General features: G+C 72.7%; 103 protein-coding genes, 1 tRNA gene, 1 rRNA gene and 3 pseudogenes (1 of these 108 cut by a window edge). 62 read left to right on the top strand and 46 right to left on the bottom strand.

Going from position 1 to position 112,990, the window contains the following annotated elements; genetic code table 11:
- Together rrf and ABZ861_RS26880 are read left to right on the top strand one after the other, a co-directional pair.
- Positions 1–93: ribosomal RNA gene (gene rrf / locus ABZ861_RS26875) — 5S ribosomal RNA — on the top strand; the annotation flags it as partial.
- Positions 94–162: 69 nt separating this feature from the next.
- Positions 163–813, top strand: coding sequence for a GNAT family N-acetyltransferase (locus tag ABZ861_RS26880; RefSeq protein WP_361635024.1), 651 nt, complete (start codon positions 163–165; stop codon positions 811–813).
- A gap of 48 nt (positions 814–861) precedes the next feature.
- On the opposite strand, the gene ABZ861_RS26885 is transcribed toward ABZ861_RS26880, so the two are convergent.
- The 6 genes from ABZ861_RS26885 to ABZ861_RS26910 form a co-directional block, all read right to left on the bottom strand.
- Positions 862–2,430, bottom strand: coding sequence for a type VI secretion protein (locus tag ABZ861_RS26885; protein ID WP_361635027.1), 1,569 nt, complete (start codon positions 2,428–2,430; stop codon positions 862–864).
- 34 nt (positions 2,431–2,464) lie between these two features.
- A complete protein-coding gene (locus ABZ861_RS26890) occupies positions 2,465–3,889 on the bottom strand; it encodes an ATP-binding protein (RefSeq protein ID WP_361635030.1) in 1,425 nt (474 codons plus the stop codon).
- Between the two features lie 14 nt (positions 3,890–3,903).
- Positions 3,904–5,463, bottom strand: coding sequence for an SCO6880 family protein (locus ABZ861_RS26895; protein WP_361635033.1), 1,560 nt, complete (start codon positions 5,461–5,463; stop codon positions 3,904–3,906).
- Positions 5,460–6,797, bottom strand: a complete 1,338-nt coding sequence (locus ABZ861_RS26900; protein ID WP_361635036.1) for a hypothetical protein — start codon at positions 6,795–6,797, stop codon at positions 5,460–5,462. The genes ABZ861_RS26895 and ABZ861_RS26900 overlap by 4 nt, the downstream gene beginning before the upstream one ends.
- Positions 6,787–7,665 (bottom strand): hypothetical protein, encoded by an 879-nt coding sequence (locus tag ABZ861_RS26905; RefSeq protein WP_361635039.1) that lies wholly within the window; start codon positions 7,663–7,665, stop codon positions 6,787–6,789. Before ABZ861_RS26905 ends, ABZ861_RS26900 begins: the two co-directional genes overlap by 11 nt.
- A 248-nt stretch (positions 7,666–7,913) precedes the next feature.
- On the bottom strand, positions 7,914–8,222 hold the full coding sequence (locus tag ABZ861_RS26910) for a hypothetical protein (protein WP_190181597.1): 309 nt from the start codon (positions 8,220–8,222) through the stop codon (positions 7,914–7,916).
- A 565-nt stretch (positions 8,223–8,787) separates the two neighbouring features.
- Here ABZ861_RS26910 and ABZ861_RS26915 point away from each other — a divergent pair.
- The 3 genes from ABZ861_RS26915 (at position 8,788) to ABZ861_RS26925 (ending at position 11,668) form a co-directional block, all read left to right on the top strand.
- Complete coding sequence (locus ABZ861_RS26915; RefSeq protein WP_361635043.1) at positions 8,788–9,585, top strand: trypsin-like peptidase domain-containing protein; 798 nt, start codon at positions 8,788–8,790, stop codon at positions 9,583–9,585.
- Positions 9,586–9,705: 120 nt separating this feature from the next.
- Positions 9,706–10,698 (top strand): bifunctional lytic transglycosylase/C40 family peptidase, encoded by a 993-nt coding sequence (locus ABZ861_RS26920; RefSeq protein WP_361635046.1) that lies wholly within the window; start codon positions 9,706–9,708, stop codon positions 10,696–10,698.
- 256 nt (positions 10,699–10,954) lie between these two features.
- Positions 10,955–11,668, top strand: a complete 714-nt coding sequence (locus ABZ861_RS26925; RefSeq protein WP_361635049.1) for a phosphatase PAP2 family protein — start codon at positions 10,955–10,957, stop codon at positions 11,666–11,668.
- A gap of 213 nt (positions 11,669–11,881) precedes the next feature.
- On the opposite strand, the gene ABZ861_RS26930 is transcribed toward ABZ861_RS26925, so the two are convergent.
- The gene (locus tag ABZ861_RS26930) at positions 11,882–13,462 is read right to left on the bottom strand and encodes an FAD-binding oxidoreductase (protein WP_361635050.1); all 1,581 of its coding nucleotides are present in this window, start codon (positions 13,460–13,462) and stop codon (positions 11,882–11,884) included.
- A gap of 379 nt (positions 13,463–13,841) precedes the next feature.
- Here ABZ861_RS26930 and pstS point away from each other — a divergent pair, with 379 nt between their 5' ends.
- From pstS to pstB, 4 genes are all read left to right on the top strand, one after another.
- Positions 13,842–14,966 carry a phosphate ABC transporter substrate-binding protein PstS gene (gene pstS, locus ABZ861_RS26935; RefSeq protein WP_361635053.1) on the top strand — a complete coding sequence of 375 codons (1,125 nt, stop codon included), beginning with the start codon at positions 13,842–13,844 and terminating at the stop codon, positions 14,964–14,966.
- 110 nt (positions 14,967–15,076) lie between these two features.
- Positions 15,077–16,084 carry a phosphate ABC transporter permease subunit PstC gene (gene pstC, locus ABZ861_RS26940; RefSeq protein WP_361635056.1) on the top strand — a complete coding sequence of 336 codons (1,008 nt, stop codon included), beginning with the start codon at positions 15,077–15,079 and terminating at the stop codon, positions 16,082–16,084.
- Positions 16,081–17,145: a phosphate ABC transporter permease PstA gene (gene pstA / locus ABZ861_RS26945; protein WP_361635059.1), complete on the top strand. Its 1,065-nt coding sequence runs from the start codon at positions 16,081–16,083 to the stop codon at positions 17,143–17,145. The genes pstC and pstA overlap by 4 nt, the downstream gene beginning before the upstream one ends.
- Positions 17,146–17,189: 44 nt before the next feature.
- Positions 17,190–17,966 carry a phosphate ABC transporter ATP-binding protein PstB gene (gene pstB / locus ABZ861_RS26950; RefSeq protein ID WP_361635061.1) on the top strand — a complete coding sequence of 259 codons (777 nt, stop codon included), beginning with the start codon at positions 17,190–17,192 and terminating at the stop codon, positions 17,964–17,966.
- A 135-nt stretch (positions 17,967–18,101) separates the two neighbouring features.
- Here pstB and ABZ861_RS26955 read toward each other — a convergent pair whose 3' ends face one another.
- Positions 18,102–19,100: an inorganic phosphate transporter gene (locus ABZ861_RS26955; RefSeq protein ID WP_361635064.1), complete on the bottom strand. Its 999-nt coding sequence runs from the start codon at positions 19,098–19,100 to the stop codon at positions 18,102–18,104.
- A gap of 7 nt (positions 19,101–19,107) precedes the next feature.
- Complete coding sequence (locus ABZ861_RS26960; RefSeq protein WP_361635067.1) at positions 19,108–19,728, bottom strand: DUF47 family protein; 621 nt, start codon at positions 19,726–19,728, stop codon at positions 19,108–19,110.
- A gap of 261 nt (positions 19,729–19,989) precedes the next feature.
- Between ABZ861_RS26960 and ABZ861_RS26965 the strand changes: the two genes are divergently transcribed.
- On the top strand, positions 19,990–20,376 hold the full coding sequence (locus tag ABZ861_RS26965; RefSeq protein WP_361635070.1) for a metal-sensitive transcriptional regulator: 387 nt from the start codon (positions 19,990–19,992) through the stop codon (positions 20,374–20,376).
- A gap of 53 nt (positions 20,377–20,429) precedes the next feature.
- Here ABZ861_RS26965 and ABZ861_RS26970 read toward each other — a convergent pair whose 3' ends face one another.
- Complete coding sequence (locus ABZ861_RS26970; protein WP_361635073.1) at positions 20,430–20,657, bottom strand: hypothetical protein; 228 nt, start codon at positions 20,655–20,657, stop codon at positions 20,430–20,432.
- Positions 20,658–20,739: 82 nt separating this feature from the next.
- Positions 20,740–21,594 carry a hypothetical protein gene (locus ABZ861_RS26975; protein ID WP_361635302.1) on the bottom strand — a complete coding sequence of 285 codons (855 nt, stop codon included), beginning with the start codon at positions 21,592–21,594 and terminating at the stop codon, positions 20,740–20,742.
- A 146-nt stretch (positions 21,595–21,740) separates the two neighbouring features.
- Between ABZ861_RS26975 and ABZ861_RS26980 the strand changes: the two genes are divergently transcribed.
- A complete protein-coding gene (locus tag ABZ861_RS26980; RefSeq protein WP_361635330.1) occupies positions 21,741–21,890 on the top strand; it encodes a hypothetical protein in 150 nt (49 codons plus the stop codon).
- Between the two features lie 23 nt (positions 21,891–21,913).
- Here ABZ861_RS26980 and ABZ861_RS26985 read toward each other — a convergent pair whose 3' ends face one another.
- From ABZ861_RS26985 to ABZ861_RS27030, 10 genes are all read right to left on the bottom strand, one after another.
- Entirely contained in the window at positions 21,914–22,339 is a 426-nt protein-coding gene (locus ABZ861_RS26985) for an NUDIX hydrolase (RefSeq protein ID WP_361635305.1), read from the bottom strand.
- A 55-nt stretch (positions 22,340–22,394) separates the two neighbouring features.
- A complete protein-coding gene (locus tag ABZ861_RS26990) occupies positions 22,395–23,456 on the bottom strand; it encodes a CHAD domain-containing protein (protein ID WP_361635307.1) in 1,062 nt (353 codons plus the stop codon).
- 40 nt (positions 23,457–23,496) lie between these two features.
- Positions 23,497–25,848, bottom strand: coding sequence for an RNA degradosome polyphosphate kinase (locus ABZ861_RS26995; RefSeq protein WP_361635075.1), 2,352 nt, complete (start codon positions 25,846–25,848; stop codon positions 23,497–23,499).
- A gap of 375 nt (positions 25,849–26,223) precedes the next feature.
- On the bottom strand, positions 26,224–27,144 hold the full coding sequence (mshD, locus tag ABZ861_RS27000; protein WP_361635078.1) for a mycothiol synthase: 921 nt from the start codon (positions 27,142–27,144) through the stop codon (positions 26,224–26,226).
- Entirely contained in the window at positions 27,141–28,622 is a 1,482-nt protein-coding gene (locus ABZ861_RS27005) for a HAMP domain-containing sensor histidine kinase (protein ID WP_361635081.1), read from the bottom strand. The genes mshD and ABZ861_RS27005 overlap by 4 nt, the downstream gene beginning before the upstream one ends.
- Positions 28,619–29,365: a response regulator transcription factor gene (locus tag ABZ861_RS27010; protein WP_361635084.1), complete on the bottom strand. Its 747-nt coding sequence runs from the start codon at positions 29,363–29,365 to the stop codon at positions 28,619–28,621. Before ABZ861_RS27010 ends, ABZ861_RS27005 begins: the two co-directional genes overlap by 4 nt.
- Before the next feature lie 141 nt (positions 29,366–29,506).
- Positions 29,507–29,740 (bottom strand): hypothetical protein, encoded by a 234-nt coding sequence (locus ABZ861_RS27015; RefSeq protein ID WP_361635087.1) that lies wholly within the window; start codon positions 29,738–29,740, stop codon positions 29,507–29,509.
- A 188-nt stretch (positions 29,741–29,928) separates the two neighbouring features.
- Entirely contained in the window at positions 29,929–31,041 is a 1,113-nt protein-coding gene (locus tag ABZ861_RS27020) for a trypsin-like peptidase domain-containing protein (protein ID WP_361635090.1), read from the bottom strand.
- A gap of 98 nt (positions 31,042–31,139) precedes the next feature.
- Positions 31,140–32,162, bottom strand: coding sequence for a LacI family DNA-binding transcriptional regulator (locus ABZ861_RS27025; protein ID WP_361635093.1), 1,023 nt, complete (start codon positions 32,160–32,162; stop codon positions 31,140–31,142).
- Between the two features lie 193 nt (positions 32,163–32,355).
- The gene (locus tag ABZ861_RS27030; protein ID WP_361635100.1) at positions 32,356–33,219 is read right to left on the bottom strand and encodes a response regulator transcription factor; all 864 of its coding nucleotides are present in this window, start codon (positions 33,217–33,219) and stop codon (positions 32,356–32,358) included.
- A gap of 280 nt (positions 33,220–33,499) precedes the next feature.
- On the opposite strand from ABZ861_RS27030, the gene ABZ861_RS27035 reads away from it, so the two are divergent.
- The 8 genes from ABZ861_RS27035 (at position 33,500) to ABZ861_RS27070 (ending at position 39,197) form a co-directional block, all read left to right on the top strand.
- The gene (locus ABZ861_RS27035; protein ID WP_361635103.1) at positions 33,500–34,405 is read left to right on the top strand and encodes an alpha/beta hydrolase; all 906 of its coding nucleotides are present in this window, start codon (positions 33,500–33,502) and stop codon (positions 34,403–34,405) included.
- Between the two features lie 43 nt (positions 34,406–34,448).
- Entirely contained in the window at positions 34,449–34,703 is a 255-nt protein-coding gene (locus tag ABZ861_RS27040; protein WP_361635310.1) for a MoaD/ThiS family protein, read from the top strand.
- A gap of 3 nt (positions 34,704–34,706) precedes the next feature.
- Positions 34,707–36,197, top strand: a complete 1,491-nt coding sequence (locus ABZ861_RS27045) for a hypothetical protein (protein ID WP_361635106.1) — start codon at positions 34,707–34,709, stop codon at positions 36,195–36,197.
- Positions 36,198–36,545: 348 nt separating this feature from the next.
- Complete coding sequence (locus ABZ861_RS27050; RefSeq protein WP_361635109.1) at positions 36,546–37,271, top strand: DUF2993 domain-containing protein; 726 nt, start codon at positions 36,546–36,548, stop codon at positions 37,269–37,271.
- Positions 37,272–37,453: 182 nt separating this feature from the next.
- The gene (locus ABZ861_RS27055; protein ID WP_351055874.1) at positions 37,454–37,534 is read left to right on the top strand and encodes an Ms5788A family Cys-rich leader peptide; all 81 of its coding nucleotides are present in this window, start codon (positions 37,454–37,456) and stop codon (positions 37,532–37,534) included.
- A 128-nt stretch (positions 37,535–37,662) separates the two neighbouring features.
- Positions 37,663–38,508: a sulfurtransferase gene (locus ABZ861_RS27060; RefSeq protein WP_361635112.1), complete on the top strand. Its 846-nt coding sequence runs from the start codon at positions 37,663–37,665 to the stop codon at positions 38,506–38,508.
- A 38-nt stretch (positions 38,509–38,546) separates the two neighbouring features.
- Positions 38,547–38,834: a DUF1416 domain-containing protein gene (locus tag ABZ861_RS27065; RefSeq protein WP_004986406.1), complete on the top strand. Its 288-nt coding sequence runs from the start codon at positions 38,547–38,549 to the stop codon at positions 38,832–38,834.
- 105 nt (positions 38,835–38,939) lie between these two features.
- Positions 38,940–39,197, top strand: a complete 258-nt coding sequence (locus tag ABZ861_RS27070) for a DUF3099 domain-containing protein (protein ID WP_361635115.1) — start codon at positions 38,940–38,942, stop codon at positions 39,195–39,197.
- Positions 39,198–39,346: 149 nt separating this feature from the next.
- Here the strand turns inward: ABZ861_RS27070 and ABZ861_RS27075 are convergent, their stop codons facing one another.
- Positions 39,347–39,709 carry a DsrE family protein gene (locus ABZ861_RS27075; RefSeq protein ID WP_361635118.1) on the bottom strand — a complete coding sequence of 121 codons (363 nt, stop codon included), beginning with the start codon at positions 39,707–39,709 and terminating at the stop codon, positions 39,347–39,349.
- Here ABZ861_RS27075 and ABZ861_RS27080 point away from each other — a divergent pair.
- The 4 genes from ABZ861_RS27080 to ABZ861_RS27095 are packed head-to-tail and all read left to right on the top strand — an operon-like array spanning position 39,708 to position 42,192.
- Positions 39,708–40,031: a hypothetical protein gene (locus tag ABZ861_RS27080; RefSeq protein ID WP_361635333.1), complete on the top strand. Its 324-nt coding sequence runs from the start codon at positions 39,708–39,710 to the stop codon at positions 40,029–40,031. The genes ABZ861_RS27075 and ABZ861_RS27080 overlap by 2 nt on opposite strands.
- A gap of 22 nt (positions 40,032–40,053) precedes the next feature.
- Positions 40,054–40,629 carry an FABP family protein gene (locus tag ABZ861_RS27085; protein ID WP_361635121.1) on the top strand — a complete coding sequence of 192 codons (576 nt, stop codon included), beginning with the start codon at positions 40,054–40,056 and terminating at the stop codon, positions 40,627–40,629.
- A 49-nt stretch (positions 40,630–40,678) separates the two neighbouring features.
- The gene (locus ABZ861_RS27090; RefSeq protein WP_361635124.1) at positions 40,679–41,206 is read left to right on the top strand and encodes a Fur family transcriptional regulator; all 528 of its coding nucleotides are present in this window, start codon (positions 40,679–40,681) and stop codon (positions 41,204–41,206) included.
- 20 nt (positions 41,207–41,226) lie between these two features.
- Positions 41,227–42,192, top strand: coding sequence for a folate-binding protein (locus ABZ861_RS27095; protein WP_361635127.1), 966 nt, complete (start codon positions 41,227–41,229; stop codon positions 42,190–42,192).
- Between the two features lie 15 nt (positions 42,193–42,207).
- On the opposite strand, the gene dtd is transcribed toward ABZ861_RS27095, so the two are convergent.
- A complete protein-coding gene (gene dtd / locus ABZ861_RS27100; protein ID WP_361635130.1) occupies positions 42,208–42,633 on the bottom strand; it encodes a D-aminoacyl-tRNA deacylase in 426 nt (141 codons plus the stop codon).
- A 524-nt stretch (positions 42,634–43,157) separates the two neighbouring features.
- Between dtd and ABZ861_RS27105 the strand changes: the two genes are divergently transcribed.
- From ABZ861_RS27105 to ABZ861_RS27130, 6 genes are all read left to right on the top strand, one after another.
- A complete protein-coding gene (locus ABZ861_RS27105) occupies positions 43,158–43,742 on the top strand; it encodes an aerial mycelium formation protein (protein WP_361635312.1) in 585 nt (194 codons plus the stop codon).
- Positions 43,743–44,263: 521 nt separating this feature from the next.
- Positions 44,264–45,538 (top strand): GNAT family N-acetyltransferase, encoded by a 1,275-nt coding sequence (locus ABZ861_RS27110; RefSeq protein ID WP_361635133.1) that lies wholly within the window; start codon positions 44,264–44,266, stop codon positions 45,536–45,538.
- A 1,081-nt stretch (positions 45,539–46,619) separates the two neighbouring features.
- Positions 46,620–47,498 carry a winged helix-turn-helix domain-containing protein gene (locus ABZ861_RS27115; protein WP_361635315.1) on the top strand — a complete coding sequence of 293 codons (879 nt, stop codon included), beginning with the start codon at positions 46,620–46,622 and terminating at the stop codon, positions 47,496–47,498.
- Positions 47,499–47,749: 251 nt separating this feature from the next.
- Positions 47,750–48,436 (top strand): HAD family hydrolase, encoded by a 687-nt coding sequence (locus tag ABZ861_RS27120; protein WP_361635318.1) that lies wholly within the window; start codon positions 47,750–47,752, stop codon positions 48,434–48,436.
- Between the two features lie 262 nt (positions 48,437–48,698).
- Entirely contained in the window at positions 48,699–50,924 is a 2,226-nt protein-coding gene (locus ABZ861_RS27125; RefSeq protein WP_361635320.1) for an aminoglycoside phosphotransferase family protein, read from the top strand.
- Positions 50,925–51,082: 158 nt separating this feature from the next.
- Positions 51,083–51,700 carry an RraA family protein gene (locus ABZ861_RS27130; protein ID WP_361635323.1) on the top strand — a complete coding sequence of 206 codons (618 nt, stop codon included), beginning with the start codon at positions 51,083–51,085 and terminating at the stop codon, positions 51,698–51,700.
- A 261-nt stretch (positions 51,701–51,961) separates the two neighbouring features.
- Here the strand turns inward: ABZ861_RS27130 and ABZ861_RS27135 are convergent, their stop codons facing one another.
- The gene (locus tag ABZ861_RS27135; protein ID WP_361635136.1) at positions 51,962–52,765 is read right to left on the bottom strand and encodes a hypothetical protein; all 804 of its coding nucleotides are present in this window, start codon (positions 52,763–52,765) and stop codon (positions 51,962–51,964) included.
- A gap of 301 nt (positions 52,766–53,066) precedes the next feature.
- Here ABZ861_RS27135 and ABZ861_RS27140 point away from each other — a divergent pair, with 301 nt between their 5' ends.
- From ABZ861_RS27140 to ABZ861_RS27150, 3 genes are all read left to right on the top strand, one after another.
- Positions 53,067–53,669 (top strand): helix-turn-helix transcriptional regulator, encoded by a 603-nt coding sequence (locus ABZ861_RS27140; RefSeq protein ID WP_361635139.1) that lies wholly within the window; start codon positions 53,067–53,069, stop codon positions 53,667–53,669.
- Between the two features lie 88 nt (positions 53,670–53,757).
- Positions 53,758–54,582 (top strand): hypothetical protein, encoded by an 825-nt coding sequence (locus ABZ861_RS27145; protein ID WP_361635142.1) that lies wholly within the window; start codon positions 53,758–53,760, stop codon positions 54,580–54,582.
- 140 nt (positions 54,583–54,722) lie between these two features.
- Entirely contained in the window at positions 54,723–55,067 is a 345-nt protein-coding gene (locus tag ABZ861_RS27150) for a DUF2516 family protein (protein ID WP_361635145.1), read from the top strand.
- Positions 55,068–55,261: 194 nt separating this feature from the next.
- Here ABZ861_RS27150 and ABZ861_RS27155 read toward each other — a convergent pair whose 3' ends face one another.
- From ABZ861_RS27155 to ABZ861_RS27165, 3 genes and pseudogenes are all read right to left on the bottom strand, one after another.
- A complete protein-coding gene (locus ABZ861_RS27155; RefSeq protein WP_361635147.1) occupies positions 55,262–56,659 on the bottom strand; it encodes a fused response regulator/phosphatase in 1,398 nt (465 codons plus the stop codon).
- Positions 56,660–57,252: 593 nt separating this feature from the next.
- A pseudogene (locus ABZ861_RS27160) lies at positions 57,253–58,353 on the bottom strand (NlpC/P60 family protein); the annotation flags it as partial.
- Positions 58,354–58,659: 306 nt separating this feature from the next.
- Positions 58,660–59,472, bottom strand: coding sequence for a class I SAM-dependent methyltransferase (locus tag ABZ861_RS27165; RefSeq protein WP_361635150.1), 813 nt, complete (start codon positions 59,470–59,472; stop codon positions 58,660–58,662).
- 329 nt (positions 59,473–59,801) lie between these two features.
- Between ABZ861_RS27165 and ABZ861_RS27170 the strand changes: the two genes are divergently transcribed.
- Both ABZ861_RS27170 and ABZ861_RS27175 read left to right on the top strand, forming a co-directional pair.
- Entirely contained in the window at positions 59,802–61,295 is a 1,494-nt protein-coding gene (locus tag ABZ861_RS27170; protein ID WP_361635153.1) for a glycosyltransferase, read from the top strand.
- Positions 61,288–61,806, top strand: coding sequence for a YbjN domain-containing protein (locus tag ABZ861_RS27175; protein WP_361635156.1), 519 nt, complete (start codon positions 61,288–61,290; stop codon positions 61,804–61,806). Before ABZ861_RS27170 ends, ABZ861_RS27175 begins: the two co-directional genes overlap by 8 nt.
- Before the next feature lie 165 nt (positions 61,807–61,971).
- On the opposite strand, the gene ABZ861_RS27180 is transcribed toward ABZ861_RS27175, so the two are convergent.
- Positions 61,972–63,390: an MFS transporter gene (locus ABZ861_RS27180; protein ID WP_361635159.1), complete on the bottom strand. Its 1,419-nt coding sequence runs from the start codon at positions 63,388–63,390 to the stop codon at positions 61,972–61,974.
- Positions 63,391–63,576: 186 nt separating this feature from the next.
- On the opposite strand from ABZ861_RS27180, the gene ABZ861_RS27185 reads away from it, so the two are divergent.
- Entirely contained in the window at positions 63,577–64,338 is a 762-nt protein-coding gene (locus ABZ861_RS27185; RefSeq protein WP_361635162.1) for a phosphoglyceromutase, read from the top strand.
- A 96-nt stretch (positions 64,339–64,434) separates the two neighbouring features.
- Here ABZ861_RS27185 and ABZ861_RS27190 read toward each other — a convergent pair whose 3' ends face one another.
- The 7 genes from ABZ861_RS27190 to ABZ861_RS27220 all read right to left on the bottom strand — a co-directional run bounded on the left by ABZ861_RS27190 (position 64,435) and on the right by ABZ861_RS27220 (position 73,377).
- The gene (locus tag ABZ861_RS27190; protein WP_361635164.1) at positions 64,435–65,601 is read right to left on the bottom strand and encodes a hypothetical protein; all 1,167 of its coding nucleotides are present in this window, start codon (positions 65,599–65,601) and stop codon (positions 64,435–64,437) included.
- An 87-nt stretch (positions 65,602–65,688) separates the two neighbouring features.
- Positions 65,689–67,770, bottom strand: coding sequence for a methyltransferase, FxLD system (fxlM, locus tag ABZ861_RS27195; RefSeq protein WP_361635167.1), 2,082 nt, complete (start codon positions 67,768–67,770; stop codon positions 65,689–65,691).
- A gap of 21 nt (positions 67,771–67,791) precedes the next feature.
- Positions 67,792–69,060 (bottom strand): lanthionine synthetase C family protein, encoded by a 1,269-nt coding sequence (locus tag ABZ861_RS27200; protein WP_361635170.1) that lies wholly within the window; start codon positions 69,058–69,060, stop codon positions 67,792–67,794.
- Positions 69,057–72,011 carry a lantibiotic dehydratase gene (locus ABZ861_RS27205; RefSeq protein WP_361635173.1) on the bottom strand — a complete coding sequence of 985 codons (2,955 nt, stop codon included), beginning with the start codon at positions 72,009–72,011 and terminating at the stop codon, positions 69,057–69,059. Before ABZ861_RS27205 ends, ABZ861_RS27200 begins: the two co-directional genes overlap by 4 nt.
- Positions 72,012–72,236: 225 nt before the next feature.
- Positions 72,237–72,419 carry an FxLD family lanthipeptide gene (locus ABZ861_RS27210; protein WP_361635176.1) on the bottom strand — a complete coding sequence of 61 codons (183 nt, stop codon included), beginning with the start codon at positions 72,417–72,419 and terminating at the stop codon, positions 72,237–72,239.
- A gap of 208 nt (positions 72,420–72,627) precedes the next feature.
- Positions 72,628–72,801, bottom strand: coding sequence for a hypothetical protein (locus tag ABZ861_RS27215; protein WP_361635178.1), 174 nt, complete (start codon positions 72,799–72,801; stop codon positions 72,628–72,630).
- A gap of 129 nt (positions 72,802–72,930) precedes the next feature.
- Complete coding sequence (locus tag ABZ861_RS27220; protein WP_361635181.1) at positions 72,931–73,377, bottom strand: ATP-binding protein; 447 nt, start codon at positions 73,375–73,377, stop codon at positions 72,931–72,933.
- Positions 73,378–73,601: 224 nt separating this feature from the next.
- On the opposite strand from ABZ861_RS27220, the gene ABZ861_RS27225 reads away from it, so the two are divergent.
- From ABZ861_RS27225 to ABZ861_RS27235, 3 genes and pseudogenes are all read left to right on the top strand, one after another.
- Complete coding sequence (locus ABZ861_RS27225; protein ID WP_361635184.1) at positions 73,602–74,885, top strand: XRE family transcriptional regulator; 1,284 nt, start codon at positions 73,602–73,604, stop codon at positions 74,883–74,885.
- Positions 74,882–75,421 (top strand): GNAT family N-acetyltransferase, encoded by a 540-nt coding sequence (locus tag ABZ861_RS27230; protein ID WP_361635187.1) that lies wholly within the window; start codon positions 74,882–74,884, stop codon positions 75,419–75,421. Before ABZ861_RS27225 ends, ABZ861_RS27230 begins: the two co-directional genes overlap by 4 nt.
- Positions 75,422–75,580: 159 nt before the next feature.
- Positions 75,581–76,087 (top strand): annotated as a pseudogene (locus ABZ861_RS27235) (DUF1152 domain-containing protein); the annotation flags it as partial.
- A gap of 87 nt (positions 76,088–76,174) precedes the next feature.
- Here the strand turns inward: ABZ861_RS27235 and ABZ861_RS27240 are convergent.
- A complete protein-coding gene (locus tag ABZ861_RS27240) occupies positions 76,175–76,330 on the bottom strand; it encodes a hypothetical protein (protein ID WP_361635190.1) in 156 nt (51 codons plus the stop codon).
- Positions 76,331–76,482: 152 nt separating this feature from the next.
- On the bottom strand, positions 76,483–77,184 hold the full coding sequence (gene phoU / locus ABZ861_RS27245) for a phosphate signaling complex protein PhoU (protein WP_361635193.1): 702 nt from the start codon (positions 77,182–77,184) through the stop codon (positions 76,483–76,485).
- 249 nt (positions 77,185–77,433) lie between these two features.
- Between phoU and ABZ861_RS27250 the strand changes: the two genes are divergently transcribed.
- Positions 77,434–79,029 carry an ATP-binding protein gene (locus tag ABZ861_RS27250; protein ID WP_361635196.1) on the top strand — a complete coding sequence of 532 codons (1,596 nt, stop codon included), beginning with the start codon at positions 77,434–77,436 and terminating at the stop codon, positions 79,027–79,029.
- Positions 79,026–79,706: a response regulator transcription factor gene (locus ABZ861_RS27255; RefSeq protein WP_076087010.1), complete on the top strand. Its 681-nt coding sequence runs from the start codon at positions 79,026–79,028 to the stop codon at positions 79,704–79,706. Before ABZ861_RS27250 ends, ABZ861_RS27255 begins: the two co-directional genes overlap by 4 nt.
- Before the next feature lie 155 nt (positions 79,707–79,861).
- On the opposite strand, the gene ABZ861_RS27260 is transcribed toward ABZ861_RS27255, so the two are convergent.
- A complete protein-coding gene (locus tag ABZ861_RS27260; protein WP_361635199.1) occupies positions 79,862–80,581 on the bottom strand; it encodes a DUF461 domain-containing protein in 720 nt (239 codons plus the stop codon).
- Between the two features lie 912 nt (positions 80,582–81,493).
- On the opposite strand from ABZ861_RS27260, the gene ABZ861_RS27265 reads away from it, so the two are divergent.
- The 7 genes from ABZ861_RS27265 (at position 81,494) to ABZ861_RS27295 (ending at position 89,232) form a co-directional block, all read left to right on the top strand.
- On the top strand, positions 81,494–81,976 hold the full coding sequence (locus ABZ861_RS27265) for a CarD family transcriptional regulator (protein WP_355097881.1): 483 nt from the start codon (positions 81,494–81,496) through the stop codon (positions 81,974–81,976).
- A 448-nt stretch (positions 81,977–82,424) separates the two neighbouring features.
- Positions 82,425–83,189: a 2-C-methyl-D-erythritol 4-phosphate cytidylyltransferase gene (gene ispD, locus ABZ861_RS27270; RefSeq protein WP_361635203.1), complete on the top strand. Its 765-nt coding sequence runs from the start codon at positions 82,425–82,427 to the stop codon at positions 83,187–83,189.
- Positions 83,190–83,343: 154 nt separating this feature from the next.
- Positions 83,344–83,853: a 2-C-methyl-D-erythritol 2,4-cyclodiphosphate synthase gene (gene ispF, locus ABZ861_RS27275; RefSeq protein WP_361635206.1), complete on the top strand. Its 510-nt coding sequence runs from the start codon at positions 83,344–83,346 to the stop codon at positions 83,851–83,853.
- A 222-nt stretch (positions 83,854–84,075) separates the two neighbouring features.
- Entirely contained in the window at positions 84,076–84,480 is a 405-nt protein-coding gene (locus ABZ861_RS27280) for a PPOX class F420-dependent oxidoreductase (RefSeq protein ID WP_361635209.1), read from the top strand.
- A gap of 204 nt (positions 84,481–84,684) precedes the next feature.
- On the top strand, positions 84,685–86,085 hold the full coding sequence (gene cysS, locus ABZ861_RS27285) for a cysteine--tRNA ligase (RefSeq protein ID WP_361635211.1): 1,401 nt from the start codon (positions 84,685–84,687) through the stop codon (positions 86,083–86,085).
- 119 nt (positions 86,086–86,204) lie between these two features.
- Positions 86,205–87,146 carry a 23S rRNA (guanosine(2251)-2'-O)-methyltransferase RlmB gene (gene rlmB, locus ABZ861_RS27290; RefSeq protein WP_361635214.1) on the top strand — a complete coding sequence of 314 codons (942 nt, stop codon included), beginning with the start codon at positions 86,205–86,207 and terminating at the stop codon, positions 87,144–87,146.
- A gap of 226 nt (positions 87,147–87,372) precedes the next feature.
- Positions 87,373–89,232 (top strand): DoxX family membrane protein, encoded by a 1,860-nt coding sequence (locus ABZ861_RS27295; protein ID WP_361635325.1) that lies wholly within the window; start codon positions 87,373–87,375, stop codon positions 89,230–89,232.
- Positions 89,233–89,531: 299 nt separating this feature from the next.
- Here ABZ861_RS27295 and ABZ861_RS27300 read toward each other — a convergent pair whose 3' ends face one another.
- From ABZ861_RS27300 to ugpC, 3 genes are all read right to left on the bottom strand, one after another.
- The gene (locus ABZ861_RS27300; RefSeq protein ID WP_361635216.1) at positions 89,532–90,263 is read right to left on the bottom strand and encodes a nucleotidyltransferase family protein; all 732 of its coding nucleotides are present in this window, start codon (positions 90,261–90,263) and stop codon (positions 89,532–89,534) included.
- 390 nt (positions 90,264–90,653) lie between these two features.
- Complete coding sequence (locus tag ABZ861_RS27305; protein WP_361635219.1) at positions 90,654–91,109, bottom strand: hypothetical protein; 456 nt, start codon at positions 91,107–91,109, stop codon at positions 90,654–90,656.
- A gap of 359 nt (positions 91,110–91,468) precedes the next feature.
- Entirely contained in the window at positions 91,469–92,608 is a 1,140-nt protein-coding gene (gene ugpC, locus ABZ861_RS27310; protein WP_361635222.1) for a sn-glycerol-3-phosphate ABC transporter ATP-binding protein UgpC, read from the bottom strand.
- Positions 92,609–92,861: 253 nt separating this feature from the next.
- Here ugpC and ABZ861_RS27315 point away from each other — a divergent pair.
- From ABZ861_RS27315 to ABZ861_RS27325, 3 genes are all read left to right on the top strand, one after another.
- Positions 92,862–92,935 (top strand) — tRNA-Thr (locus ABZ861_RS27315).
- Between the two features lie 411 nt (positions 92,936–93,346).
- The gene (locus tag ABZ861_RS27320) at positions 93,347–94,135 is read left to right on the top strand and encodes a GntR family transcriptional regulator (protein WP_361635225.1); all 789 of its coding nucleotides are present in this window, start codon (positions 93,347–93,349) and stop codon (positions 94,133–94,135) included.
- Positions 94,136–94,138: 3 nt separating this feature from the next.
- Positions 94,139–94,891 carry a glycosyltransferase family 2 protein gene (locus tag ABZ861_RS27325; RefSeq protein ID WP_361635228.1) on the top strand — a complete coding sequence of 251 codons (753 nt, stop codon included), beginning with the start codon at positions 94,139–94,141 and terminating at the stop codon, positions 94,889–94,891.
- Here the strand turns inward: ABZ861_RS27325 and ABZ861_RS27330 are convergent, their stop codons facing one another.
- Entirely contained in the window at positions 94,892–95,452 is a 561-nt protein-coding gene (locus tag ABZ861_RS27330; protein WP_361635231.1) for a hypothetical protein, read from the bottom strand.
- 1,042 nt (positions 95,453–96,494) lie between these two features.
- Here ABZ861_RS27330 and ABZ861_RS27335 point away from each other — a divergent pair.
- From ABZ861_RS27335 to ABZ861_RS27345, 3 genes are all read left to right on the top strand, one after another.
- Entirely contained in the window at positions 96,495–98,759 is a 2,265-nt protein-coding gene (locus tag ABZ861_RS27335) for a VCBS repeat-containing protein (protein ID WP_361635234.1), read from the top strand.
- Between the two features lie 170 nt (positions 98,760–98,929).
- Complete coding sequence (locus ABZ861_RS27340) at positions 98,930–99,145, top strand: hypothetical protein (protein WP_361635237.1); 216 nt, start codon at positions 98,930–98,932, stop codon at positions 99,143–99,145.
- A gap of 259 nt (positions 99,146–99,404) precedes the next feature.
- Entirely contained in the window at positions 99,405–100,088 is a 684-nt protein-coding gene (locus tag ABZ861_RS27345; protein ID WP_361635240.1) for a restriction endonuclease, read from the top strand.
- A 115-nt stretch (positions 100,089–100,203) separates the two neighbouring features.
- Here the strand turns inward: ABZ861_RS27345 and ABZ861_RS27350 are convergent, their stop codons facing one another.
- From ABZ861_RS27350 to ABZ861_RS27360, 3 genes are all read right to left on the bottom strand, one after another.
- Positions 100,204–100,368, bottom strand: coding sequence for a hypothetical protein (locus ABZ861_RS27350; protein WP_361635243.1), 165 nt, complete (start codon positions 100,366–100,368; stop codon positions 100,204–100,206).
- Positions 100,369–100,493: 125 nt separating this feature from the next.
- Positions 100,494–101,009 (bottom strand): hypothetical protein, encoded by a 516-nt coding sequence (locus ABZ861_RS27355; protein WP_361635246.1) that lies wholly within the window; start codon positions 101,007–101,009, stop codon positions 100,494–100,496.
- A gap of 534 nt (positions 101,010–101,543) precedes the next feature.
- On the bottom strand, positions 101,544–101,816 hold the full coding sequence (locus ABZ861_RS27360; protein WP_361635248.1) for a flavin reductase family protein: 273 nt from the start codon (positions 101,814–101,816) through the stop codon (positions 101,544–101,546).
- On the opposite strand from ABZ861_RS27360, the pseudogene ABZ861_RS27365 reads away from it, so the two are divergent.
- Together ABZ861_RS27365 and ABZ861_RS27370 are read left to right on the top strand one after the other, a co-directional pair.
- A pseudogene (locus ABZ861_RS27365) lies at positions 101,782–102,394 on the top strand (ketopantoate reductase C-terminal domain-containing protein); the annotation flags it as partial. The gene ABZ861_RS27360 and the pseudogene ABZ861_RS27365 sit on opposite strands and share 35 nt — an antisense overlap.
- A gap of 318 nt (positions 102,395–102,712) precedes the next feature.
- Entirely contained in the window at positions 102,713–105,394 is a 2,682-nt protein-coding gene (locus ABZ861_RS27370; RefSeq protein ID WP_361635251.1) for an ABC transporter substrate-binding protein, read from the top strand.
- Between the two features lie 132 nt (positions 105,395–105,526).
- Here the strand turns inward: ABZ861_RS27370 and ABZ861_RS27375 are convergent, their stop codons facing one another.
- A complete protein-coding gene (locus ABZ861_RS27375) occupies positions 105,527–107,320 on the bottom strand; it encodes an FAD-dependent monooxygenase (RefSeq protein ID WP_361635254.1) in 1,794 nt (597 codons plus the stop codon).
- A 352-nt stretch (positions 107,321–107,672) separates the two neighbouring features.
- On the opposite strand from ABZ861_RS27375, the gene ABZ861_RS27380 reads away from it, so the two are divergent.
- The 7 genes from ABZ861_RS27380 to ABZ861_RS27410 form a co-directional block, all read left to right on the top strand.
- The gene (locus tag ABZ861_RS27380) at positions 107,673–108,812 is read left to right on the top strand and encodes a SchA/CurD-like domain-containing protein (RefSeq protein ID WP_361635256.1); all 1,140 of its coding nucleotides are present in this window, start codon (positions 107,673–107,675) and stop codon (positions 108,810–108,812) included.
- A 42-nt stretch (positions 108,813–108,854) separates the two neighbouring features.
- Entirely contained in the window at positions 108,855–109,301 is a 447-nt protein-coding gene (locus tag ABZ861_RS27385) for a cupin domain-containing protein (RefSeq protein WP_361635259.1), read from the top strand.
- On the top strand, positions 109,298–110,566 hold the full coding sequence (locus ABZ861_RS27390; RefSeq protein ID WP_361635261.1) for a beta-ketoacyl-[acyl-carrier-protein] synthase family protein: 1,269 nt from the start codon (positions 109,298–109,300) through the stop codon (positions 110,564–110,566). The genes ABZ861_RS27385 and ABZ861_RS27390 overlap by 4 nt, the downstream gene beginning before the upstream one ends.
- Positions 110,563–111,813: a beta-ketoacyl synthase N-terminal-like domain-containing protein gene (locus ABZ861_RS27395; protein WP_361635264.1), complete on the top strand. Its 1,251-nt coding sequence runs from the start codon at positions 110,563–110,565 to the stop codon at positions 111,811–111,813. Before ABZ861_RS27390 ends, ABZ861_RS27395 begins: the two co-directional genes overlap by 4 nt.
- Positions 111,814–111,876: 63 nt before the next feature.
- Entirely contained in the window at positions 111,877–112,134 is a 258-nt protein-coding gene (locus ABZ861_RS27400) for an acyl carrier protein (RefSeq protein WP_361635267.1), read from the top strand.
- A 1-nt stretch (position 112,135) separates the two neighbouring features.
- Positions 112,136–112,618, top strand: a complete 483-nt coding sequence (locus tag ABZ861_RS27405; protein WP_361635270.1) for an SRPBCC family protein — start codon at positions 112,136–112,138, stop codon at positions 112,616–112,618.
- Between the two features lie 93 nt (positions 112,619–112,711).
- A protein-coding gene (locus tag ABZ861_RS27410; protein ID WP_361635273.1) for a TcmI family type II polyketide cyclase crosses the window boundary here: on the top strand, positions 112,712–112,990 show its 5' portion. It continues 54 nt past the right edge of the window; the window shows 279 of its 333 coding nt (coding positions 1–279); it begins with the start codon at positions 112,712–112,714; its stop codon lies beyond the right edge, outside the window.

A 112,990-nucleotide genomic window follows, 5' to 3' on the forward strand; every position in this document is an offset into this window, starting at 1 on the left:
ACGCCCGGTCACATTCCGAACCCGGAAGCTAAGCCTCACAGCGCCGATGGTACTGCAGGGGGGACCCTGTGGGAGAGTAGGACACCGCCGAACAAATTGTCAGAAAAGGCCCACACCTTAATGGTGTGGGCCTTTTCTTTTTTCCTGGACTACCGTGGCTTCATGACCATGCCGGAGAGCGACGAGAAGTACGTGGTGCGGGCCCTGCGCGCCGACGAGTGGCCGGCCGTGAAGGAGCTGCGGCTGCGGGCGCTCCAGGATCCGATGGCGCCTCTCGCTTTCCTGGAGACGTATGACGCCGCGAAGGCCCGGCCGGACTCGTTCTGGCAGGAGCGCGCGGCCGGGGCCGGGGTAGGGGCGCCCGGCGCGCGGCAGTACATCGTGGAGGGGCCGGTCGGCGAGTGGGTCGGGACCGTCACGATGCTCGTGGAGGAGGCCGGGGCCACGGACTGGGCGGGTTTCCCCGTCGAGCGGCGGCAGGGGCACATCGTCGGCGCCTATATGAGTCCCGAGCACCGCGGGAGCGGGCTGACCGAGGTGCTGTTCGACGAGGCCCTCCAGTGGGCCTGGGGTATCGGCCTGGAGCGGGTGCGGCTCATCGTGCACGAGGACAACGGGCGGGCGCAGCGCTTCTACCGCCGGATCGGATTCCTGCCGAGCGGGCGCACGGTGCCGTTGCCCCAGCGCACAGACCAGCACACGGACCAGCACGCAGACGACACGGACCAACACGCCGACGACACGGACCAGCGCACAGACGACACAGAGGCGGCCGAGCTGGAGTACGTCCTGGAGCGCCCTCCGGCGGGATGACGGCGGCTCCGGGGCTATGGGGCTCCAGGGCTCCGAGGGAAGCAGTCGTCAGGCCGAAAACCCGTCGTGCGGCCAGTCGTGCGGCCAGCGGGCGCGGCCTTGTTCGTGGGAGCGCAGCAGGACCAGGGTCGGCAGGCCGAGGCCGGCGCCGCCGGACAGCAGCTCGGGAAGCGCGGGAAACGGGGCGACGGCGGCCACGTCGTCGAGGACGAGCGTGAGTGGTGGGTCGAGCCGACCGGAGGATGACCGTTCGGCCATGCGCCGGCCGCGCTCGACCACGCTCGCGGCGAGCGCCGTCAGGAGGGGCATCGCGCCCGGGTCGGTGCGGGGGTCCTCGAGGGATTCCCCCACCAGATAGAGCGTTCCCCCTTCGTCGACGAAGGAATCCAAGGTGAGCGCGTCAGTTCGGTTCGGCGTGCAGGCTTCGCGGACGTTGACCGTGACGAGCGAGGCCAGGGCGCGGCGGGTCAGTTCCTGAGCGACGTCGCGGCGGTCGGGGTGGGAGGTGAGGGCGGCCTCCAGCTCGCCCGCCGCTCCGGGCGCGGCCGCGGGGTGGGTGCGCAGGGCCCGTACGGCGTCCTGGAGTTGGCTGCCCTGGGACCAGCGGTGCACGTGGCGGACGGTGCGGCCGTCGATGGCCGCGGCGTGCAGGTAGCTGCGCAGGAGGGTCTGCGCGGTGTCGTGCACGGCCTGGTCGATCCTCGCGGTGGGGCGCACCGGGGCGAGCAGGGCGGCGGCCCGTGCCGTGGCGGTCTCCTTGTCCTCGCAGCCGCTGGCGGGCGGCCAGTGGAGGCGGGCGGGGGTGTCGCAGAGGTGGACGGGGTCGTACAGCAGGACCGGGCCGAGCTTGGCCCGGGAGTCCTTGGTGTCCTGCCACACGGCCGGGTTCGAGGTGACCACGAGGGCGGGTCCCGCTGCGTCGCGGATCGCCTGGGCGGCGGCGGTGCGGCGGCTCTCCCGGGGGGCGAGGTGGACGCCGGTCCGGGAGGCGGCGAAGAGGCTCGGGGCCGGGACGGAGACTGGGACGGCGGGGGCGGGCGGGGGCTTCTCCAAGGTGGGCGCGGACGACGCCGGCACGGGCTGCTCGGGCAGCGGAGCCGGGTGCTGGACGGGGGCCTCGTGAGGAGCGGGGACGTCGTCGCGGTGCGGCGGCGGGGACGCGTCCGGGCGGCGTTCCGGGGCGCCGGACCGGTCGTCGTCTCCGGTCCGCGCCGAGGCGGCGCGCTCGCGGGCCGCCGCGTGCCCGGCCCGGCGCCGCGCCCGCACCGTCCGCCACCGGGCCACCGTGCCCATCACGAACACGGCGAGCGTGAACAGCACCATGAGCTGGCCGAGGAACAGGCCCCAGAACAGCCCGTACCCGGAGAGCCGGCCCGCCGGGGTGTGCGGCCAGGCGCCGGGGAGGTCGTGCGGGGCGACGACCAGGCGCCGTATGGCCTGCGGCGTGTGCGCGAAGCTGACGCCCGGCGGCCAGGCGCCGTGCGCGAACAGCCCGGACAGGCCGGTGGCCGTCCACGCCAGCACGGTCATGCCGAGGAGGAAGGCGAGCAGGCCGAGCAGCAGCCCGTCCGGGATGCCGCCCCGGCCCCGTGCCGGGTCGTGGTCGTGCGCTGTCACCTCTCGCGCCCCCTGCGCTCGCCTCGTCGCGTGTCTAAGCCACTGTGGACTCGGAGGAGCCGCCCAGGTCGGGGACGTGCTGCTCCATGAAGGCCGCCGCGCGTTCCTCGGCCTCCCGCTCGGCGGCGCGGTGGGCCTCGTCGGCGGCCAGGTCGCGGGAGGACTCCGTCATGGCGCGGTCGGTGAAGACCAGCGGCCGTTCCGACTCGGTGATCAGGTGTTTGACGACCTGGACGTTGCCGTTGACGTCCCACACCGCGATGCCGGGGGTCAGCGTCGGGATGATCTCGACCGCCCAGCGGGGCAGGCCGAGCACCCCGCCCGTCGCCCGTGCCTCGTCGGCTTTCTGGGCGTAGATCGTTCTGGTCGACGCCATCTTCAGGATGGCGGAGGCCTCCTTCGCCGCGGCGCCGTCGACCACGTCGGAGAGGTGGTGGACGACCGCGACGAACGACAGGCCGAGCCGCCGGCCGAACTTCAGCAGCCGCTGGAAGAGCTGGGCCACGAACGGGCTGTTGATGATGTGCCACGCCTCTTCGACCAGGAAGATGCGCTTCTTGCGGTCGGGGCGGATCCAGGTGTGCTCCAGCCACACGCCGACGATCGCCATCAGGATCGGCATGGCGATGGAGTTGCGGTCGATGTGCGACAGGTCGAAGACGATCAGCGGCGCGTCCAGGTCGATGCCGACCGTGGTGGGGCCGTCGAACATGCCGCGCAGGTCGCCGTCGACCAGGCGGTCCAGGACGAGGGCGACGTCCAGGCCCCAGGCCCGTACGTCGTCTATGGCGACGTTCATCGCCTCGGCCGACTCCGGCTCGGGGTGGCGCAGCCGCTCGACGATGTCGGACAGGACGGGCTGGCGTTCCAGGATCGTCTCGTTGACGTAGGCGTGCGCGACCTTGAGGGCGAAGCCGGACCGCTCGTCCAGGCCGCGGCCCATCGCGACCTCGATGATGGTGCGCAGCAGGGCGAGCTGCCCGGTCGTCGTGATGGACGGGTCCAGCGGGTTGAGCCGGATGCCGTGGTTGAGGGCGGCCGTCGGGTCCAGCCGGATGGGGGTTATGCCCAGTTCCTCAGCGATGAGGTTCCACTCGCCCACGCCGTCCTCGCCCTGGGCGTCCAGGACGACGACCTGGCGGTCGCGGAAGCGGAGCTGGCGCAGCACGTAGGTCTTCTCCAGCGCCGACTTGCCGTTGCCGGACTCGCCGAGGACCAGCCAGTGCGGGGCGGGGAGCTGCTGGCCGTAGAGCTGGAAGGGGTCGTAGATGTAGCCCTTGCCGGAGTAGACCTCGCGGCCGATGACGACGCCCGAGTCGCCGAGGCCGGGGGCGGCGGTGGGCAGGTAGACCGCCTGGGCCTGGCCGGTGGAGGTGCGCACCGGCAGCCGGGTCGTCTCCACCTTTCCGAACAGGTAGGACGTGAAGGCGTCGGTGAGCGCGGTCAGCGGGTCCCGCATCGAAGCATCAGCCCTTACCGTCGGATTCCGGTGGCGAACGGAAGCGTGTTCACGAAGGCGCGGTGGTGCTCGCGGTCGCACCACTCCAGCTTCAGGTAGGACTTCCCGGCCGAGGCGCGGATGGTCCGCTTGTCGCGGCCCAGGGCCTCGGGGTCGCGGGCGGAGACGGTGATGTAGCCGACGAGGTTGACGCCGGCCGCTCCGCTGGCGAGGTCCTCGCCGCGCTGGTCGAGGCGGTGGTGGGCCTGGACGTCGCGCGGGTCCACGGTGCGGTTCATCTTGGCGGCGCGGCTGGCGTCGGCGACGTCGTTGGTCTTCTCGGTCAGCATGCGCTCGATGGCGACCTCGGTGGGTTCGAGGTCCATGGTGACGGCCACGGTGCGGATGACGTCGGGGGTGTGGACGAGGAGCGGGGCGAGGAAGTTCACGCCGACCGGGGTCATGGGCCATTCCTTCACCCAGGCGGTGGCGTGGCACCAGGGCGCGCGGGTGCTCGACTCGCGCGTCTTGGCCTGGAGGAACGTCGGTTCCATGGCGTCCAGTTCGGCGGGCCAGGCGTTGCGCTGGGTCATCGCCTGGATGTGGTCGATCGGGTGGTCCGGGTCGTACATGGAGTGGATCAGCGAGGCCAGCCGCCCCTGGCCGAGGGGCTGGCGCACGCGGATGTCGGCCTCTTGCAGGCGGGAGCAGATGTCGGTCAGCTCGCGCGCCATGACGACCGCGAGGCCGCCGTCCCGGTCCAGCCTGCGGCCGGCCCGGTCCCGGGCGGCGCGGGCCATCGCGTTGGACTCGGCGGCCAGTTCGCGGGTGTAGTGCATGCAGGCCACGAGGTAGGCGCGGTGCTGCTCGCTGCTGGTGGACACCATGGACTGGAGCTGGTCGTAGGAGTGCTGGAGCCAGCCCGGCGCGCGTTCGTCGCCGCGCTGGGCGACGTCCTTGGCGTGGGCGTCGGGGTCGGCGGGGAGGGTGCGGGCGAGCATCTGGAGGCGGGTGACGAAGCCGTCGCCGTTGGCCACGTGCTTGAGCAGGGTGCCGAAGCGGTCGACGAGGGCTTCCTGGTCCTCGGAGTCGCGCAGGCCGACGCCGGGCCCCTCGATCTCGATGGCGGCGGTGACGGTCTTGCGGTCGGCGTGCAGCAGGACGGCGATCTCGTCGGGGCCGAAGGGCGCGGCGAGCCAGGTGATGCGGCCGATGCCGGGCGGCGGGCCGACCTCGTACTCCTTGCCGTCCAGCCGGGTGCCGGACTCCATCGCGCCGGAGCGGTAGGCGGCGCCGCGCTTGACCGTGCGCTTGTAGCTGCGGTTGATCTCGAACCAGCGGTAGAACGTCCGGTGCCGGTAGGGCACGTAGACGGCGGCGAGGGCGAGCAGCGGGAACCCGGACAGCAGGACGATGCGCAGCGGCAGCACGGGGACGAGGAGCCCGCACATCATGCCGAGGAACGCGCCCACGACGATCAGCGCGATCTCGCCGCTCTCGCGGTTGCGGCCGACGATCGCGTTCGGCCGGGCGCGGCCGATCAGATACGTGCGGCGGGGCGTGACCGCGTGGGACAGGTGGGAATCGGTCGTCAACGCCGTTCACCTCCCGTGCGGTGGGCGCCGCTGTTGCGGTTGCTGCTGGCGTGCGGGGTGTTCACCGGGCTGGGCGCCCGGGGCGCCGGCGCGGCGGGGGCGGATCCGCCGCCGTCCGAGACGCGGGCGCCGTGCGCGGCGACGCCGCCGGAGGCGGGGTTGGCCGGGCGGGGCCGGGACGAGGCGCCGCCCGCCGCGCCGTTGCTGTCGGCCCGGGTGCTGTGGGTCTTGATGCCCTGGGCGACCAGGGAGGCGGGGGAGCTGATGACGGCCGCGGCCTTGTTCTCGGCGCCCTGCATCAGGCGGTTGTTGCGCCCGGCGGCGATCTCGTCGCCGAAGCCGGGCACGAAGCGGTAGATCATCGCGCTGGCGAAGATGGCGAGCAGGATGATGGCCAGGCCGGAGACGACCGCGGAGAACGCGCCCGGTCCGCCGTTCCCCGAGGACAGCGCCCCGGCGAGTCCGAGGACGATCACGATCACCGGCTTGATCATGATCACGGCGATCATGATGCCGGCCCAGCGGCGGACGTGGCCCCACAGGTTCTTGTCGACCAGGCCGGCGTAGACGACGGTGCCGAGCAGGGCGCCGACGTAGAGCAGGGCGGCGCGGACGACCAGTTCGAGCCAGAGCACGCCGGAGGCGAGGATCGACACCAGGGACACGACGATCAGCATGATCGGCCCGCCGCCGATGCTGCCGCCCTTGCCGAGGGCGGCGGAGAACGTGCCGAAGAAGCCGTCCGCCTGGTTGCCGGTGGCCTTGGCGAGGACGTCGCTGACGCCGTCGGCGGCCGACACGACCGTGTAGAGGATCAGCGGGGTGAACGCGGAGGCGAGCACGGTCAGCCAGAGGAAGCCGACCGCCTCGGAGATCGCGGTGGTGACGGGGACGCCGCGCACGGCCCGCTTGGCCACGGCCAGCAGCCACAGCAGCAGCGTCAGGATCGTCGAGGCGGCGAAGACGACGGCGTACTGCTGGAGGAACCTGGCGTTGGTGAAGTCGACGTTCGCGGTCGCCTGCACGGCGTGGCTGAGCTTGTCGATGGTCCAGGACGCGGCGTCGGCGCAGCCCTTGGCGAGGGAGGAGAGCGGGTCCTGGGAGGCGCTGGGGTCGTAGGGGACGTCCTTCTTGGCCCCGCCGCCGGGGTTGCCGAGCTGGCAGTACTTCTTGGCTCTGCCGAAGATGAGGGCGCAGGTGTCGCTCGGCGACGGGGCGGACTTCGGGCCGGGCGAGGGCGCGGCGGCGGCACGGGTCGCCAGCAGCACCGCCGAGGTCTGCGCGGCCGCCACGACGGCGGTGAGCCGGAGCGCGCGCAGGCTGCTACCGGGCATACGTGAACCCTCCGTACTCTTCGATGGCCTGGCGGATCTGGTCGGAGGTGGCGGCCTTGTCGTCGCCGGGGACGGGGGCCGGCCCGTCGTGCTGGGAGTCGGAGGCGATCTTCCAGTCGCCGGCCGCCCACCGCAGGTCGAACGTCCACGTCGACCAGGACGAGGTGACCGGGTCGGTGGAGGCCCGCGCGGACATGCCGATGAGGCCGACGTACCAGACGGCGACGTCGGCGCGGTCGGCGCCGTACTGCCGCACGGTCGCGCCGACGGGGATCGCGCGGGAGACGAACGTCTGGCCCGCCGGGGCCCGTCCGTCCGCGTCCAGGCCCATCCGCTTCAGGAAGTCCGCCGAGTAGGCCCGGTCCATCGGGCCCCGCTGCTTCGCCGCGGCCTCGGGCGTGTAGAGGAGGTCCACGAGGGTGTGCCGGGCGTCCTTCTGGAACATGCCGGTCGACCCCAGGGCGACGGCGTAGTTCGACGCCGCGCTCTGCGCGCCCTGCTGGTCGTGGGCGAAGCCCGAGGGGACGCCGCCGGCCTTGGTCGTCACCGGCTGCCTTCCGGTCGCCGCCGTGGGGGCGGAGCGGGGCGCCCCGTCGGCGCCGGAGGCCGCGTCGGCGCCGGTCGACCCGCGGGGCCCGGCGGTCTGCGGGCCGCTCGTGCCGCGGTTGGCGAAGGCGATGGCGGCGACGAGCAGCACGACCACGGCGACCACGGTGACCAGGCCGCGGGTGGAGGAGCGGGGGCCGCGCCGCGCCCCGCCGTAGGGGTCGCCGGGCCGGTCGGGCAGCCAGGTGCGGGTCCCGCCGCCGTACAGGTCGTCGTCGGCGCGTGCGGGGACGCCGTATCGGTGCTCGTCTCCGGGACTCATGTCCGGTACGCCCCCTCGACCTCGGCCTCGTGGCGGAACGCGTCGCAGTACGACGGTAGCCGTGCTGGTTCCCGCGCGGGCGCGGTGTGGTGACTCGACATCAGGGAAACGCAACCTCGGCCGGTGGGCACGGTGGGTGGGTGGGGGCAGCGGGGGCGCCGGGGGCGCCCGGACGGGCCGGCCGGCGGCGCGGACGGGGCGCCGTGCGCGGTGTGCGCGGGGGTGCGCCGGTCACGCGGCCGGCGCGGCTACACCGCCATGCCGTACACGATGGTGAACAGCGTGCCGAGGGAGCCGATGATGAACACCCCCGTGAGCCCGGCGACGATGAGGCCCTTGCCCTGCTCCGCGCTGAAGGTGTCGCGCAGGGCGGTCGCGCCGATCCGCTGCTTGGCGGCCCCCCATACGGCGATGCCGAGGCAGAGCAGGATGGCCACCGCCATCACCACCTCGATCATCACCTTCGCCTCGTTGCCCAGGCTGCCGAAGGGGCCCCAGTTCGGAGCGATCCCGCCGATGATGGTGTTGATGTCTCCCTTGTCGGCCGCAAAGAGCATGTAAGTCACCGCCCCTGGTGGGTAGTTCCGCGTCCTCTGCCGATGTGCAGAGGTCAGGTCTCATTGTCGCCGACAAAGCCGGTTGCGGATGTCGACTTGGCGCCATAGTCGGCGAATTTCGTGCCTACGGTCACTCTGTGTATCACGGCAGGTCACGCCGGGCAATGAGGGGAGACCGGAACCTGTGGTGTGGTTCCGTCGTTGACACTTCTCGTGCCCGGCGGGGTTCCTGACGGCCAGTCGAGTGAGCGGTCGTCTCGATGGTCTCACGCCCGGCGGCCCGTGCACCGGCCGTGACGCCGGATCCTCGGGGGCCCCGCGGCGCCGGACGGTCGCCGCGCGCGGACGGTGACTCAATGTGGCTGGCCCTCTACGCTCCGTCGCATCGGGTTTGACGCACGGGGCGGCGGCAAGACCACTCTTGACGGTGGTTTGGACAGCGGGCGTCGGCTGAAGGGCGAGGAGGGCGATGCGGGGCAGCGTGTGCGGTGAACGGGGGTTTCACAGAGAAAACTCAGCGAAGTCGTGGTTCCTTTCTCACCTTGGTGGGACACAGTGGGGCCTGATGAAGCGCACCACAGGGAACCGCAGACCCGCACGCCACATCCGCCGGGGCCCCCGCAAGGCCTACTCGGCGCTGGTGGTGGGCTTGGTGCTGGTCGCCGCCACCTCGGCCTCCGTGGCGACCGCCGACGACGGGCCGGGTCCCCTGGGGGTGACGTCCGTGGCCACCGCCACCGCGCAGAACGCCCGCGTCGGCGCCCTGTTCAGCGCCGACAAGGCGAGCGCCCTCGCCGGCAACCACTTCTGCACCGCCTCCGTCGTGCACAGCCCCCGCCACGACCTCGTGCTGACCGCCGCGCACTGCCTGACCGAGGGCGCCGACCTGGTCTTCGCGCCGGGGTACCGCGACGGCGCGGCCCCTTACGGCGTCTGGAAGGTGGTGCGCCACTACGTGTCCCGCAACTGGTCCGGGAGCCAGGACGAGGACAGCGACGTGGCCTTCGCCGTGATCGCGCCGCAGGGCGGGCAGAACGTCGAGGACGCGGTCGGCGCCAACCAGTTCGCCACCGGGACGGCCACCGGGGCGAAGGCGGTGACCGTCACCGGCTACCCGCGCGACGCCGAGGCGCCCGTCGCCTGCACCAACATGCCCAGCGCGCACAGCGGCACCCAGCAGCGCATCGACTGCCCCGCCTTCACCGGGGGCACCAGCGGCAGCCCGTGGGTCGACCGCGACCGGCACGTCATCGGGGTGCTCGGCGGCCACGAGCAGGGCGGCTCCACCCCCGACACGTCCTACAGCGTCGTCTTCGGCGCCGAGGCCGCCGCGCTGTACGGGAACGCCACCGCGGAGAACTGAGCCCCGCCGAAAGCCGCCGAGCGCCGCGCTCCGGCGTCAGGATCACGCGTGTGCGATCACCCGGGAGAGCTACCGCGCCCCTAGACTGTGCGGGACGTACTCCCGTCCGGCAAGGGGTGGTTGACGGTGCGTAAGGCATGGGTCGTTGCGGTCGCCGCCGCCGGATGCGCCTTCACCTTCGTGCTGCTGCTCGTCGTCGGCGTGTACGTCGCCTCCGACGACACGACGGGCGGCGTCGGACTCGCCAAGGGCGCCGTGCCGGCCGCCTACAAGAACCTGGTGCAGAAGTGGGGCGACCTCTGCCCCGCCCTCAACCCGGCCCTTCTGGCGGCCCAGTTGTACCAGGAGAGCGGGTTCAACCCGAGAGCCCGGTCGGCGGCCGCCGCGGAGGGGATAGCGCAGTTCATCCCCGGCACCTGGGCCACGCACGGCGTGGACGGAAACGGCGACGGCAGACGCGACGTCTGGGACCCGGATGACGCGATTCCGTCGGCCGCGTCCTACGACTGCGACCTCGCCAAGTACGTCAGGAGCGTGCCCGGCGACGTCTCGGACAACATGCTCGCGGCCTACAACGCGGGCGCCGACGCGGTCATCAGATACAGGGGCGTCCCCCCCTACGGGGAGACCCAGAACTACGTCAAGGCGATCACGACCCTGGCGCAGAGCTTCGCCGCGCCGGTCGCCCGCGTCGACCCCTCCCACCAGGCCGCCGCGTCCATCGCCTTCGCGCAGAGCAAGCTCGGAACCCCCTATCTCTGGGGCGGCGAGGGCACCGCTGAGCAGGGAGGACGCTTCGACTGCTCGGGGCTGACCCAGGCCGCGTACGAGAGCGTGGGGATCACCCTGCCGCGGGTGGCCAACGACCAGTACAACGCCGGGCCGCACCCCAAGCGGGAAGAACTGCTGCCGGGCGACCTGGTGTTCTTCTCCGACGATCTGACCGACTCGCGGGCCATCCGGCATGTGGGCATCTACGTCGGCGGCGGGTACATGATCGACGCACCGCGCACGGGGGCGGTGATCCGCTTCGACCCGATCGACACCCGGGACTACTTCGGGGCCACCCGGGTCACCGAGGATGGCGCGAAAGCGCTCCCCACCGCGGTGTGAGCGAAGTGTGAAACCACCCCCCTGAGCTGCGGCGATGGGTCTCTCTTCGGTAACGTCTGCGTGATCGTTCGGTGGACTGTGGAACGTATCGTTCACAGTCGTGCGTTCCTGTTGACGTAGGGCCGAGCCGACGCCGGCCGTGCCGCGTGTAGTGCACACGCACGCGGACGGCGGGAGCGGGTCCACGCCAGGGGGACGGCAGGCGCGGCGCACGCAGGGTGCGCCCGGAAGGACACGACGAAGGGGCCGCAGCACGATGGCTGGACTCGCCGAATCCGGGGCGAACCCCGACGTCGACCTGCTCTACGAAGTCAACGGCCTGGCCGCGGACGCGCCGCACTGGTGCGACCGGGTCATGTCCTTCGTCGGCGAGTACGGGCTGCTGCTCGCCATGGCGCTCCTCGTCGCATGGTGCTGGCAGTCGGTGCGGCGGCGCGGCGGCGAGGGCGCCGCGGCCTCCGTGGCCGCGCTGGTGTGGGCGCCGCTGGCCGCCGGGATCGCGGTGCTGGTGAACGTGCCGATCCGGGGGTTCGTGCAGCGGCCCCGGCCCTTCCTGGACCATCAGGGCCTGGACGTCCTGGCGCACGGCAGGGGCGGCTTCTCCTTCGTCAGCGACCACGCGACGCTCACCATGGCGATGGGGGCCGCGCTGTTCGTGGCCGACCGGCGGTTCGGGCTGGCCGGCATCGGGCTCGCGCTGTTCGAGGGCTTCTGCCGGGTGTACATGGGGGTGCACTATCCGACCGACGTGATCGGCGGGTTCGCCCTGGGCACCGCTGTGGCGCTGCTGCTCTCCCCGGTGGCCATGGCGCTGCTCACCCCGCTGCTCTCGGCGGTCGAGGGGTCCAGGTGGGGCGCGTGGTGCGTGCGCGCCCGGCGCGCGCCGGACCCGGCGGGCCGGGCGGTGCTCTCCGGGCGCCGGGACGAGGGCCTGACGGCGGCGGCCCAGGAGAACGACCTGGCGGCGTGAGAGCGGCCCACGAGGGGCCGCTGCGCGAGCTTTCCGCTGGGGCGCGGGGCGCCCAGGACTCCGCTGGGGCGCCCTGCGCCCACCACTCCGCTGGGGCGCCCCGCGCCCGGGACTGCGCTGACGGGCGGGTTCCCGGGACTGCGCGCCCCCTGGACCCCTGAAGCCCCCTGACACCGGCACCGGAGGGGCGCGCGGACCGCGCCCCTCCGGCCGTCACCACCCCTGCGGGGAGGTGAAGAACCGCTCCGGGTCGTACTGCTGCTTCAGCTTCGCCAGGCGGCCCGAGGCGGCGCCGTAGTAGGCCGTGCGCCAGTCGGTCAGGGTCGGGTCGGTGTAGTTCTGGTACGCCGCCCCGGAGGCGTGCGGCCGCATGGCGGCGTGCGTCGCGGTGAGCCAGCCCTGCGCGGCCGTGCCCGCCGTGCCCGGAGTCCAGGAGGCGATGTACTGGGCGAGCATGCGCGAGCGGCGGTGGACGAAGGCCGTCGCCGTGGGGGAGACGCGGTTGACGGCGCCGCCGAGCGCGGTGAAAGCCACACTGCCCGCGCCGCCGCGCACCGCGCGCATCCGGGCCAGCAGCGTCTGGACGCCGGCCGCGGAGATCGAGCGGTCGAAGAAGTCGGAGCGGGCCGCGTAGGTCTCCCGGCCGAGGCGGCCGCTCGGGGAGCGGCCGGGCGTCGGGCCGGGCAGATGGCACTGCGGCTCCGTCGGGAAGGACGAGCAGCCCGCGTACGCCTCCATGGCGTCCTCGTAGGAGTGGCGCCGCAGCGTCACGTGCGGCGCGGGGGCGCCGATCCGCCCGGCCAGGCGGTCCAGCGCGTTCTGCAACTCGCCGTAGGAGCCCAGGGAGAAGGCGGCTGCCGAGACGGTCGGAGCGGCGCCGGGGGAGGCCTCCAGGTGCAGCGAGGACCAGATCTCGTCCGGCTGGTCCGGGCCCCACTCCTGCCAGGCGGCGAGCACCGCGGCCGCCTTCGCCCACGGCCAGGTCAGATAGCCCGACACCGCCTGCGGCGCGGGGTGGGTGCGAAAGCGCAGCTCGGTGACCACGCCGAAGGCGCCGTTGCCGGCGCCGCGCAGCGCCCAGAAGAGGTCCGCGTTCTGCGTCGCGTCGGCGACGACTTGCCTGCCGTCCGCCGTGACGAGGGTGGCCTGGGTCAGGCTGTCGCAGGTCAGACCGTAGGCCCGGGAGACGACGCCGTGGCCGCCGCCCAGCGTCAGCCCGGACACCCCGACGGTGGGGCACGAACCCGCCGGTATGGTCACGCCCTTGGCGGTGAGCGTCCGGTAGACGTCGATGAGCTTGGCGCCGGCGCCCACCACGGCGGAGGTCCCGCTGGCCCGGACCGCGGCGAGCTTGGACACGTCGAGGATCAGGCGGCCGTCGCCGGAGGACCAGCCCGCGTAGGAGTGGCCGCCGTTGCGGACGGCCACGCGCAGGCGGTGCGCGCGGGCGTAGGACAGGACCGTGCGGACGTCGTCGGCGTGCGCCGGGTAGGCGACGGCGGCCGGTTTCAGGCTGTCGAAACGGGTGTTGTAGAGCTGGCGGGCCGTGGTCCAGCCGCTGTCGCCGGGCCGGACCACGGCGCCGTCCAACTCCCTTCCGAGGGAAGCCCAGTCGGGCGGCGCCTGGGCGCCGGCGGCCCGCCGGCCCGTGGCGGAGGCCGCCGGGGACGGCGCCCCGGCGGCCGTGTCGCGGGCCGCCGGCGCGGAGTCGGCGTGCGCGCCGGCGCGGCACGCGGCCACCGTCATCGTCGCCACCGCGGCCGCGCCGCCTGCCATGAACCTGCGCCGTTCCATCGGCGTCTCCTCTCAGCTTCCGCAGAGCCAACGAGGGCCCGTCCCGGGGGGTTCCCAGGGGGCCTCTCGGGGGCACGGTCCAAGCCTTCCCGGCATTCTCCCCAGGGCTGCACGGCCCGTGCGGGGCGGGGCCGCGGGGCCCCGCGGACCGGGACCTTCACGTGCCCTCCCCGTGAGCGTTCCGTGACCTCACCGCACCGACGGCAGGGGTTCACCCCCCGTTCACTTCTGACCATCGGTCGCTTCACCTGTTCTGTCTAATTTCGGCCGTACCAGGTGCTGATGCGCATCTCAGCGCATCAGTGCCCGTCATTCTCCGCACGCCGCCGATCAGGACGGCGGCTCCTGGAAGGAACTCCCTCAAGTGAAGCTTCAGCGCATGAACCGGCGGGCAATCGCTCTCGGCGCTCTCGCCGTCTCCGGCGCCCTGGCCCTCACGGCGTGCGGCTCCGACAACAACAACGACTCCGCCACGGCGAACGGCGGGGGCAGCTCCTCGGCCGCCGCGGCGCCCGGCTCGGTCAAGTGCGACAGCGCCAAGGGCCAGCTCCAGGCGTCCGGCTCGTCGGCGCAGAAGAACGCGATCGACGCGTGGGTCAAGCAGTACGGCGCGGCCTGCAAGGACGTCCAGATCAACTACAACCCGACCGGTTCCGGCGCGGGCATCACCGCCTTCCTCCAGGGTCAGACCGCGTTCGCCGGTTCGGACTCCCCGCTGAAGCCGGAAGAGGCCGCCCAGTCCAAGAAGGTCTGCTCCGGCGGCCAGGCGGTCGACCTGCCCATGGTCGGCGGCCCGATCGCGGTCGGCTTCAACGTGCCCGGCGTGGACAGCCTGGTGCTCGACCCCGCGACGATCGCCCAGATCTTCAACGGCAAGATCGCCAACTGGAACGACAAGGCGATCAAGAAGCTGAACCCGAGCGCCAAGCTCCCCGACCTGAAGATCCAGGCGTTCCACCGCTCGGACGAGTCCGGCACCACGGACAACTTCACCAAGTACCTGATCGCCACCGCCAAGAGCGACTGGCCCTACTCGGGCGGCAAGGCCTGGCAGGCCAAGGGCGGCCAGTCCGCGCAGGGCTCCTCCGGCCTCGCCCAGCAGGTCAAGCAGACCGCCGGCGCGATCTCCTACTTCGAGCTGTCCTACGCCTCCGACGGCGTCAAGACCGTCGACCTGAAGACGGACGCCGCCACCCCGGCCAAGGCCACCGTCGACAACGCCACCAAGGCCATCGCCTCGGCCAAGGTCGTCGGCACCGGCTCGGACCTCTCCCTGAAGCTGAACTACAAGCCGACGGAGGAGGGCGCCTACCCGCTGACCCTGGTCACCTACGAGATCGCCTGCGACAAGGGCAACAAGGCCGACACCCTGCCGGCCGTGAAGTCCTTCCTGTCCTACGTCTCCTCCGAGGACGGCCAGAAGCAGCTCACCGCCGCTTCCTACGCCCCGATCCCCGACGCGATCATCACGAAGGTCCGCTCCACCATCGCCGGCCTGAGCTGATCCAAGTGTGCGGCCCGGTCCTCCCGTCCACGGGAGCCGGGCCGCACCGTCCGGTGCACCGCCGCCAGGAGCCGTACGCCGCGTACCGCTCCGCAGACCGGAGAACCCCGATGGACATATCGACACAGGACAAAGACGCTCCTTCGCCCCTCGCCCAGCCGAGCGGACACGCCGCCCGGCGGACTGCCCGTGGCGCCACTCGCGCCGGAGACCGCGTCTTCCTCGGCCTCTCCCGGGGATCGGGCATCCTGCTTCTGGTGATCATGGCCGCGATCGCGGTCTTCCTCGCCTATCGCGCCTCCCTCGCCATCGCCAAGGACCACGGCGACTTCCTTACTACCTTCGAGTGGAACACCGGCATCCTGCCGCCCCAGTTCGGCATCGCCGTGCTGGCCTTCGGCACGGTCGTCTCCTCGATCGTCGCCATGGCCCTCGCGGTCCCGGTGGCGGTCGGCATCGCGCTGTTCCTCACCCACTACGCCCCGCGCAAGCTCAGCGGCCCGATCGCCTACGTGATCGACCTGCTGGCCGCCGTGCCGTCGATCGTCTACGGCCTGTGGGGCGCGCTGGTCCTCGTACCGCACCTGAACGGCCTCTACGGCTGGCTCGACGCCTACTTCGGCTGGACCGGCGTCCTCTCCTGGCAGGGCGGCGCCCCGCGGTCGCTGCTCACCGTCGGCGTCCTGCTGGCGATCATGATCCTGCCGATCATCACCAACGTCAGCCGCGAGGTCTTCCGGCAGGCGCCCCAGATGCACGCGGAGGCCGCGCTCGCACTCGGCGCCACGCGCTGGGAGGTCATCCGCATGTCGGTGCTGCCCTTCGGCCGCTCCGGCGTGATCTCCGCCTCGATGCTCGGCCTCGGCCGCGCGCTCGGCGAGACGATGGCCGTGGCCACCGTGCTCTCCCCGACCTTCGACATCAAGGCCAGCCTGCTCGACCCGGGCGGCGGCACCTTCGCGCAGAACATCGCGAGCAAGTTCAACGAGGCCACCGAGTTCGGCCAGGACGCGCTGATCGCCTCCGGTCTCGTGCTGTTCGTCATCACCCTGCTCGTCAACGGCGCGGCCCGCATGATCATCAACCGCCGCAAGGAGTACTCGGGGGCCAACGCATGAGCACGCCAGCCGTCACCGACACGCGCGCCGGCTCGCTGCGCGCCGCACGTCTGCCGAAGTGGTTCCCGCTCGCCGTGGCCGCGGGGTCCGTCGTCGTCGCCGTGGCCGTCGGCCTGGGCGCCGGCCTGGACAGCAAGGTCCAGTGGGGCTTGATCGCCGCCGTCCTCGCCGTCCTCGGCACCTACGGCATCGCCGCCCGCGTCGAGGGCCGCCGGCAGGCCAAGGACCGCATCGCCACCACCCTGGTCTGGGTCTGCTTCCTGCTCGCCGTCATCCCGCTGGCCTCCCTGATCTGGGCCACCGCCGCGCGGGGCCTGAACGTCTTCGACGGCTACTTCCTCAGCCACTCCATGGCCGGCGTCTCCGACACCGAGCCGGGCGGCGGCATCTACCACGCCCTGCTCGGCACCCTGGAGCAGGTCGGCCTGGCCACCGCGATGGCCGTGCCGGTGGGCGTGCTGACCGCGATCTACCTGGTCGAGTACGGGCGCGGCGGGCTCGCGCGCACCGTCACCTTCTTCGTCGACGTGATGACCGGCGTCCCCTCGATCGTCGCCGGCCTCTTCGTCCTGAGTTTCTGGATCCTGATCCTGAAGATGGGCTACTCCGGCTTCGCCGGCTCGCTGGCCCTCGCGATCCTGATGATGCCGGTGGTGGTCCGCTCCACCGAGGAGATGCTCAAGCTCGTGCCCAACGAGCTGCGCGAGGCGTCCCTCGCGCTGGGCGTGCCCAAGTGGCGCACCATCCTCAAGGTGGTCCTGCCGACCTCCGTCGGCGGCATCGCCACCGGCGTGATGCTCTCGGTCGCCCGCGTCACCGGCGAGACCGCCCCCGTGCTGCTGCTGGTCTGGGGTACGAACTTCATCAACACCAACCCCTTCCAGGACCCGCAGGCGTCGCTGCCGCTGTACATCTACCAGCAGTACGCGAACAGCGCGGGCTCCGGCGCGGCCTACGACCGGGCGTGGGCGGCCTCGCTCACCCTGATCGGCTTCGTGATGATCCTCAACCTGGCGGCCCGCGGCATCGCCCGCTGGAAGGCCCCCAAGACCGGTCGCTGACGCGGCCACTCAGCGACCCAGAGACGGAAAGTGAAGAAGTAGTCATGGCCAAGCGAATCGACGTGAGCGGTCTCACCGCCTACTACGGCTCCCACAAGGCGATCGAGGACATCTCGATGACGGTCGAGCCGCGTTCGGTGACGGCTTTCATCGGACCCTCCGGCTGCGGCAAGTCGACGTTCCTGCGCACCCTGAACCGGATGCACGAGGTCACCCCCGGCGGCCGGGTCGAGGGCAAGGTGATGCTCGACTCCGAGGACCTGTACGGCGCCGGGGTCGACCCGGTCGCCGTCCGCCGCGAGGTGGGCATGGTCTTCCAGCGGCCGAACCCGTTCCCCACCATGTCGATCTTCGACAACGTGGCGGCGGGGCTGCGGCTGAACGGCGGCTACAAGAAGAGCGAGCTGGAGGCCGTCGTCGAGCGCTCGCTCAAGGGCGCGAACCTCTGGAACGAGGTCAAGGACCGCCTGAACAAGCCGGGCTCCGGCCTCTCGGGCGGTCAGCAGCAGCGGCTGTGCATCGCCCGCGCCATCGCGGTCGAGCCCAAGGTGCTGCTCATGGACGAGCCCTGCTCGGCCCTGGACCCGATCTCGACGCTCGCGATCGAGGACCTGATCGGCGAGCTGAAGGAGCGCTTCACGATCGTCATCGTGACGCACAACATGCAGCAGGCGGCGCGCGTCTCGGACCGCACCGCGTTCTTCAACCTGGCGGGCGTCGGCCAGCCGGGCCGGCTGATCGAGATCGACGACACCCAGCGGATCTTCTCCAACCCGTCCGTGCAGGCCACCGAGGACTACATCTCGGGCCGCTTCGGCTGATCCGCTCCTCCCCGAGGACCCCTCGCGGCACTGCATGGCGGTGCTGCCGCGAGGACGCAGAAGGGCCCGCCCCCGGTCTCCCGGGGGCGGGCCCGCGCGCGTTCCGGCCCGTCTGAGCGGTCCGGCGCCGGTGTCCTACAGGACCGCCAGGTCGATCAGCCAGAAGGCGAGGGCGGAGACGATCCCCGCCGCCGGCATGGTGATGAACCAGCCGAGCACGATGTTCTTGGCCACGCCCCAGCGCACCGCGTTCACCCGCTTCGTCGCGCCCACGCCCATGATCGCGGAGGTGATCACGTGGGTGGTGGAGATCGGGGCTTTGAACAGGAACGCCGTGGTGAACATGATCGACGCGCCGGTCGCCTCGGCGGCGAAGCCCTGCGGCGGGTCCAGCTCGATGATCTTGCGGCCCAGGGTGCGCATGATGCGCCAGCCGCCCGCGTAGGTGCCCAGCGACAGCATCAGCGCGGAGATCAGCTTCACCCACACCGGGATGGGGTCGCCGTAGGTCTCCGCGTCGGCGATGACCAGCGCCATCACCACGACGCCCATGGTCTTCTGCGCGTCCTGGAGGCCGTGGCCGAGGGCCATGGCGGCCGCGGAGACCGTCTGCGCGATGCGGAAGCCGCGCTTGGCCTTGTGCGGGTTGGCGCGGCGGAAGATCCACATGATCGCCGTCATGACCAGGTAGCCGACGATCAGGCCGACCACCGGGGACAGGAACATCGGCGTGACGACCTTGTCCAGCACGCCGGACCAGTGCACCGCCGTGCCGCCCGCGAGGGCCGCGCCGACCAGCCCGCCGAACAGGGCGTGCGAGGACGAGGAGGGCAGGCCGAAGTACCAGGTGGTGAGGTTCCAGACGATGGCGCCGAACAGGGCGGCGAACAGGATGGCCATGCCCTTGCCGCCGGTCGGCGTCTGGATCAGGCCCTCGCTGACCGTCTTGGCGACGCCGCTGCCGAGGAAGGCGCCGGCGAGGTTCATCACCGCGGCCATCGCCAGCGCGGCCCGCGGGGTGAGCGCCCGGGTGGAGACGGAGGTGGCGATCGCGTTGGCGGAGTCGTGGAAGCCGTTGGTGTAGGCGAAGCCGAGCGCGACGAGGATGGTCAGTATCAGAGCGAAGGTGCCCATGGACGCCTCAGGACTCCTTGACCGCGATGGTCTCCACCGTGTTCGCCACGTGCTCGAAGGCGTCGGCCGCCTCCTCCAGCACGTCCACGATCTGCTTGAGCTTCAGCACCTCGATCGCGTCGTACTTGCCGTTGAACAGGTGGGCCAGGAGCTTGCGGTGGATCTGGTCCGCCTGGTTCTCCAGCCGGTTGACCTCGATCCAGTACTCGGTGAGGTTGTCCATGGTCCGCAGGTGCGGCATGGCCTCCGCCGTCAGCTCCGCGGCCCGCGCCAGGACCTCGATCTGCTGCTCGACGCCCTTGGGCAGCTCCTCGACGTTGTAGAGGACGACCAGGTCGACGGCCTCCTCCATGAAGTCCATGATGTCGTCGAGGCAGGACGCCAGGGAGTAGATGTCCTCGCGGTCGAAGGGCGTGATGAACGAGGAGTTGAGCTGATGGAAGATCGCGTGCGTGGCGTCGTCGCCCGCGTGCTCCGCGGCCCGCATGCGCTCTGCGATCTCGGCCCGAGCGGAAGCGTCCGCCCCGAGCAGTTCCATCAGGAGTTTCGAGCCCGTGACGATGTTGTCCGCGGATGCGGCGAACATGTCGTAGAAGCTCGTCTCCCTGGGGGTCAGACGAAAGCGCACGTGGGGTCCTCGGGGTGCTTCGGTTTCGGTCAGGGTGATGCTAAGCGCATCATCCGGCCACGGCTAAGGGGCCTTCCCCAGTGTCGCCCATCAGGCACGGTGCTCGTCACGGGGGCGGACGGAGGGTCCCGTACCCCGGAGAATTCGGTACGATATACCCGCCGGGGGTATGTCCTCGGTCCCTGTCCGAAAGATCCGCCTCGTCCGGTCCGCGCGGTGCGCGCGGCCGGCGCCGAGGCGCCAGGTGTGCGGGAGGACGCGATGACCACCGAGGCCGGCGCGGCGGCATCCCCTGAGAACACCGCGGGCGCCGGGGACCCGGCGGCGGGCGGCGGCACGGCCGGGCAGGACGGCGCCCGGCACGCCACGCACGGCTACCACCAGCGGAAGGCCGAGCACCTCAAGCGGCTGCGCCGGATCGAGGGCCAGATCCGCGGGCTTCAGCGGATGGTCGACGAGGACGTCTACTGCATCGACATACTGACCCAGGTGTCCGCCTCCACCAAGGCCCTCCAGTCCTTCGCCCTGCAACTGCTCGAAGAGCACCTGCGGCACTGCGTCGCGGACGCGGCCGTCAAGGGCGGCGCGGAGATCGACGCGAAGGTGGAGGAGGCCACCAAGGCGATCGGACGGCTGCTGCGCACCTAGGGCTGTGACCGGCACTAGGGGGCGCACGCCTGGCGGGACGCACACGCTTAGGGCTAGGGCCCCTCGGGGCGATCACGGCGGGCGGCGGGCCCCGCGGGCGCTCGTCCGGTCCGGGCGCCGAGGCGCTCCTCGGTGACCCGCAGCACCTCGTCGATGCTCTCCTGGCTGAGCCGCTCCCGGGCCGCCGAGGCGGCGATGATCAGCTCTCCGCACAGCTCTATCTCGGCGAGGGCCACATGGTCCTGAACCGTCGTACCGCCGACCGGCGCCACGCGCGTCACCCCTTCCCCGCCGTCACCGGCTCTGCGTCACCGGCTTCCCAGAGTAGGGAGCGGGCCGCGCGCCGCGCATGGCACGGACGGGCTAGTCCGGCTCGGCGACGCGCCCGGCGTAGATGTCCCCGGCGCGCGGCAGCGGCACGGTCACCGGGGTCCCGAACGCGAACAGCAGCGTCGTGGAGGAGACGGCCACGGCGCCCTTGCGCCGGCCGTTGACGAAGCTGAAGCGCTGCCGGAGCTTGCGCAGGCGGCCCTGGTCGTCGAGATAGGCGTCGAAGGGGACCTCGGCGGTGGCGAACCCTCTCGCCGCCGCCGTCAGCGAGGCCCGCAGCGCCGCCCCGCCGGCCGCCGGGACGCTGCGCGCGGCCAGCGCGAGATCCGCGACGCCCCGGAAGTGCCGCACCGCGACCCCGGCGACCTCCTCCCGGCCCGCGTACGTCGCCGTACGCGTCCCGCGCAGCACCTCGGCCGCGGTGAGCGGGTCGGTGGCCCCGCCGGTGACCAGGCTGCCGTCCGAGACCGTCGCCGTCTCCACCCGCACCCACTTGTCAGCGGGCACGCCCGCTCCCCGGTTCTTCATGAACAGCGCGCCCGGGGAGAGCAGTTCGGTGATCGGCAGGCGCCCGGGGGCGTCGGCGGGGTCCTGCGGCAGGATCAGCGTCAGCCGGCCGCGCTGACGGCGGTAGTCGTAGGCGCCCTCGCCGCGGATGGTCACCCGGGTCCCGCCCGAGGCCGTCTCCATCGCCGTACGCGCCTGGGACGTGCCCGCCGCGACCAGGGCGTCGGCGGCCCGGCGCATCGTCCGCACCGGGTCGGCGGCGGATTCCCCGGTGTGCGCGTCCGCCGCCACGCTGGCGCTGGAGCACCCCGTGGCGCACGCGCAGACCAGGAGGCCCGCCGCGAGCACCGCGCCGCCCGTCTGCCGCCGCTGCTCCGCCATCGCCTGCCTGCCCCCAGTCGCTCTGTCCGTCACGGGCGCCCTGTCGTCACTGTCTCAACGACGGGTGGACAGCGCCGTCACGCGTGCGGGGGCGGCCGTCGGGGGCCGCGGGCCGCCGTTCACCCGGCGTGGGTAACGTCCTCTCCGTGGCGCAACAGGACCGGGAGCATCGCACGACCACCGTCGAGCAGGGCCGCTTCTGCGTGGCCCGCTGCACCTGCGGCTGGCGCGGACCGGCCCGCCGGGCGCGCAGCCAGGCGCGCACGGACGCGGAGCGGCATGCGGAGGACGGCTGAACGGCCCTCCTCGGCCCGGCTGTTCAGGCGAGGCGCAGCACGACGAGCAGTTCGCCGACCAGGTCGCGGTCGCGGAACTGGGTGAGGCGGTCGCGGGCTTCGGCCGGCGGCAGCCACCGCAGGCGGTCCACCTCCTTGTTGGGGACGAAGCGGCCGCCGGACGCCTCGGCCGCCCAGTAACGCACCTGCTTCGCGCGGCCGCCCGCCATGTAGGCGAGGGTGCTCAGCTCGGCGCCGGGCGACGCCGTGTACCCGGTCTCCTCCGCCACCTCCCGCAGCGCGCCCGCGAGCGGGTCCTCGCCGCGCTTGAGCTTGCCCTTCGGCCAGGACCAGTCGTCGTACTTGGGCCGGTGCACCAAGCAGAGTTCGAGGGCGCCGTCCACCGGCGAGCGGCGCCACAGCACGCAGCCGGCCGCCTGCACGACGCGAGCGGCCGTCCGCTCCGCCAGCCGGTCGCCCGGACCCGGCGTTTGACGCGAGAATGCCACCGCGGCTCACCGCCTCCTAGTGGGCGCCCACCGGTCGTCTCAGCCAGGCCCGCTGGAAGGCGAACCGGGCCGCCTCCACCTCGTGCCGCTGGTCGGCGTGCAGCACGCCGAGCGCGTACGCCGTCGCCGGGGCGATGCGGGGCGTGCGGGCGGCCGAGGCCGCCTCGGCCGCCGCCTCGGCGGCGTCGCGGTGCCGGTCGAGGGCCTGGCCGGCCGCGGTCAGCCGGGCCTCCTCCTCGGCCGCCGTCGCCGCGCGCACGTCCCCCAGGGCCTCGCGGGCGTACCGGTGCAGACGCAGCAGCAGCCGGACCTGGTGCCAGGGGGCGTCCTGCGGGTGCGGGGAGAGGTCGGGGGACAGGCCGTGGATCAGCGCCTGGGCGTTGTAGGGGCTGCCCGCGGCGGCCAGCGGCAGCGCGGCCGCGGCGTCGGTGAGCCGCTCCTCGGCCGCGGCGGCCGGCAGCCGCGGGTCCAGGGCGGCGGCGGCCGGAGCGAGGGGGACCGCGCTGGCCAGCACGGCGACCTTGTCGGCCACGGCGTGGAAGCGGCTGGAGCCCAGTGCTTCCAGGGCGGTGGAGTGGGCGCGGGTGCGGGCGAGGGTGAGCCGCCGGTCGAGCAGGGCCCCCGCCTTCGCCGCGCCCACGGTCAGGGGGCCGCGCTCCGGCGCGGGCGGGCGGTCCGGGCGGCCGTCCGCGCCGGGCGCCGTGCGCTGCGCCGGGGGCGCCGTGCCCGGCGCGCGGCCCCCGGCGGCGTCCGCCGCCCGGGGGGAGAGCCGGTGCACGGCCTGCAACAGCCGCTCCAGGCGTGCCTGGCAGGCGTGCTCCCGGGCCAGGGTGCCCGACAGCCAGGCCAGTTCGGGGCGCAGCTCCTCCGCCCAGCTCTCCTCCAGGAGCGGGCGGAAGGTGTGCAGGCTGGCGCTGATGCGGCGGGCCGAGCGGCGCATGGCGCGCGCCGCGGCGGCGGAGTCCTCGGCGCCGCCGCCGCTCTCGCGGTGCTGGCGCAGGGCGCGCAGGAACTGCGTCGCCTGGGCCCGCAGATAGCCCGCGAGGGCGTCGGCGGTGGGGGCGTCCTCCGGCTCCAGGAGCCGGGGGGCGGGTCCGGCGGCCGCGGGGTCCGCCGGGTCAAGGTGTCGCTGTGCCACGCCGGCGCCTCCGGGCGTCGATGAACGTCTCCTGGATGTTGCGCAGCGGCTGGCCGTCCGCGTCGGTCGCGTGCCGGGTCCACTCGCCGTCCGGGCCGAGGTGCCAGGACGAGGTGCCGTCGGACATGCCGGTCTCCAGCATCCTGTTGAGCGAGGCCCGGTGGCCGGGGTCGGTCACCCGGACCAGGGCCTCGATCCGGCGGTCGAGGTTGCGGTGCATCATGTCGGCGCTGCCGATCCACACCTCGGACTCGCCGCCGTTGCCGAAGGCGAAGACCCGGGAGTGCTCCAGGAAGCGGCCGAGGATGGAGCGCACGCGGACGTTGTCCGACAGTCCCGGCACGCCGGGGCGCAGGGCGCAGATGCCGCGCACCCACACGTCGACCGGCACGCCCGCCTGGGAGGCGGCGTACAGGGCGTCGACGACGGCCTCGTCCACCATGGAGTTGACCTTGATGCGGATCGAGGCGGGCCGTCCGGCGCGGTGGTGCTGGACCTCCTTGTTGATCCGCGAGATCAGGCCGTCGCGCAGGGACTTGGGCGCGACGAGCAGCCGCCGGTAGGTCTCGCGGCGGGAGTAGCCGGAGAGGCGGTTGAACAGGTCGGAGAGGTCGGCGCCGACCTGCGGGTCCGCGGTGAGCAGGCCGAGGTCCTCGTAGAGCCGGGCCGTCTTCGGGTGGTAGTTGCCGGTGCCGACGTGGCTGTAGCGCCGCAGGGTGTCGTCGCCCTCCTGGCGGACGACCAGCGACAGCTTGCAGTGCGTCTTCAGGCCGACGAGGCCGTAGACCACGTGGCAGCCGGCCTCCTCCAGCTTGCGCGCCCACTTGATGTTGGCGTGCTCGTCGAAACGGGCCTTGATCTCGACCAGCACCAGGACCTGCTTGCCGGACTCGGCAGCGTCGATCAGCGCGTCCACTATGGGCGAGTCGCCCGAGGTCCGGTACAGGGTCTGCTTGATGGCGAGCACGTCCGGGTCGGCGGCGGCCTGCTCCAGGAACGCCTGCACCGAGGTGGAGAACGAGTCGTAGGGGTGGTGCAGCAGCACGTCCCGGTTGCGCAGCGCGGCGAAGATGTCCGGCGGGGAGGCCGACTCGACCTCGGCGAGGTCGCGGTGGGTGCCGGCGATGAACTTGGGGTACTTCAGCTCGGGCCGGTCCAGGCCGTGGATGCGGAACAGGCCGGTGAGGTCCAGCGGGCCGGGCAGCGGGTAGACCTCGGCCTCGCTGATCTTCAGCTCGCGCACCAGCAGGTCGAGTACCTCGCGGTCGACGGACTCCTCCACCTCCAGGCGCACCGGCGGCCCGAAGCGGCGCCGCATGAGCTCCTTCTCCAGTGCCTGGAGCAGGTTCTCGGCGTCGTCCTCCTCGACCTCCAGGTCCTCGTTGCGGGTGAGCCGGAAGGTGTGGTGCTCCAGCACCTCCATGCCCGGGAACAGCTCCTCCAGGTGCGCCGCTATGACGTCCTCCAGCGGGACGTAGCGGCCCGGGGAGCTCTCCAGGAAGCGGGAGAGCAGCGGCGGCACCTTGACCCGGGCGAAGTGCCGGTGGCCGGTGACGGGGTTGCGCACCACGACGGCCAGGTTCAGCGAGAGGCCCGAGATGTACGGGAAGGGGTGCGCGGGGTCGACCGCCAGCGGGGTCAGCACGGGGAAGATGCGCTGGCGGAAGAGGGTGAACAGGCGGGCCTGCTCCTTCTCCGTCAGCTCGCTCCAGCGGACCAGGTGGATGCCCTCCTCCGCGAGCGCGGGGGCGACGTCCTCGTGGTAGCAGGCCGCGTGCCGGGCCATCAGCTCGCGGGAGCGGGCCCAGATCATCTCCAGCACCTCGCGGGGCTGCAAGCCGGAGGCGGAGCGGGTGGCGACGCCGGTGGCGATGCGGCGCTTGAGACCGGCCACCCGGACCATGAAGAACTCGTCCAGGTTGCTGGCGAAGATCGCGAGGAAGTTGGCCCGCTCCAGCAGGGGCGTGTTCGGGTCCTCGGCCAGCTCCAGGACCCGCTCGTTGAAGGCGAGCCAGCTCCGCTCCCGGTCGAGGAAGCGGCCGTGCGGCAAGCGCTGCCCCTCGGCGTCGGTCTCCTCGTAGACGTCCAGGTCGGAGTCGAGGTCGGGGTCCAGGTCGGAGACGGCCGCCGCGACGGTGTGCGCGCGGTGGGCGGCGAGGGAGCCCACGGAGGGCTGGGGGTGCGGCTGCGCTGCGGCCTGGATGTCTGACTGGCTCATGAACCCATTCTTCCGCGCAGAGGGGAAGACAGGCGCGTCGGAATGCGCGGGCGGCAGCGCGGCTCCGGCCCCCTCGTCAGGGGGCGGGGTGGGCTCTGGCACAGCGGGCGTCATTGAACGAGGGTCGCAAGGCCGTCTGAATCACCGGTTACGGAGACATGGCGTGCGGGATAGCGGGGGGAGTCCCGCAGGGGTCACGGCCCTCCCGCACCCCCGGGCGCGCGGGCCTCGCACCGGCCCGCGGGTGCCGCACGCGGGGGCCGTCGCCTCTGCCGTACGCGGGGGCCGTACGCCCTTGCCGACGGCCCCGGCGCACGGCGGCAGGGCTTACGGCGCCCCCCGGCGCACGGCGGACGGTGACCGGGCTTACCGGACCCCCGGTTCACGGCGGCCCGGTATACGGCCCTGCGGCGCACGGGCGGCCCGGCTCACGGCTCACGGCCCCCGGCTCCCAGCCGACCCGCCCCCGGCGCCCCGACCGCCCGGGGATCACGTCTCCGTGCGGTACATGAGGTCCGTCTCATATGTCGTGAAGCCGAGGCGTTCGTAGACCGAGACGGCCGCCTTGTTGTCGGCGTCGACGTAGAGCATCGCGGTGGGCAGGCCCCGGGCGGCGAGGTGGCGCAGGCCGGTCACGGTGAGGGCGCGGCCGAGGCCGCCGCCCTGCGCGCCGGGGCGCACCCCGAGGACGTAGACCTCGCCCAGGCGCTCCTCGGCGTGGACCTTGGTCCAGTGGAAGCCGACCAGCCGCCCCTCGCGCTCGGCGAGGAAGAACCCGCTCGGGTCGAACCACGCCGCGGCCTCGCGGTCGTCGAGGTCACGCTGGGTGAGCGAGCCCTGCTCGGGGTGGTGGGCGAACGCCTCCGCGTTCACGGCGAGCCACGCCGCGTCGTCATGGCCGGGGACGAAGGCCCGCAGCGTCACGCCCTCGGGCAGCGCCGGCTCGGACAGGTCCAGGCCGGTCAGCGGCCGCCGCATCTGCCGCAGCTCACGGAACAGCGTCAGCCCGAGGACCTGCGCGAGGTGCCGGGCGGCGGGGTGCCCGCCGTGCGCCCACACCCGCAGCCGCTTGCCCGAGGCGGCCAGCAGGGCCGCGCCGAGCGCCCGCCCGTGCCCGTGCCCGCGGTGGGCGGGGTGCACGACCAGCTCGGCGGCGGGCGCCTCCACCGGGTCGGTGTCCTCCAGTTGCGCGTAGCCGACCAGAGCGCCGTTGACGCTGAGCAGCAGGTGGGACACGCCGGCGCGGGCGCCCCCGCCGAGCAGGAGCCGGCCCTGCTCGGAGACCGCCTGCCGGCCGTCGGCGCGGGCGGCCTCCGCCAGCAGGCCGAGCACGGCGTCGGCCCGGTCCGGGGCCAGCTCGGCGAGGGTCTCCAGGGAGCGGGCGATCGGGTGGGTGTCGTCGCTGGTCATGGCTCCGAGCGTACAGAGCCGTCCGGGACGGCACCCGGAGTCTCCGGCGGCGGGGTCGGGGCGCCGGGCAGGAGGACCCGCACCACCGTGCCGCCGCCGTCGGCCGGCGCGAGGGCGACCTCGCCGCCCGCCTGCTGGACGGTGCGGTCGACGATGGACAGCCCCAGGCCCGATCCGGGCAGCGCGCGGGCGCTCGGGGAGCGCCAGAACCGGTCGAAGACGTGCGGGAGTTCGTCGGCGGAGATGCCGGGGCCGTGGTCGCGCACCGTGAGGACGCCCTGCTCCAGGACGACCTCGACGGCGCCGCCCTCCGGGCTGAACTTCACCGCGTTGTCCAGGATGTTGACGATCGCCCGTTCCAGCGCGGAGGGTTCGGCCCGGACGTACCAGGGGTCCACGTGCGCGGTGATGGTCAGCTCCGGGCCGCGCAGCCGGGCGCGGCGCAGCGCCGCCTCGACGGTGTCCTGGAGGGCGATCACCTGGGGGCGTTCGCCGCGCTGCCCCTCCGAGCGGGACAGCTCCTGGAGGTCGCCGATGAGCGAGGCGAGTTCGGTCATCTGGGCCTTGACGGAGGCCAGCAGCGCCTTGCGGTCCGCGTCGGGCAGCGGGCGGCCGGTCTCCTCGCTGCGGCTGAGGAGTTCGATGTTGGTGCGCAGCGAGGTCAGCGGCGTGCGCAGTTCGTGGCCGGCGTCGGCGATCAGTTGCTGCTGGAGGTCGCGGGAGCTGGCCAGGGCGGAGGTCATGGAGTTGAACGAGCGCGACAGCCGGGCGATCTCGTCCTCGCTGTCGTCCTCCACCGGGATCCGGACGGCCAGGTCCTCGGTGCGGGCCACGTGCTCCACGGCCTCGGTGAGCCGGTCGACGGGGCGCAGTCCGGCGCGGGCGACCGCGAGACCCGCGACGCCGGCGCCGAAGACGCCTATGCCGGAGACGACGAGGAGCAGCAGCGCCAGGTCGTCGAGGGTCTTCTCGGTGTCCTTCAGGGACAGCCCGAGCATGAAGGCGATGCCGGGATAGGCGGGGGAGCCGGGGCCGTCGGTCGGCACGGCGACCAGCAGCACCCGGACGTTGTTGCCCTGGGCGTCGGTGGTGGTGTGCAGGGTGCGGTTGTGCCGGTCGGGGTCGGCGGCGACCGCCCGGTCCAGGGAGGTGACCTTGATGACGCCCGGCGCGTGGCTGTCCACGCAGAACTTGCCCTGCTCGGTGATCAGTTGCACGTACAGGTAGGAGCGCTGCACCTCGCCCGCGGCTCTGCTCGCGCTCTGCGTGCAGTCCGCGGCCAGCTTCGTCGCCGTGCCGGGGGTGACCCGGGCGTAGCTCTGGAGCCGGCTGTCGATCTCCTCGTCGAGCCTGCCCCGCACGATGAACCAGCAGGCGACCGAGACCGCCGCGACCGCGAACGCCACCGCCGCCGCGACCAGCAGCGCGAGCCGGGAGCGGATCGGCAGGGCGTGGTACCGGCGCACGACCTTGTTCACTCCGCGCCGCCCTGGCGCAGGACGTACCCCACTCCGCGCACGGTGTGCACCAGGCGCGGCTCGCCGCCTGCCTCGGTCTTGCGGCGCAGGTACATCACATAGACGTCCAGCGAGTTGGAGGAGGGCTCGAAGTCGAATCCCCAGACCGCCTTCAGGATCTGCTCCCGGGTGAGCACCTGGCGCGGATGCGCAAGGAACATCTCCAGCAGCGTGAACTCGGTCCGGGTCAGCTCCACTTGGCGTCCGCCGCGGGTGACCTCGCGGGTGGCGAGGTCCATGCGCAGGTCGGCGAAGGTGAGTGCGTCGCCCTCGTCGGCGGCGCCCGGCACGGCTCCCGTATAAGAGCTGCGGCGCAGCAGGGCCCGGATCCGGGCGAACAGCTCGTCCAGTTCGAAGGGCTTGACGAGGTAGTCGTCCGCCCCGGCGTCCAGGCCGGTGACCCGGTCGCCGACCGTGTCGCGGGCCGTCAGCATCAGGATCGGGGTGGTGTCGCCGCCGCCGCGGATGCGGCGGGCGGCCGTCAGACCGTCCATGCGGGGCATCTGGATGTCCAGCACGACCAGGTCCGGGCGGTAGGCGGCCGACTTCTCCAGGGCGTCCGCGCCGTCCACGGCGACCTCCGTCTCGTAGCCCTCGAAGGCGAGGCTCCGCTGAAGGGCTTCGCGCACCGCCGGTTCGTCGTCGACGATCAGGATGCGCTGAGGGTCGCGTTCGCGGTCGCGGTCGCCGTCGGCGGGGCTCATCGTCTGCTGTTCCTCGGATCGCTCGGTTTCCTCGGCCCGTTCGGCGCCGGGCGGGACGGTCTCAGACTCGCACGTCCGGCGCCCGCCCGGTGCGGAACACGGCCCGCTCAGCACGGCTGAGTGACGCGCGTGCCGGGTCGTTCACGCCGCCACCGCGGTCAGCCGGCGCAGCGGCACCTTGTGGCGGTGCGTCCGCGCGGCGGGCATGCGCAGGCCCATGAGCTGGGGCACCGCGACCAGTCCGGCCGGGGTCCGGTTCGCCGGGTTGCCGGCGGGGGTGTGGAGTTCCTTGGCGACGGACAGGGGGAGCGCGAGGCCCGAGGCGAGGGTCACGTCTACGGTGTCGGCCTTCTCGTGCACAACGTGCTGGATCATGGCGTACTCCCTTGCTCGTGCGGTGCTGTGTGCGTCTGCTCGTGCGGTGCTGTGTGCGTCGCTGTCGTGCTGCGTGGTGCGGTCCTGCCTGGGGGAGAGTCGGTGTCGGGGTGCGGCCTCGTGTCGGGGTGCGGGCCGTGTCCGGGGGACGTCGGGGCGGCCGGGCGCGTCTGGGGCCGGGGCCGGGATCAGCTCTGGGCGCCGGAGCGCAGCTTGCCCAGGTCCGCCTTGACGGTGTCGACCGGGATGGCGAACCCGAGGCCCACGCTGCCCTCCGCGCTGGAGGAGCCCGAGGAGGCGGCGGAGGCGGAGTACATCGCCGAGTTGATGCCGATGACGTTCCCGCCGGCGTCGATCAGGGCGCCCCCGGAGTTGCCCGGGTTCAGGGACGCGTCGGTCTGGATGGCCTTGTAGGTGGTGGTGGAGGCGCCCGTGTCGCCGTTGAAGTGCCGGCCGCCGAACTGGAACGGCCACTGGCCTTCGCCCTGGCTCTGCTGGCCCTGGCTCTCGCCGGTGGACACGGTCACGTCCCGGTTCAGCGCGGAGACGATGCCGCTGGTGACGGTGCCGGTCAGGCCCTCGGGGGACCCGATGGCGACCACTTGGTCGCCGACCGCCACGCCGTCGGAGTCCCCGAGGGACGCCGCCTTCAGGCCGGACGCGCCGCTCAGCCTGACCAGGGCGAGGTCCTTGCCGCTGTCGGCGCCGACGAGGCGGGCGGTGTAGGACCTGCCGTCGCTGGTCCGCGCCTTGATCGAGGAGGCGCCGGCTATCACGTGGTTGTTGGTGACGACCTCGCCGCCGCTGCTGACGATCACCCCGGCGCCGGTGGAGACGCCGTTGGCGAGCGTGGCGGTGATCTCCACCACGCTCGGGCTGACCGCCTTGGCGATCGAGGCGGTGCTGCCCCGCTGGCTGGAGGGCACCACGTTCGCGGCGGGCCCGGCGGAGGAGGTGTCGTGGCCGCTCAGCTCCTGGAAGGCGTACGCGGTGGCGCCGCCCACGACCGCCGCGGCGAGGGCCACGGCGGCCAGCAGCGCCAGCGGGCCCATGGCGCGCTTCGGGGCGGTTCCGCCCCGGTGGGCGCCGTGACCGGGAGCGGGCTGCCCGCCCTCGTCCGCGTACGGGGGCTGCCCGCCGCCGTAGGGAGCGGCCGGGGAGTGGGCCGGCGGGTAGGCGGGCGGCGGGGGCCACTCGGGGTGCGCCGGAGAGGAGGCGTACTGCTGCCGGTGCGCGAAGCCCTCGGCTCCGTCACCCTGGGGGTCCTCGTGCGCGCCGCTGCGGCGGAAGCTCTCGGTCATGTCATGAAGAGTGTCCCGTGATCATGAAAGCTTGGTGAGGCTGCGCTGAGAAGCCCGACAGAACCTCGTATGCCCGATATAAGAGCCGGGCCCGCGGGCTACGCGCAGCCGCAGGATCTGCGGACGACCAGCCGGGACGGGAACACCTTCAGCCGCTCCCGCCGCGAGCCGACGACCCGCAGCCCGTCGTCGAGCACCAGGTCCACGGCCGCCTGGGCCATCGCCGACCGGTCGGAGGCGACCGTGGTCAGCGGCGGATCGGCCAGCGCCGCCTCCTTGATGTCGTCGAACGCGGCCACCGCCAGCTCGTCCGGCACGTCGATGCGCAGCTCCCGGGCGGCCCGCAGCAGCCCGATCGCCTGGTCGTCCGTGGAGCAGAAGACCGCCGGGGGCCGGTCGGACCGGGCGAGGACCTCCAGGCCGACCCGGTAGGCGTCGTAACGGTTGTACGGCGCCTCGAACAGGCGGCCCTCGGTCGGCAGCCCGGCCTCGGCCATCGCGCGCCGCCATCCCTCGACGTGGTCGGAGACCGGGTCGCCGACGGCCGGGGTCTCGGCCATGCCGCCCATGCAGGCCACGTACTCGTAGCCGTGCTCCAGGAGGTGCCGCACGGCGAGCTGGGCGCCGCCGAGGTCGTCGGTGACCACGGCCACGTCGTCGAGGGCCTCGGGCCGCTCGTGCAGCAGCACCACCCGGGCGTCCCAGGCGTCTATCTCGGCGGCCGCCGAGTCGTTGAGCGCGTGCGAGACCAGGATGAGCCCGGAGACGCGCATGCCGAGGAACGCGCGCAGATAGTGCACCTCGCGTTCGCTGACGTAGTCGGAGTTGCCGACGAGCACCATCTTGCCGCGCTCGGCCGCGGCCCACTCCACCGCGTGGGCCATCTCGCCGAAGAACGGCTGCCGCGCGTCCGGGACGATCAGCCCTATCAGGTCGGTGCGCCGGGAGGCCATCGCCTGAGCGACCCGGTCGGGCCGGTACCCCAGTTCCTTGATCGCGCCGAGAACGCGCTCGCGCGTGGCCGGGGCGACCGGCCGGGGTCCGTTGTTGATGACGTAACTGACCACGGCGGTGGAAGTCCCCGCCAGTCTCGCGACGTCATCCCGAGTCACCTTGCCCACGCGCGGAGTCTACGCGGATGGACCCGCTCCGGTAGGCCCCTCTTCAGACCCGTGCGCAGGGCTGTATTCAGCCCTGTACGCAGGCCCGTCCTCGTTCCCCGGACGACCGTCGGCGATCTCAGCCGGCCGACCGCGTAGGCGCACTCGCCGGCGCGTGCGTCGGCGCGTCCGCCGACGCCGGTCCGCGGGACCGTCAGCGGCGTCCGGCGGCGCCGCTCCGCGAGGACGTCCCGGCGCGCTCCCGCGCCGTCGCCGGGGCGTCCTCGGCGTCGTCGCGGGCGGCCGGGTCGGCGCCGGCGTCCCGGGCGGCGGCCTGGCCCCGGGACTCGTCGTCGGCGCGGCTCTCCGACCTCTCGGGCCTCTCGGGCTTCTCGGACCGCTCCGGCTTCTCCGGCGTGACGAAGCGGTAGCCGACGTTGCGCACGGTCCCGATCAGCGACTCGTGCTCGGGGCCGAGCTTGGCCCGCAGCCGCCGTACGTGCACGTCGACCGTGCGGGTGCCGCCGAAGTAGTCGTAGCCCCAGACCTCTTGCAGGAGCTGGGCGCGGGTGAAGACCCGGCCCGGGTGCTGCGCGAGGTACTTCAGCAGCTCGAACTCCTTGAAGGTGAGGTCCAGCACCCGCCCCTTGAGCTTGGCGCTGTAGGTCGCCTCGTCCACGGAGAGGTCGCCGTTGCGGATCTCCATGGGGGAGTCGTCGTGGACGAGCTGCAAGCGGCCCATGGCCAGCCGCAGCCGCGCCTCGACCTCGGCCGGACCCGCGGTGTCCAGCAGCACGTCGTCGACGCCCCAGTCGGCGGTCACGGCGGCGAGGCCGCCCTCGGTCACCACGAGGATCAGCGGGCAGCCCGGACCGGTGGAGCGCAGGAGCTGGCACAGGCTGCGCACCTGGGGCAGGTCGCGCCGCCCGTCGACGAGGATGGCGTCGGCGCCCGGCGTGTCGACGAGGGCGGGGCCCTCGGCCGGCGCCACGCGCACGTTGTGCAGCAGCAGCCCGAGGGCGGGCAGCACCTCGGCCGACGGCTGGAGGGCGTTGGTCAGGAGCAACAGAGAGCTCATCGGACTCCACCTGCCCGGATCGTCGTGTGGTCGTGCACGGTTCGCTCGTCCATGGCGTCTGGTTCCTCCTCGGTCCCTGCGAGGACGTGTGCGGCACTGCGTCGTCACGTGTTCGGCGGTGCGGATCCCGCGCTCCGGGACCCGCCGCGGCCGCGGTGGCCGCTGCGCGACCGGGCGGCCGTATACCCGCGTTCTCCCGCGTCATATACAGCGTGCCCGAAAGCACGAAAGGACCCGGGGGCGTCGCTGCCCGAGTCCTCTGCGCAGCACAATAGCCGACATGAGCACGGATTCGGCAGGTCATGTGGCGCGGACGACGGTCGTGCCGAGGTCCGGGACGCCTCCGCGGACCCCGGTCAGGAGGCTGTTGCGCACGGCGGACGGCGTGTCGATCGACGCTCTGTACGCGCCGGGGACGGCCGGGCACGCGGCGGATCAGGCCGTGACGCACACGGGTGACGTGTTCGTGATCGCGCACGGTTTCACCGGTGATCTGGACCGGCCGCACGTGCGCCGGGCGGCGCGGGCGTTCGCCCGGCACGGCGCGGTCGTGACGTTCTCCTTCCGCGGCCACGGCGCCTCGGGCGGCCGCTCCACGGTCGGCGACCGGGAGGTGCTGGACCTGGCGGCGGCGGTGGCCTGGGCCCGCAGCCTCGGGCACGCCCGCGTGATCACCGTCGGCTTCTCCATGGGCGGCTCGGTGGCGGTGCGGCACGCGGCCCTGTACGGCCCGCACGGAACCGACCGGGACGGCGGCACGGATCTCGGTTCCCGCGGCGCCGAGCGCGCGCGGGCGCGCACCGACGCCGTGGTCTCGGTGAGCGGCCCGGCCCGCTGGTACTACCGCGGCACGGCCCCCATGCGCCGCGTGCACTGGCTCGTCATGCGTCCTGAGGGCCGCCTGCTGAGCCGCTACGGGCTGCGCACCCGCATCCACGACCGCGACTGGGACCCCGTGCCGCTCTCCCCGGTCGAGGCGGCGCCGCGCATAGCGCCCACGCCGCTGCTGGTCGTGCACGGCGACCGGGACGCCTACTTCCCGCTGGACCACCCCCGGACGCTGGCCGCGGCCGCCGGTGAACACGGCGAACTCTGGCTGGAGCCCGGCATGGGCCACGCCGAGAACGCCGCTCCCGACGAGCTGCTGCACCGCATCGCGCGCTGGGCTCTCGCACAAGCGGGCTAGCCTGGCCCTGTTCGATGCCGAGTGAAGTGACATGAGGGACGGGATGGCCAAGGTCACGGTGCGCTACTGGGCGGCGGCGAAGGCCGCGGCCGGCGTCGCCGAGGAGCCGTACGAGGCGCCGACGCTCGCCGAGGCGCTCGCCGCGGTGCGCGCACGGCACCCCGGCGAGCTGGCCAGGGTGCTGCGCCGCTGCTCGTTCCTCATCGACGGCGACCCGGTGGGAATGCGCGCGCATGAGACGGTACGGCTGACCGAGGGCGGCACGGTCGAGGTGCTCCCCCCGTTCGCAGGAGGGTGAGCGATGACCGACCGGCCGTACGAGGAGGCCCCGCCCGCGGGTCCGTACGACGACCCGCACCAGGGCAGCGACCCGTACCGGGGCCACAACCCGTACGCGCAGCCCCAGCGGTACGACCAGCACGATCAGGGGCAGGCAGGGGCGCAGGGGCAGGAGCAGGGGCAAGTGCAGGGCCAGGAGGCGCCGCCTCAGCAGCCCCAGCCGTATCAGCAGCCCCAGCAGCCCCAGGGGCAGTCGCAGCCCCACCAGCAGCCCCAGCCGTACCCGGAGGCGTGGCCTGGGCAGCAGCAGGCGTACGCGGAGCCCGCGGACCAGCAGCCGTACACACAGCGCTGGCAGGGGCAGACCTGGGACACCCAGACCCACGCGGAGCCGGTCGCCCCGCCCGTCGCCGCGCCTGAACCGGCCGCTCAGACGGCCTACCTGCCCCCGGTCGCCCAAGGCCCCGCCGAAGCGGCCCCTCCCTTCGTCCCGGACCAGGCCCCGGCGCAGCAGCCCTACGCACAGGGACAGCCCTACGCCCAGGGACAGCCCTACGCCCAAGGGCAGCCTCAAGCCCAGCCCCCGGCCCCGGCAACGGGCCATGCGGCGGCGAGCCACGCGGCGGCGTCCGCGCCTCCCCCGGCCCCCGCGGGCCACGCTCCGGCTCCGGCTCCGGCGGCGGCCCCGCCCGCCCCTGGCGGACCCGCCGGGGACGAGCCCGCCTACGGTCCCGCCACCCTCGGCGGCAACACCCGCGTCACCGACGCGCAGCGGGCCCGCGCGGAGGGCCGTTCGCCGATCATCGAGCCGGGGATGCAGCCCGCCGCGCTCACCGCGCTGCTCGGGCTGCTGCTGGCCGGTGCGGCGGAGGTCGGCACGTACGCGCTGCTCGTGCCGCTGGTGGTGCTTCAGGCGGTGACGGCGGCGGGCTGGTTCCGGCTGAACGGCATGTGGCCCGCCCGGCAGGGCATCGCCCTCGGGTTCGCCGGCGCGCTCGTCTCGGACGCCGCGGTGCTGGGCGCGGGCCGGGAGCACGCGCCCGCGGCGATCCTGGGCACGCTCGGCGTGTGGGTGCTGCTCTCGCTGGTGGTGCAGCTCCGCTCCCACGCCGACCCGGACGAGCGGATGTACGGGCTGATGGCGACCGTCGCCGCGGCGGCGCTGGCGATCCTCGCGACCGGGTATCTGGCGGGCGGCGCCGACGCGGTCGCCCTCGGCGCGGCGGCGGTCGCGGTGGCCGTCCTCGCACGGGCGCTGCCGCTGCCCGGGGCGGCCTCGGTGGCCGTCGCGCTGCTGGCGGCGGCGGGCACGGGCCTCGCGGTCGGCCAGATGACGGGGCTGGGCGGGAAGGGCGCGCTGCTCGGCGCGGGCGCCGGAGCGTGCGCGCTGATCGGGCACCGCGCGGCCGCCTACGACTACCCCTCGCGTTTCGTCCACTTCACGGCCGGAGTCGCCCTGCCGCTGTCGGCGGCGGCGCCCGCGGTGTGGGTGCTGGGCCGGGTCCTGGGATAGCAGAGGCCGGACCCGCCGGGCCAGGGACAGGACCGGCCAGGTCCGCCGGGCCCGGGGACGGAACCGGCCGCCCTCACCCGGGGTCACCCGGGGCTCTGGGAAGGACCGGCCGCGTCCCCCCGGCCCCAGGGAAGGACCGGCCGGATCCCCCAACCCCCGGGAAAGGACCGGCCGCCCCCGGCCCCTGGTCCCCCCGGCCCCGGGATAAGACCGGCGGAATCCGTCGGATCCGGTCGGTCCTTGTCACAGCCGATCGACAAAACGACGGCCGGGCTCGCCGGGAGGGTTACGCTCGCGCCTGGGCGGCCGGTCGGCCGCGCCGGACCGTCGAGGTGGGGAAAAGACCGGATGCGCGCGCTGCGGGTACTGCTGATCGTCGCCGTGGTCCTCGGTGTGCTGTTCGTGGTCGTGGACCGGGTGGCGGTGCACTTCGCCGAGGACAAGGCCGCCGAGAGGATCAAGAGCACCGAGAACCTGGCGAGCAAGCCCGACGTGTCCATCAAGGGCTTCCCGTTCCTCACGCAGGTCGCGAGCGGCGAGCTGGACGACGTCCAGGTCGGCATCAAGGACCTGGAGGCCGACACCGGCGACGGCGCGCAGAAGATCCGCGTCGACGGCCTCACGGCCGACATGAAGGGCGTGCGGTTCTCCGGCGACTACAGCTCCGCCGTCGCCGACAGGGCCGCCGGCCAGGCGACCGTCGCCTACGCCGAGCTGCTGAAGACGGCGAAGGCGCAGCCCACGGACGTGGGCCTCGGGATCACCGCCCGGGTGGTGAGCCTGGCGGACGGCGGCCACGGCAAGATAAAGATCGGCGTGCAGTTCTCCGTCCTGCGCAAGCCGCTGTACGTGCTCAGCTCGGTCACCGTCCGGTACGGCAAGCTCCGGATCGCGGCGGAGGGCCTGCCCCAGCTTCTCGGGTTCGACCTCCCCGCGGACCGCGTCCGGTCCATCACCGACTTCCAGCAGGCCATCGACCGGCTGCCCGGCGGCATCCGGCTGGACGCGGTGCGCGCGGTGAAGGGCGGGGTGGAGATCACCATGAAGGGCTCGAAGGTGCGGCTCGCCGGCTAGGCGTACGGCGTCCGACTGATGAGACTCGCCGTCCGCCGTGTGAGGACGACGGCGCGCGGCGGGGGGCCGGGAGCGTCGGGGAACGGCCGGGCGTGTGTCATCGTCCCGCATCGCGGATGATCGTGTCTCATGATGTGACACCCCGGTGACATGGCCACTCGTTTCTCCCTACGATCGAGACTATGAGGCGACAGGCGGATCTCACGAAGCGGCGGGCAGTGGACCTGTGCCGCGTTGCCGCCATGCTCTGTCGCCCCTTCTGAGCGGGAGCCCCGGGCCCCGCGTCTCTCCACGCCCCGTGTCAGGGGCTTTCGTGCGCCGCTCGCGCTCCGAGCGCGCATGTCTCCCGCACTCGCACGCCCCGCCGTAACTGCCCCGGAGGAGATTGAGCATGAGCCGCAGCGACGTCCTGGTCGACGCCGACTTCGTGCAGGACCACCTGGACGACCCGAGCATCGCGATCGTCGAGGTGGACGAGGACACGTCCGCGTACGACAAGAACCACATCAAGAACGCCATCCGGATCGACTGGACCCAGGATCTCCAGGACCCGGTTCGCCGCGACTTCATCGACCAGGCCGGCTTCGAGAAGCTCCTGTCGGAGAAGGGCATCGCCAACGACCACACGGTGGTCCTCTACGGCGGCAACAACAACTGGTTCGCCTCCTACGCCTACTGGTACTTCAAGCTCTACGGCCACGACGACGTCAAGCTCCTCGACGGCGGCCGCAAGAAGTGGGAGCTGGACGCCCGCGAGCTGGTCGACGGCACCGACGTCCCCGAGCGCCCGGCGACCCAGTACCGGGCGCAGCCGCAGGACGCCTCCATCCGCGCCTTCCGCGACGACGTGGTGAAGGCCATCGGCGCGCAGAACCTGGTCGACGTCCGCTCGCCCGACGAGTTCTCCGGCAAGCTGCTCGCCCCGGCCCACCTGCCCCAGGAGCAGTCGCAGCGTCCCGGCCACGTGCCGAGCGCCAAGAACATCCCGTGGTCGAAGAACGCCAACGACGACGGCACCTTCAAGTCGGACGACGAGCTGAAGGAGCTGTACGCCGCGGAGGCCGTCGACCTCGGCACGGACACCATCGCCTACTGCCGCATCGGCGAGCGCTCCGCCCTGACCTGGTTCGTCCTGCACGAGCTGCTGGGCGTGCGGAACGTCAAGAACTACGACGGCTCCTGGACCGAGTACGGCTCCCTGGTGGGCGTGCCGATCGAGCTGGGCTCCGGCAAGTAACCCGCCCCGACCGACCTTTCAAGACCTCTGGAGAGCACATGTGTGGAGCGAAGGCCGGCGGCCCCGACGCCTCGACGATCAAGCCCGGTGAGACGACGATCCAGGGCCAGGTGACCCGGGACGGCGAGCCGGTGACGGGCTACGTCCGTCTGCTGGACTCGACCGGCGAGTTCACCGCGGAGGTCCCCACCTCCGCCACCGGCCAGTTCCGGTTCTACGCCGCCGAGGGCACCTGGACGGTGCGCGCCCTCGTCCCCGGCGGCACCGCCGACCGCACGGTCGTCGCCCAGCAGGGCGGCCTCGCGGAGGTCGCGATCGCGGTCTGAGCCGCACGCGCGCCGCACACGGCGCGGGGGCCGCGCCCCGGGTGAACCCCCGGGGCGCGGCCCTTCGCCGTACCCGGCGACGGGGCGCGGACCTACCCTGGAGGCATGTACGCCCGCCGCCGCCACGCGTATTTCGCCCTGATGGGCGTCTGCATCACGCTGTTCGTCCTCGCGTGGGGCGTCGTGCGCATCTGGTCGGTCCCCGCCGCGGTCGGCATGTGCGTGGTGGCCATGGTGATCCCGCCCGTCGCCGCCGTCGTCGCCAACCGCCGCGGCCCAGAGGACCGCTGGTGGGACGACCCGTCCGGCGACCCGAAGTCCGACGAGTGGTGGGACGAACTGGACGGCAAGAAGCGGCACTAGGCCGTGGTGGCTTCGGGCAGGGGCAGGGGCAGGGGCAGGGGCAGGGGCAGGGGCAGGGGCAGGCGCTGGCCCGACGTGCCGAAGCGCCTCGCCAGGGCCCTGGACGAGAGCGCCTGAGCGCCCCGCCGCTCCGTCCCCCCGCGTCCGCGTCAGTAGACGAGCGCCTGCGTCTCGTCGCCCAGGGCCTCCTGGACGAAGACCTGGGCGCCGGCGATGCGGACGCCCTCGATGACGTCCTTCTCGGTGATCTCGCGGCGGGCCGCGCACTGGGTGCACAGGGTGATCCGGCCGCTCGCGAGGAGCGAGGCGATCAGGTCCGGCAGCGGGGCCGCGTGCGGAAGCTCGAACTGCTCCGCCCGGCCGGGCAGCGCGAACCACGACGACTCGCCGGTCAGCCACAACGACACGTCCACGCCGCTGGCCACCGCCACCGCCGCGACCGTGAACGCCTGCGAGCACCGTTCCGGGGCGTCCGCTCCCGCCGTCACCTTGATCACGAGCTTCTTCGCCATGCCGGAAAGCGTAGTCGCCGCCGCACCGGCGCAGCGGCCGCGCACCGCACCCGTACTACGGCACAGGGACGCGGCCGACCCCGAGCGGCGCATCTCGCAGAGAGGGGCCTCGCAGAGACGCGCCTCGCAGAGACGCACCTCGCAGAGAGGGGCGGCGCCCGGCGGACTAAGCTGGGCTCCGGCCCTGTGTACGTACCGCACCGCGCTCGACAAGGAGCACCCCGTGGAGATCTTCTTCGAAACCCTGCTGGTCCTGGTGTGCGTCGGCGTTCTCGCCTTCGCCTACCTGACCGTGAAGAAGCTGTACCAGGGCCAGCGCTGACCGCGAACAGGAAACGCCGCTCATGATCGAGATCCCGTCCGACCTCCACAGGGACCTCGTGCCCCTCGCCTTCCTGCTCGGCAACTGGGCCGGTGCGGGCGTGCACGACTTCCCCGGGTCCGAGAAGTGCAACTTCGGCCAGGAAGCGACCTTCACCCACGACGGCCGGGACTTCCTGGAGTACCACTCCCGCACCTGGGTGCTGGACGAAAAGGGCGACAAGGTCCGGCCGCTGGAGTCGGAGTCCGGCTTCTGGCGGATCGACGCCGAGCGCAAGGTCGAGGTCACGATGGCCCGCGACGACGGCGTCATCGAGATCTGGTACGGCGAGCTGGCCGACCAGAAGCCGCAGATCGACCTCGCCACGGACGCCGTCGCGCGGACCGCCGCCTCCCGGCCCTACTCCGGCGGCAAGCGGCTGTACGGCTACGTCAAGAGCGACCTCATGTGGGTGGGCGAGAAGCAGACCCCCGAGGTCGAGCTGCGCCCCTACATGTCCGCGCAACTGAAGAAGGTCGTCACCCCGGAGGACGTCGAGCGCTGGGCCAAGGCCCTCCCCGACGACATGCCGGACGACGGCATCGCCTTCTTCCAGTAGACCGCCTTCCTCCAGCAGGCCGCCCGCCCGCTGGTCCTAGACTCTCCCTGTGGTGAGCACCGACTGGAAGACGGACCTGCGGCAGCGCGGCTACCGGCTGACCCCGCAGCGGCAGCTCGTGCTCGAAGCCGTGGACACGCTGGAGCACGCGACCCCCGACGACATCCTCGGCGAGGTCCGCAGGACCGCCTCGGGGGTCAACATCTCCACGGTGTACCGGACCCTGGAGCTGCTGGAGGAGCTGGGGCTCGTCAGCCACGCGCACCTGGGGCACGGGGCGCCGACGTACCACCTGGCGGACCGGCACCACCACATCCACCTCGTCTGCCGGGACTGCGGGAACGTCATCGAGGCCGACCTGTCGGTGGCCGCCGAGTTCACGGCGAAGCTGCGCGAGCAGTTCGGCTTCGACACCGACATGAAGCACTTCGCGATCTTCGGGCGCTGCGCGGACTGCTCCCGCCGGGGCGACGGCACGGCCGGCGCCGCCGGGGAGGCGCCGCACGCCGGGCACGGCCCGCACGACCGGCCGGCCTCCCGCGCCTCGGACGCCGGGCGCTCACCTGCCGAGTCGTAGGCGGTCGTAGGCTTGGGCGCATGAAGAGCCCCCTGCTGTCCCTGCCCGGCGCCGTGGCCGCCGAGGGAGCCGACGAAGGCGTCGCCGCCCACTACGGCGACCTGTTCCGCGAGCAGCGCGCCCTCGCCGAGGGCGCCGGCTTCGTCGACCTCTCGCATCGCGGCGTGGTCACCGTCACCGGCGAGGACCGGCTGAGCTGGCTGCACCTGCTGCTCACCCAGCACGTGAGCGAACTGCCCGCCGGTCAGGCCGCCGAGGCGCTGATCCTGTCCGCGCACGGCCACATCGAGCACGCGCTCTACCTGGTCGACGACGGCACGACGGTCTGGGCGCACGTGGAGCCGGGCACCCAGGAGGCGCTGGTCGCCTACCTGGAGTCGATGAAGTTCTTCTACCGGGTCGAGGTCGCCGACCGGACGGCGGACGTCGCCGTCGTGCACCTCCCGGCCGGCTCGATCACCGAGGCGCCCGAGGACGCCGTCGTGCGGGAGACCCCCTACGGGCGCGACCTCTTCCTGCCCCGCGCCGACCTGGAGCGGTACGCCGAGAAGGCCGGTCCGGCCGCCGGGGTGCTCGCCCACGAGGCGCTGCGCGTCGAGCAGCGCCGGCCCCGCCTCGGCTTCGAGACCGACCACCGCACCATCCCGCACGAGCTGGGCTGGATCGGCGCCGCCGTGCACCTCCAGAAGGGCTGCTACCGCGGTCAGGAGACCGTCGCCCGCGTGCAGAACCTGGGCAAGCCCCCGCGCCGCCTGGTCTTCCTGCACCTGGACGGCAGCGAGGTGCGGCTGCCCGCGCCCGGCGCCGACGTCCGGCTCGCCGACGACGGTCCCGACGGCCGCAGGATCGGCTTCGTCACCACCTCCGCCCGCCACTTCGAGCTGGGCCCGGTCGCGCTCGCCCTGGTCAAGCGGAACGTCCCGGTGGACGCCCGGCTGATCGCCGGGGACACCGCGGCGGCGCAGGAAGCCGTGGTGGAGCCGTAGGGCTCGCCTCCGCCGTCACATCTCCAGCAGGACGGTGAACGGCCCGTCGTTCGTCAGCGACACCCGCATCGCCGCGCCGAACCGGCCGGTCGCCACCGTGGCGCCCAGCGCGCGCAGCCGGGCGACCACCTCCTCCACCAGCGGCTCGGCCGTCTCGCCGGGAGCGGCGGCGTTCCAGGTGGGACGGCGGCCCTTGCGGGCGTCGCCGTAGAGCGTGAACTGGCTGACGACCAGCAGCGGGGCGCCGGTGTCGCTGCACGACCTCTCGTCGTGCAGCATGCGGACCGACCACAGCTTGCGGGCGAGCTGGGCCGCCGTCTCCTCGGTGTCCTCATGGGTGACGCCGACCAGGACGCACAGCCCGTCGCCCTCGATCGCGCCGACCGTCTCGCCGTCCACGACGACGCTCGCGCCGTCCACCCTCTGCACCACTGCACGCATGCCGCCCATGATGCCGGGGAGCACGGACACGCCCCGCGGCGGGGCGGACGGCCGCTTCCAGCCTCTTTCCGCTTCGTAACCCCCCATCTGGGGCCGATCGGGGGCACTCGGTCACATAAGGACCACGCGGAGTGGCACGATGCTTCCGTACGCGCCGGTCGAGGGGACGGTTGAGGCGCATGAGCACATCGAGTACGGAGCAGACAGCGCAGCCCGCGGCGGCGCCGGGACGGGCTGGCATCGCGGATGCGGCGATTGCGGCGGATGCGGTGGGTGCGGTGGGTGTCGGGGGCGTCCCGGACATCGCCGACATCCCAGGCGCCCCAGGCGCCCCAGGCACCCCAGGCGTCCCAGACGTTCCAGACGTCGCGGAGGGGCGCTGGCCGCCGGTGCAGCGGACCGACAGCCCGCCCCTGCCGGAGAGCGCGGCGCACCCAGAGGGCGCGGCGGCGCCGGCCGGAGCGGCGGGCGCCGCCGACGGGGCTGATGTCGCTGAGGCGGCGGGCGGGGCGAGTGCGGCAGGTGTGGAGAGTGCGGCGGGCGGGGCGAGCGCGGCGGGTGCGGAGTCGGCGGGCGCTCCGCTGCTGGTCGTGGACTTCGTCGAGCCCGACCTGAGCGCGCCGACCCTGCCAGAGCTGCGCGCCCTGCTGCGGCAGGCGCAGCGGGACGAGGCCGACCTGAGTTATGTAAGGCGGCTGCTTCAGGGGCGGATCGACATCCTGCGCGCGGAGCTGGAGGGGCGCGGCCCGGGGGCGGGGCTCGCCTCGGTCCTGGACGACGGGCTGCCCTCCGTAGTGGAGCGGCTCGCCGAGATCCTCAAGGACGCGCCCGCCCGGCACCGCTCGTCGGCGCGGCACGTGACGCTGGGGACGCCGCACAGCGAGCGGTACCGGAGGCTGGCGACCGAGATGCTCGCCGAGGTCGAGCTGTCGGACCTGGCCGCCCGTACCGACGGGGAACTGGGCGCGGCGATGGGGAGGTTGGTGCGGTACGAGCAGCAGGTGTCCCTGCGCCGCCAGCAGTTGCAGCACACGGCCGACGGCTGCGGCGCGGAGATCACCCGCCGATACCGGGACGGCGAGGCGCAGGTGGGCGACCTGCTGGAGTGAGGCGGGCGGGCGGCCGATCGGCCGATCGATCGGCTGGCCGTGCGGCGAGGTCGCCAGGCGCGCTGGACGCCTGGCGAGCTGAGGCTCAGGGGAGCTGGGGGCTGGGGAGCTGAGCCCCGGGGAGCTGGGGGCTGGGCGTGCTGCTGGCTGAGTGCCCTGTGAACCGCCGGTGCGGGCTGGGCGGGCCCCGACTGTCCACAGGCTGTGGACAAAGTGACGGGCATTGTGCAGGGCTCGCGACGGAAGCGACCCCCGACACACCAGTCCACACCCACACCCACGCCCACGCCCACGCCCACACCCGAAGCGACCCTCGGCGTACCAGCGCTGGCCCCGAGCGACCGGCGACGCACCAGGCCACGCGCCTCACGCTGCCGCAGCCACGCGCCCCCACGGGCCGCAACCATGCGACCCCCGCTGCCGCAGCCACACGCCCACGCTGCCGCAGCCACGCGCCCCCGCTGCCGCCGCCACGGGAAATCACCGCGACACTCCCGCCCGCGTGCGCTTACGGTCGGCGCATGACTGGCGTTCGCTCCCACTCCGACACCTCGCGCCTCGACGTCCGTCCTCTCACCGAGGACGAGATCCCCGACTGGATCCGCGCCTTGAACACCGGGTTCCTGCGCAGCCCGGCCGTCTCCGCCGCCGAGATCGCCCAGCGTGGTTCCAACCTCGTCCTGGCCCGCACGCTGGGGGCCTTCGACGGCGGGCGCTGCGTGGGGACGTTCCGCTCCTTCGACCAGGAGCTGACCGCTGTCGGCGGCGCCCCCGTCCCCGCCGACGCCGTCTCCAATGTCACGGTCACCTCCACCCACCGCCGCCGCGGCCTGCTGACCCGCATGATGGCCCAGGACCTGGCGGCGGCGAAGGAGCGCGGCGACGTCGTGGCCACGCTGGTCGCCGCCGAGTACCCGATCTACGGCCGCTACGGCTTCGGCCCCGCCACCTGGGCCACCGAGTGGACGATCGACGTGCCGAGGGCCGGCCTCGACCCGCGCCGGGCGGGCCCGGCAGACGGCGGCCGCATCGATCTCGTGGACGGCGACGACGTGCGTGAGATCGGCCCGGAGCTGCACGAGCGGCTGCGCCGCGTCCAGCCCGGCGCGATCGACCGCTCCGAGCGCTGGTGGCAGGTGAACACCGGTGTGATCCGGCAGGACCGCTTCCCGTGGACCGAGCCCTTCTACGCCGTCTACCGCGGGGCGGACGGCGTCGTGGAGGGGCTGGCGGCCTACGTGTGCGACGACGTCTGGGGAGACGCGAAGCAGCCGCTCAACACGGCCACGGTGAAGAACCTGATCGCGGTGACCCCGGCGGCCGAGCGGGAGCTGTGGCTCCACCTGTGCTCTATCGACTGGGTGACGAAGGTCAAGAGCGGCTTCCGCGCCCCGGACGACCTGCTCCCCCTCTTCCTGCCCGACCCGCGCGCGGCCGTGGTCAGCACGCACGCCGACTGGCTGTGGGTGCGCCTCCTGGACGCCGCGCGGGCGCTGGAGGCGCGGACGTACGAGGGGACGGGAACGCTGGTGCTGGAGATCGTCGACCGGGCCGGACTGACCGGCGGGCGGCTGCGCCTCGAGGCGTCGCCCGAGGGGGGCTCCTGCGCGCCGACCGCCGAGAGCGCCGATCTGACGCTGGACGCAGCAGAGTTGGCGACGCTGTGGCTCGGCGGCGAGTCCGCCGTGCGGCTGGCCGCGCTCGGCCGGATCCAGGAGGAACGAGCGGGCGCCGCCCAAGCGGCCGACGCCCTGCTGCGTACGTCCAGGCGACCTTGGTGCCCGGACCTGTTCTGACCGCTCCTTCCCGCCGGTCGCGGTGACAGGGGTGACGCATCCGTAGCCTGGCCTGTTCAGTTGTGGCTGTGCGGTGCTGACGTTCTTCGGTTGTGGCTGTGCGGCGGTGACGGTCTTCAGTTGTGGCGGTGCGCGTGTTCCTCGGTCGCGGCGGCGCCGCCGCGTCGACGGTCTTCGGTTGTGGCTGTGCGTCGCGGCTGCCGGGTTCTGGCGGTACGGCGCCGTGCCGGACGGGCTCCCAGCTCCCCTCCGAGAGGAAGCGCGGTCCGGCGGTCCCGACTGTCACCCTGGCGGCCAACCTCTCCAAGGTCTGACCATCTGGGTCGAGTTGGCCGCCAACTTCACTGACCTTATCTCCGCCTGGAAGCGGCCTATAACCATCTTCACGGCAACTGCCCGAAGATGGCGAGAAGTTGTAGTGTGCCGATTGTGGACCCGGAATATGCCTCCGCCACAGGGCGGAAGAGGCCGGCACGGCCGCACCGGTCACATCGCTCACGACGGCCACCCCGCGGACCCTGTCCGGACCGTGCGCACCGTTCCTCCCGTTCGCGCCGCGCGGCGGCCGACGCGGCGGCTTCGCCTCGCGCGGCGGCCGCCGGGGCCCGCGCGTCCGGCGGCCGGGGCGCCTGCTCGCACACCGCTGCGGGCGCGTGCACGCCCTCGCCGGGGGAGCGGCCGGGCGGACCCCGTCCGCTCCCGCCGGACCGCCGCGGCGAGCCCGCGCCGGGCGGCGGAATCCGGCCATGGTCGGCGCGCGGGCGCCGCTTCCCGGCCGGGACGTCGCTCGCGTGGCGCCGCCCCCGCCGGGCTCCCCGCCGGGCCCCTCCGCCCTCGCCGGGTCCCTCCGCTGCCGCCCACTACCCCCTCCAGCCGCCCGGCGCCGGCGGGGGTCCGCCCAAGGCGGCCACCGCGCGGCCGCGGCTCCCGGGGCGGCCGCGGCTCCCGGGGCGGTCGTCGCGGCGCCCTCGCCCGCCGTACCGCCGAAGTCGCCCGTCATGTCCGCCCCTGTGCTCCCGGCGGCGGCCGAACCCGCACAGCTTTCCGACAACTCCCGTCAGCTAGATCAGAGTTGTAGCGTCTGGTCGTGACCCAGGAGAACGTGGCCGTGAACGGCAGCCGGAGAAGCTCGTCCCAGGAGATCGCCGCCGCCCTGCGCAGACGGATCCGCGCCGGTGAGCTGAGGCCCGGTGACCGCATGCCCACCCAGGCCGAACTCGCCGACGAGTTCGGGGTGGAGCGCGGCGCCGTGCGCCAGGCCCTGCGGGCGCTCCAGGAAGACGGTCTGCTCAGCGACGTGAGCAAGGGCAGTCCGCCGAGGATCGCCGAGGCCCCCTCCGTGCGGGAGGAGCCGCAGCCCACGATGGTGGGCCTCGCGCCCCGGCTGACGGAGGCGTTCTCCGCGCGGCATGTGCGCATCGACGTGCTGTGCCACACGGCGGAGACGCTGATGGTCGCCCTCAGCGAACCGCTCCGGCTGATCCACGAGGGCCGGATGTGCCCCGACGCCGTCGACGTCCGCATCCTGGTGCCGTCCCAGCACATCTCGCTCGCCTTCCCGGTGCCCGTGCAGGGCCGGGACGAGGGCGACGTGCTGCACCAGCGCTGGCTGGAGATGCGCAACGCCCAGGGCCACGTGCTCCGCCACAACCTGCACGCGCTGCGCGCCACCCACGGCGTCGACGTGCGCGTGGCCTTCCGCGCGCTGCCCTTCACCCCGCCGGTCAAGCTCTACCTGCTCAACGGCGCCGAAGCGCTGATCGGCTACTACACCCTCACCCGGCGCGAGGAGGACTGGGGCGACGAGACCCTGGACATGTACGACGCGCTGGGCTCCAAGTCGCTGCTGTTCTCGTTCGACCGGCAGGCGGGCCAGCGGGACGCCGCGTTCGTGACGGAATCGCAGAAGTGGTTCGACGCCCTCTGGGCAACCATCACCACGGACCTGACACTCTCTTAGTGACTTCTGACGCGGAGCAGACCGATTCGGCAACGCAACCGAGCGAACATGACCGAGCGGGGGAGCCCCGGACCGTCGTCGCGGCCGGGACGGCGGGGGCGGGAGCGGGAGCGCCGGGGACCGCGGCAGCAGGCGCGGCCGGGACGGCTGCGGCGACGGCAGGAGCGGGAAGCGCGGCCGCAGGAGACGCGGTCCAGACGGCCGCCGCCGCGCCCGCGCCCGAGACGGCGCCCAAGACCGCGCCAGAGTCCCTGCGGGCCCTGGTCGCGGGCGCGCGCGCCGTGCTGTGGGACTTCGACGGCCCGGTCTGCCGTCTGTTCGCCGGGCACTCCTCGCAGCGGGTGGCGAGCGGGCTGGTGCGGTGGCTGGAGGGCCGCGGCCTCAGCGGTCTGCTCACCGAGGGCGAACGCGACTCGCCGGACCCGCACGCCGTGCTGTGCGCCGTGGACCGCCGGCATCCGGACAGCGACCTGGTCGCGGAGCTGGAGGCCCGGCTCACCCAGGAGGAGCTGCGCGCCGCCGGATCCGCCTGGCCGACGCCGTACGCCGACCCGCTGATCCGCACCTGGGACGCGCTGGGCGCCCGCCTCGCCATCGCCACCAACAACGCGCCGCTCGTCGCGCGCGCCTACCTCGACGGCCGCGGCCTCGCCCCCTGCTTCGCCCCCCACGTCTACGGCCGCACCCGGGACCTGCACCGCCTCAAGCCGGACCCGCACTGCCTCAACCGCGCGCTGAGCGCGACCGGCGCCGCTCCCGGGGAGGCCCTGATGATCGGCGACACCCCCTCCGACCACGAGGCGGCCGTGCGCGCCGGCGTCCCCTTCCTCGGCTACGCGGCCAGCCCCCGTAAGGAGGAACTGCTCCGGGAGTCCGGCGCGCCGCTGATCGTGGACTCGCTGGAGCCCGTGCTGCGCATCCTCCAGGGCCGCGCCTGAACCGAGGCGGACGGCTGCCCGGCCGCTCCTCTCGCCGCCGCGGAAACGCCCTGGAGGCACCGGAGTTTGCGCTAGCATTCCCGCACCGCGTGAGCAAAGGCCGGGGCGACCACCCGTCGCGCCGAGCCGGACCCTGCCCTGGTCGTGCACTGTATGACCGTAGGCGTACCTTTTGTCATACTGTGATCTTGCGCGAGCACCTGGAGCGGCCGTGGGCGCATCTTCTTCTCTCCCGCCCCGTCCTCCGCTCGGGGAGGCCGCCCTGCGCGAGGTCCGCGCGTTCGCGCGGCTCGCCCGCGAGCGCGGCCGTCCGCTGGCGGGCTGCCACCACCGCAACCACGTGCTGCCGCTGACGGCGCCTGCGGCGCGGGCGCTGCGCCGGGAGGCCGGGACGCCCGTGACCGTGCGGATCCGGCGCGCCGAGGCGCCGGCGGCAGCGATCAGGACGTGGCGGGACGAGGGAGCGGTCCTCGACTCCCTCCGGGGCGTGCTGCCCGGCGCCCCCGAGTGCCTGTTCCAGGGCGACGCCTTCGCGATCCACACCCACGTCGAGGGCGCGGCGCTGTCCGGCGTCTGCGCCGACGGCGAGCCGGTCGACGCCCTGCTCGTCCGGGAGCTGGCGGACCACCTCGCCCGGACGACCCAGGTCCGCCGGGAGGCGCTGCCCCCGCTGCCGCCGCAGTGGCCGCGCAACGACCGGGACGGCCAGGGCTTCCTGCGGACGCTGGCCCGCCGCGCGGACCGGCAGATCCGGCGGCCCGGCTGGGACGCCTTCGGCGGGCTGTTCGCGGCGCTCGGCGTCCCCGGAGACGCCCTGACCGCGCTGGCCGACCGGGCGCCCGCCATGGCCCGGCGCCCCTTCGGCCTGCTGCACGCGGACCTGCACCGGGACAACGTGATCCTCACCCGCGCGGGCGCTCCGCCCCTGGTCGGCGTCGACTGGGAACTGGCCACGTACGGCGACCCGTTGCACGACCTCGCCACGCATCTGGTCCGCATGCGCTACCCCGGCGGCCAGTGGGCCGAGGTGATCGACGCCTGGGCCGGGGCCATGGGCCGGATCCGCCCGGCGGCCGTCACCGGTCTCGCCACGGACCTGCGGCACTACGTCGCCTTCGAGCGGGCCCAGTCGGTCTACCCGGACGTGATGCGCGCGGCCCGGGGCCTGGAGGGCGCGCCCGGCCGGCAGAGCCTGGACGAGGACCGGCGAAGAGGCGTGGAGGAGGGCCGGCGAGGAGGCGTGGCGGACGGCCGGCGAAGCCCGGAGGAGGACCAGCGACGTCTGGAGGACGCGACGGCCGCCGTGCGCCGTGCGCTGGAGGCGGCCGCCGAACCGCTCGGACTGCGCGACGTCCCGGCCGCGGCGGAGATCGAGCGCGCCCTGTTCCGCTGGCGGGCCTCCCGGGCGGCGGAACGCGGCGGCCCGGACGGCGACTCCGGGGCCGTCGCCTGGTCGTGGGACCCGCGCTTTCCGCCGCGGCCCGACTTCCCCGAGGCGGCCGTCGGGCACGCCCTGGCCGCCGAGGGCGGGGTGCGGGCGAGCCGGGTGTTCAAGGGCACGGCCCATCTCAACTCGGTGGTGCGGGTGCCCGGCTACGACCGCCCCGTCGTCGTACGGCGCACGGCGGCCGACGTCCGCCGCCGCGAGCCCCGCTACCTCAGCGAGCACGCCGTGCTGCGGGCCGTCGAGCGGTCCGGGGCGCCGGTGGCGGCGCCGCGCGTCCTCGCCCTGGGCTTCAGCCACCGCGGGGAGCAGTACGCCATCCACACCTACGTCGGCCCCGAGGACGCCGACCGGCCGCCCGCGCACCCGGTGCACGGCCTGCTGCCGCACGAGGCGGACGGGCTGGTCGACCAGCTCCGCGCCCTGACGGGAGTGGACTACGCCTCGCTCGACCCGGTCGCGGGCGAGGAGACCTTCTTCACCTGGCTCTGCGACCAACTCGTCCTGCTGGTGGGCGACCTGCCCGAGGAGTCCCGGCGGCTGGCCCGGCTGCTCGGCCTGCCCGACGCCGCCCGGCTGCGGCAGATCCTGTCCCGCTACCGGGTGAGCCCGCGCCGGCCGGCCCTGCTGCACGGCGACCTGAACCCGTGGAACCTGGTGCGCCGCGACGACGCCCTCGCCCTGACGATCATCGACTGGGAGATGGCGCTCATCGGCGACCCGCTCTACGACCTGGTCCGCCACATGCACCTCACCCCGACCCGGCCGGAGATCCGCGCCCGCATGTTCCGGCGCTGGGAGAGCCGCCTGGACGCCGCGCACACCGCGGAGTGGCAGCAGGACTGGCGCGTGTACCGGTGGGTCGAGACCGTCCGCTCCGCCTACGTCGACCTGGACCGCCTGGCGACCGGCGCGGGCCTGGACGCCCCCAACGTCCGCCGCGCGGTCGACTCCTACGCGATGACCCTGGCGGCGGCCGCCGCCCCCCTCGGCCTGACGCCCCGCCCCACGGCGGACTTCCGCCTCGCCCAGGTCCTGACGTAGGGCCGGAGGGAGGCTCACCGGGGGTCGCAAGGTGTCGCCCGAGGCCGACAGGGCCTGCGGAAAGGACCGCCGACACGATCTGTCGGCGGCTTCCGCCGCGAGGGTCCGCCGACGGGCTTAGGGTCGTGTGCATGATCAACGTAGACGACGACGGCGTCATGGCCGACGCCTTCCGGGACGTGCCCACCACCGCCCTCGCCGACCTGCTGGGCCGCGAACAGGTCATGGACATCGGCGTCAGGCCGCTGTGGCAGCCGGTCCCGCGGGTGGCCGGACCGGCGTTCACCGTGCGATGCCCGCCCGGGGACAACCTCATGCTGCACGCCGCCATATACCGGGCCGCGCCCGGCTCGGTGATCGTGGTGGAGTCCGGCGACCTGGACTACGCGCTGGCCGGCGGCAACGTGTGCGCCGTGGCGCAGCGCAGGGGAGTGGCGGCCTTCGTCGCCGACGGCCTGATCCGCGACCTCGCCGAGGTGCGCGACCTGGGCTTCCCCGTCTTCGCCCGGGGCGTCATCCCGATCCCCGGCGCCAAGGCGGCGCCCGCCCCGCTGAACGAGCGGGTGCGCTGCGGCGGCGTCCAGGTCGACGCCGGCGACGTCGTGGTGGCCGACGAGGAGGGCGTGGTGGCGGTCCCGTCCGCGCGCGCCGCCGAGATCCTGACGGCGGCCCGCGCCCGCCTGGCCCAGGAGGCGGCCCAGACCCTGGACGACTGGGAGACGGCCCACCGCGCCCGCGTCGACGGGATCCTGACGGCGCGGGGGATGAGCCTGTAGGGGTGGGGCGGGGCGAGCGGTCCTCAGCGGGGTCCCGGGGCCGGGGCCAAGGGAGACGGCGGGAGCGGGGGCGTCGCCGCGGCCGGCACGACGAGCGCGAGGCCCCCGCCGCGACCAGCCGCGACCAGGCGGGGCCTCATTCCGCACAGCAGGCCCCGAGGCGCCCGTACCGGGCGAACCCGTGTCGTCCGCAGGACCCGCTCGAACGCCGCGTCGCGGCCCCGCTCATGCTCGCCTGCGTGCCGGCCTCGGTGTCGCGCGTCAGCGGTGGCCGACGTAGGCGACGAGTCCGCCGACGGTCAGCCCCACCGCGCATCCGTAGCGGAAGTACTCGTGGCGCATGTCCGGGGTGTACTGCGCGGCGGTCATCGCGTACGGTGCCCGGACCCCCAGTTCCACGCCGCACAGGCACACGACGTATCCGTGACGCCGGGCGGCGGCCTCCCACTCGGGGTCGTGCGGGACCCAGGTCCGAGAGTAGACGTTCCCGTCGGGCGTCCGCAGTTCCAGCCGGGAGTAGTCGTGTCCGAAGTGCTGCCACGGTCCTGGCTGGTCATCGGGTGTCTCGTGCAGCTCCCATCCGGGGATCGAGCGCAGGTCGGCGTGGCCGGGCGGTCTGCGTCTCATGCCGAAGTAGACCTCGTCGTCGTCGCGTCGCGGTGGTTCGCGTATGCGCAGCTCGTCGAACACGGTGGGCCCCTTCCTGTCGACGCAGCCCCCATCATCGTCGGATCGCGGCGGGTCGGGCAGGCGCAGCTCGGAGAACTCAGGCGGCAGGCGCCTCATGCCGAACAGGACGGCGCCTTCGATCTGCGGTTCCTTGGGCACCTCGTCGAGCGAGGCCGCCTTCGGCACGGCGTACTGGATCCCGTAGCCGCCCACGCTCAGGGCACGCCTGAACTCGAAGAGGGCAGCGGGCATGTGGCGTGTCTGTGCGGGATCGAGGGCGACTGTGCCTTCCGCGGTCTCCAGGCCCATCAGGACGCACTCGAGCCGCAGCGCGAGGTCGTCGCAGAACAGGATATTCCCGAGGTCGTCGACCTCTTCGAACTGACGACTGCTCATCTCCTTCACCTCTCCGGTCGGTCACCGTTTCCGCGTCCGCGGAGCAGACGGGTGGGGCTTGGACCAGCCTATTGAAGGATCGTTCAACAATCCATACGTGGGAACGCGCGCACTGCCAAGCCGACGGTTTCTTCGTACGGTCGCCCGCGACGCCAACGCCAACGCCGACGCCAACGCCAACGCCGCGCTCGCGGCGCCCACCCGCACGCACCCGCTGACCCACGCGACAAGTCGGCCGCCGCGCACGCTCTTGCAAGCGGTGTGCTTGCAATTGTTAGCGTGGGTGGTGCACAGTGGAGTCATGGCATCGCTCAACGTCGGCAATCTCGGTGAGTATCTGCGCGAGCAGCGCCGCAACGCGCAGCTCTCGCTGCGGCAGCTCGCCGATGCCGCCGGGGTGTCCAACCCGTATCTGAGCCAGATCGAGCGCGGGCTGCGCAAGCCCAGCGCGGAGGTGTTGCAGCAGGTCGCCAAGGCGCTGCGGATCTCCGCGGAGACGCTGTACGTACGGGCGGGCATCCTCGACGCGGAGCGGGACCGGGACGAGGTGGAGACGCGCGCCGTCATCCTCGCCGACCCCACGCTGACCGAGGGGCAGAAGCAGGTGCTGCTCCAGGTCTACGAGTCCTTCCGCAAGGAGAACGGATTCGGGGTCGGCAAGGCGGACGGCGGCGGTGACGACCGGGGCGGCGAGGGAGCCGGTGACCTCGGTGGCGCCGGCGGTGTCATAGCCGTGGCCGTCGTGTCCGAAGAACCCGAAGCATCAAAAGAAGCTGAAGTGCCGGCAGCATCCGAAGGACCCGAAGCAGCAGAGACGGCGGACGGCGGCCGCGCCGCCCGTGCCGGGGGCCGCGACCGTATGTGCGACGGCGATGGCGCCGACTCGCGGGAAGCCTCCGGCTGAGTCCGCGGGCCGCACCCCGCGGGCGGGCCGGCGGCCCTCCGCCGCAGACGAAACCCTCAGACGCAAGCGATCCAGGAGGATCCTCACCATGGCCATCACCGACGACCTCCGCAAGACCCTCAGCGACCCGACGCCGCTCTACTTCGCCGTGGGCACCGCGGACCTGGCCCTGCAACAGGCCAAGAAGGTGCCCGCCCTGATGGAGCAGCTTCGCGACGAGGCCCCGGCCCGCATCGACGCGGTGCGCAACACCGACCCCAAGGCCGTGCAGGAGCGGGCCGCCACCCGTGCCAAGGAGGCCGGCGCCCGGGTCAAGGAGACGCAGGCCACCGTCCAGACCCGGCTCAACGAGCTGCTCAACTCCCTGGACACCGACCTGAAGAAGCTCAGCGCCAACTTCGACACCGAGCTGAAGAAGCTCGGCGAGAACGCCCAAGACCTCGCCCTGCGCGGGGTCGGCGTCGCCGCCGAGTACGCGGTGAAGGCCCGCGAGACCTACGAGAAGGTCGCCGAGCAGGGCGAGCAGGCCGTACGGACCTGGCGCGGCCAGGCGGCCGAGGGCATCGACGACCTCGCCGGAGGCGTCGAGAGCCTTGCCGGGAACGTCGAGGGCTTCGCCCAGGACGTCGAGGAGTTCGCCGTCGCCGTGGAGCCCGAGCCGCGGCCGGACGTCGCGCGGGACGTCAAGCCCGGCGTCGCGCCCGGCGCCACGTCCGGCGTCACGTCCGACGTGAAGCCTGGTGTCACGCCGGGCGGCACGCCCGGCGCCATGCCTGGGGCCACGCCCGGCGTCAAGCCCGTGCAGACCGCTGTCGCGCCGACGCCGCAGGCTAAGAAGGCCCCGGTCTCCAAGAAGACGCCGCCGGCGGCGCGCAAGAACCCCACGGGCAAGACCCTCCCGCCCGCCAAGTAAGGCCAGGCGGGAAGCGGTCTCCGTCGTCTTCGCGTCACCCACGCGGGCGACAGGTGAACGGGCCGGGCACCTCCGGGGTGCCCGGCCCGTTCTCCGGGTACGGTGACCGCGTAGGAGTTGGAGAGGACGGCGGTGGCAGCATGCTGATGATGGGTTTCGCGGGGTTCCTGGGGATCCTGAAGATCCTTCTCATGGCCCTGGCCGCGTTCGGGCTGTGCGACGCCGCGTTCCGACGCGAGGACGCCTTCCGCGCGGCCGACAAGCAGAACAAGGTGTTCTGGCTGATCATCCTCGCCTTGGCGCTCGCGGTGAGCTACCTGTTCTCCATCCTCATGTTCCTGCCCGTCATAGGCGCGGTCGCGAGCATCGTCTACATCGTGGACGTGCGGCCCGCCCTCCGGCAGGTGTCCGGAGGCAGCGGCGGAGGCCGCCGTCGCGGCAGCAGCAGCGACGGCCCGTACGGTCCGTACAACGGCGGCCGGTAGCCGTCCGGGAGTCATCCGGGAGGCCGGAAGTCCTCCGGGGGTCGCGGAGGCGTGAACGGCGCCTGCTCGGACGCCCCCCGGCTTCCCGGTTCCGCGCCGCGCTCCGGTCACGCGGCCCGCGATCGTTGCGCGCCGCGCCTCGTTCCGCGCCGCGTGCTCGTTTCGCGCCTGCGCCGCGCCTCGTTCCGCGTCGGCTATGGCTCGCGGTCCAGCAGGACCACGGCCACGTCGTCCGCCAGCTCGCCGCCGTTGAGTTCGCGGGCCTCGTTGACCGCCGCCCGCAGCAGCTCCTCACCGCGCAGTCCCCGCCCCAACTGACGGCGGACCATCTCGACCATGCCGTCCTGGCCCAGCCGTTCGCCGTCCGTGCCGATCCGCCCCTCGATCAGGCCGTCGGTGTACAGCATCAGGCTCCAGCGGGACCCCAGCTCCACCTGCGTCCGGGGCCAGCGGGCGCCGGGGAGCACGCCGAGGGCGGGGCCGTTGTTGTCGTGGGGCAACAGCCTGGCGGCCCGGCCCGGAGTGCTGAGCAGCGGGGACGGGTGCCCGGCCAGGCAGAGGCCGGCGCGGCGCCCGTCGGGCGAGATGTCCACCGTGCACAGCGTCGCGAAGATCTCGTCGTCGGAGCGCTCGTGCTCCAGCACCTGCTGGAGCGTGTCCAGTAGTTCGTCGCCGCACAGTCCCGCCAGGGTCAGGGCCCGCCAGGCGATGCGCAGCTCCACGCCGAGCGCCGCCTCGTCCGGACCGTGCCCGCAGACGTCGCCGATCATGGCGTGCACGGTGCCGTCGGGCGTGCGCACGGCGTCGTAGAAGTCGCCGCCGAGCAGCGCGCGCGAGCGGCCGGGGCGGTAGCGCGCGGCGAAGCGCAGCGTGGAGCCGTCCAGCAGGGGCGTCGGCAGCAGGCCGCGCTCCAGCCGGCGGTTCTCCTGCGCGCGCAGCCGCCCCTCGGCGAGCCGTCGCTCGGCCGTGTCCGAGCGCTTGCGCTCCACCGCGTAGCGGATCGCCCGGCTCAGCAGGCGGCCGTCCAGCTCGTCGCGGAACAGGTAGTCCTGGGCGCCCACGCGCACCGCCTCGGCGCCGCGCTCGGCGTCGGTGGACGCGGTGAGCGCGAGGACGGCGTGCCGGGGGGCCAGCTCCATTACGTGCCTGAGCACGGCCAGTTCGTCGTCGTCGCCGGGGGGCGTCGCCGCGCCGGACCCGCTCGCCGCCCAGGACCGGCCCGGGGCGGACAGCGCGAGGTCCAGCAGGATGCAGTGGACGTCGTCGGTGAGCAGCCGCTCGGCCTCGGTGAGGTTGCGCGCCGTGCGGACCCTGATCGGCCTGCCGGCCGGGTCCAGCAGCTCGGGCACGAGCGGCGAACCGCCGGGATCGTCCTCGATCAGCAGCAGCGTGAGGCCGGCGGTGTTCGGGCTGGGCGCGCTGTGCTGGCCGCCGGCGCGGTGGTCGTCGTGTCGGACCGTGGGTTCCTTCGGCGTGGCGGCTTCCCGGTGCGGGGCGGGCGCCGCGGAGGGGCCGCCGCTGGGGGACACGTGGGGCGCCGGACCGTTCTCCACGGCCGGGATCGCTCTCTGCCGCGGTATGGGCACGGTCATCGTCCTGGATTCCTTCCCTCCCCCGAGGGCGTGGCGGGAACGAGGGAACGCTCCGCCGACGGGGACCCTAACGGTTGTCGGCGGGGCAGCGGAATGCTGCGCGGCACGTCTCTTTGGCTTTGGCCTCCGGCATATGCCGAGATAGCCAGAGGAGTTGGACAGGGCGACGGCGGCTCTCGATGACGAAGGTCACGCCGGGGAGGCGTTTGCTCGCGCGGCGGGGGTGCGGTGCGTCACGTGGCCCGTGTCACCGGGCCCCCAGGTCACCGGACCCCCGGGTCACCGGGCCACACGGCGGTGAGGCGGCGCGGCGGTGAGGTCGCTTAGGTGCCGGGTGCGGAGGTCATCCGGTCACCGATCACTGGGCCACCGGTGTCCGGCCAGCGATCACTGGGTCGCCGGTCACCCGGTCGCCGGTCATCCGGTCACCTGGCGTGGCTGAGGAGCTGGCCGAGGCGCGGGGACGGCGTGCCGTCGTCGCCGTCCGCGTCCGGCCGTGCGGCGTGCGTGTCCGGTCGTGCGGCGCCCGCCTCCGGCCTCCGTGCGGCACCCGCCTTCGGCTGTGTAACGTCCTCGTCCGGCCGTGCGGCGTCCGCCCCGTCCGGTCGTACGACGCCCAGGATCGGCATCTCGCCTGCCCCCGCGAGCGTCACCGTCCGCCCGGGGCGCGGGGCGTGGATGATCGTGCCGTCGCCGACGTACATCGCCACGTGGCTGGCGTCGCCGAAGTAGATGATCAGATCGCCGGGGCGCATGTCCGCCACGTCGACGTGCCGGAGCTGCTTCCACTGCTCCTGCGAGGTGCGCGGGATCGGGCGGCCCGCCGCCGCCCAGGCCTGCGAGGTCAGCCCAGAGCAGTCGAACGTCTTGGGGCCCTCGGCGCCCCACTCGTACGGCTTGCCGAGCTGGGCCGTGGCGTACGCCACCGCCCGCTGCCCCGCCTCGGACGCCTTGCCGTGCAGATCCTTGACGACTCCGGCGCCCAGCCAGGCCGTCTGGGCCCGTTCGGCGGCCTGTTTCTCCAGCTCCGCCAGCCGCTCCTTCTGCCGCTCCGCCAGCGTGGCCTCCAGCTTCTGCGCCTCCTTGATCCGCTGCTGGACGCGTTGCTTGGCGCGGGCCTTGTCCTTGCGGTCGGCCTCCAGCAGCTTCCAGCGGTCGGCGGCGTCGTCGGCGTACTGGCGCATGTCCTGCTGGGTGCGGGCCATGTCGCCCATCAGCCCCTTGGCCGCCCGCTCGCCCTCCAGCACCCGGACGGCCCCGTCCAGGAAGCTCTGCGGGTCGTCGCTCAGCACGAGCTGGGCCTGGGGCGGCAGCCCGCCCATGCGGTATTGGGCGCGGGCCGCGGCGCCGGCGTGGTCCTTCAGCTCGGCCAGCCGCTTGCGCCCCGCGGCGATCTTCTGGTCCAGGCTGCCCACCTCGGCGGCCTGCTTCTGGGCCTTCTCCTCGGCGGCGTCGTAGGCGTCGGTGGCGACGGCGGCGTCGTGGTAGAGCGTGTCCAGCTTGGCCCGGACGGCCTCAAGTTCCTTGTCCAGCGCGGCGTCGGCCGGGCGCGGCGCGGCGGGGGAGGCGGAGGGCGCCGGACGGGGGCTGGGGCGTTGCGCGTTCGCCAGCGCCGTCCCCGGCGCTCCCAGCACGGTGACCGCGCAGACCACGGTCACGGCCGCCGCGAGCACGCCGTTCCTGCCCCGCCCCATAACTCTCCCACCTGATTTACCTTCAGTAACTTACGTTTGCTCGTGGGATCGTGCCACGAGTCCGCGAAAAGCGACAGAGGCCGGGTTTGCCCCGCCCGGCCCCTCACGGCCCCTCCCTCAGCGCCTGTGAGACGTACGACCCGGCGAGATCGTTCCTTCTCGCACCTCGGCCACGGCGGGTCGGCCACGGCGGGTCAGCGACCGTGGGTCGCCCGCCGCTCGTAAGCCGCCCTCCGCGCGCTGGCCGCCCACCGCTCGTAGGCCGCTCACCGGGTGCCGTCCAGGCCGCGCGGGCGGGACCGCCGGTCACCTGCGCGGCGCCAACGCCTCCCAGGTCAGCGTCACTTCGCCCTGTCGCCACCGCGTCGGGCCGTCCGTCACCGGCCAGTCGGCCGTCAGGTCGCGCACCGCGCGGATCCAGCGCTGACGGGCGCCGTAGGAGGCGTAGGGCGCGGCGGCGGCCCAGGCGCGGTCGAAGTCGCGCAGGAACGCGTGCACCGGCTCGCCGGGGACGTTGCGGTGGATCAGCGCCTTGGGCAGGCGCTCGGCGAGGTCGGAGGGGCGGTCCAGGGAGCCGAGGCGGGCGGCGAAGGTGACCGTGCGGGGACCCTCGGGGCCGAGCGCGACCCACACGTGCCGCCGCCCGATCTCGTCGCAGGTGCCCTCCACGAGCAGGCCGCCGCGGGTGTGCGCGTCCGCCGGGGCGAGCCGTGCGCGCAGCCGCTCCCAGACGGCGGCGACCTGCTCCTCGTCGTACTGCCGCAGCACGTTCGCCGCGCGGATGAGCTGGGGACGCCGGGGCACGGGCACTTCGAAGCCGCCGTGCCGGAAGACCAGTCCCTCGCGCTCGTAAGGCCGTGCCGCCGCGACCCGGGCCGGGTCGATCTCGACGCCCGCCACCTGCGTGCGGGGGGCGGCGGCGCGCAGCCGGTGCAGCAGTTCGACCGCCGTCCACGGGGAGGCGCCGTAGCCGAGGTCGACGGCCAGCGGTTCGGCGGCGCGCCGCAGCTCGGCGCCGTGCACGGCCGCGATCCAGCGGTCCATGCGACGCAGCCGGTTGGGGTTCGTCGTCCCGCGCGTCACCGTTCCCACGGGGCGGGTCGTAGCGCGGGGACTCATGGATACGAGGGTAGGGGGGCACTCGGCGCGCGACGGGCGCCGGATCGGGCGACTGACGGGGCCGCCGTATCAGGTGACTCCGGAGCGCGAGCCCCAGGACGCCGTACGCGCCCCGACCCGCCGGTGCGGTGCCGGTTGGCCACCCCACCCCGCCCCGGCGACAGCGCGGGCCCCCCGCCCTCAGACCGTTGAGCGACCGTTGAGCGAGAGTCGGCAATGATTGGGCAAAGGAGTCGGAGGCGGAAATGGACCCGTCCCGTTCGGCGTTGTCGCCTGGAGGGCGCACGGCGCCCCGCGACAGGCATGCCCGCAGCAAGGAGGAACGCCCTGTGAGCCAGTACGTCGCCAGGCTCGGGCGGCGCTCCCCGGCGGCGCCTCCGCTGCGGCGGCTGCACCGTCGCCCCCGGCGCGTCGCGATGCTCTCCGTGCACACCTCCCCGCTGCACCAGCCCGGCACCGGCGACGCAGGCGGCATGAACGTCTACATAGTGGAGCTGGCCCAGCGGCTGGCGGCGCTCGGCATCGAGGTGGAGGTCTTCACCCGGGCGACCGCGGGCGGCCTGGCGCCCACCGTGCAGCTCGCCCCCGGCGTGCTCGTCCGGCACGTCGACGCCGGGCCCTACGAGGGCCTGGCCAAGGAGGATCTGCCCGCCCAGCTCTGCGCCTTCACCCACGGCGTGATGCAGGCATGGGCCGGCCACCGCCCCGGCTACTACGACCTCGTGCACTCGCACTACTGGCTCTCCGGCCACGTCGGCTGGCTCGCCGCCCAGCGCTGGGGGGTGCCCCTGGTGCACGCCATGCACACCATGGCCAAGGTCAAGAACGCCAGCCTGGCCGACGGCGACGCCCCCGAGCCGGCCGCCCGCGTGATCGGCGAGACGCAGATCGTCGCCGCCGCCGACCGGCTGATCGCCAACACCGACGACGAGGCGGAGGAGCTGGTCCGGCACTACACGGCCGACCGGGACAAGGTGGCCGTGGTCCACCCGGGCGTGAACCTCAGCCGCTTCCGCCCGTTCCCCCAGGTCCCGGACCTCGGCACGCCCCGGCCGACGCAAACCGCTGCTGCTGGCCCTGCTGGCCCTGCTGCCCCTGCTGGCCTTGCTGCCGCGGCTGACCCCACGGCCCCCCTGGCTCCCGCGTCCCCCATCGCCCTCACTGCTCCCACCGCCCTCACCGCCCGCGCCGCCGCCCGGCAGCGCCTCGGCCTGCCCCAGGACGCCCTGATCCCGCTGTTCGCCGGCCGCATACAGCCGCTCAAGGCGCCCGACGTGCTGCTCAGGGCCGTCGGAGTCCTGCTCGACCAGCGGCCCGAGCTGCGCTCCCGCATCGTGGTCCCGGTCGTCGGCGGCCCCAGCGGCAGCGGCCTGGCCAAGCCCGAGGGGCTCCAGAAGCTGGCCGCCCGGCTGGGCATCGCCGACGTGGTGCGGTTCCGTCCGCCGGTCGGGCAGGAGCAGCTCGCCGACTGGTTCCGCGCCGCGTCCGTGCTGGTCATGCCGTCCTACAGCGAGTCCTTCGGACTGGTCGCGATCGAGGCGCAGGCGGCCGGGACGCCGGTCCTCGCGGCGGCGGTCGGCGGCCTTCCGGTCGCCGTGCGCGACGGCGAGAGCGGCTTCCTCGTACGGGGCCACGACCCGGCCGCCTACGCCCGCGTGCTGCGCGACCTCGCCGACGACCCGGCCCTGGTGGAGCGCATGGGCGCCGCCGCCGCCCGGCACGCGCAGTCCTTCGGCTGGGACGCCTCGGCGGCGGCCACCGCCGACGTGTACACGGCCGCGCTGCACGCCCACCGCCGTCGCGTACGCTCCCCCCATGGGTAAGTCCACGGACGACGCGGAGCAGCGGCGGGCGGCGCAGGCCATCGAGGACGTCCTGAAGGACGCCGAGCTGGAGTGGGAGAGTTCCGGTCCCGGCGCCTACGTCGTGAAGCTCCCCGGCGTCCGCAAGCTCTCCACCACCCTGTCGATGATCGTCGGCCGCCACTCGCTCTCCCTGAACGCCTTCGTCGTCCGGCACCCCGACGAGAACGAGTCGGGCGTCCACCGCTGGCTGCTGGAGCGCAACCTCAAGCTGTACGGCGTCAGTTACGCCGTCGACCGGCACGGCGACGTCTACGTCACCGGCCGGCTGCCCCTGTCCGCGGTGACCCCCGAGGAGGTCGACCGCCTCCTCGGCCAGGTGCTGGAGGCCGCCGACGACAGCTTCAACACGCTGCTGGAACTGGGTTTCGCGTCCGCGATCCGCCGGGAGTACGCGTGGCGCGTGTCCCGGGGCGAGTCGACGCGGAACCTGGAGGCGTTCGAGCACCTGACGCGGCGCCCTTCGGACTGAGTCCGCGAGGCGCCCTCCGTCAGCCGTCCTCCGTCTTTCGTCAGCCGTCCTCCGTCAGCCTTCAGCCGTCCTCCGTCAGCCGTCAGCCGTACGCCGTCGGCCGTTCCGCCGAGGAAGCCGGTGCTGGAGGAGGCCGCTGACGTCAGCCGAGCCCACCCACCGGTGTCAGCCAGCGTGGGCCTGGGCCCCGGCCGTCCTGCCCTCCGCGTCCAGGAGGCCGTCCGCGTCCATGGGGACGGCCGCGTCCGTGGCGGCGTCCGCGTCCCGGAGGACGTCAGCGCCCTCGCGGGCGTCCCCGGCCCGGCCTGGTGCGTCCTCCGCGCCGCCCGCCGCCCGTACCCTCTCGCCGCGGTCGGCCTCGGGCAGGCGGCGCATCAGCGTCCCGTAGCCGAGGGCGGCGGCCGTGCCGAGGGCCGCGCAGGCGCCCCACAGCCACGCGGCGCCGAGACGGTCGATGACCGTGCCGGACATCAGCGGGGCGACGAGGGCGGCGACCGACCAGGACAGGCTGTAGACGCCCTGGTAGCGGCCGCGTCCGTGCACCGGCGAGAGCCGGACGACCAGTCCCGTCTGGGTCGGCGCGTTGATCATCTCGCCGAGCGTCCAGACGCACACCGCGAGCGCGAAGGCGCCGACCGACCCGGCGAAGGCGGTGAGCCCGAAGCCGTACCCGGCGAGCAGCGAGGAGACGACGAGCAGCCGCTTGGGGTCGCGGTGCTCGATGAGCCGGGTGAGGGGGATCTGGAGGGCCACGATGAGCAGGCCGTTGACGGCCAGGGCCAGGCCGTAGTCGGCGGGCGCGAACCCGGAGCGCCCCATGGCGATCGGCAGGCCGACCGAGCCCTGCTGGAAGACGAGCGCGACGAGGAAGGACAGTCCGACGACGCTCATGAACCGCCCGTCGCGCAGCACGGTGGACAGCCGTACGGCGCCGGATGCGGCGGGGTGCGCGGTGCCGTGTGCCGCGCCGTGCGGGGTCGGCGCCGCCGCCGGCCGGGACTCGGGCACCCGCAGGAAGACCACGATCGCGCAGGCCAGGGTCATGCCGGCCTCGATCAGGAAGCCGGCGAGATAGCTGAACTCGGCGATGAAGCCGGCCGCCGAGGAGGAGACGGCGAAGCCGAGGTTGATCGCCCAGTAGTTCAGCGAGAACGCCCGGACCCGGTCCTCGGGCCGCACGATGTCCGCCATCATCGCCTGCACGGCGGGCCGCGAGGCGTTGCTCGCCATGCCGACGAGGAACGCGACGGCGGCGATGGAGACCGGGTCGCGCGCGAAGCCGAGCAGGGTGACGCTGGCGGCCGTGGCGGACTGGGCGATGAGCAGCGTCGGCCGCCGCCCGAACCGGTCGGCCATCACCCCGCCGCCGAGCGAGGCGACGACGCCGCCGAGCCCGTGCAGCGACGCGACGAGGCCGGCGTAGGAGGCGGAGTAGCCGCGGTCGAGGGTCAGGTACAGCGCCATGAACGTGGCGACGAAGGCCCCGAGCCGGTTGACCAGGGTGCTGGTCCACAGCCACCAGAACTCGCGGGGCAGCCCGGAGACGGCCTCGCGGGCGGCACGGCGGAGACTGGCGGCGGACATGGGCGACCTCTGGAGGTGTAAGTGGCTGAGTGGTCAAGAGAATCTTACGAGACGACAAGATCGGGGAGCCACTCGATTAACGGATCCCGTCAACCGGCGGGGGCGCGAGGGGGAGGCGCACTGGGCCACGGGCGGGCCCGCGGGCGGCCGGGACCGGGCTCGAATGCGTGGATTACGCTCTGGGACATGGCCGACGCACCGTACAAGCTGATCCTGCTCCGCCACGGCGAGAGCGAGTGGAACGAGAAGAACCTGTTCACCGGCTGGGTGGACGTCAATCTCACCCCGAAGGGCGAGAAGGAGGCGATCCGCGGCGGCGAGCTGCTGAAGGACGCCGGCCTGCTCCCGGACGTGGTCCACACCTCCCTCCTGAAGCGCGCCATCCGCACGGGGCAGCTCGCCTTGGAGGCCGCCGACCGCCTCTGGATCCCGGTGCACCGTTCCTGGCGGCTGAACGAGCGCCACTACGGCGCCCTCCAGGGCAAGGACAAGGCGCAGACCCTCGCCGAGTACGGCGAGGAGCAGTTCATGCTGTGGCGCCGCTCCTACGACACCCCGCCCCCGCCGCTGCCCCGCGACGCCGAGTACTCCCAGTTCCACGACGCGCGCTACGCGGACCTCCCGCCCGAGCTGCGCCCGCAGACGGAGTGCCTGAAGGACGTCGTCGTCCGCATGCTCCCGTACTGGTACGACAACGTCGTCCCCGACCTCCTCGACGGCCGCACGGTCCTGCTCGCCGCCCACGGCAACAGCCTGCGCGCCCTGGTCAAGCACCTGGACGACATCTCGGACGCGGACATCGCGAGCCTGAACATCCCCACGGGCATCCCGCTCTCCTACGAGCTGGACGCCGACTTCAAGCCGCTCGTCCCCGGCGGCAGGTACCTCGACCCGGAGACGGCCGCAGCGGCCATCGAGGCGGTCAAGAACCAGGGCAAGAAGAAGTAACCTTCGTGATCATGCTCCTGAGCTGCGCGCATGGCGCGACTCAGGGGCATTTTCGCGGCCTGGGACCGCTGTGGGCCCCGGTTCTAACTGCCCGTCCTAGACGTCTTTCGCTTCGGCCCCGGCCCGCTGGGCCCTCTCTGTAAGGGCTGCACGTCCGAGGTCTGAGGGGCGTGCAAGGCTTTCCCGGATCACGCTGTCGCTGGCGCGGAGTGCCGCCGTCAGCTCTCCTTTCAGCTCGTCCGGCATGGTCCCTGCCCCGAGGGCGCAGGAACGCACCAGTGCGCGGCAGTCCTGTGCCTGCCGGTCCGTGGCGATCGCGGTGAACAGATGGTGCGCCAGGATTTCGCGGGCCGCATAGCCGTCTTCGGCATCCGTCGTCCTGCGGTGGAGGTCCTCGACGACGCGGTGCACGGCGGCCGAGTCGTCGGAACCGATCGCGTCGAGGACGGTAAGTCCGAGCCGGGTGTCGAAGACGGTCATCCCAGGCTCGGACCGGCGCTCAAGACAGGTGGCTGCCAGGTCCGCCAGGTGGCCGTCGACCGGCTGCCGGGCGTCGCGGCGGCACAGGACGGTGAGGCATGCCGTAACGGCCCGCTCCCACGGATCACCGGGCATCGTGTCGGCGAGGAGAACACCGGCCCGTGCCGTGTCACCCTCAACGAGGGCGGCGAGTACGGCGACTTGACGCCCGTCGAGCATCCGCTCGCCTACGCCGCGGTGAGCTTCGATGTGGGTCAGGGCCTCGGCCCAGCGTCCCTCGGTCGTGAACGTGCGCGCGCCGTCGGCGAGGAGCACGCGCCACAACCACGCACGGACCTCGTGGCGGTCCTCATCCGTCACCGTAAGGTCCGCCGGAACCTCGACACCGTCGAACTGAGCATGCGCACTCGCCTCGACAGCAACGTACAGGTCGAGCAGCCGCTGACGGCCCGCATCGGCGTGACCGCCTCGGATCTGGAGGCGGGCGAGGTTGACGACGGGTTCCAGGCCGCGAATCGCGCTCATGGCGGGCAGAGGGCAGGCATGGAGGTAGGCGTCGGCGTGCTCGTGGCACATCTCGCGTGCCAGGTCGGGAAGGTCGAGATCGGAGGCGACGAGCGCGGCCTGGTTGTAGACGGATGAAGCCAGCCCCTGATCGGTCTTCTTCACCGCGGCGTCCGCCAGGTCGACGAGCGCGCGCACGCGCTTGCGCAGGGGAAGGCAGGCAGGCCGGAATCGGGCGACAAGCGGGAAGCGCTGAGCTGTGGAGCCGTGCGGGTCCATGGACTCCCCCGGGTGTGAGTGAGAGCGGGCGGGACGACGGTGGCCGCCAGTGCACGCCGGCGGCCACCTTCCCCTCCGCGTGGGACGTCACCGCCAGTCGACGACGATGCGGTTCAGCGGGGTGTCGAGCGTGAAGAGGCCGGCGCGCTGCTCGATCGCGGGGGCGTCGAGGGGCTGGATCTCGAACGCGGCCTCGCGATCCCGGTACTCCAGGTCCCATGTACGTGTGGCTGCTGCGACCTTCGCCGCCAGTTCCTCGCTGCCGGGGCCGTGGCCGATGACCCCGAACTCCCACAGCTTGCCGCCCTCGGAGGTCTTCTTCTCCGACAGACGCCGGGCGAGGTAGGTGACGGCGCCCTCGTCGACGGCTGCGGTCGAGGAAAGGTAGGGGTCCTCGGTGAGCAGAGTGCCCTTGGCCGCTTGCGGAAACAGCATCCGGATCAGGCCGGAGGGAAGGGAGCAGCTCAGGAAGAGTTCCATCCACTCCGGCGACTCCATGGCGCGGAACGTCACGCCCGTCCACTCCTCGGTGCGCGGCTCGCGCAGGACGTCGGCGAGGGCCTGTGCGTCGATGCTCTGCCCGGCAGGGGCTTGGAGCCGTACGGTTCCGTCCGTGCTGAGCGGGATGACTCGGCGGTCGTCGTCTGCGATGCCCCGCCGGAGCGGCATGAAGGTGTTCATCTGGCTGCCGAGGGACAGCCACCGGCCGTCGCGCTGCTCGTAGGCGATGGACCGGGACACCGTGCCCTTGAGGCGCTGCGGAACGAGGAGCCGGCCGCCGGGGGCGAGTTGCTGAAGCCACGCATGCGGCACGCCGTGTGCGCCCACGGTGGCGATGATCCGGTCGTACGGCGCGCCTTCCGCGTAGCCGAGGGCACCGTCCCGCGTCACCGTCTCGACGTTGGTGATCGCGGCGGAAGAGAGATGCGCGCGGGCGCCCTCCACGAGGTCGCCGTCGACATCGAGCGTGGTGACGTGCCCGCTCTCACCGACCAGTTGGGCGAGCAGTCCCGCGTTGTAGCCGCTTCCGGCGCCGAGTTCGAGAATGCGCTCGCCGGGCTGAGCGTCGAGCTGGTCCAGCATGAGGGCGACCACGCCCGGCTGGGAGGCGCAGGAGATCGAACTGCCGTCGGTGTCGTACTTGATGTGCACCGGCGCGTTGGCGTACGCGTCTTCGAGCCGCGCACCGGGGACGAACGCGTGACGGGGCACGGTCCGCAACGCGCTCTCGACGGCGGGCGTGCGAGCGTTTCCGTCAGCGCGAAGCTGGTCGACCAAGGCGTTGCGGAGGCGCTCGGCATCAGACGTGGGGGTGGTGATCGCGTCGGTGTTCACCGCTTTCACGCTATCGGCGTTCGTCGTCGACTCGGTCTGCGACGCGGTGTGGTCACTCGTTCCCATGACTGCCTTTCGTGCGATGTCGGACAGGGCGCTCTGGTCTTCCCGGAGGAGACCGGCGCGGTTGGCGTGGAAGATGACGTGGTGGGTGATGACGGCGCGCAGACCGCGCGTGAGCGCGCCGCATTGCGCGAGGTCGGCAAGTGCGGCCCCCGCCCGTTCGAATGCGGTCACCCATGCGCCGTGCCCGTGCAGCGGGCCGTCCCGGCGGGAGAGGCCATGGGCATCGGCGGTCATGAGCTTCCGGACTGACGGGATGAGTTCGACGACTCGTGCGGGTGACAGAGCACTCGTGACCGGCCGGAGGGCGGCGACCTTCGCCCATACGTCGCCCTGTTCGAACCAGTCGAGTCCGGCGCCGCGCATCATGGCACTCGCCAGCAGGACCGCGGTTTCCCGGCGTCCCAGGTGCTCCGGGCCTGGCTGGTAGGTGAGCAGGTGGCGGCAGTCGCTGTGGAACAGTCCGTGGGCGGCGTCCGTGGCGTCCGGGCCGCCGAACGTCTCGGTCTCGGGTTCGTAGACGCATGGCAGCCACGACACGACCACCCCATCGCCCACGAGATCACTCAGTGACGACTCGACGTCCGGGGAGGGTTCGTCGGCCAGGTATCGCAGCGGCCAGGGCTGCTTGTTCATGAACCACCAGCCGGTGAGCTGACCCTTGTCCTCGGCAGCGATCAGAGCGGGCCCGAGGCGTTCGTCGATGGCGCGCCGGGCGCTCTCCCGGTCGCTGAAGGTGATGTTGTGCTGCTGCCAGCGGTCAGGAGGCATGGAAGTCCTTCGGTCGGTGAATCAGGCGACGAGCAGGCAGGCGTCCCAGGCGGTCCGGGGCGGTACGGCAGTTCCGGCCGCGAGGAGGGCCAGGGCTGTGCCTGCGGCGCCGTCGAGCAGACCGGGACCGACTCCTCCTGCGCCGCTGACGAACGCCGCGGCCGTGCGTTCGAGGTCGCTCTCCGGCGGCCAGATCGCGGCCAGAAGCGCCGGGATCGCGGCGCGGAGTCGGCCAGCGGTCGAAGGATGGGCGTCTTCGGCCGCGCGGACGGCGATGTGCACAAGACCGGCGAAGCCGTGGCAGAGTCCGTTGTCCGCCGTGGCTCCGAGCTGGCCTGGCTCGGTGAGGGCGGCGGCGAGCGCGTTCTCCGCCCCGATCTGGCGATCAGTGTCCCCTGTGGCGAGCGCGGCGAGTTGCCGGGCGCGGGCGAGGCCAGCGGTGCCGTAGCACCAGGACGGCCGCCGGGGCCCGGACGGGACGATGCGGCCGGTACGCAGCTCGCTCCGGGTGATCCAGTACGGCCAGGCCGGTCCTTTGCCCGTCTCCTCCTGCCAGCGGTCGAGCCAGGCCAGGACGGCGCGCAAAGCTCCGTGCCGCCCGTTGGTGACGGCGCCTTTCCGAGCTGCGAGAGCCAAGAGCGCGAGCACCCCGCCGACGCCGTGTGCCATGCCGCTGTTGGCGTGCCCGCCCGGGAATCGTCCGTCCGGGCTGCCCGAGGGCCCGGTTGCGCACCACCACCCCGGAAGGATTTCGCCACTGTGGGTGATCGGTTCGGTGAGGCGTACGCAGTAGTCCAGGACATCGCGGATCGTGAGGCCGCCCGGGTCACGGCGTAGAAGGTAGGCGCCGTATCCGGTCAGGCCCCGGATGGCGTCGAACTCGGCGAGCTGAGGCAGGCCCCCGGCATCCATACGGCGGTGCGCGGCGTCGAGACGGCGTCTGACGTCGATCTCGATCTGCCGGTCCATCGCGCCCAAGGCCCGCTGGTAGGAGCCTGGGAGACGGTCGGCGGCGCAGGAAAGAGCGTGCGCGAAGGCGGGCATTCCATAGAAAGGGTGACTGTCGGGTCCGGTCGTGAGAAGCCCCTGGGACCCGGCGGCGAGCCAGTTGTGCGCTCGCTGCCACGGTCCTAGACCGTTCGCGGCCCGCTCGATGTGGAGAAGCGCGATACCGGGCGGCCCGTAGGCGAGGTGTTGCCGGTGTGCCTGAAAGACGGAAGACGCCGTGTCAGGGTCCGCGAGCCGCACGGCAACCGCATCTACCAGGTCGAGCATGGGGTGAACGGTCACGACGGCCTCCCGGCAGTCCGGGCGGTCCACGCCAGAGCCGCGGCACGCGCCAGATAGAGGCACACCTCTTCCTCGGGGAAGTTCACGGCCACGTGTCGCACGAAGTGGACGTGCAGGAGGGAGGTCAGGACGTCGTCGACGGCGATGCCCCGGGTGTCCGGGCCGGGAAAGTGTGACCGGTACGCGGCGAGCGCCGCATCGCGCTCTGCCCATTCCGGCACGACGACGTCTCCACCCTGGGCTTCGCGCAGGGCGGCCCAGTCGTCGGCCGGATCGGCGAACCGTACGGCCTCGCTGAACTGCGTACGGTGAACGGGCGCGGGCGCTGTCGGCGGGATGTGGTCGGTCAGCCAGCGCATCGCGGCCGCGGTGCTGCCGAGGAACGCGGAGGCGATGGCCACGGTGTGGGCCGCCACCAGCACGCGTTGCGCTGGTCTCTGCGGCTCTGCGAGCTGGGCCAGGACGGCGCGCGAGTCTGCGCGGAACACTTCCTCGGCCGCCTCCCATGCGGCATTCGAGCCCCAACGGCCCATCTCCCGGTAGGAGGTCGGGTAGCGCAGGTCTGCCAGCAAACCGGCGCCGCGCAGGTCGTCGGCCCACACGCTCACGGTGTGCGCAGTCTGAGCGAAGGTTCCGCCGTCGGAGAGGGCGATGCGCACGCGGAGGTGCTGGTCCGGGTCACGGAAGCGGATGAACCACCAGGGCGGGCTGCCCAGTCGTTCGAGGAGGCCGGGAAGGTGCTGCGTGAGCAGGATGTCCTGGCGGCGGGCGTCTCCGTGCAGGGCGGCGAGCAGTACCGAGGAAGCGGCGGGCGTCTGCGTCTGAGCCGACGAGAGGACGCGAGCCTGGGTGGGGACGGGCAGGGGCGGCCAGGACGGCGATCGGGTCGCCTTGAGCGGCACCACGACCTCGTGCGGCCGCCCGCCGCACCAGCCGTACGCTCCGGGTTCCGGAGCCTCGTCGAGCAGAGCGGAGTGCGTACGGTCGAGGCGCCGGCGCAGGAGCGTCCGATGGCCGGCCTCGTCCAGGTCGAGGAAGAGTCGCCGGTCGTCCTCGACGAGAAGCGCACGGCGAGGCAGCCGCCGCCGGGCCCGCCATTCGACGAACGCGTTGTCCCACTCATCCCGGGGGCACGCGCGACCGGGCAGTTCGGAAGCCTCCAGGCGCCAGCGCGCCGGGGCCAACACCGTGCGCCCGTACCGCAGGCGTGGCAGGAACGGCATCGCTGCTGCGACGCCCCAGTCGAAGACGGTGACCTGTGCGCACTGGGCGCGGGACAGCTCGGTGAGGAACCGTGCCAGCGGCGGAGTGTGCGTGTGCAGGTTCAGCGCGTTCATGCCGACGGCCTCGACACGGTGGCCCCGTTGTGGAGCGGCCAGGTACATGCGGCGGCCGTCGCACCCGACGGCCAGATCCTCCGGGGTGAGGACGGTGTCCTTCGGTGCGCGGTGCTCCTGGAGGCTGATCACCGTGGGCGCAATCTGAGGAGCGCGGGTGACGTGAGCGCTCTCCGGAAGAAGCGGCGGAAAGGAGAGCTGGGCGGACACGGTGTCGCTGTCCGCGGCCGGAAGATCGGCCAGCTCAGCGGCAAGAGCCTGACGCCCGAGAGGGGCCAGGACGCCGAGGAACCGACCTGTCGAAACGCCGGCTCCGCGCGACACACTCGCGATCTCCAGCCGGAATCGCCCGCGCTGCAAGTCTTCCAAGCCGGTGGCGTGCACTCGCACCCCCACCTCCAGATGCGGCGGCAGTCGTGGCTCGTCCGGCCCCACGTCCAGGGCGGCGATCTGTTCGTCGGTGAGCACGACCTCGTCGCAGCCGTCGAGCGCGGCGTCCTGCGCCAGGCGGACAAGGGCGTCATCCCGAGCGGAGACGCGAGGCCGACGCGCACCGGCGGGGGCGCCCGGGTAGCCATCCGGATAGCCGGTCCCGCTGTCCGCGACGGCCTCCGTGAGCGGCACCATCGTGCCGATGCCGTACCGCTCGTAGAAGCGCTGATGGTAGGCGTTCCAGGAGGCTGCTCCATAGGGGCGGCCGCTCACCCGGGTCAGGATGAAGGCGGCACGCTCGATCTCCCGGGCCACTTCCTCCGGCAGAACCATCTGCGCATCCAGCCGCAGGTCAAGTGCTACGGGGTGGCGGCGCAGGCCGGGCAGGAGAGTTCGCATCCGCGCGGCGACGCTGTCCCGGCCAGCGCGCGTGAGGCACTCCTCCAGGTCTTTCCGGATCGCACGCAGCTCGCGTCCGATCTCCGCGGCCGGTGCGTTGCCTTCGACGCCCGTCGCACCGAGTTGCTCCACCAGATGCCCGAGGGCGTCGATCTCGGTGCTGGGGGCGTGCAGGCTCGTGATCAACACGCGCCGCCGGATCAGCTCCGCCAGCAGACGGCGCGCTTTATCCGGGGCCGCCTCGGGGAACTCCGCCCGTAACTTCGCCACGAGGGCTCCGCAGCGAATCGGAGTCCGGCTTGCGGCCAGGACCGCACGCACCGGTCCTGTCAGGGTCAGGGATGCCTCGACCGCACGCCTCCGGTCGTCCTTGGCATCGGATTGGAACGGCACGATGAGCCGGTCTCCACGGCTCGTCACGGTGTTGTTGACGACCACGGGCAGCCGGTCGAGGAGTTCTGGGCAGGACTCAAGCCGTTCGATCACAGCGGCCAGCCACTCGGCCCCGGCACGACCAACGGCTACGTGCTCCTCGCCCCATTCCGCACGCGCCTGCGGGCCGAATTCCGCAGTGGTCACACCGGCGAACAGGCCGAAGGGCGTCGCCCGGTGCTGGGCCCGCAGCAGGTAGCGGGCCAGCGACAGCGTCGCGCGCCGTACGTCTCGACGGAGAGGGTTCTCAGCCGCGCACACGGCTCGTACCTGCGTGGCCAGGGCCGGGCTGGAGTGCTCTACGGCCTCGGCGATGTCCTGGTCAGTCCAGACCTCGCGAAGCCACGTCACACAGGCGGATGAGCCGTCGGGCGAGCGGTCATCAGGGTCAGGGCACGGAGGAGCAGGCAGAGACCGGCGGGCCACGGCACGCACGAGAGCCGTGGAACCGGCTCGGAACGCTGTGGGCAGAGGGACCACCGAAGACCTCCGTGGGCAACGGGACGGGCGGCTGGCGCCGCCGCGCTGAGACGCGACGACACCAGACCGAAGGTGAGCTTGTACGCGGGTCAGGCGTCAGGCGGCGTTGGTGATGCAAGCGCCGCAGGTGGAACCGCAGTTGTCGTCGGTCAGGTTGACCAGACCTGCCGGGTCAGCGATCTCGACGAGCGAGACGTCCAGGTCGAATCCGTCTGACGCACCCGCAATCTGGGGGCGTACTGCTTCGGTACGGCTCGGCACCACGGTGCTGCGTGTCATGCTGCAACTCCTTGTCGTTGTCTGTCGTTGCTGAGCTGGGCTGAAGTGCCCACCAGAAGCCGTCCGAGGAGCGCTGCCGGGACAACTCCTCCTCGCGGGCGGTTCCGGTCCACCCGGCGGGAGGGAATGCGGCCCGCACAGAGATCCGGTCGGACCGCCCACCCACGCCAGGAAGTCGAGTACAAGGGCCTGATCAAGCGGAAGCCGATCAGTGCCCCATGAAGTAGGCGAGAGCCTGGGCCTTGAGACGTTCGAGGCACGGCTCACACGCGCAGAAGGGGGCGTGCTGCCCGTCCCACTGCACGGGACCGAGCCAGATCACCGTCACTCCGGTGCGTTCGCAGCCGAGCCAGCAGTCACCGGTGATCCATGACGAATCCATCGAGGAACGGCCCTTCCCCCACCGGTCGAGGCGGTCGATCAGGGGGCCTGATGCCCGGCGGCGCCGGCCCAGAGCTGAAACGGCGAGCGGACGAAAGCCCGAAGAGGCGAAGGCGCCTCAGCCGGGCTCTCACTCGTCGCCCTCGGTGTGCAGTTCGGCCCAGACCTCTTTGCCCCGCAGACACCTGCCCGAACTCTGAAGGTCACAGCCCCAGTGGTCGGCAACGGCATCGATGAGGAGCAGTCCGCGACCCGACTCGTCTTCCTCGCCCGCGTGGCTCAGCACCGGCAGCCGCGTCGGCTCCTCGTCCACGATCCCGATACGTACCCGTGTCGCGCTGGGCCGCCCGACAACGAGACGGACCTCGGGGCACGGGGTGTGCCTGGACGCGTTGGCGATCAACTCCGTGATGATCAACTCGGCACGGTCGGCTAGGTCGTCGAGGTGCCATATTCCGAGAATCCCCCGGACGAGCTTGCGCCCGACCTCGGCCGTGGACGGCTCGCACGGGAAGGTCTCGCTGTACGTGGGATGGCTGGCGAGGGCCGTCTCCACTGGTTTCTTCAGACTCGGCATGGGATGGAGCCTTCGTGTCGTCTCGGCGCTCGCTCCGCCCCTGTGCTCTTCGTGGGCGGACCGAGCCGTCAACAGCCACTCGCGAAGAGCGACCGACAACCAGATAACTCCGTTGTCTGGAACCCTGGTTAGGGCGTTCAAGCGCCCCTCCGAGGGCCTGCCATAGGGCGTTTTGGTCTCTCCTTTACCTGGCGGCTGGAGAGTGCGCGGGCTACCGTGCCCGCATGGACGCGATCCGCAACACAGTCCTTGAAACGTGGATGACCGAACACGGCTACAGCTCGAACAGCCTGGCCGAAGCCGTGAACCAGGCCGTTGAACGGTTGTCCGGACGTGTGGGCGGTCTCGACGGATCATCGGTACGGGCGTGGAAGGCGGGCCGGGTTTCCTGGCCGAAGTCGTTGACCCGTAACGCCCTTGAGGACGTCACTGGCTTACCCGCCGTCGCTTTAGGGTTCGTGCCACGGGGCCGGCCTTCGCCCGCTCCAGCGTCACCGCAGCAAGAGGAGCCCGACATGAAGCGCCGTACCCTCGTCGGCGGCATCGCAGCAGCGGCTGCCGCAGCAGCCGCGCCAGGCATCGCATCGCGGCGCCGTATCGGCATGAGCGATGTGAACCGCCTGAACAAGCGCTTCGCCGAGATCGTCGCCAGCGACCACCGCCACGGCGGCCAACTCGGCATCGAGGAGCGAGCTGCCGCCCTCGCTGACGAGGCACTGAACCTTCAGAACACCGGCAGTGCCACCCAGCGCGTGCGCAGCAGCCTCTACGCCTCCGCAGCCGCGTTCCGCTCCTCGGCGATGTGGGCCGCCATCGACGGCCGACGCTACGACGTCGCCAAAGCGCACATGCGCGAAGCCCAAGCTCTCGCTGAGATGTCCGGCGACCAGGCGATCAAGTTCCGGATCTGGAGCCACGCCGGCACCATGTACCGCCATATGGGCCGCCCCGCCGACGCACTCGCGGCCAACGACGTGGCCCGCAACCTCCACCTCACGCGTCGGGACCCATTGTTCGCCAGTCTCGGCCATGCCCGACAGGCCGCCACCCTCGGCCTCACCGGGGACACCGCAGCCGTACAGCACGCCCTCGGTTGCGCTCAGGACGCACTCGCACGTGCCACTTCAGATCTGGCCCGCCCGGTGTGGATGGCTGCTGTCCGCGATGGTGCCGAGCTTGCAACACTCGCTCTCTCCGCGCATCTGCGCCTCGGCAGCTTCGAGGAAGCCGAATCGCACGCCCACAGGAGTCTGACTTTGCTCCATCCCCGAATGCAGCGTGACCGAGCCATCAACTCCGCACGGCTTGCTCACGCCCAGCTCGGGCAGGGCGACGCCGACGCTGCCACGGCCACCGCGATGAAGATTTCCGTGGAGGCTGCCGTCCGGCATGCACGCGTGTCGCGCATGCTCCAGGAGTTCGGCGCCGCCCTGCGCGCCAAGGCACCGGGCAGCGCCACCGTCCGGACCTGGACTGAACACACCACTAGCTGGAGGACAGCCGCATGACGACGGTGCCCGCCATCGAACTGCGCACGTTCACCATCCTCGACACCGTCCGCGGCGATCTCCTCGATGTTTACGCCGACGTGCGTGCCCCGCTGCTGCACCTGCCGAACTACGCCGTCACCGCGTTCGGCGAACGTCTGGATCGACACGGAGCTGAGCCAGGGTTCACAGCCGTGCTCGCATACTCGGACGGTCAGCCGGTCGGCTTCGTGTACGGCAACACTCTCCGGCACGGCGACCGCTACTGGCAGCGCATCAGTCCGGAGCCTGCAAAGAAGTACACCGAGCGTCCAGCCGTGGCGCTCAAGGAGGGCGGCGTTCGGCCGGCCTGGCGCAAGACCGGCACAGCCCGGCGCATCCATGACGCCCTTCTCGCCAGACGCGACGAACCGTACGTCACGCTCATGGTCAACCGCGCCGCCGGCGACGGAAAGGTTCACGCGCTCTACAAGTCATGGGGATACGAGGACATCGGCCAGAGCCAGCCATCACCGGCCTCGCCTGTGCTCACAGTGATGATTCGGGCCAGTCGATGACCGGCCCCCAAGACTGAACCCGTCCCGGGTTCGCTGGGTAACCGTCATACCTGCGACGCGAACACCCACGCTGTGGGCGGGGCAGTAAGGACGTGAACACCCACGCTGTCGGCGGGGCAGTAAGAGGGGCACCCCTAAAGCCTGCTAGGGATCGGTGGCGTCCTGGACTGGCATCCCTCAGATGTGACAGCCATGCTCGCCGCCACCGCCCGCGGAGTCCGCGGGATCTGCGAGGTGCGCGACGCCGGCCTGTCCGTTCCCCTCACCGACGAGGGACCCACGGTCCACGAGGTCGACCTGGACGACGCGGTGAGCCGCAACGCCCTCGCCCGCGCCCTCATGACCACCGCCACCCTGGACGAGGCCGAGGCGCACAGCCGTGAGATCTGCGGCTTCTCGGAGATCGACCACGAGCGTGCCAAGGCAGCGTGGCTCACGGAACGGCCTTCGACGACTCTGGACGCGGGACGCGTGCTGGCTCAGCTCGACACGTTCGCGCGAGAAGCCAGGCGCCGCGGCGTCACGCACACGACCTTCCGCCGCCTCACCGAGGCTCTGGGGCTGCCGAGCGGCCAGCGCGAGCGCCTGCGCGCCCTGCTCGTCGAGAGCGAGCCGCACCGGCACGCGGCGCCGCTGTGGGAGGTGTCGGCGGTCGCGGGGGAGTAGCCGGACCCCGAGCGACCCGCCGTCGAGCGCGTGGGCGCGGGGTGCGGCCGACCTGGCCGCACCCCGCGCCCCGTTCGCCGCGCGTCGTCAGCCGCACTGACACGGCGCGCCCGACTGGCAGCCGCAGCCGCAGCCGGAACCGCAGCCGCAGGCGGCCAGAAGCGGGAGGCTTCTGGTCTCCGCGGGCTGCTCGGTCTCCTGGTGCCGTGCGGGATCGGGCGTGGTGCTGGGGGATTCGGCCATGGGTCCCTCCTCGACGCTGATGCCGGTGTCCATTGCATGCCCGCTCGGCCCGGCGCTTCAACGGCGCACAGAGGCTTACCCGCACTCCGGGGGCGTACGCCTGCCCGCCCCGGCGCCCCAGACGCCCCCGGCACCCCTCCCGCCTCGGGGGGCTACTTGCCCTCCACCGCCGTCACCGGCTTGATGTCCGGCTTGGAGTCCGCCTGGAGGTCGTCCGCGTGCTCGCCCGTGACCAGGTAGACGACGCGCTTGGCGACGGCCACCGCGTGGTCGGCGTAGCGCTCGTAGTAGCGGCCGAGCAGGGTGACGTCCACGGCCGTCTCGATGCCGTGCTTCCAGCGGTCGTCGATCAGGTGCTGGAACAGGGTGCGGTGCAGGAGGTCCATCTCGTCGTCGTCCTGCTCCAACTGGAGCGCCAGGTCGACGTCCTTGGTCACGATCACCTCGGCCGCCTTCGCCATCAGGCGCTGGGCGAGCTGGCCCATCTCCAGCACGGTGGCGGCCAGGTCGAGCGGGACCGCGCACTCGGGGAAGCGCAGCCGGGCCAGCTTGGCGACGTGCTGGGCGAGGTCGCCCGAACGCTCCAGGTCGGCCGACATGCGCAGCGAGGTCACGACGATCCGCAGGTCCGTGGCCACCGGCTGCTGCCGGGCCAGCAGTGCTATGGCCCGAGCCTCCAGGTCGTGCTGGAGTTCGTCGACCCTCTGGTCGGCTTCGATCACGCTCTCGGCCAGCTTCAGGTCGGAGTCGAGGATGGCGGTCGTGGCGCGCCCGATCGCGGAGCCGACCAGCCGGGCCATCTCCACCAGTCCGTCGCCGATCGAGTCCAGTTCCTCGTGGTACGCGTCCCGCATCAGGGTTCCCTCTCGTGCGTTTCTTTTTCAGGGGCTGCAAGGGGTGGCACTCCCCGTGACGGCCGGCGGCCGTCCCGGTGACAAACCAGCGGTGCGAACCCCACGCTCCCACGTTCCGGCCCGTACGCGTCCGTTTCCGCCCTCCCAAATGAATCATCCCTGGCCTGAAGGTGAACTCTGGGCGACGAGTGTTCGAGGTCGCACTCCGATGGCTGCGGACATGTCGTACCCCGTGCCTAACCTGGGGGCATGGACGTGAACGCGGCGGTCGCCGCAGCGGCGGCGATCGTCGGAGTGCTCACCGGCGTCATCGCCGTGCTGGCGTTCCGCTTCAGTGAGCGCGAGCAGAAGCGTCCCACGCGCACCTCGCTGCACACCGACCCGGTACTCCCGCCCGGCGTGGACACGGTGCTGTCCGTGCTGCGCTCCTCCGCCGTCGTCCTCGACGAGGCCGACGCGGTCGTCAAGGCCAGCTCCGCGGCGTACGCGCTGGGACTGGTGCGCGGCGGCAAGCTGGCGGTCGAGCCGATGATCCAGATGGCCCGGGACACCCGCCGGGACGGGGAGATACGGCAGGCCGAGCTGGACCTGCCCCGGCGCGGCACCGGGCGCGGCGAGGCCCTCGCCGTCTCGGCGCGCGTCGCGCCCCTGGGGTCCCGGCTGGTGCTGCTGCTCGTGGAGGACCTGACCGAGGCCCGTCGGATCGAAGCCGTACGGCGCGACTTCGTCGCCAATGTGAGCCACGAGCTGAAGACGCCGGTCGGCGCCCTCTCCCTCCTCTCCGAGGCCGTCATGGACGCCTCCGACGACCCCGAGGCGGTGGAGCGCTTCGCCGGGCGGATGCAGATCGAGGCGACCCGGCTGACCAACCTGGTGCAGGAGCTGATCGACCTCTCCCGGGTCCAGAACGACGACCCGCTGGAGGACGCCGAGCCGGTCCGCGTCGACGAACTCGTGGCCGAGGCCATCGACCGCTGCCGCCACCAGGCCGGGACCAAGCAGATCACCATGGCCACCGGCGGCACCGCCGACCTGCGGGTGTGGGGCAACCGCGGCCAGTTGGCCGCCGCGCTCGGCAACCTCGTGGAGAACGCCGTCAACTACTCCCCGGCCCGCACGCGGGTCGGCATCGCCGCGCGCCGGGTGGCCGCGGCCGGCGGCGACCTCATCGAGATCGCCGTGACCGACCAGGGCATCGGCATCTCCGAGAAGGACAAGGAGCGCGTCTTCGAGCGCTTCTACCGCGTCGATCCGGCCCGCTCCCGGGCCACCGGCGGCACTGGCCTGGGCCTCGCGATCGTGAAGCACGTGGCCGCCTCGCACGGCGGGGAGGTCACGGTGTGGAGCGCCGAGGGCCAGGGGTCCACCTTCACGCTGCGGCTGCCCGAGGCGGCGGCGGCCCGCGAGGCCCGCGACCGGAACCGGAACCGGGATCAGGACCGGGACCGCGCCCAGCAGCACCCCGCCGTCGACGAGGAGGCCGAGGGGAAGAGGGGTGAGGAGACCGCCGAGGCCGCGAAGGCCAAGGGGGCCGAGAGGGTCGAGGGCGCCGAGGAAGGCGTGCGGCGCCCCGCCGAAGCCCCAGCCCCGCAGCCGCCTCGGTCGTCCGACTCGTCCCAGCGACCCCAGCCGCCTCGGTCGCCCGACTCGCTCCAGCCTCCTCGGTCGGCCGCGTCGCCCCAGCCGTCCCGGTCGGCCCTGTCCGCCGCGTCGGACCGATCCGCCGCCGCGTCGGACCGATCCGCCCCGGCCGCCGCGTCTACCTCTTCCTCTTCTTCACCTTCTTCTTCACCCGAGAAGTCGTCCCCGTACGCTTCGCTTCCCGCCCCGGAGGTCCTTCCGTGACCCGAGTGCTCGTCGTCGAGGACGAGGAGTCCTTCTCCGACGCTCTGTCGTACATGCTCCGCAAGGAGGGCTTCGAGGTCGCCGTCGCGGCCACCGGCCCCGACGGGCTCGACGAGTTCGAGCGCAACGGCGCCGACCTCGTCCTCCTCGACCTGATGCTGCCGGGGCTGCCCGGCACGGAGGTGTGCCGCCAACTGCGCGGCCGCTCCAACGTCCCGGTGATCATGGTGACCGCCAAGGACAGCGAGATCGACAAGGTCGTCGGCCTGGAGATAGGGGCCGACGACTACGTGACGAAGCCCTTCTCCTCCCGCGAGCTGGTCGCCCGGATCCGCGCGGTGCTGCGTCGGCGCGGCGAGCCGGAGGAGGTCGCCCCGGCGGCTCTGGAGGCCGGCCCGGTCCGCATGGACGTCGACCGGCACGTCGTCACGGTCTCCGGGTCCAAGGTGGACCTGCCGCTGAAGGAGTTCGACCTCCTGGAGATGCTGCTGCGCAACGCCGGGCGCGTGCTGACCCGCATGCAGCTCATCGACCGGGTCTGGGGCGCCGACTACGTGGGCGACACCAAGACGCTCGACGTGCACGTCAAGCGCCTGCGCGCCAAGATCGAGCCGGACCCGGGCGCCCCGCGCTACCTGGTCACGGTCCGCGGACTCGGCTACAAGTTCGAGCCGTAGGAGTTCCCGGCCGCGGGATTCCGGCCGTAGGAGTCACGGCGGCCGTAGGCGGTCCGCCGCAGGACGCCGCGGACAGGCGTCTACGGCACAGGGGCGGCGCCCTCCCTGGGAGGGCGCCGCCCCTGTGCGTGCCGCGGCGCGTGCCGCGGGCGGAGTCAGTGCCCCGCGGCCGACTGGGACGCCGAGTCGCTCGGCGCCGCCGAGGAGCCGGACCCGGTGTCGGCGGCGCCGCCCGGCTGGGCCGAGCCGGAGGCGTTCGGCTTGCCCGTGGGCGTCGCCGACGGCGACTGCGGCTTGCCGGGCTTGCTGGGCTTTCCGGACGGGGACGCCGCCGCGGAGCCCGGGGCGCCCGCGGCCGCCGGCATGCTGGACGGGCCCCACTTGTCGAAGTAGTTCTGGGCCGGCACGACGAAGGCGTTCAGGTTCACGTCGCCGGTCTTGGAGAAGGCGAACGTCATCTTCTGCGCGTTGCCGTCCTGCACGGCCTGGCCCGGGTCGGTCAGCGCGGCGGAGGCGTTGCCCTTGCCGCCGATGATCAGCGAGCCGTGCGCGGGAACCGTCAGCTTGCCCTTGCCCTGCGCCGGGGTGAGCTGGGCGGCGCCGCCGCCGGCGAGGCGGACGGCGTCCAGCGTCTGGTCGTCGTCGCCGTTGTTGAAGAGGGTGGCCGAGACGACCGCCGGGCCCTTGGTCTGGGCGCCGGGCTGGGTGATGATCACCGCGTTCTGGACCCGGAGGACCCCGACCGTGACGGCCGCGTTGTCCGGCTCGATCTCCAGCGTCTGGGCATCGGTTCCGGCGCCGCAGGCGGCGAGCGAGGCGATCGAGAACGCGATGGCGGCGGCGGCGAGGGCGCCGCGTCGAAGGCTGCTGCTCACGGCGGCGGCAACTCCTTGAACGTGGGCGGAACAGGGCGGCTCTCTGATAAAGCGGCCCTAAGCGTCTGTCAGCGGGCTTAGGTTACCGAGCCGTTCCCACGGCCTCGCACCCGACCCGCCCCAGGCGGGCCGGGGAACGTGTCGTACGGCGTCCTGTAGGGGGCTCGTACGGGACCCGTAGGGGACCCGGAGGCTTCGAGCGTGCCCCCGCGGCGCTCGCCTCGCGCCTCCCCCGCACGGCCCTCCCCCGCACGGCCCTCCCCCGCACGGCCCTCCCCCGCACGGCCCTCCCCCGCACGGCCCTCCCCCGCACGGCCCCCTCCGCGCGGGGGAGGCGCTCGCCCGCGCGGCGGTTCGCCGTGCCGCCGTCCGTCATTCACCTCAGCGCTCCCTGCTCTCCGCCCCGCCTTACCGCAGCGGAAACCCGCCCCTTCGCTCTCGCCTCGCCGCCGTGGATTTCCGCGCCGGAATGCCGTGCGGTCGTCCGAAAAACCGGTCATCGGATCACGGTGATCGCCACGACCGTCCTGATCACTGTGATCACTGTGATCGCCGAGTGCGGGGCAGGCTCTCTTCCGGCGCGGGCTGAGATCAATTCCGGATTCGTCGTCGTCCGGAGGCGTCCCCGATCACCGAACGGAGTAGCGGAAGTCGAGCACATGGGACCGGTCGAAAGGGATTTTCCAGACGTTTGGCCGACTGCTCGGATGTGTGTAACGTACGCGATTCACCCCGTGCGAACAGCCCCTCCGACCTGCGCATACCCCCTTCCCGTCGGCTCGCGCGACCCTCTCGAAGCACGTCCCGGTGACAGTTGTCAAGCCCCGAGATGTGCCCTGACCTGCGAAAACGCCATTCAGAAGACGCCGTTTCCGTGTTACTCTGGATAGCCACGGAAGGGGTACCTGTCACATGACGTTCAAGGTTGGCGACACCGTGGTCTATCCCCATCACGGGGCCGCGCTGATCGAGGCCATCGAGACTCGTCAGATCAAAGGCGTGGACAAGACCTACTTGGTGCTGAAGGTCGCCCAGGGTGACCTGACGGTACGTGTGCCAGCGGACAATGCGGAGTTCGTCGGCGTGCGTGATGTGGTCGGTCAGGACGGACTGGACCGGGTCTTCGAGGTGCTGCGCGCCGCGTACGCCGAGGAGCCCACGAACTGGTCGCGTCGTTACAAGGCAAACCTGGAGAAGCTCGCCTCCGGCGATGTCATCAAGGTCGCGGAAGTCGTGCGCGACCTGTGGCGTCGTGAGCGCGAGCGCGGACTGTCCGCCGGAGAGAAGCGCATGCTCGCCAAGGCCCGCCAGATCCTGGTGAGCGAGCTGGCTCTCGCGGAGAACACGAACGAGGACAAGGCGGAGGCCCTGCTCGACGAGGTCCTCGCGTCCTGACGCGGGCGGCGGCGACGCTCGCCTCAGTCCCCCTCAGCGCACCGACATGCCGCGGTGCCCGATGACGAGATCGCAGAGATCCCGTCGACGGGTACGGCGGCATGGCCGTGTCGCGGCCGCGTTGCCGGACCTGCGGCCCACCCCCAGTTAGTCGCGGGCGGACCCGCTCCCCGCGGACTCCGGCGATCCTGCGGCTCTGCGGACGGCTCCCGGTCTCCCAAGTCGTCTCGGACTTCGCAGACGTCAGGTCTCAGACCCCGCTGCCCCCGCAGCCGCAAACCCCGCAGCCGCTTACGCGCCACCGTACGGCGGGGAAGATCCCCCGATACTGTGTGCCGGGCCGGGCGGTCGGCTCGACCGGCGTCACGGAAGGGTCCGATCGAGGCGTCGCGCCCGGCACGGTGTGCCCTACCCACGCCGGGACCGCAAACAAACCTGACAGGAACCGATGTCTGACGAATCGCGCCCCCCGTCCACGGCCGGCCGGCCGGGGAGCCCCGTCGCCGCCGTGATCCCGGCCGCCGGCCGGGGCGTACGCCTCGGTCCGGGCGCTCCCAAGGCGCTGCGCACACTGGGCGGCACCCCCATGCTCGTGCACGCGGTGCGCGCCATGGCCGCCTCCCGTGCCGTCTCCCTGGTGGTCGTGGTGGCCCCGCCGGACGGCGCCGGCGAGGTCGCCTCGCTGCTCGACGCGTACGCGCTGCCCGAGCGCACGGACGTCGTGGTGGTCCCCGGCGGCGAGACCCGGCAGGAGTCCGTCCGCCTCGGCCTGGAGGCGCTGCCGCCCGGCCACGACGTCGTCCTCGTGCACGACGCCGCCCGGCCGCTGGTCCCGGTGGACACCGTGGACGCGGTGATCGAGGCCGTGCGGGACGGGGCGCCCGCCGTCGTCCCCGTGCTGCCCCTCGCGGACACGGTCAAGCAGGTCGAGCCGGCCGCCGCGCCGGGCGCGCCCGAGCCGGTGACCGCCACTCCCGACCGTTCGCTGCTGCGGGCCGTGCAGACCCCGCAGGGCTTCGACCGGGCGACCCTGGTCCGCGCCCACAAGACGGCCACCGGCAGCGTCACCGACGACGCGAGCATGGTCGAACAGCTCGGCGAGCGCGTGGTGGCCGTACCCGGCCATGAGGAGGCCTTCAAGGTCACCCGCCCGCTGGACCTGGTCCTCGCGGAGGCGGTCCTGGCCCGCAGGAGGCTCAACGATGGCTTCTGAGGCTTCCGGGACTCCTGGCCGCGCCGGGACTCCTAACCCCGCCGGGACGTCTGGCCGCGCCGGGACGCCCGACCCCGCCGAGACGCCCGACCGCGCCGGGACGCCCGGCGTAGGCCAGACATCCCAGGCCCCTCAGACGTCCCAAACGTCACAGATGCCCCCGCCGCCGTTCGGCGCCGCCCCCGTGCTGCTGCCCCAGGTCGGCGTCGGCGCCGACGTCCACGCCTTCGAGGACGGCCGCGAGCTGTGGTGCGCGGGCCTGAAGTGGGAGGGCGAGGGGTCCGGCCTGGCCGGGCACTCCGACGCCGACGTCGTCGCGCACGCCGCCTGCAACGCGCTGTTCTCGGCCGCCGGGCTGGGCGACCTCGGCCAGCACTTCGGCACCGGCCGCTCTGAGTGGTCGGGCGCCTCCGGGATCGTGCTGCTGACGGAGGCCGCGCGGATCGTGCGCGCGGCGGGCTTCCGGATCGGGAACGTCGCCGTGCAGGTCGTCGGCCCCCGGCCGAAGATCGGCAAGCGCCGCGAGGAGGCGCAGAAGATCCTCTCCGCGGCCGCCGGGGCGCCGGTGTCCGTCTCCGGCGCCACGACCGACGGTCTCGGCTTCCCCGGCCGCGACGAGGGCCTGATGGCGGTGGCGACGGCGCTCGTCGTGCGGGTGTCCTGACGGCGCGCGGACGAGCCTGCGCGCCGACCTGCCCTCGCGCGTCAGCGCCCCGCCGCCCGCTCCTCTCGGCGCCCCCGCCCCGCGGACCGGCTCGCGCGGCGAGGTGACTCGCTGTGCGGGTGAGGAAACGGCGTGCGAGGGTACCGGTTAAGCCACTGCCGACACCACCGACACCACCGGCACACCGACACCCCTGATACGACCGAGGTCACGGAGGTTCCCATGCCCGTCGCCCTGTCCGACCGGCTCAAGTCGCTGCTCGACGGCCCCGTCTTCATCGTCGTCGGGACGGTCCAGCCCGACGGCCGCCCGCAGCTCTCCCCGGTGTGGGTGAAGCGGGACGGTGACGATCTCCTGTTCTCGACCACAGTCGACCGGCGCAAGAAGAAGAACATCGACCGCGACCCGAACGTCAGCGTCGTCGTCCTGGACCCCGAGTCGCCCTACGAGTACGCCGAGATCCGCGGCGCCGCGGAGATGACCACCGACGGCGGCCAGGCGCTCATCGACGAGCTGAGCGAGAAGTACACCGGCAAGAAGTACGCCGAGTTCAACCCGACCGCCGCACAGGACGCCGAGCGGGTGGTCGTGCGGATCAGGCCGCGCAAGGTCGTCGGAAGGCTGTAGGGGCCCGCCCCGGGTCAGGGGCCCGCCCCGGGTCAAGGGACCGCCGTAGCGCGACGGCGCGTCGCCCGGAGCGGCCCTCCCGTCACCGGCTCGCTCTCGCCGCCCGCCGCCCGTCCCCTGCCGGACGGCGGGCGGCGGGCCGCGGGACGCGACCGCCTGCCCGAAGGGCACAAGGCACTGCCCCCGGCCCACTACTCTGGAGTGGTGACTATTCGCCTGTACGACACCAGCGCCCGGCAGATCCGTGACTTCACCCCGCTCAAGCCGGGTTGCGTCTCGATCTACCTGTGCGGCGCCACCGTGCAGGCGGCTCCGCACATCGGGCACATCCGGTCGGGGCTGAACTTCGACATCATGCGCCGCTGGTTCGCGTACCGCGGCTACGACGTCACGTTCATCCGCAACGTCACCGACATCGATGACAAGATCATCGCGAAGAGCGACCAGCAGCACCGCCCGTGGTGGTCCATCGGCTACGAGAACGAGCGCGCCTTCGACGACGGCTACACCGCGCTCGGCTGCCTGCCGCCCACCTACGAGCCGCGCGCCACCGGCCACGTCCCGGAGATGATCGAGATGATGCGCGTGCTCATCGAGCGCGGGCACGCCTACGAGGCCGACGGCAGCGTCTACTTCGACGTGCGGTCCTGGCCCTCCTACCTGGAGCTGTCCCGGCAGGACCTGGACGAGCTGCGGCAGCCCGCCGAGGAGGGCATCTCCGGCAAGCGCGACCCGCGCGACTTCGCCATGTGGAAGGCCGCCAAGCCCGGCGAGCCCAGTTGGCGGACGCCGTGGGGACGCGGCCGCCCCGGCTGGCACCTGGAGTGCTCGGCCATGGCGCACAAGTACCTCGGCGAGTCCTTCGACGTCCACGGCGGCGGCCTGGACCTGGTCTTCCCGCACCACGAGAACGAGATCGCCCAGGCCAAGGCGTACGGCGACGACTTCGCGCGGTACTGGGTGCACAACGCCTGGGTGACCATGAGCGGCGAGAAGATGTCCAAGTCGCTCGGCAACAGCGTCCTGGTCGCCGAGATGGTCAAGAAGTGGCGGCCCATCGTGCTCCGCTACTACCTGGGCACCCCGCACTACCGCTCGACCATCGAGTACAGCGAGGAGGCGCTGCGCGAGGCGGAGTCCGCCTTCGCGCGCATCGAGGGCTTCGTCCAGCGGGTGGTCGAGAAGACCGGCCCGGTGGAGCCGGCGGCCGAGGCGCCGCCCGCCTTCGCCGAGGCGATGGACGACGACCTGGGCGTCCCGCAGGCGCTCGCCGTGGTGCACACCACCGTCCGGCAGGGCAACAGCGCGCTGGCCGCCGACGACAAGGAGGCCGCCGTGGCCCGGCTCGCCGAGGTGCGGGCCATGCTCGGCGTGCTCGGGCTCGACCCCCTCGACGAGCAGTGGACCGGCGGGGGAGGCGAGCGCGGAGAAGACCTCCACGCGGTCGTCGACACCCTGGTCCGCATGGTCCTCGACCAGCGCGAGGCCGCCCGCGCCCGCAAGGACTGGGCCGCGGCGGACGCCCTGCGCGACCAGCTCGGCCAGTCGGGCCTGGTCGTCGAGGACAGCCCGCAGGGGCCGCGCTGGAGCCTCGGCGCGCGCTAGCCGCGGCCGTGATCGACTGTGCCGCCCGGCCCTCCGAGCGGCAGACTGCAAAGAACGTACGGACGACGCGCTTCCCGGCGCTCGTCCGGCACTACCGAAGAGAGCAGGGCAGGTAACTCATGGCCGCGAACAACCGCCGCATGTCCGGCAAGAAGGGCGCGCAGGTCGGCAGCGGCGGCAAGCGGCGCCGTGGCCTGGAGGGCAAGGGCCCGACGCCGCCCGCCGAGATGCGCAAGGGCCACGCCAAGCAGCGCGCCGCCCAGGCGCAGGTCCGCCGCGCGCAGGGCCGGCCGCCGCAGCGCCGCGGCGCGGGCAAGTCGTCCTCCGAGTTCGTCGTCGGCCGCAACCCGGTCGTCGAGGCGCTGCGCGAGGGCGTGCCCGCCTCCACGCTCTACGTCCAGCAGTTCATCGAGAACGACGAGCGGGTGCGCGAGGCGCTCCAGCTCGCCTCCGAGCGCGGCGGCGTCAACCTCATGGAGGCCCCGCGCCCCGAACTGGACCGCATGACGAACGGGCTCAACCACCAGGGCCTCGTCCTCCAGGTGCCGCCCTACGAGTACGCCCACCCCGAGGACCTGGCCGACGCGGCCGCCGACGCGGGCGAGGACCCGCTGATCGTGGCCCTGGACGGGGTGACCGACCCGCGCAACCTCGGCGCCGTCGTCCGCTCCGTCTCCGCCTTCGGCGGGCACGGCGTGGTCGTCCCCGAGCGCCGCGCGGCCGGCATGACCGCCGGCGCGTGGAAGACGTCCGCCGGCGCGGCGGCCCGAACCCCGGTGGCCCGCGCCACGAACCTGACGCGCGCGCTGGAGGCGTACCGCAAGGCGGGCGTCACGGTCGTCGGGCTCGCCGCGGACGGCGAGGCCGAACTCGGCGACGTGGACGCCCTGGCGGGGCCCGTCGTCATCGTCGTGGGCAGCGAGGGCAAGGGGCTGTCCCGGCTGGTCGGCGAGACGTGCGACGTGCGGGTGCGGATCCCGATGCCGGGCGGCGCCGAGTCGCTGAACGCCGGTGTGGCGGCCGGGATCGTGCTCTACGAGGCGGCGCGCAGGCGCGGCTGACGGGCGCGGCGGGCGCCCGCGACCGCGCGGCGCCGCCGTCCGCTCGCCCGCTCTTCCGGGCCTGTCCGGGCGTTCTGTGCGACCTTGACGCGGTCCGGACAGATCCGACGGGTCAAGGCAGTGTCCTAACGCGCCGTCACTCGGTTAGATGAGTGTGGACACCAGAACACCCCGCACACCCACGGGGGACCGCTCGTCGGGATACGACGACGTTCCCGCGCTGAGCATGGTGAAGGTGCCGAGCGATCCGGCGCAGGTCATCGTCAGCCACGCGAGCTTCCGCGTGCAGTTGGGCGCCGCCTCGCGGCGTACCCGGTCCCCGCGCGTCGCCCGGTCCGTGAGCGGCATCGACGCCTCCGCGCGCATGCCGGCCGCCGGCGCGGCGGGTCGGCCCGGCGCCGCGCCGCGTCGCCGCCCGGTCGTCTGGACCGGCAAGTCCGTCCCCGACGACACCGGCGCCCACCGGCTGCTCCAGGCCGTCCGCAGCGGCAGCGTGCGGCACTCGGACGAGCCGTCCGCCGACCCTGGGGCCACCCAGGTCATCCCGCGCTTTGGGGCGGCGCCTGGCTACGGCGCGGACGCCGACCCTTACGGCGACCCCTACGCCGACCACGGCGACCTCGACCGGACGGCCGAGACCCCGGTCGTGGGCCCCCAGCGCACCGCCGAGCCCGGCGGCGCGCGGCTGCTGCCGCACATGCGCAGCGGGGACAGCGCGTACGAGGAGTCCTCCTACGGCGCCCCCGGGCACGCCCGGTCCGTCCACCCGGGAGCGGACGGCGCGCCGCCCCACGGGGGCGTCGGCTACGCCCAACCCCCTTACGGCGCCGACGAGTTCCACGAGCCGGGCGAGACCGGCGCGTACGGCCAGCACGGCGAGTACGCCGGGCACGGCGAATACGACGAGCACGGCGAGTACGCGGGGTACGACGAGTACGGCGAGTACGACGAGTACGGACCGGACGGCTTCGAGGGCCGCCGCACCGGCCGGGACGCGGCGGGCGAGGGCGAGACGCGGCGCGGCAGGCGGCAGGGCGACGACCCGGCTCGCCACGCCTACTTCCCGGGCCGCCGGATGAACCTGGGCGTCGTCCTGCTCCCGCTGCGGATCTTCCTCGGGTTCGTCTCCGTCTACGCCGGCATGGGCAAGCTGTGCGACCCGCTGTACTTCGACGGCGGCAAGCGCGGCTCCATGGTCAAGTGGCTCACCGCGCTGCACCCGTGGGAAGTCGCCGAGCCGCTGCGGCAGTTCGCGCTCCAGCACCCGGTCGGCTCCGGCCTGTTCATCGCCTTCCTCCAGGTCATCGTCGGCGTCCTGACGGTGCTGGGCTGCTGGCAGCGGGTCGCCGCCGCGGTCGGTGCGCTGCTGTCCGCCGCGCTCATCGTCACGGTGAGCTGGCGGACCGCGCCCGTCTACGACGCGCCCGACATCATCTACCTCGCCGCCTGGTCCCCGCTGATCATCGCCGGTGCGCCGGTGTACTCCGTCGACGGACGGCTCGCCGCCTCCGCCTGGCGGCGGCTCGGCCCGCGCTCGGACATCTGGGACCTGCGCCGGTACGTGCTGCGGCGCGGGGCGCTGCTCACGGTGGTCGTCACCGGGCTCACGCTGCTCGTGGGCTCGCTGCTGGGCGGCGCGGTGCGCGACGCCGACCGCGTCGTCGCCCCCGGATCCGGCCAGGCGCCGCGCAACGAGCTGCCCGGCTCGCCGCTGCCGCAGCGCTCCGGTGAGCAGCGGCAGCACCAGCGGCAGACGTCGCCGCCCGCCTCGACGACTCCGAGTCACCGGGGCGCCTCGGCCGGGCCGTCCGATCGCCCCGCGACCACCTCGGGCAGCACGGGCCGCGGCAGCGGCGGCGCGCCGGTCGGCGGTTCGCCCAGCCAGACGCAGGGGGCCGGCCAGGTCCCGCGGCGGCACTCCGCCCCGGTCGAGCAGGCGCCGAGCACCAGCGCGGGTCCGACCTCGGGCGGCGGGACGAGCGGGGGCGCCGGATCGTCCGGCGGTTCCGGCTCGTCGGGCGGCGACGGCGGCGGCGCCTCCTCGGGGCGGCCGGGCCTGGTGGGCGGGTTGCTCGGCGACGGCTAGGGCTACGGCTGGGGCTGGGGCCTCTCGGGGCGTCGATCATGGGGAAGGGGCCCGCGCGATACGGCGCGGGCCCCTTTCGGTATCTGCACGGATCCTTTTCCGGTGTCCGACAGGTCCCTTTCGGCGGCTGACGGGGTCCGTTCCGGTGTGTGACCGGGTCCCCTTCAGCGTCTGACGGGGCTCTTTCGGGTATCTGACCGGGCCCTGTCCGGCATGTGACCGCGGCTTCGAGTTCGAGGCGGCTGGCCGCTCGTTCAGTGCTTGCTCGTTCCGCGCTTGCCCATTCCGCGCTCGCTCGTTCAGCGCTTGAGCGCGGCCAGTTCCTTCGCGGCCTCCGTCAGGTCCTTCGCGGTGTCGATGGCACGCCAGTAGGCGCCCTGCGGGATCGGGAAGCCGGCCAGCCGGAGTTCGCGGGCGAGCCGGGGGAACGTGGTGCGCTCGTGGTCGCCGCGCTCGGGGAGCAGCGAGGAGAACTCGGGGGAGAAGACGTACACGCCCGCGTTGATCTCGAACGTCGACGGCGGCGCCTCGATGAAGTCCGTGACCCGGCCGAAGCCGTCCGTCTGCACGGCGCCCCACGGAAGGCGCGGACGGGCCAGCGCGAGGGTCGCGACCGCGTCGCGCTCGGCGTGGAAGTCCGCCATGTCGCGCAGCGAGAAACGGGTCCAGATGTCGCCGTTGGTGGCGTACCAGGGGCGGTCGGGGTGCGGCAGGTGGGCGGCGGCGAAACGCAGACCGCCGCCGCGGCCGAGCGGCTCGGTCTCCACGGCGGTGGTCACGCGGACGGGCAGCGCCGCCGACTTCAGCCATTCCTGGAGCACCTCGGCGAGGTGGCCGCAGGAGATCACGACGTCGGTGACGCCCTCCTCGGCGAGCCAGGCGAGCTGGTGCCCGATGATCGGGGTGCCCGTGCCGGGGATCTCGACCATCGGCTTGGGCCGGTCGTCGGTGTAGGGACGCAGCCTGGACCCCTGGCCGCCGGCCAGGACGACGGCTTGAGTGGGCCGGGACGCCGCATTCGGATGGGTCATGCCCGAACTGTACGTGGCGCCTCTCCCCGGCTTTCCCGGGCGGCCCAGGGGTTGCTGGGGGCCTCGCTGGGGGTGCGGGGCGGCAAGGGGGCTCGCTGGAGGCGGCGGGCGGGCGGGGTGCGGGCGATCAGGGCGGGTGCTGGCGCGTGTCAGATCGCTGGGGCTGGGGCTGGGGCTGGGGCTGGGGCCGGGCGCTGGCGCGCGGTGGGCGCTCCCGGCTGCGGTCCGGAGGAGGCGCCGTGCACCGCGCACCGCGCCGGTACGTCCCGGCGGCTGGGGAGGCGGGCGGCCCCGGGCGGGCAAGCCCCCGGCGGGCAGGGGCCACGCGCGGCACCGGGGCCGGACTGCCGGCCCCGGTGGGGAGGCGGCCGGGGCCGGGAGCGGCCGGCCTCAGTTGTGCGCCGCGAGGACGCCTGAGGCGAAGGAGGTGTCGCAGACGGGGCGGGAGTAGGACTGGGCGCGGGAGGGGCCGTAGATGCGGACGGCGGCGCGGCCGAGGGTGCGGGCGATCGACGCGCAGTGACCGGCCAGCGACGGGCGCTCGTTGACCGCCTCCTGGAGGTGGGTGAGCGCGACGCCCGGGTTCCTCTCCTGTAGCTCGGTGAGGAGCTGGTCGCGCAGCACGTCCTGGGGCGCGCGGGCGCGGGAGTGGCCGGCGACCTCGGCCGCGGACGCGTCGGACGCGGTGAGCACCGAGTTCGAGGAGTTGCCCGACCAGTTGACTCGGGTGACCGCGAGGGTCCCGGAGAGCACCAGGACGACCGGCAGGACGAGGGCGAGGGAGCGGCCGATCCGCCGGGCGGGGCCCGGACCGCGTCGCGAGGATGGGGTGATGGAGTGCTTCACGGCAGGGAGCGTATCGCTCGGTGATGATTTGGCGACATTTAGTCACCCTTGCGGGGGACGGGGGCCCGGGTTTTCCTGGTGGCGTGTTGACGCGCACTGCTCGAAACGTCCCGTACGCCGGGGTATTTCGGGTCCGGGAGAGGTACGCGAGAGGGGCCCCGCGGCGGTGCGCGGGGCCCCTCTCGTCGTCTGCTCCGGAGCACGGCAACGCCGGACGCTTTTCGCGACCCGTGCCGGGGCGCGGGCTGCTCGGGCTGCTACGGCGGCAGACGGTCGCCAGCCGCCCGAGCCGACCGCTCGGCGTCAGGCCGACCGCTCGGCGTCAGGCCGACCGCTCGGCTCATGCCGACCGCTCGGCGTCAGTCGGACAGTCGCTCGCCCGTGGAGGTCGAGAAGACGTGGGTCTCGCCCGGCCGCGGCACGACGTGCAGCGTGGCGCCCTTGTCCGGGACGGAACGGCCGTTGACGCGCACGACCAGGTCCTTCTGCTCGCCGCCGACCTCGGCGGTGCCGTAGACGTAGCCGTCGGCGCCGAGTTCCTCGACGACGTTCACCGAGACGGCGAGGCCGGCCGGGGCGTCGTCGGCGTCCTTGGACATGGAGGCGGCCGCGCTGCCGCCGCCCAGCTCCACCACCTCGAAGTGCTCGGGGCGCACGCCCACGGTGACCGTGCGGTCGCCGTTGTCGGCGGCGGCCTTGAGCGCGTCCCGGTTGACCGGCACCACGCTGTTGCCGAACTTCACGCCGCCGTCGGTGATCGGCACCTCGACGAGGTTCATGGCGGGGGAGCCGATGAAGCCGGCGACGAAGAGGTTGGCGGGCCGGTCGTACATGTTGCGCGGCGAGTCCACCTGCTGGAGCAGACCGTCCTTGAGCACGGCCACCCGGTCGCCCATGGTCATGGCCTCGACCTGGTCGTGGGTGACATAGACGGTGGTGATGCCCAGGCGGCGCTGGAGGGAGGCGATCTGCGTGCGGGTGGAGACGCGGAGCTTGGCGTCCAGGTTGGACAGCGGCTCGTCCATGAGGAAGACCTGCGGCTCGCGCACGATCGCGCGGCCCATCGCGACGCGCTGGCGCTGACCGCCGGAGAGCGCCTTCGGCTTGCGGTCCAGGTACGGGGTGAGGTCGAGGATCTTCGCGGCCTCCTCGACCTTCTGCCGGATCTCCGCCTTGTTGACGCCGGCGATCTTGAGCGCGAAGCCCATGTTGTCGGCGACCGTCATGTGCGGGTAGAGCGCGTAGTTCTGGAACACCATGGCGATGTCCCGGTCCTTGGGCGGCAGGTGGGTGACGTCGCGGTCGCCGATGCGGATGGCGCCGGCGTTGACGTCCTCCAGGCCCGCGAGCATGCGCAGCGAGGTGGACTTTCCGCAGCCGGACGGACCGACCAGGACGAGGAACTCGCCGTCCGCGATGTCGATCTCCAGAGCGTCGACGGCGGGCTTGTCGGTGCCCGGGTAGGTCCGGGTCGCCTTGTCGAACTGAACAGTGGCCATGGTGAAGGGCCCCCTTCTACCGGCAGGAACGTGCCGGACGATCCGTTGTAGGAAGGTGGTCGCCACGGCGGAAGTGATCCGTCGTGGCGGTGCAGTCCACAGGCGTGAACTGGTCGAACTGGTCCAGGACGCTACCTGGCGCCCACCTCCGCTGTCAGCACCTCGGGGCAGGTGAGCTTCGCGACAGTTTCCCGAGGGGCCGCGGCGCCCGGATGGGTACACTGCACGGGCACGGCCACACCCGCCGCCGCCCGCCTCCTTAGCTCAGATGGCCAGAGCAACGCACTTGTAATGCGTAGGTCGTCGGTTCGAATCCGACAGGGGGCTCACCCGAAGCCCAGGCCAGATGGCATCTGACCTGGGCTTTGTCATTCAGCGGATGCGGCGACGGCGGCGGGAGCGGGCCGCACGGGTGTCGGGGGCCTCAGTTTCGGCCTCAGTAGTGCCCGGAGCGGCGTCCGGGGCAGTGGGGATGAAAACTCGCCCATGCGCCGCATGGCGTCCTTGGACAGGTGAGATCGGCCCTTGACATACCTGCGGGTCTGGCTGATCTAGGTGTGCCGCAGGATCTCCATGGTCGTGTCATGTCGACTTGTCTCGACCATTTCGGGCGGGCAGACCACTCCTCGGCTCTTCTTGGTGAGTTACCCACGACTGTGGCGGACGGGGCGTAAATCATCAACACCTCATGAAGACTTATGCTGAGACGGCCCCACCAGACAGGGACGTGACCACCGCATGGCCAAGGCATACGAGGGCATCGCCGACGATCTCCGGCAACGCATCCGCGCGGGTGAACTCAAACCGGGCGAGCGTCTGCCCGCCGAGACTAAGCTCGTGGACCAGTACCGCAAGAGTCTGCCCACCGTGCGCCAGGCGCTCGGTGTGTTGCAGGCCGAAGGACTCATCGAGAAGCAGCACGGGCGGGGCAACGCAGTCCGCAAGCCACGCAGATTGGTGACCCGAACCAACGGCCGCCATCAGTGGGAGAAAGACCGGGTTCGGCAGTCGCTGGGCGAGCGCGGGCAGACCGGTGCGACGGAGCAGGACACCGGCCTGACCATGTCTGATCTCGTCTTCAGTGCAGAGTTCAGTGAGTTGGAAGCTGACGAGGATCTGGCCGAAGCTTTCGGCGTGCCTGTCGGCACGCGCCTACTGGAACGGGTGTATCGCACCCGCTACAGGGAGGAAGAAGCGCCGTTCAACGTCGCACGGTCCCGACTGCTCTACGAGATGGCCGCAGCCAATCCGGCGCTGGTCGATCCGGCCAACGAGCCGTGGCCCGGGGGCACTCAGAATCAGTTGCACACCATCGGGATCGAGGTGGACCGCGTAGTCGAGCGGATCACGGCCCGGCCCCCGACATTCGAGGAGACCGAGGAACTGGGCCTGACCGCAGGGGTAGCCGTCATGGTCCTTCGTAAGACATGCGTTGACGCCGACGGGCGGGTTGTGGAGGTAGCCGACGTGACGCTGCCAGGAGACCGAACCGAGCTGGAGTTCACCACTCCGCTGGCAAGGTGGTGAACAGTGGCCCGCATCATCACGGTCGTCACCGCGGTTCACGCCCCCGCAGCGGAGCACCTGCCGGCGGCCTACAAGTCGCTCACCGAGCAAGACCTCCCCACCGGGTGGGAATGGCAATGGGCCGTGCAGGAAGACGGCGAGACGGACGCCGTATTGCCGTACGTGCCTGAAGACGAGCGCGTGAGCTTCGGGCAAGGCCGCGCCGGCCGGGTAGCCATGGCCCGGACCATGGCCCTTGCCCGCGCTCAGGGCGAGTACGTCAAGGTGCTCGATGCCGACGACATGCTGACCCCGGGAGCCTTGGCTCGTGACATCGAGGCCCTGTCGCGCCCGGACATCGGGTGGGCGACGTCGCGTGTGCTGGACCTTCTGCCGGACGGATCAACCAAGGGTTTCGACCAAGACCCGCCGGCCGGCCCCGTCGAGCGCGGGGCCGTGCTCGATCACTGGGAGGCGCACGACCACCGTGCTCAGGTCCATCCCGCCACGCTGTGCGTGCGGAAGGATCTGCTCATGGCCCTTGGCGGGTGGATGGCACTCCCGGCATCGGAGGACACCGGCCTTCTGCTGGCGCTCAACGCGGTCTCCCGAGGATGGTTCAGCGCGGAACCGGGCCTTCTGTATCGGAAGTGGCCGGGACAGGTCACCAGCCAGGCTGCGCACGTGCACGAAGTCGAGCGTGTGGCGCGTATGGCCGTCATCGCAGAGCGCGCGAGGGTCCTTGCTCGCTCGGATTGGCGTTTCAGCGCCGAGTGATCAGGCGTCCGGTTCTGGGCGGGTGTGCGGGAGCACCAGATCACGCGCACCGTGCTCGGCCCCTCGGAAGGTGCCGCTCACTCCTAGGTCGGCTCGGGCGGCTTCATGAAACTTGTTGATCTCCTGAAACACGGCTCTGTGCAGCGCGCGCCACTCCTCAAGAGTCCCGCTCGTATCCCCCCGCGCACGCCAGTCGATCGCGTGGGCAGCGGCACTGAGCCGGTGTGCGACCTCAACGACTGCATCCTCGGCGAGCAACATCACCCGCTCGAACGCGCGGCCACGCAACTCCTCTGCGTCCCTCAGCGCCATGTTCAGCTCGTGCTCAGTCCGCTCGATGCTCCGCAAGCCCTGCCTAGTCTCGTACAGCAGCACTGACGCGTAGATGCAGCTTCGGACGCGGTCGATGTACTCGGCGTAGGCATCGAGCTTCCGCTCATCCCAGCGGGTCAGCATGAGGTACCGCGTCCGCTGCCGCTCCATGCGGTGGTTGGTGAAGTGCGTCGTCAATCCGCCGAGCAGCACGGCGGCGATGGTGACGAGTTGTCCCAGGACGTCCACGGACCTCTTCCCCCCTGTCTCGAGTCTCAGAGGAGCTTAGGGCCGCGGGGGGAGCAGTTCTAGCGATCACGGTCGGGGCTTCCCTGCCTTAATCAAGGCCCGCGCCGGCGCGGGCGCGGGCCGCCTCTGCGGCGCGAACTGTCTCCTGTCTCCGCCCCGGCTGGCCGTGCGCCCGGCGGCTGCGGGCACCCTTCTGTGGCTGGGGCGGTCGGCTCCACGGCTCTAGGCTGCCACGTTGGGGCGAGCCTCTTACTGGCCAAGTGGGGTCTGGCCTGCTTCGGCTACACAGATGGGCACCGGGCAAGAGTGGTCGGCGTTGATCCGCAAGGTTCAGGCGGTCTAAGTCACGGTCTCAGGGGCCCGCCTTCCGCTTCCGTCCGCCAACGTACAGAGAAGTGCGGCACCTCCTCTGATCAGGTACAACGCTCGCTTTGCACATGCCGGTGGACACCCCCAGGGGGCTCAGTTCAAGCCCGGGTCAGATGGCATCTGACCCGGGCTTCTCTGTTCAGCGGATGCGGCGACGGCGGCGGGAGCGGGCCGGGTCTGTGTTCCTTAACTGGGCCCCGGGGTGTGGGCATTCTGTGCGGACGATCAGCCGCGTGCCCTTGGGCCGGCCGTCCAGTAGCTTGGCGGTGAGTTCGGCGATCCAGGGCCGCCTTGCCAGCCCGCGACCACCACGGCGCCATGCGCCCGTGACCGTCTCGTTCACCGCCCGCTCCCGCGTGTGCTCCTGTCGGAGGGCGCTGGTACTGTCCAGCGATCATCGTGTGAGGCGACGTTCCGGTTGAGGGGGGTCCCATCCGGCCGCCTACGCGCGACTGACCACGCGCACCTGTCGGCCCGCCGTGGTCTTCAGGGGAGGGGTCATGCCGATGCACCGTCGGCCTGTGCGCGGCCGGGCTGGACGACAGCCAGAAGGCTTCCTGTGCAGGAGGACGGGCGGCTGGCGCAGGCCCTTCGGCCGCCGGGCCCGGATCTCCCTGGTCTTCGACGAGCCCCGTATCCACAGCCTTCTCGCCTGACCGGGAGGAAAACCTTCTTGCTTCCGCCACGCCTCACCGGGCAGCGCCTCGGCGCGGCTCTCACCGTTCTCCTCGCCCTCACGGCCGGCGGCGTCCCGCTGGCCGCTCCCGCGACGGCCGCGCCCACCACCGCCACCACCGCTGCCGCCACCGCGCCCGCGGGACCCGGGGACCAGTCCGTGATCGCCTTCCCGAAGGGAGACGTCATCACGGGGGTCACCGCCTCGGGCTTCCTCACCCGGAACCACAGCGACGACACCGAAAGCTGGCTGCCCGCCCAGGGCGGCTCTCCGACGCAATGGACGTCGAGCACTTCCGTCAGGAGCACCGGCTCAGGCGACCTCGTCGCCACGAACCTCCCCCTGGTGTCCGGCTCCACGGCCAGGATCACGGACATGGCGACTGGCTCGGTGGTCAACAGCTATGACATCGGCCCGTGGAACAGCGGCATCTACTACGCGGGCGCCGCCGGCGCCTTCCTCTTCACCGAACTGGACGACTCCGAGGGCGGCGTCACGCTCCGGATGCACGCCGAGGGTGCGTCGCCGCGCACGGTCACCGGCGTCCCCCGGGACGCCGTCTCGGTGCATGTCGCGGCCGGCACCGCCACTCACGCCCTGGTGACCTGGTACACCGGCCGGGGCAGCGAGCCGACCATCCGCTTCCTCGGGCTCCTCGACCTCTCCACCGGCGCCGTGACCGAGACCTATAGGTTGCCTAGCGCCGCGCTCACCGGGGACATCGCGGTCTCGGCGACGCATGTGGCCTGGGTCGAGTACCCCTACGACAACGGCTCCTCCAAGGCCGCGGTGGACGTCACCGACCGTGTCACGGGCAGATCCCAGAGCATCCAGGTGGGCGAGGTGGGGTCCGAGGCCGTGGAGATCGGCCTGCAGGGCGAGTGGCTGACGTACGGCGACTGCGGCGGCCTGGACTCCCTCTCCGCGTACTCCTCGAACGCGCTGACCGCGTACGACCTGGAGACCGGCGCCACCCGAAAGCTCCTGGACCACCTGACCTCCGCGGCCGCCGCGCCCGACGGCACGCTGTTCGCGCGCGGCGGCACGGTCGCCCAAGGCGAGGGCGTCTACCGGATCGCGCCTGGCCAGGACGGCGCACCGGCCGCGACGTCGGTCGCGAGCACCGGTGAGCCCACCCAGGTCACCCTGACCGGTTCCCACGTCCCCGCCGTGGTCGACCTCGACCAGAACGGCGGCACGGCGCCGCTGGTGTGGAACCTGTCCCGGGGCAACGTCGGGATGACGGTCACTCTGCGGCACGTCCGCACGGGCACAACCCGGACCGTGTCCTTCACGAACCCGGGGACGTCCGTCCGCTTCGACTGGGAGGGCGGCCTGGGCTCGGCGCCGACGGGCAGCGCGTACAACGGCGACTACACGTGGACGCTCGTCGCCAAGCCGCTCAACGCCATCGGCCCGGACCTCACGGCCTCCGGCGCGTTCAAGGTCACCCGCACCCCCAAGCCGCACGACTTCGACGACAACGGCTCTCCGAACGTGCTGGCGCGGGACACCGCCGGACATATGTGGAGCAGTGACACCTACTTCGACGCCGACATGTCGGGGCGGTTGTCGGAGCACGAGAGGAAGCTCCTCGGCGGCGGCTGGAACGCCTACGACCAGATCGAGACCGTCGGCGACGTCGGCGGCGCCGCCCACGCGGACCTGGTGGCCCGAGACGGCAGCGGCGTCCTGTGGCTCTACCTGGGCCGCGGCGACGGCGCCTTCGCCGCCCGGGTGAGGATCGGCGGCGGCTGGCAGATCTACGACAAGATCACCGGCGGCGCCGACTACACCGGTGACGGCAGGGCCGACCTCCTCGCCGCCGACGCCTCCGGAGTGCTGTGGCTCTACAAGGGCACCGGCGACTGGCGGGCGCCGTTCGCCGGCCGGGTGAGGGTCGGCGGCGGCTGGGGCGTCTACGACGACATCACCGCCGTGGGCGACGTCGGCGCCTCCGCCGCGGGCGATCTCGTCGCCCGCGACCGCGACGGCGTGCTCTGGCTCTACCTCGGCCGCGGCGACGGCGCCTTCGCCTCACGCACCCGGATCGGCGCCGGCTGGAACGCCTACAGCGACCTCGTCGGCATCGGCGACGTCGACCGTGACGGCCGCCCCGACCTGTTCGCGTACGACAAGGCCCACCACAGGGCGTACTACTACCGCAGCACCGGCAAGTGGCAAGCGCCCTTCGCCTCCCGCGAGCCTTCCGCCTCCCCCGGGCAGCCCGGCAACTCCTACTCGTATGACTACATGGCCTGAGTGGACTTGAGCGGACCTGAGAGGCAGCCGCCGTCGTCGCTCGCGGGCAGGTGAGCGAGCGGCGAGCTGAGATCGTCACGGAACCGTCACCGTGCGGCAGCGATACGGACGGAGACACGACGGGCTGCGCATCGCGTGGCACGCTGAGGCTCATGCTGGCATGCGGTTGCATGAACCTCCTTGACATCGTGGTGGGCCTTGTCGCCTATGGGCTGGCCGGCCTGCTGGGGCTCGTGATCGAGTTGGTGTGCCTGTGCGGGCTGCTCCTCGGCGCCCTCACCTTGGGCGCACGCCTCATCGGACGACGGTGGATCGAGGACGAGGAAGCCGACGACGACGTCGGCCAGCCGCACGGCATCGACGCGTTCCGGTGGACCGAGGAATAGGGACACGCCACGCCCCCGGCGGTGACTTCGCCCCGGCCGGGCAGCCCGATGGCGGGATCCGGGTCGCTTGCCCGGCTGGGGCGGGCGGCGCGGGGCCGGTCGCTCGCGCCGCGTGGTATTCGGCCAGGTCCGATGGCTTTGTGCCATACGTCGGCAATCTGCCTCCAGTACCTCTGAGGCACCGCTACACAAGAGAGCCGGGACGGCGTCCTGCCGCCCGCTGGTAGTGGCGGCCGGTCGGTGGGGGAGCGGGGACGTGATGGCGGCACGGCGTCGGCGCTTGAAGAAGCGGACGCGTAGGCAGGTGCAGGGCTGGGGCGCCGTGGCGGCGGTGATCGCCCTGGTGTGGGCGGCCGGACACTGGGGGGCGGTGTGGCCCGTGCTCGTGGCCGTGCTCGCCGCGGCCGTGGTGGGCGGGGCCGGCTGGGCGCTGCTGCGCGCGCATCGTCTTGCGGTCGGTCGGGACCGCGTGTGGCGGGCGCAGGAGGAGGCCAGGGCGCGTGAGTTGTCGATGACCGAGGTCGACGCGCTGTCGTGGCAGGACTTCGAGAGGTACGTCGCTGATCTGTGCCGACGGGACGGTTGCACGAAGGTCGTGGTCAGCGGCAGGAGCGGCGACCTGGGCGCGGACGTCGTCGGGTACCTTGCCGACGGCCGCAAGCTGGTCGTCCAGTGCAAGAAGTACGCGCCGCACCGGAGCGTGTCCTCGCAGGACATGCAGAAGTTCGTCGGCACCGCCCGCCTCGAGCACGGCCCCGACGTCGCCTTGTTCGTCACCACGTGCCGCACGTTCACGCCTGCGGCGCTGGGCCTGGCGGTGCGTCAGGACATCGTCGCCCTGCATCGCGATCTGCTGGGCGCCTGGGTCAAGGGCGCTCGGCTGGAGACTCTGATTCCGCTGAACGGAAGCGGCGGCGGCGCCAGGCGGAGGCCGTCTGCCTGACGCCCGGTCCCGGTCGTTCGTCGAGACGTGACGGCCGCCGCGGCGTCGTCTTGGACCGCAGGTCGTGCGGACCTTCTCCGCCGTCCGCCGCACGTCACGGGCCGTTCGCCGCACGTCACGGTGTGCGGCGCAGGACGACGTCGTAGGCGAGGGCGCGGCAGGGCTGACCGAGTCCGCGCGTGCGGTGATCGTCGTGGCGGGACTGCTCGGCGTCGGATGCCTGCGACGAGTGCATGCCTGGCGTCGGGGCGCCCGGCACGAGGCTGGCGCCCCGAGTCACTGAGCGGTCCTACGCGTCGACGTGTCACTGAGCGGTTCGCCGCGCGGGCCGTGTTCCGGACGTCGCGATGTGCGGCTCCGCAACCGGAGTCGCACATCGTCTCTGTGACGTGGCGTCAGGAGTGGTCAGCGTCCGCCGCCACCGCCGCCGCCTCCGCCGCCGTGTCCGCCGCCACCGCCGCCGCCGTGTCCGCCGCCGCCGTAGCCGCCGCCTCCGTGACCGCCGCCGTAGCCGCCGCCACCGTGACCGCCGTAGCCGCCATAGCCACCGTAACCGCCATAGCCGCCGTACCCACCATGGCCGCCGTGGCCATAGCCGTAGCCGCCGTAGCCGCCGTAGCCGCCGTAGCCGCCATGGCCGTATCCGCCATAGCCGCCGTAGCCGCCGCCGCGACCGCCGTAGCCGCCACCGTGGCCGCCGTAGCCGCCGCCGTGTCCGCCACCGCCACCGCCGTGTCCGCCACCGCCACCACCGCCGTGGCCGCCACCGCCACCGCCGCCGTTGTCGAGGTAGCTGCTGTAGCCGGAAGTGATGCTCGGAGCCGCCGACGCGGCGCCGGCCGTGCCGATCGCGGCGCCGCCGGCCAGCAGGAGGCCGGCTGCGGACAGCGCGACGATGCGCCTCGTGCGTTGTGATCGCATGGAAAATTACCTCTCCATCGTCTCTCGCGACTCATAGGGATGACGCGAGGTGGATGGCCGCCGCCGTACGCGGTACGGCTGCGGTCTCGGCTTGCCGCGGCGTCGTGTGCATGCGCGGCCGCCGGGGGCGGATGAGAACTCGGCGCCACCGGCCTCCGCTTCCTTGAGCGGGCCTAGTGGCCTTGCGCCCTCCGGCGCCCAGCGGCACGCGCGTGCGCCGCGGCCTTCACTCCAACAGCCTAATAGCGGGCAGGCCGCCCGGCACGTCGGGAGCGCGGACGCTTCACTCCTCCCCTCCGTACGGGGGGCGGCGGCGCCGATCCGGCCGGTCACCGCGCTCCCGCGCCGATCCGGCCGGTCACCGCGCTCCCGCGCCGATCCGGCCGGTCACCGCACTCTCGCGCCGATCCGGCCCGTCATCGCGCCCCCGCGCCGATCCGGCCCGTCATCGCGCTCTCCCGCCGATCCGGCCGGTCAGCGCGCTCCCACGGTGCCCGCGCGAGCGGCGTCGCGTCCGGCGGGTGCGAGCTGGGGTCAGGCGCCGTAGGCGCCTCGGCAGTACAGGAGGGCGCCGCGGGACGCGGTCTCGCCGCCTTCCACCTGGGCGAGGAGGAGCCAGTGGTCGCCGGCCTCGACGGTCTGAACGGTGCGGCACTCCGTGTACGCCAGGGCCGCCTCGGTCAGGCCGTGCGCGCGCCCTCGTGCGTTCCCGTGCGTTCCCGTGCGTTCCCGTGTGTCCCTGCGCGTTCCCGTACGTTCCCGGGTGTACGAGGCGCTCGGCGCCGCCGTGGTGCTGCCGTTGCTCAACGGCGTCGAGCACCCGGCCGTGCCGCGCGAACGCTACGGCGCGCAGCGGGTCGTAGCGGGGGTGATCCGGGTCGAGTCGACCCGGGCGGCGCCCGGCGTCGTCGAACACGGCAGCCCGTTCACGGAGATCGACGTGGCCGACCCCGAGGACACGCTGGCGCCGCTGGCCGAGGCGCTGGAGGAGGCCGGGGTCCGCACCCGCGTGCTGGAGGACGAATCCACCGCGCTGTGGGCCAAGTTGGCTTTCCTCGCGCCGTCCGCTCTGCTCACTGCTCACTGCCCGCTACGGGCTCGCCATCGGCGGCGTCCGCACCGAGCGCCGCGAGGAACTGGCCGCGCTCGTCGAGGAGACCACCGCGGTGGCCGCGGCGTGCGGGGCGCCGGTGGACGCGGCGCAGACGAGGGAGCGGTACGACGCGTTCCCCGCCGCCGCCAAGTCCTCCATGCAGCGCGACGCGGAGGCGGGCCGCCCGCTGGAACTCGACGCCATCGGCGGCGCGTTGCTCAGGGCGGCCGCCCGCCACGACGTCCCGGTCCCGGTCGCCGCCCGGCTGGTGGCCGAACTGGCCGAGAACTGACCACGCACGCCGCGCGGCCCGTGCCGTGAGCGGAGCTGTCGCGCGGCCTGCGGCGTGAGTTGAGCTGTCGCGCGGCCCGCGCCATGAGCTGAGCCGTTGTGCTGCCCGCACCGTGAGTTGAGCCGTTGCGCGGCCCACTCGCACGCGAACACCCCCCGCCCGCGCCCGGATTCACCGGAATCCCCACCCCCGATTCGCCCCCAGTCGCTCCGCAAACGATCGGAATCACTCATTAGGTCTCAGTGGCGTAATTAGAGCGCTGTCCGGCGGGTCTCCCATGCCATGTTGGCCGCCTGGTCATCCGCGAGGAGGAAACGCGTGCCTGACTCGTCCAGCGGTGCGGGGACACCGCCGCCCTACCCCAAGTGGTCGGACCGCCTGATACGCCAGCTCGACGCCTTCGCCGCCGCCCGGTCGAAGGCGCCCGACGTGCCCGCGCTCCTCCTGGCGCGACAGGACGGCGGCGACCCGAGGTCGCCGGCCTTCCTCGTCCGCGAGTACGAGCACCGGCTGACCCGGGCCCGCGGAGGCGGCGGCCGCCAGGACGGCCACGGCGGCGCCCACTTCCAGGTCCCGCACGCCGTGGTGGACGACGCCGAGCTGTCCGGCGGCTTCGTCGAAGCCGTGGACCACGTGGCCCTGCGCTTCCAACTGACCATGCCGTCGGGGCGGTTGCGGCTGCCCGCGTTCCACACCTGCCGCAAGGTGCTGGAAGAAGGACGCGGCACGGGCGACGCGCGGGCCCAGCAACAGCCCCTCCTCGACGCCCTGCACGAGGCCCTGCTGGAGCGGCGCGGTGCGCTGCGCTCCGGTGTGCGGGCCGCGGACTTCCTCGGACGGCACTTCCTCACCGGATGGCTGCAAGGGGTGGTGGCCGCGCTCATCGTGGGCCTGCCCAAGGCCCTCTACGGTCACCGCCTGCGCCACCGCGGCCTGCGCTGGGTCGCCGACGACCTCGGCGCCGCCTGCTTCCTGGACGCCGCCCTCGCCTTCTGCCAGGACGGCGTCCTGGACCGGGAGGATCCCCGGGTGCGCCGCGTCCTGCTGCGCGCGCTGCTCACCGACCTGTACCAGGCCACCCGGCGGCGGACCTGGCTGAGCCACCTGTGGGCGCGGCGGCGCTGGTCGTTCGTGGTGCTGATCCCCGAGATCGACGACCCGGACGGTCCCGGCCGCGCCTTCCTCAGCACGTTCGAGGAACTGGCGGGCGAGCACTCCTCGCAGCCCCTGCTGGTCCTGGCCGCGTGCGCGGGCTCGCCTCCGGACTACGCCGTGCCGCTCGGCGCCGTGCCCAACCGGCCGAACGGCGTCGCGGACAAGGTCTTCGCCTGCCTCAACGAGGGCAGCGAGGAGCCGGTGCGCCTGGTGACCCTGCCCGCCGACGACGATGCGGAGGGCACGGCGCGGACGAAGATCGAGACCTCTCCGGGCGTCGTCCCCCGCAGGGACCGCCCCCTGGACTGGCTGCGCCCCGCCGTGCTGCCCGCCGTGGCCGTGGCGGCCGCGGGCGCCCTCGTCGCGCCGCACCTGCTCTGGCCGGATCCGCCGCCCAGACCGCCGTCCTGCGTGACGGTCGAGACCGGCGAGCGGGTGGGCGTCACCGACGGGTCGAGCTGCGACCTCGCGGTCCCGGGAGAGCGCGGCGAGGAACTGCGCTCCCTGGAACGGCAGGTCGCCGCGGAGAACGCCCACATCACCGACCGCCGCTACCGCACCCTGGTCTTCCTCGCCCCGCTCAGCCTCCAGAACGGGGTCTACGACGACCCGCCGACCGGCCTCCAGATCCTGCGCGGGGCGATCCTCCAGCAGCACCGGCTCAACGCCGGCGTCCGGCAGAACAAGATGCCGGTCCGGCTCCTGATCGCCAACGCCGGGCAGTACTTCAAGTACGGCGCCCGTGACGCCGGCGATCCGAAGGCCCCCGACGTGGCCCGCATGATCGTCGACCGGCAGAGCCAGGAGCGCGTCGCCGCCGTCATCGGCCTCACCCAGAGCCGGCCCGAGTCCCTCGGCGCCGCACGGGAACTGGACGCGGCCGGCATCCCGGTGATCGCCAACGGCGTGAGCGGCAGCGACATGGTCGGCCCCGACTCACCGCAGCGCTACTTCCAGATCTCCGCCCCCAACGGACGGATCGCGCCGGTGATGGCCGACTTCCTCCGCCGTTCCCCCGAGGTGCACGCCCTCACCAGCCCCACCCCGCACGCCGTCGTGGTGTACGACCCGACCGACGCCTACTTCAGCACCGACCTGAAGAACCTGTTCGTCGGCGCGTACCGCAGGTACGGCGGCGTCGGCCTGGTCAAGTACAGCGAGAAGCCCGGCGCGACCACACCGGACAGCATCGCGACCGACGTGTGCGACAAGGTCGCGGCCAACCACGGCGTCATCGTCTACCTGGGGCGCTCCGGAGTGCTTCCCAGCCTGCTCAACGCCATGCAGAGCGCCGGAGGCCACTGCCAGCCGCCCGAGGGCAGCACCATCCCGCTGATCGCCGAGAGCGCCCCCATCGACTTCCAGCTCAAAGCCAGGGAGACCGCGCAGACCTACCCGTACATGACGCTCTTCTACGAGACGACCAACGCCCCGACCAGCGATCCCCGTGACCCCTACGCCCAGTTCGCCCGGGACTTCGCGACCGTCTTCGGCAGCCGCGGCGCGGACGCGGACGCCGCGGCCGGCTTCGACGCCGTGGGGATCGTCAGCCAGGTCGTGGAGGACCTGCTCCCCGCCTCGCCCGACGTCAAGCCCAACGACATCTATCTGTGGCTGACGGCGCACGGCGTCTCCCAGTACCCGGGCGCCTCCGGCGTCCTCCGGCTGGACGGCCAGCACAACTACCCGCCCGACAAGGCGGTGTTCGTCCGCGAGATCCGCCAGCCGGAGGGCACCACGGCCACCCTGATGAGCTGCGGAATCCTGCCCAACCGGCAGGACCCGGCGGTCTGGGGGACGCCGCCGGACACCTTCCCCTGCCCCCGGGACCCCGGCGCCGGCTGACCGGCGCTGTGTCCGCGACGTACGCGATGTACGCGATGTACGCGATGTACGCGAACGGCGGCCCGCCCGCACCCCTCAAGGGCGCGGGCGGGCCGCCGTTCGGTACGTGTTCCGGTGGGACGGGTCGGGCCGTCAGGCGCGTCGGAGCACCGCGGCCAGCGTCTGCCGCAGGGTCGCCGCCGGGTCGGGGACGGCGCCCGGGGAGCGCCAGGCCACGAAGCCGTCGGGGCGGATCAGCACCGCGCCGTCGGCCGTGACGCCGTGGGCCCGCGCCCAGTCGGCCGCTTCGGCGCCGGGCCCGCCCGGACCGCCGGCGCCGCCGGGGACGCCCGGACCACCAGCACTGCCCGCGCCACCAGCACTGCCCGCGCCACCAGCGCTGCCCGCCCCGTCAGGGCCCCCCGCGCCGCCAGTGCCGCCCACGCCGCCCGGAACCGCCGGAGGGCCGGTCTGGGGCTCCGGGATCAGTTCCGCGCCGATCCGGAAGGACTGGAGCTGCACGCCCTCCTCGCGGGCGACGCGCTCGGCCGCCTCGTGCCACCCGGCGGCCGAGCCGGCGTCGCTGAGCAGCACCATCGCGCGCTCGTACAGGTCCAGGGCGGACACGCGCGCACTGCCGCGCCGCATCCACAGATGGGGCGCCCGGCTGCCCGGCTCGCCGGTCAGGCGCACCGCGTCGGGGACGATCTCCTGGTCCGGGGCGGCGCCCAGGACGGCGCCGTGCGGGTAGCGGTAGCCGAGCACGACGTTGAGGATGCCGCCGCGCTTGCCGCCGCCGATGCCGGGGGTCGGCGCGAAGCCGGGGTGGCTGTGCTCGACGGAGCGGGCGGAGGCGCGGGCGCTGGTGGCCAGGGCCACCGGGCGGCGCTCGGTGTCGTAGGTCTCCAGCAGCTCCGGGCCCGCCCAGCCGCCGAGCACCGCGGCGAGCTTCCAGGCGAGGTTGTGGGCGTCCTGGATGCCGGTGTTGGAGCCGAAGGCGCCGGTGGGCGACATCTCGTGCGCGGAGTCGCCGGCCAGGAAGACGCGCCCGGCGCCGTAGCGGTCGGCAACGCGTTCGGCCGCGCGCCAGGACGCCTTGCCGGTGATCTCCACGTCCAGGCCGGGGTCGCCCACGGCCAGCCGGATGTGCCGTTGCAGGCGCTCCTCGGTGAACTCCTCCAGGCTCTCGCCGCGCTCCGGGTGCCAGGGGGCGTGGAAGACCCAGTGCTCCTTGTTGTCGACGGGCAGCAGGGCGCCGTCGGCGTCCGGGTGGGTGAGGTAGCAGCAGATGAACCGGCGGTCGCCCACGACGTCGGCGAGCAGCTTGGAGCGGAAGGTGACGCTGACGTTGGCGAACAGGTCGCCGGGGCCGCTCTGCCCGATGCCCAGGGCCCGGCGGACCGGGCTGCGCGGGCCGTCCGCCGCGACCAGGTAGTCCGCGCGGACGGTGTAGCGCGCGTCGGAGGTCCGGTCGCGGACGACCGCGGTGACGCCCTCGCCGTCCTGCTCGAAGGACTCCAGCTCGTGCGAGTAGCGCAGGTCGCCGCCGAGCGCGCGGGCGCCCTCCAGCAGGACGGGCTCCAGGTCGTTCTGGCTGCACAGGCACCAGCCGGTGGAGCTGAACCGGGCCATGCCGCCGCCCGGGTCGATGTGCTTGAACAGCCATTCGCCGGCGTCCCCGACCAGGGTCGGGGTCTGGAGGATGCCGTGGTTGTCGGCGAGCAGGGACGCCGCGCTCTTGATGTCCTGCTCGATGCCGGCCGTCCGGTACAGCTCCATCGTCCGCACGTTGTTGCCGCGTCCGCGCGGGTGGCGGGACGTGCCGGAGTGCCGTTCGACGAGCAGGTGCGGCACGCCGTGGCGGCCCAGGAACAGCGAGGCGGACAGGCCCACCAGGGAGCCGCCGACGATGAGGACGGGTACCCGGTGGTCGGCTTCTTGGTGCATCGATGCCTCCTGGGCGGGGGTGCGGGAAGGGGCCCGCGCGGTGCGGGGGGTGCGGGCGCGTCGCAGGGTTCCATGCCCGGCGCGGGCGGCCTCCCGTTGCGTTGGCGGGGTCTATCACCCCTGTGATCACCCACGTGGTGCATCCGAGTCGCGCGCTGATCGCACCCGGCACAGGATCGAGATCACGCTGACGTCGCGTCACCCGCGGCCCGGCGCTCCCCTTCCCTCCGTCCTCCCGTCCCCTCTCTCCCCCGTTCCGCCGCATTCCCGCTGTTCTCCGCAGCACCGCAGCACCGCAGCACCCGCCGTCCCCAGCAGACCGCCACAAGCACCGCCAAGGAGACGTACGCAGATGACCGCCATCTCTGAGCGTGTTTCAGCCCCCGCCCAGCAGCCGACCTCGAAACGTGTCTCCCAGTCCGTCTTCGACGGCTCCCGGCTCCGGGTCATCCTGCTGGTGGACGTCTGCGACGGCGCTCAGCAGCAGTTCCTTGAGGCCTACGAGCAGATGGGCAAGCAGGTCGCGGCCGTGCCCGGTCACGTCAGCGACCAGCTCTGCCAGTCCATCGAGAACCCCTCCCAGTGGCTGATCACCAGCGAGTGGGAAAGCGCCCCGCCGTTCCTCGCCTGGGTGAACAGCGAGGAGCACGTGCAGATGGTGCAGCCGATGCACAGTTGCATCCGGGACACCCGGTCGCTGCGCTTCCACATCGTGCGGGAGACCGGCGTCGGGACTCCCGCGCCGTCGGCCGGGCGCCGGCTCCAGTTCAACCCGCGCATCGGCGACGGGGTGATCCGGCACGCGCTGACCTTCACGGTGAAGCCGGGCAGCGAGGAGAAGGTCGCCGAGCTGCTGTCGAACTACGCCTCGCCCCAGCCGCGGGTGGACGACAGCACCCGGCTGTGCCGCACCTCCCTGTTCATGCACGGCAACCGGGTCGTGCGCGCCATCGAGGTGCGCGGCGACCTGCTCGTGGCGCTGCGCCACGTGGCACGGCAGCCCGAGGTCCGGGCGGTCGAGGAGGCCATCAACCCCTACCTGGAGCAGGACCGGGACCTCAACGACCAGGAGTCCGCACGGGTGTTCTTCACCCGGGCGGCCCTGCCGGCCGTGCACCACGTGACGGCGGGCCAGGAGGACGAGGAGGCCGAGCGGCACGCGCTGTACTACCCGGCCCGGCCCGGCATGGGCATGAAGCTGGCCCAGATGCTGGCCCACCAGGACGAGCGGGCCGCGGACGACCCGGCCAGCCCGGTGGTGCGCAGCACGGTCTTCGAGCGGGACGACGTGGTCGTGCGGCTCATCGACGTACGCGCCGGCATGGAGGCCGACGCGGCCTCGGCCCTCGGCGTGGCGGACGCCGCGCAGGCGGCCGAGCTGACGGAGCTGCTCGACGCCGAGGCCGTCGCCCAGAACGGCGGCATCGAGGGCCTGCTCGGACTGGCCCGCATGAAGCCCCTCACCGACCGCCGGTCCGCGCCGGACGCCTGACCCCCCCCGCACGGCCGACGCACCACACCACGGAGGAACGACGTGATCAGACCCAGGCCAAGGATCGTGGAACTGAGCGAGACCGATCCCAACACCAAGCGCGGAGGCGATCTGCGCGCCATGCTCACCCCGGCCACGGTGGGCTCGACCAGCGGTTTCATGGGCGTGGCCATCGTGGCCCCCGGCGACCGCATCGGGGAGCACTACCACCCGTACTCCGAGGAGTTCGTGTACGTCGTCAGCGGCGAGATGGTGGTGGACCTGGACGGCGAACCGCACCCGCTGCGGCCCGAGCAGGGGCTGATGATCCCCGCCTACATGCGGCACCGCTTCCGCAACGTGGGCGACGTGGAGGCGCGGATGGTCTTCCACCTCGGCCCGCTGGCCCCGCGCCCGCAGCTCGGGCACGTGGACACCGAGGACACCGTGGACGCGCAGGGCGTCCTCACCACGAAGGCGGCGCCCGCCACCGCCGAGGTCGGGTCATGACCAGGCGGGTGGCGGTCACCGGGATAGGCATCGTCGCGCCGGGCGGCATCGGCGCCTCCGCGTTCTGGAACCTGCTGGCGAACGGGCGCACCGCCACGCGCGGCATCACGTTCTTCGACCCGTCCGGCCTGCGGTCCCAGATCGCCGCCGAGTGCGACTTCGACCCGGCGGCCGCGGGGCTGACCGAGGACCAGGTGACGCGCTGCGACCGCTACATCCAGTTCGCGCTGGCCGCCGGCCACGAGGCGGTGAAGGACTCCGGACTCGACCTCGGCGCGGAGAACCCCTGGCGGGTCGGCGTCTCCCTGGGCACCGCCGTCGGCGGCACCACCCGGCTGGAGAACGACTACGTGCGGGTCAGCCACCGCGGCGAGCGCTGGGAGGTCGACCACGAGCGGTCCCAGCCGTATCTGGAGCGGGCGTTCACGCCGAGCACGCTGGCCTCCACGGTGGCCGAGCAGTTCGGGGCCCGCGGGCCGGTGCAGACGGTCTCCACGGGCTGCACCTCTGGCCTGGACGCGGTCGGCTACGCCCTGCACACCGTCGAGGAGGGCCGGGCGGACGTCTGCATAGCCGGGGCGTCGGACTCGCCGATATCGCCGATCACGATGGCGTGCTTCGACGCGATCAAGGCCACGTCGCCGAACAACGACGACCCGGCGCACGCCTCCCGTCCCTTCGACAACGACCGTGACGGCTTCGTCATGGGCGAGGGAGGCGCGGTCCTGGTGCTGGAGGAGCTGGAGCACGCCAAGGCGCGCGGCGCGCACGTCTACTGCGAGCTGAGCGGCTACGCCACCTTCGGCAACGCCTACCACATGACCGGTCTGACCAGCGAGGGCCTGGAGATGGCGCGGGCCATCGAGACCGCGCTGGACCACGCCCGGCTGGACGGCTCCGCGATCGACTACGTCAACGCGCACGGCTCCGGCACCCGGCAGAACGACCGGCACGAGACCGCCGCGGTGAAGCGGGCGCTGGGCGCGCACGCCTACGACACCCCGATGAGCTCCATCAAGTCGATGGTGGGTCACTCGCTGGGCGCGATCGGCGCGATCGAGGTGGTGGCGTGCGTGCTGGCGCTGGCCCACCAGGCGGTGCCGCCGACCGCGAACTACGAGACCCCGGACCCCGAGTGCGACCTGGACTACGTGCCGAAGGCGGCTCGCGAGCGGAAGCTGGACGCGGTGCTCTCGGTGGGCAGCGGGTTCGGCGGCTTCCAGTCCGCGGTCATCCTGACCCGGCCGAGGGAGAGGGCACGATGAGCGCACCCCGACAGCGTCGGGCGGCCGTCACCGGCATCGGTGTCATGGCGCCCAACGGAACGAGTACCGAGACCTTCTGGAAGTCCACCCAGGAGGGCGTGAGCGTCCTGGACCGGGTGACCCGCGAGGGCTGCGAGCACCTGCCGCTGAAGGTGGCCGGCGAGGTGCGGGCCTTCGACGCCGCGGACGCCATCGAGGGGCGGTTCCTGGTCCAGACGGACCGGTACACGCACTTCGCGATGGCCGCCGCCGACGCCGCCCTGGAGGACGCCCGGCTGGGCCGGGCGGACACCGAGGGCGCCCCGTTCTCGGCGGGCGTGGTGACCGCGGCGGGCTCGGGCGGCGGCGAGTTCGGCCAGCGCGAGCTGCAGAAGCTCTGGGGCAAGGGCAGCCGCTACGTCGGCCCCTGGCAGTCGATCGCCTGGTTCTACGCGGCCAGCACCGGCCAGATCTCCATCCGGCGCGGCTTCAAGGGGCCGTGCTCGGTGGTCGCCGCCGACGAGGCGGGCGGGCTGGACGCGCTCGCGCACGCGGGACGCGCCGTGCAGCGCGGCACGGACGTGATCGTGGCGGGCTCCACCGAGGCGCCGCTGGCCCCGTACTCGATGGTCTGCCAGCTCGGTTACGCCGAGCTGAGCGCCGTGACCGACCCGGAGCGGGCGTACCGGCCGTTCACCCGGGAGGCGTGCGGCTTCGTGCCGGCCGAGGGCGGCGCGATGCTCGTGGTGGAGGCGGAGGAGTCGGCCCGCGAGCGGGGCGTGCCCGTGCGCGCGTTCGTCGCCGGGCACGCGTCGACCTTCACCGGCGCCTCCCGCTGGGAGCAGTCCCGGGAGGGGCTGGCGGAGGCGATCCGCGGCGCCCTGGCGGACGCCTGCTGCGCGCCGGAGGAGGTCGACGTCGTCTTCGCCGACGCCCTGGGCGTGCCCGAGGCGGACCGGGCGGAGGCGCTGGCCATCGCCGACGTGCTGGGCGCGCACGGCCGGCGGGCGCCGGTGACGGCGCCCAAGACGGGAACGGGCCGCGCGTACTGCGCGGCGCCGGTGCTGGACGCGGCGGCGGCGGTGCTCGCCATGGAGCACGGCCTGATCCCGCCCACCCCCAACGTCCCCGAGGTCTGCCATGACCTCGATCTGGTGACCGGCGCCGCGCGCCCCGCGCAGGTGCGCACGGCACTGATCCTCAGCAGGGGACTCATGGGCTCGAACTCGGCGCTGGTGCTGCGGCACGGCGGCGCCGACGCCTCCTAGCGAGGCGGCCGGAAGCGGCCGGGCCCCTCGGTAAGCAACCGGGAGCACAAAGGAGTGGAACGCATGAGTGACCGCATCACCGTGGAAGAACTGTCCGAACTCATGAAGAAGGCGGCCGGGGTGACCGTCAGCCCTAAGGAGCTGACGGACCGGCCCGACATCGGCTTCGAGGAGCTGGGCATCGACTCGCTCGGCCTGCTCGGCATCGTGGGCGAGCTGGAGAACCGTCACGGCATGCCGATGCCGCCGGACGCGGAGCGCTGCAAGACGCCCCGGAAGTTCCTCGACCTCGTCAACAGCACTCTGATGGCAGGAGCGTGAGATGGCCGGACACACCGAGAACGAGATCACCGTCAAGGCGCCGCTGGACCTGGTCTGGGACATGACCAACGACGTGGCGAACTGGCCGCGGCTGTTCAGCGAGTACGCCTCCGCCGAGATCCTGTCCCAGGAGGGCGCCAAGTGCACCTTCCGGCTGACCATGCACCCGGACGACAACGGCACGGTCTGGAGCTGGGTCTCCGAGCGCGAGCCGGACCGGGACACGCTCACCGTCAGGGCGCGCCGGGTGGAGACCGGCCCGTTCGCCCACATGAACATCGTGTGGCGCTACGAGGAGACGCCCGCCGGCACCCGGATGGTCTGGACCCAGGACTTCGCGATGAAGCCCGACGCGCCGGTCGACGACGCCTGGATGACGGACAACATCAACCGGAACTCCAAGGTCCAGATGGAGCTGATCCGCGACAAGATCGAGCAGGCCGCCGCCGCACGCCGGGCCGAGCCGGCCCTGACCGCCGACTGAGCGGGACCTAGGGGCAGGACAGGCCGTAAGGACAGGACAGGTCGTAAGGACAGGAAAAGACCGGAAGACAAAGGAAAGGACAGGAGAGGGTTCATGCACCAGGCCCTGATCGTGGCCCGGATGGCGCCGGGCTCGGCCCCGGACATCGCGAAGATCTTCGAGGAGTCCGACCGGGGGGAGCTGCCCCACCTGATCGGCGTCAACCGGCGCAGTCTCTTCCAGTTCGGCGATGTGTACATGCACCTCGTCGAAGCCGACCGGGACCCCGGCCCGGCCATCGCCAAGGTGACCGGCCACCCGGAGTTCCAAGGCATCAGCGAGCGGCTCACGGCGTACGTGAGCGCGTACGACCCGGAGACCTGGCGCTCGCCG

This window comes from Streptomyces sp. NPDC046985 (genome assembly GCF_040644415.1).
GTDB lineage: Bacteria > Actinomycetota > Actinomycetes > Streptomycetales > Streptomycetaceae > Streptomyces.

Coding starts and splice junctions, on each gene's coding strand:
- ABZ861_RS27095 (WP_361635127.1), top strand. CDS start 41,227: ATGAAGAGCCCCCTGCTGTCCCTGCCCGGCGCCGTGGCCGCCGAGGGA.
- ABZ861_RS27300 (WP_361635216.1), bottom strand. CDS start 90,263: ATGACCCATCCGAATGCGGCGTCCCGGCCCACTCAAGCCGTCGTCCTG.
- ABZ861_RS27240 (WP_361635190.1), bottom strand. CDS start 76,330: ATGGCCGAATCCCCCAGCACCACGCCCGATCCCGCACGGCACCAGGAG.
- ABZ861_RS27375 (WP_361635254.1), bottom strand. CDS start 107,320: ATGCACCAAGAAGCCGACCACCGGGTACCCGTCCTCATCGTCGGCGGC.
- ABZ861_RS26905 (WP_361635039.1), bottom strand. CDS start 7,665: ATGAGTCCCGGAGACGAGCACCGATACGGCGTCCCCGCACGCGCCGAC.
- ABZ861_RS27215 (WP_361635178.1), bottom strand. CDS start 72,801: ATGGATTCGTCATGGATCACCGGTGACTGCTGGCTCGGCTGCGAACGC.
- ABZ861_RS27035 (WP_361635103.1), top strand. CDS start 33,500: ATGAGCACGGATTCGGCAGGTCATGTGGCGCGGACGACGGTCGTGCCG.
- ABZ861_RS27040 (WP_361635310.1), top strand. CDS start 34,449: ATGGCCAAGGTCACGGTGCGCTACTGGGCGGCGGCGAAGGCCGCGGCC.
- ABZ861_RS27175 (WP_361635156.1), top strand. CDS start 61,288: ATGGGTAAGTCCACGGACGACGCGGAGCAGCGGCGGGCGGCGCAGGCC.
- ABZ861_RS27355 (WP_361635246.1), bottom strand. CDS start 101,009: ATGCGATCACAACGCACGAGGCGCATCGTCGCGCTGTCCGCAGCCGGC.
- fxlM (WP_361635167.1), bottom strand. CDS start 67,770: ATGCCTCCTGACCGCTGGCAGCAGCACAACATCACCTTCAGCGACCGG.
- ABZ861_RS26925 (WP_361635049.1), top strand. CDS start 10,955: ATGGCTGGACTCGCCGAATCCGGGGCGAACCCCGACGTCGACCTGCTC.
- ABZ861_RS27055 (WP_351055874.1), top strand. CDS start 37,454: ATGAGGCGACAGGCGGATCTCACGAAGCGGCGGGCAGTGGACCTGTGC.
- ABZ861_RS27145 (WP_361635142.1), top strand. CDS start 53,758: ATGGCCATCACCGACGACCTCCGCAAGACCCTCAGCGACCCGACGCCG.
- ugpC (WP_361635222.1), bottom strand. CDS start 92,608: ATGGCCACTGTTCAGTTCGACAAGGCGACCCGGACCTACCCGGGCACC.
- ABZ861_RS27180 (WP_361635159.1), bottom strand. CDS start 63,390: ATGTCCGCCGCCAGTCTCCGCCGTGCCGCCCGCGAGGCCGTCTCCGGG.
- ABZ861_RS27155 (WP_361635147.1), bottom strand. CDS start 56,659: ATGACCGTGCCCATACCGCGGCAGAGAGCGATCCCGGCCGTGGAGAAC.
- ABZ861_RS27230 (WP_361635187.1), top strand. CDS start 74,882: ATGACGACGGTGCCCGCCATCGAACTGCGCACGTTCACCATCCTCGAC.
- ABZ861_RS27130 (WP_361635323.1), top strand. CDS start 51,083: ATGGCCGACGCCTTCCGGGACGTGCCCACCACCGCCCTCGCCGACCTG.
- dtd (WP_361635130.1), bottom strand. CDS start 42,633: ATGCGTGCAGTGGTGCAGAGGGTGGACGGCGCGAGCGTCGTCGTGGAC.
- ABZ861_RS27345 (WP_361635240.1), top strand. CDS start 99,405: ATGGCGGCACGGCGTCGGCGCTTGAAGAAGCGGACGCGTAGGCAGGTG.
- ABZ861_RS27265 (WP_355097881.1), top strand. CDS start 81,494: ATGACGTTCAAGGTTGGCGACACCGTGGTCTATCCCCATCACGGGGCC.
- ABZ861_RS26890 (WP_361635030.1), bottom strand. CDS start 3,889: ATGCGGGACCCGCTGACCGCGCTCACCGACGCCTTCACGTCCTACCTG.
- ABZ861_RS27045 (WP_361635106.1), top strand. CDS start 34,707: ATGACCGACCGGCCGTACGAGGAGGCCCCGCCCGCGGGTCCGTACGAC.
- ABZ861_RS27165 (WP_361635150.1), bottom strand. CDS start 59,472: ATGAGTCCCCGCGCTACGACCCGCCCCGTGGGAACGGTGACGCGCGGG.
- ABZ861_RS27135 (WP_361635136.1), bottom strand. CDS start 52,765: ATGAGCAGTCGTCAGTTCGAAGAGGTCGACGACCTCGGGAATATCCTG.
- ABZ861_RS27220 (WP_361635181.1), bottom strand. CDS start 73,377: ATGCCGAGTCTGAAGAAACCAGTGGAGACGGCCCTCGCCAGCCATCCC.
- ispF (WP_361635206.1), top strand. CDS start 83,344: ATGCCCCCGCCGCCGTTCGGCGCCGCCCCCGTGCTGCTGCCCCAGGTC.
- ABZ861_RS27075 (WP_361635118.1), bottom strand. CDS start 39,709: ATGGCGAAGAAGCTCGTGATCAAGGTGACGGCGGGAGCGGACGCCCCG.
- ABZ861_RS27140 (WP_361635139.1), top strand. CDS start 53,067: ATGGCATCGCTCAACGTCGGCAATCTCGGTGAGTATCTGCGCGAGCAG.
- ABZ861_RS27150 (WP_361635145.1), top strand. CDS start 54,723: ATGCTGATGATGGGTTTCGCGGGGTTCCTGGGGATCCTGAAGATCCTT.
- ABZ861_RS27250 (WP_361635196.1), top strand. CDS start 77,434: ATGGACGTGAACGCGGCGGTCGCCGCAGCGGCGGCGATCGTCGGAGTG.
- ABZ861_RS27295 (WP_361635325.1), top strand. CDS start 87,373: ATGGTGAAGGTGCCGAGCGATCCGGCGCAGGTCATCGTCAGCCACGCG.
- phoU (WP_361635193.1), bottom strand. CDS start 77,184: ATGCGGGACGCGTACCACGAGGAACTGGACTCGATCGGCGACGGACTG.
- ABZ861_RS26900 (WP_361635036.1), bottom strand. CDS start 6,797: ATGCCCGGTAGCAGCCTGCGCGCGCTCCGGCTCACCGCCGTCGTGGCG.
- ABZ861_RS27380 (WP_361635256.1), top strand. CDS start 107,673: ATGACCGCCATCTCTGAGCGTGTTTCAGCCCCCGCCCAGCAGCCGACC.
- ABZ861_RS27340 (WP_361635237.1), top strand. CDS start 98,930: ATGAACCTCCTTGACATCGTGGTGGGCCTTGTCGCCTATGGGCTGGCC.
- ABZ861_RS26995 (WP_361635075.1), bottom strand. CDS start 25,848: ATGACGCCCGCTGTGCCAGAGCCCACCCCGCCCCCTGACGAGGGGGCC.
- ABZ861_RS26965 (WP_361635070.1), top strand. CDS start 19,990: ATGACCACCGAGGCCGGCGCGGCGGCATCCCCTGAGAACACCGCGGGC.
- ABZ861_RS27110 (WP_361635133.1), top strand. CDS start 44,264: ATGACTGGCGTTCGCTCCCACTCCGACACCTCGCGCCTCGACGTCCGT.
- pstS (WP_361635053.1), top strand. CDS start 13,842: ATGAACCGGCGGGCAATCGCTCTCGGCGCTCTCGCCGTCTCCGGCGCC.
- ABZ861_RS27060 (WP_361635112.1), top strand. CDS start 37,663: ATGAGCCGCAGCGACGTCCTGGTCGACGCCGACTTCGTGCAGGACCAC.
- ABZ861_RS27405 (WP_361635270.1), top strand. CDS start 112,136: ATGGCCGGACACACCGAGAACGAGATCACCGTCAAGGCGCCGCTGGAC.
- mshD (WP_361635078.1), bottom strand. CDS start 27,144: ATGACCAGCGACGACACCCACCCGATCGCCCGCTCCCTGGAGACCCTC.
- ABZ861_RS27020 (WP_361635090.1), bottom strand. CDS start 31,041: ATGACCGAGAGCTTCCGCCGCAGCGGCGCGCACGAGGACCCCCAGGGT.
- ABZ861_RS26910 (WP_190181597.1), bottom strand. CDS start 8,222: ATGCTCTTTGCGGCCGACAAGGGAGACATCAACACCATCATCGGCGGG.
- ABZ861_RS27065 (WP_004986406.1), top strand. CDS start 38,547: ATGTGTGGAGCGAAGGCCGGCGGCCCCGACGCCTCGACGATCAAGCCC.
- ABZ861_RS27400 (WP_361635267.1), top strand. CDS start 111,877: ATGAGTGACCGCATCACCGTGGAAGAACTGTCCGAACTCATGAAGAAG.
- ABZ861_RS27210 (WP_361635176.1), bottom strand. CDS start 72,419: ATGACACGCAGCACCGTGGTGCCGAGCCGTACCGAAGCAGTACGCCCC.
- ABZ861_RS26915 (WP_361635043.1), top strand. CDS start 8,788: ATGAAGCGCACCACAGGGAACCGCAGACCCGCACGCCACATCCGCCGG.
- pstC (WP_361635056.1), top strand. CDS start 15,077: ATGGACATATCGACACAGGACAAAGACGCTCCTTCGCCCCTCGCCCAG.
- ABZ861_RS27225 (WP_361635184.1), top strand. CDS start 73,602: ATGGACGCGATCCGCAACACAGTCCTTGAAACGTGGATGACCGAACAC.
- ABZ861_RS26930 (WP_361635050.1), bottom strand. CDS start 13,462: ATGGAACGGCGCAGGTTCATGGCAGGCGGCGCGGCCGCGGTGGCGACG.
- ABZ861_RS27280 (WP_361635209.1), top strand. CDS start 84,076: ATGCCCGTCGCCCTGTCCGACCGGCTCAAGTCGCTGCTCGACGGCCCC.
- pstB (WP_361635061.1), top strand. CDS start 17,190: ATGGCCAAGCGAATCGACGTGAGCGGTCTCACCGCCTACTACGGCTCC.
- ABZ861_RS27050 (WP_361635109.1), top strand. CDS start 36,546: ATGCGCGCGCTGCGGGTACTGCTGATCGTCGCCGTGGTCCTCGGTGTG.
- ABZ861_RS27010 (WP_361635084.1), bottom strand. CDS start 29,365: ATGAGCCCCGCCGACGGCGACCGCGACCGCGAACGCGACCCTCAGCGC.
- ABZ861_RS27085 (WP_361635121.1), top strand. CDS start 40,054: ATGATCGAGATCCCGTCCGACCTCCACAGGGACCTCGTGCCCCTCGCC.
- ABZ861_RS27030 (WP_361635100.1), bottom strand. CDS start 33,219: ATGAGCTCTCTGTTGCTCCTGACCAACGCCCTCCAGCCGTCGGCCGAG.
- ABZ861_RS27080 (WP_361635333.1), top strand. CDS start 39,708: ATGCCGGAAAGCGTAGTCGCCGCCGCACCGGCGCAGCGGCCGCGCACC.
- ABZ861_RS26975 (WP_361635302.1), bottom strand. CDS start 21,594: ATGGCGGAGCAGCGGCGGCAGACGGGCGGCGCGGTGCTCGCGGCGGGC.
- ABZ861_RS27190 (WP_361635164.1), bottom strand. CDS start 65,601: ATGGACCCGCACGGCTCCACAGCTCAGCGCTTCCCGCTTGTCGCCCGA.
- rlmB (WP_361635214.1), top strand. CDS start 86,205: ATGGCCGCGAACAACCGCCGCATGTCCGGCAAGAAGGGCGCGCAGGTC.
- ABZ861_RS27395 (WP_361635264.1), top strand. CDS start 110,563: ATGAGCGCACCCCGACAGCGTCGGGCGGCCGTCACCGGCATCGGTGTC.
- ispD (WP_361635203.1), top strand. CDS start 82,425: ATGTCTGACGAATCGCGCCCCCCGTCCACGGCCGGCCGGCCGGGGAGC.
- pstA (WP_361635059.1), top strand. CDS start 16,081: ATGAGCACGCCAGCCGTCACCGACACGCGCGCCGGCTCGCTGCGCGCC.
- ABZ861_RS27320 (WP_361635225.1), top strand. CDS start 93,347: ATGGCCAAGGCATACGAGGGCATCGCCGACGATCTCCGGCAACGCATC.
- ABZ861_RS27185 (WP_361635162.1), top strand. CDS start 63,577: ATGGCCGACGCACCGTACAAGCTGATCCTGCTCCGCCACGGCGAGAGC.
- ABZ861_RS27070 (WP_361635115.1), top strand. CDS start 38,940: ATGTACGCCCGCCGCCGCCACGCGTATTTCGCCCTGATGGGCGTCTGC.
- ABZ861_RS27390 (WP_361635261.1), top strand. CDS start 109,298: ATGACCAGGCGGGTGGCGGTCACCGGGATAGGCATCGTCGCGCCGGGC.
- ABZ861_RS27015 (WP_361635087.1), bottom strand. CDS start 29,740: ATGATCCAGCACGTTGTGCACGAGAAGGCCGACACCGTAGACGTGACC.
- ABZ861_RS26880 (WP_361635024.1), top strand. CDS start 163: ATGACCATGCCGGAGAGCGACGAGAAGTACGTGGTGCGGGCCCTGCGC.
- ABZ861_RS26955 (WP_361635064.1), bottom strand. CDS start 19,100: ATGGGCACCTTCGCTCTGATACTGACCATCCTCGTCGCGCTCGGCTTC.